119 protein-coding genes, 2 pseudogenes, 3 riboswitches and 1 other annotated feature (2 of these 125 only partly in view) are annotated in these 115343 nt (G+C 27.4%); of the genes and pseudogenes, 10 read left to right on the top strand and 111 right to left on the bottom strand.

The window, feature by feature from the left end:
• The 43 genes from CP523_RS13265 to CP523_RS13080 all read right to left on the bottom strand — a co-directional run.
• A protein-coding gene (locus tag CP523_RS13265; RefSeq protein ID WP_066679056.1) for a chloramphenicol resistance protein crosses the window boundary here: on the bottom strand, positions 1-195 show its start. Its footprint begins 240 nt before the window's first position; only the first 195 of its 435 coding nucleotides appear in the window; it begins with the start codon at positions 193-195; the stop codon falls past the left edge of the window.
• Entirely contained in the window at positions 192-551 is a 360-nt protein-coding gene (locus tag CP523_RS13260; RefSeq protein WP_066679058.1) for a minor capsid protein, read from the bottom strand. Before CP523_RS13260 ends, CP523_RS13265 begins: the two co-directional genes overlap by 4 nt.
• Position 552: 1 nt before the next feature.
• Entirely contained in the window at positions 553-963 is a 411-nt protein-coding gene (locus CP523_RS13255; protein WP_066679060.1) for a DUF6751 family protein, read from the bottom strand.
• Positions 964-967: 4 nt separating this feature from the next.
• Entirely contained in the window at positions 968-1240 is a 273-nt protein-coding gene (locus CP523_RS13250; RefSeq protein WP_120140944.1) for a hypothetical protein, read from the bottom strand.
• Between the two features lie 49 nt (positions 1241-1289).
• A complete protein-coding gene (locus CP523_RS13245; protein WP_066679061.1) occupies positions 1290-2315 on the bottom strand; it encodes a major capsid protein in 1026 nt (341 codons plus the stop codon).
• Between the two features lie 18 nt (positions 2316-2333).
• A complete protein-coding gene (locus CP523_RS13240) occupies positions 2334-2705 on the bottom strand; it encodes a hypothetical protein (RefSeq protein ID WP_120140943.1) in 372 nt (123 codons plus the stop codon).
• Positions 2706-2719: 14 nt separating this feature from the next.
• Positions 2720-3355 (bottom strand): DUF4355 domain-containing protein, encoded by a 636-nt coding sequence (locus CP523_RS13235; RefSeq protein WP_066679063.1) that lies wholly within the window; start codon positions 3353-3355, stop codon positions 2720-2722.
• A gap of 140 nt (positions 3356-3495) precedes the next feature.
• The gene (locus CP523_RS13230; protein WP_120140942.1) at positions 3496-3759 is read right to left on the bottom strand and encodes a DUF6275 family protein; all 264 of its coding nucleotides are present in this window, start codon (positions 3757-3759) and stop codon (positions 3496-3498) included.
• Between the two features lie 14 nt (positions 3760-3773).
• Positions 3774-4082, bottom strand: coding sequence for a hypothetical protein (locus tag CP523_RS13225; RefSeq protein ID WP_066677878.1), 309 nt, complete (start codon positions 4080-4082; stop codon positions 3774-3776).
• Positions 4083-4147: 65 nt separating this feature from the next.
• Positions 4148-4351 (bottom strand): hypothetical protein, encoded by a 204-nt coding sequence (locus CP523_RS13220; RefSeq protein WP_128499466.1) that lies wholly within the window; start codon positions 4349-4351, stop codon positions 4148-4150.
• Complete coding sequence (locus tag CP523_RS16420; protein WP_227909521.1) at positions 4348-5781, bottom strand: structural protein; 1434 nt, start codon at positions 5779-5781, stop codon at positions 4348-4350. The genes CP523_RS13220 and CP523_RS16420 overlap by 4 nt, the downstream gene beginning before the upstream one ends.
• A 2-nt stretch (positions 5782-5783) precedes the next feature.
• The gene (locus CP523_RS13210) at positions 5784-7115 is read right to left on the bottom strand and encodes a phage portal protein (RefSeq protein WP_120140941.1); all 1332 of its coding nucleotides are present in this window, start codon (positions 7113-7115) and stop codon (positions 5784-5786) included.
• A gap of 11 nt (positions 7116-7126) precedes the next feature.
• The gene (locus CP523_RS13205; RefSeq protein WP_120140940.1) at positions 7127-8893 is read right to left on the bottom strand and encodes a hypothetical protein; all 1767 of its coding nucleotides are present in this window, start codon (positions 8891-8893) and stop codon (positions 7127-7129) included.
• 240 nt (positions 8894-9133) lie between these two features.
• Positions 9134-9583 (bottom strand): helix-turn-helix domain-containing protein, encoded by a 450-nt coding sequence (locus CP523_RS13200; protein WP_120140939.1) that lies wholly within the window; start codon positions 9581-9583, stop codon positions 9134-9136.
• A gap of 155 nt (positions 9584-9738) precedes the next feature.
• Positions 9739-10173 (bottom strand): sigma factor-like helix-turn-helix DNA-binding protein, encoded by a 435-nt coding sequence (locus CP523_RS13195; RefSeq protein ID WP_120140938.1) that lies wholly within the window; start codon positions 10171-10173, stop codon positions 9739-9741.
• 51 nt (positions 10174-10224) lie between these two features.
• The gene (locus CP523_RS16045; protein WP_162925993.1) at positions 10225-10374 is read right to left on the bottom strand and encodes a hypothetical protein; all 150 of its coding nucleotides are present in this window, start codon (positions 10372-10374) and stop codon (positions 10225-10227) included.
• A gap of 320 nt (positions 10375-10694) precedes the next feature.
• Positions 10695-10952, bottom strand: coding sequence for a hypothetical protein (locus CP523_RS13190; protein WP_120140937.1), 258 nt, complete (start codon positions 10950-10952; stop codon positions 10695-10697).
• Positions 10952-11410 (bottom strand): dUTP diphosphatase, encoded by a 459-nt coding sequence (locus tag CP523_RS13185; protein WP_162925992.1) that lies wholly within the window; start codon positions 11408-11410, stop codon positions 10952-10954. Before CP523_RS13185 ends, CP523_RS13190 begins: the two co-directional genes overlap by 1 nt.
• A 20-nt stretch (positions 11411-11430) precedes the next feature.
• A complete protein-coding gene (locus CP523_RS16040; protein ID WP_162925991.1) occupies positions 11431-11598 on the bottom strand; it encodes a hypothetical protein in 168 nt (55 codons plus the stop codon).
• Between the two features lie 7 nt (positions 11599-11605).
• Entirely contained in the window at positions 11606-11800 is a 195-nt protein-coding gene (locus CP523_RS13180) for a hypothetical protein (protein ID WP_120140935.1), read from the bottom strand.
• A gap of 10 nt (positions 11801-11810) precedes the next feature.
• Entirely contained in the window at positions 11811-12239 is a 429-nt protein-coding gene (locus CP523_RS13175) for a hypothetical protein (RefSeq protein ID WP_120140934.1), read from the bottom strand.
• 92 nt (positions 12240-12331) lie between these two features.
• Positions 12332-12706, bottom strand: coding sequence for a hypothetical protein (locus tag CP523_RS13170; RefSeq protein ID WP_120140933.1), 375 nt, complete (start codon positions 12704-12706; stop codon positions 12332-12334).
• Positions 12707-12826: 120 nt separating this feature from the next.
• Positions 12827-13267, bottom strand: a complete 441-nt coding sequence (locus tag CP523_RS13165; protein WP_120140932.1) for a hypothetical protein — start codon at positions 13265-13267, stop codon at positions 12827-12829.
• Positions 13268-13415: 148 nt separating this feature from the next.
• Positions 13416-14213, bottom strand: a complete 798-nt coding sequence (locus CP523_RS13160; RefSeq protein WP_120140931.1) for an adenine nucleotide alpha hydrolase family protein — start codon at positions 14211-14213, stop codon at positions 13416-13418.
• Between the two features lies 1 nt (position 14214).
• Positions 14215-14361 carry a hypothetical protein gene (locus CP523_RS16035; RefSeq protein ID WP_162925990.1) on the bottom strand — a complete coding sequence of 49 codons (147 nt, stop codon included), beginning with the start codon at positions 14359-14361 and terminating at the stop codon, positions 14215-14217.
• Between the two features lie 31 nt (positions 14362-14392).
• Entirely contained in the window at positions 14393-14587 is a 195-nt protein-coding gene (locus CP523_RS13155) for a hypothetical protein (protein ID WP_120140930.1), read from the bottom strand.
• Complete coding sequence (locus CP523_RS13150; protein ID WP_120140929.1) at positions 14580-14765, bottom strand: hypothetical protein; 186 nt, start codon at positions 14763-14765, stop codon at positions 14580-14582. Before CP523_RS13150 ends, CP523_RS13155 begins: the two co-directional genes overlap by 8 nt.
• Before the next feature lie 13 nt (positions 14766-14778).
• On the bottom strand, positions 14779-17373 hold the full coding sequence (locus tag CP523_RS13145) for a CHC2 zinc finger domain-containing protein (protein ID WP_066677865.1): 2595 nt from the start codon (positions 17371-17373) through the stop codon (positions 14779-14781).
• A 13-nt stretch (positions 17374-17386) separates the two neighbouring features.
• Positions 17387-17611 (bottom strand): hypothetical protein, encoded by a 225-nt coding sequence (locus CP523_RS13140; protein WP_066677863.1) that lies wholly within the window; start codon positions 17609-17611, stop codon positions 17387-17389.
• Positions 17612-17613: 2 nt separating this feature from the next.
• Entirely contained in the window at positions 17614-18258 is a 645-nt protein-coding gene (locus tag CP523_RS13135; RefSeq protein ID WP_120140928.1) for an ERCC4 domain-containing protein, read from the bottom strand.
• A 49-nt stretch (positions 18259-18307) separates the two neighbouring features.
• Complete coding sequence (locus CP523_RS13130; protein WP_120140927.1) at positions 18308-18712, bottom strand: single-stranded DNA-binding protein; 405 nt, start codon at positions 18710-18712, stop codon at positions 18308-18310.
• Position 18713: 1 nt separating this feature from the next.
• The gene (locus CP523_RS13125; RefSeq protein WP_120140926.1) at positions 18714-19292 is read right to left on the bottom strand and encodes an HD domain-containing protein; all 579 of its coding nucleotides are present in this window, start codon (positions 19290-19292) and stop codon (positions 18714-18716) included.
• Positions 19293-19317: 25 nt separating this feature from the next.
• Entirely contained in the window at positions 19318-20016 is a 699-nt protein-coding gene (locus CP523_RS13120) for an MBL fold metallo-hydrolase (RefSeq protein WP_066677846.1), read from the bottom strand.
• Positions 20016-20909, bottom strand: a complete 894-nt coding sequence (locus tag CP523_RS13115) for a recombinase RecT (protein ID WP_066677844.1) — start codon at positions 20907-20909, stop codon at positions 20016-20018. Before CP523_RS13115 ends, CP523_RS13120 begins: the two co-directional genes overlap by 1 nt.
• Before the next feature lie 17 nt (positions 20910-20926).
• Entirely contained in the window at positions 20927-21199 is a 273-nt protein-coding gene (locus CP523_RS13110; RefSeq protein ID WP_066677841.1) for a hypothetical protein, read from the bottom strand.
• 11 nt (positions 21200-21210) lie between these two features.
• Positions 21211-21678, bottom strand: a complete 468-nt coding sequence (locus CP523_RS13105) for a DUF5651 domain-containing protein (RefSeq protein ID WP_066677839.1) — start codon at positions 21676-21678, stop codon at positions 21211-21213.
• 1 nt (position 21679) lies between these two features.
• The gene (locus CP523_RS13100; RefSeq protein ID WP_066677838.1) at positions 21680-23602 is read right to left on the bottom strand and encodes an AAA family ATPase; all 1923 of its coding nucleotides are present in this window, start codon (positions 23600-23602) and stop codon (positions 21680-21682) included.
• Positions 23592-23717, bottom strand: a complete 126-nt coding sequence (locus CP523_RS16530) for a hypothetical protein (RefSeq protein WP_265586011.1) — start codon at positions 23715-23717, stop codon at positions 23592-23594. The genes CP523_RS13100 and CP523_RS16530 overlap by 11 nt, the downstream gene beginning before the upstream one ends.
• Before the next feature lie 35 nt (positions 23718-23752).
• Positions 23753-24007: a hypothetical protein gene (locus tag CP523_RS13095; RefSeq protein WP_066677837.1), complete on the bottom strand. Its 255-nt coding sequence runs from the start codon at positions 24005-24007 to the stop codon at positions 23753-23755.
• A 22-nt stretch (positions 24008-24029) separates the two neighbouring features.
• The gene (locus CP523_RS16030) at positions 24030-24206 is read right to left on the bottom strand and encodes a hypothetical protein (RefSeq protein ID WP_162925989.1); all 177 of its coding nucleotides are present in this window, start codon (positions 24204-24206) and stop codon (positions 24030-24032) included.
• A 35-nt stretch (positions 24207-24241) separates the two neighbouring features.
• Complete coding sequence (locus tag CP523_RS13090) at positions 24242-24439, bottom strand: hypothetical protein (RefSeq protein WP_066677836.1); 198 nt, start codon at positions 24437-24439, stop codon at positions 24242-24244.
• 61 nt (positions 24440-24500) lie between these two features.
• On the bottom strand, positions 24501-24788 hold the full coding sequence (locus tag CP523_RS13085) for a transcription factor (protein WP_066677835.1): 288 nt from the start codon (positions 24786-24788) through the stop codon (positions 24501-24503).
• A gap of 281 nt (positions 24789-25069) precedes the next feature.
• Positions 25070-25270, bottom strand: a complete 201-nt coding sequence (locus CP523_RS13080) for a hypothetical protein (RefSeq protein ID WP_066677834.1) — start codon at positions 25268-25270, stop codon at positions 25070-25072.
• A 195-nt stretch (positions 25271-25465) separates the two neighbouring features.
• Here CP523_RS13080 and CP523_RS13075 point away from each other — a divergent pair, with 195 nt between their 5' ends.
• The 3 genes from CP523_RS13075 to CP523_RS13065 are packed head-to-tail and all read left to right on the top strand — an operon-like array spanning position 25466 to position 27568.
• A complete protein-coding gene (locus CP523_RS13075) occupies positions 25466-25963 on the top strand; it encodes an XRE family transcriptional regulator (RefSeq protein ID WP_227909522.1) in 498 nt (165 codons plus the stop codon).
• A gap of 20 nt (positions 25964-25983) precedes the next feature.
• Positions 25984-26442: an ImmA/IrrE family metallo-endopeptidase gene (locus CP523_RS13070; RefSeq protein WP_066677832.1), complete on the top strand. Its 459-nt coding sequence runs from the start codon at positions 25984-25986 to the stop codon at positions 26440-26442.
• 46 nt (positions 26443-26488) lie between these two features.
• Positions 26489-27568 (top strand): site-specific integrase, encoded by a 1080-nt coding sequence (locus CP523_RS13065; protein WP_066677830.1) that lies wholly within the window; start codon positions 26489-26491, stop codon positions 27566-27568.
• Between the two features lie 44 nt (positions 27569-27612).
• Here the strand turns inward: CP523_RS13065 and CP523_RS13060 are convergent, their stop codons facing one another.
• From CP523_RS13060 to CP523_RS12880, 37 genes and pseudogenes are all read right to left on the bottom strand, one after another.
• Entirely contained in the window at positions 27613-28266 is a 654-nt protein-coding gene (locus tag CP523_RS13060; RefSeq protein WP_066677828.1) for a TIGR00266 family protein, read from the bottom strand.
• A gap of 14 nt (positions 28267-28280) precedes the next feature.
• The gene (gene hisC / locus CP523_RS13055) at positions 28281-29276 is read right to left on the bottom strand and encodes a histidinol-phosphate transaminase (protein WP_162925988.1); all 996 of its coding nucleotides are present in this window, start codon (positions 29274-29276) and stop codon (positions 28281-28283) included.
• Positions 29277-29281: 5 nt separating this feature from the next.
• A complete protein-coding gene (locus tag CP523_RS13050) occupies positions 29282-30271 on the bottom strand; it encodes an NAD(P)-dependent oxidoreductase (RefSeq protein ID WP_066677822.1) in 990 nt (329 codons plus the stop codon).
• Positions 30272-30298: 27 nt separating this feature from the next.
• Positions 30299-31354, bottom strand: coding sequence for a PTS sugar transporter subunit IIC (locus CP523_RS13045; protein WP_066677820.1), 1056 nt, complete (start codon positions 31352-31354; stop codon positions 30299-30301).
• A gap of 92 nt (positions 31355-31446) precedes the next feature.
• The gene (locus CP523_RS13040; RefSeq protein ID WP_066677818.1) at positions 31447-33507 is read right to left on the bottom strand and encodes a methyl-accepting chemotaxis protein; all 2061 of its coding nucleotides are present in this window, start codon (positions 33505-33507) and stop codon (positions 31447-31449) included.
• A 226-nt stretch (positions 33508-33733) separates the two neighbouring features.
• Entirely contained in the window at positions 33734-34105 is a 372-nt protein-coding gene (locus CP523_RS13035; RefSeq protein ID WP_066677816.1) for a hypothetical protein, read from the bottom strand.
• A 141-nt stretch (positions 34106-34246) separates the two neighbouring features.
• The gene (locus CP523_RS13030; protein WP_066677811.1) at positions 34247-35164 is read right to left on the bottom strand and encodes a patatin-like phospholipase family protein; all 918 of its coding nucleotides are present in this window, start codon (positions 35162-35164) and stop codon (positions 34247-34249) included.
• Positions 35165-35298: 134 nt separating this feature from the next.
• Positions 35299-36792 carry a cobyric acid synthase gene (locus CP523_RS13025; RefSeq protein WP_066677881.1) on the bottom strand — a complete coding sequence of 498 codons (1494 nt, stop codon included), beginning with the start codon at positions 36790-36792 and terminating at the stop codon, positions 35299-35301.
• Positions 36788-37444: a Dph6-related ATP pyrophosphatase gene (locus CP523_RS13020; protein WP_066677810.1), complete on the bottom strand. Its 657-nt coding sequence runs from the start codon at positions 37442-37444 to the stop codon at positions 36788-36790. The genes CP523_RS13025 and CP523_RS13020 overlap by 5 nt, the downstream gene beginning before the upstream one ends.
• Positions 37445-37455: 11 nt before the next feature.
• Entirely contained in the window at positions 37456-38211 is a 756-nt protein-coding gene (locus CP523_RS13015) for an ABC transporter ATP-binding protein (RefSeq protein WP_066677808.1), read from the bottom strand.
• 9 nt (positions 38212-38220) lie between these two features.
• Positions 38221-39249 (bottom strand): FecCD family ABC transporter permease, encoded by a 1029-nt coding sequence (locus tag CP523_RS13010; protein ID WP_066677806.1) that lies wholly within the window; start codon positions 39247-39249, stop codon positions 38221-38223.
• Positions 39236-40153: an ABC transporter substrate-binding protein gene (locus CP523_RS13005; RefSeq protein WP_066677804.1), complete on the bottom strand. Its 918-nt coding sequence runs from the start codon at positions 40151-40153 to the stop codon at positions 39236-39238. Before CP523_RS13005 ends, CP523_RS13010 begins: the two co-directional genes overlap by 14 nt.
• 179 nt (positions 40154-40332) lie before the next feature.
• A riboswitch (cobalamin riboswitch) is annotated at positions 40333-40507 on the bottom strand.
• Positions 40508-40679: 172 nt separating this feature from the next.
• The gene (locus tag CP523_RS13000) at positions 40680-44156 is read right to left on the bottom strand and encodes a multifunctional 2',3'-cyclic-nucleotide 2'-phosphodiesterase/3'-nucleotidase/5'-nucleotidase (protein ID WP_083089570.1); all 3477 of its coding nucleotides are present in this window, start codon (positions 44154-44156) and stop codon (positions 40680-40682) included.
• Positions 44157-44345: 189 nt separating this feature from the next.
• A pseudogene (locus tag CP523_RS12995) lies at positions 44346-45777 on the bottom strand (IS1182 family transposase).
• A 107-nt stretch (positions 45778-45884) separates the two neighbouring features.
• Complete coding sequence (gene cobD / locus CP523_RS12990) at positions 45885-46955, bottom strand: threonine-phosphate decarboxylase CobD (RefSeq protein WP_066678208.1); 1071 nt, start codon at positions 46953-46955, stop codon at positions 45885-45887.
• Positions 46955-47899, bottom strand: coding sequence for an adenosylcobinamide-phosphate synthase CbiB (cbiB, locus tag CP523_RS12985; protein ID WP_066678210.1), 945 nt, complete (start codon positions 47897-47899; stop codon positions 46955-46957). The genes cobD and cbiB overlap by 1 nt, the downstream gene beginning before the upstream one ends.
• 10 nt (positions 47900-47909) lie before the next feature.
• Complete coding sequence (locus CP523_RS12980) at positions 47910-48512, bottom strand: histidine phosphatase family protein (protein ID WP_066678211.1); 603 nt, start codon at positions 48510-48512, stop codon at positions 47910-47912.
• Complete coding sequence (locus CP523_RS12975) at positions 48505-48885, bottom strand: bifunctional adenosylcobinamide kinase/adenosylcobinamide-phosphate guanylyltransferase (protein ID WP_066678212.1); 381 nt, start codon at positions 48883-48885, stop codon at positions 48505-48507. Before CP523_RS12975 ends, CP523_RS12980 begins: the two co-directional genes overlap by 8 nt.
• A 12-nt stretch (positions 48886-48897) precedes the next feature.
• Entirely contained in the window at positions 48898-49653 is a 756-nt protein-coding gene (locus CP523_RS12970; RefSeq protein WP_066678213.1) for an adenosylcobinamide-GDP ribazoletransferase, read from the bottom strand.
• Positions 49650-50201, bottom strand: coding sequence for a bifunctional adenosylcobinamide kinase/adenosylcobinamide-phosphate guanylyltransferase (locus CP523_RS12965; RefSeq protein WP_066678215.1), 552 nt, complete (start codon positions 50199-50201; stop codon positions 49650-49652). Before CP523_RS12965 ends, CP523_RS12970 begins: the two co-directional genes overlap by 4 nt.
• Entirely contained in the window at positions 50198-50731 is a 534-nt protein-coding gene (locus tag CP523_RS12960) for a cob(I)yrinic acid a,c-diamide adenosyltransferase (protein ID WP_066678217.1), read from the bottom strand. Before CP523_RS12960 ends, CP523_RS12965 begins: the two co-directional genes overlap by 4 nt.
• Positions 50732-50741: 10 nt before the next feature.
• On the bottom strand, positions 50742-51845 hold the full coding sequence (gene cobT / locus CP523_RS12955; RefSeq protein ID WP_066678219.1) for a nicotinate-nucleotide--dimethylbenzimidazole phosphoribosyltransferase: 1104 nt from the start codon (positions 51843-51845) through the stop codon (positions 50742-50744).
• Positions 51846-51972: 127 nt separating this feature from the next.
• A riboswitch (cobalamin riboswitch) is annotated at positions 51973-52155 on the bottom strand.
• A gap of 173 nt (positions 52156-52328) precedes the next feature.
• Complete coding sequence (locus tag CP523_RS12950; protein ID WP_066678221.1) at positions 52329-54554, bottom strand: glycoside hydrolase family 2; 2226 nt, start codon at positions 54552-54554, stop codon at positions 52329-52331.
• A 520-nt stretch (positions 54555-55074) separates the two neighbouring features.
• Positions 55075-56451: an MATE family efflux transporter gene (locus tag CP523_RS12945; RefSeq protein WP_066678223.1), complete on the bottom strand. Its 1377-nt coding sequence runs from the start codon at positions 56449-56451 to the stop codon at positions 55075-55077.
• 186 nt (positions 56452-56637) lie between these two features.
• Entirely contained in the window at positions 56638-57333 is a 696-nt protein-coding gene (locus tag CP523_RS12940) for a PHP domain-containing protein (RefSeq protein ID WP_066678225.1), read from the bottom strand.
• Positions 57334-57402: 69 nt separating this feature from the next.
• Positions 57403-57537: a hypothetical protein gene (locus tag CP523_RS16525; RefSeq protein ID WP_279221606.1), complete on the bottom strand. Its 135-nt coding sequence runs from the start codon at positions 57535-57537 to the stop codon at positions 57403-57405.
• Between the two features lie 12 nt (positions 57538-57549).
• Entirely contained in the window at positions 57550-58476 is a 927-nt protein-coding gene (locus tag CP523_RS12935; RefSeq protein ID WP_066678227.1) for a M15 family metallopeptidase, read from the bottom strand.
• Between the two features lie 87 nt (positions 58477-58563).
• Entirely contained in the window at positions 58564-60519 is a 1956-nt protein-coding gene (locus CP523_RS12930) for a GTP-binding protein (protein ID WP_066678229.1), read from the bottom strand.
• 107 nt (positions 60520-60626) lie between these two features.
• Complete coding sequence (locus CP523_RS12925; protein WP_066678233.1) at positions 60627-61994, bottom strand: MATE family efflux transporter; 1368 nt, start codon at positions 61992-61994, stop codon at positions 60627-60629.
• Positions 61987-62448, bottom strand: coding sequence for a MarR family winged helix-turn-helix transcriptional regulator (locus tag CP523_RS12920; RefSeq protein WP_066678234.1), 462 nt, complete (start codon positions 62446-62448; stop codon positions 61987-61989). Before CP523_RS12920 ends, CP523_RS12925 begins: the two co-directional genes overlap by 8 nt.
• A gap of 394 nt (positions 62449-62842) precedes the next feature.
• Positions 62843-63094 carry a glycoside hydrolase family 32 protein gene (locus tag CP523_RS12915; protein ID WP_162925987.1) on the bottom strand — a complete coding sequence of 84 codons (252 nt, stop codon included), beginning with the start codon at positions 63092-63094 and terminating at the stop codon, positions 62843-62845.
• A gap of 113 nt (positions 63095-63207) precedes the next feature.
• Complete coding sequence (thiE, locus tag CP523_RS12905) at positions 63208-63819, bottom strand: thiamine phosphate synthase (RefSeq protein ID WP_066678235.1); 612 nt, start codon at positions 63817-63819, stop codon at positions 63208-63210.
• Positions 63820-63843: 24 nt separating this feature from the next.
• Positions 63844-64503 carry a thiaminase II gene (tenA, locus tag CP523_RS12900; protein WP_066678236.1) on the bottom strand — a complete coding sequence of 220 codons (660 nt, stop codon included), beginning with the start codon at positions 64501-64503 and terminating at the stop codon, positions 63844-63846.
• Position 64504: 1 nt separating this feature from the next.
• Positions 64505-65284 carry a hydroxyethylthiazole kinase gene (gene thiM / locus CP523_RS12895; RefSeq protein WP_066678238.1) on the bottom strand — a complete coding sequence of 260 codons (780 nt, stop codon included), beginning with the start codon at positions 65282-65284 and terminating at the stop codon, positions 64505-64507.
• 27 nt (positions 65285-65311) lie between these two features.
• Positions 65312-66112, bottom strand: a complete 801-nt coding sequence (gene thiD, locus CP523_RS12890; RefSeq protein ID WP_066678240.1) for a bifunctional hydroxymethylpyrimidine kinase/phosphomethylpyrimidine kinase — start codon at positions 66110-66112, stop codon at positions 65312-65314.
• A gap of 156 nt (positions 66113-66268) precedes the next feature.
• Positions 66269-66371, bottom strand: a riboswitch (TPP riboswitch).
• 229 nt (positions 66372-66600) lie between these two features.
• Entirely contained in the window at positions 66601-68460 is a 1860-nt protein-coding gene (locus tag CP523_RS12885) for an ABC transporter ATP-binding protein (RefSeq protein ID WP_066678242.1), read from the bottom strand.
• On the bottom strand, positions 68453-70705 hold the full coding sequence (locus CP523_RS12880) for an ABC transporter ATP-binding protein (protein ID WP_066678248.1): 2253 nt from the start codon (positions 70703-70705) through the stop codon (positions 68453-68455). The genes CP523_RS12885 and CP523_RS12880 overlap by 8 nt, the downstream gene beginning before the upstream one ends.
• A gap of 238 nt (positions 70706-70943) precedes the next feature.
• Between CP523_RS12880 and CP523_RS12875 the strand changes: the two genes are divergently transcribed.
• The gene (locus tag CP523_RS12875) at positions 70944-71387 is read left to right on the top strand and encodes a MarR family winged helix-turn-helix transcriptional regulator (protein ID WP_066678250.1); all 444 of its coding nucleotides are present in this window, start codon (positions 70944-70946) and stop codon (positions 71385-71387) included.
• A gap of 33 nt (positions 71388-71420) precedes the next feature.
• Here CP523_RS12875 and CP523_RS12870 read toward each other — a convergent pair whose 3' ends face one another.
• Positions 71421-72206, bottom strand: coding sequence for an HAD family hydrolase (locus CP523_RS12870; protein WP_066678203.1), 786 nt, complete (start codon positions 72204-72206; stop codon positions 71421-71423).
• Positions 72207-72431: 225 nt separating this feature from the next.
• On the bottom strand, positions 72432-72710 hold the full coding sequence (locus CP523_RS12865) for a transaldolase family protein (RefSeq protein WP_066678202.1): 279 nt from the start codon (positions 72708-72710) through the stop codon (positions 72432-72434).
• Positions 72711-72754: 44 nt separating this feature from the next.
• Here CP523_RS12865 and CP523_RS16415 point away from each other — a divergent pair, with 44 nt between their 5' ends.
• The gene (locus CP523_RS16415) at positions 72755-72901 is read left to right on the top strand and encodes a DeoR family transcriptional regulator (protein WP_243106750.1); all 147 of its coding nucleotides are present in this window, start codon (positions 72755-72757) and stop codon (positions 72899-72901) included.
• A 115-nt stretch (positions 72902-73016) separates the two neighbouring features.
• Here CP523_RS16415 and CP523_RS16520 read toward each other — a convergent pair whose 3' ends face one another.
• Positions 73017-73151: a hypothetical protein gene (locus CP523_RS16520; protein WP_265586012.1), complete on the bottom strand. Its 135-nt coding sequence runs from the start codon at positions 73149-73151 to the stop codon at positions 73017-73019.
• On the opposite strand from CP523_RS16520, the gene CP523_RS16410 reads away from it, so the two are divergent.
• Positions 73102-73380, top strand: coding sequence for a DeoR/GlpR family DNA-binding transcription regulator (locus tag CP523_RS16410; RefSeq protein ID WP_227909620.1), 279 nt, complete (start codon positions 73102-73104; stop codon positions 73378-73380). The two genes, CP523_RS16520 and CP523_RS16410, sit on opposite strands and share 50 nt — an antisense overlap.
• 96 nt (positions 73381-73476) lie before the next feature.
• Positions 73477-74715, top strand: a complete 1239-nt coding sequence (locus CP523_RS12855; protein ID WP_120140925.1) for an IS256 family transposase — start codon at positions 73477-73479, stop codon at positions 74713-74715.
• A gap of 409 nt (positions 74716-75124) precedes the next feature.
• On the opposite strand, the gene CP523_RS12850 is transcribed toward CP523_RS12855, so the two are convergent.
• The 5 genes from CP523_RS12850 to CP523_RS12830 all read right to left on the bottom strand — a co-directional run bounded on the left by CP523_RS12850 (position 75125) and on the right by CP523_RS12830 (position 80279).
• Entirely contained in the window at positions 75125-75979 is an 855-nt protein-coding gene (locus CP523_RS12850; RefSeq protein ID WP_066678200.1) for a CPBP family intramembrane glutamic endopeptidase, read from the bottom strand.
• 192 nt (positions 75980-76171) lie between these two features.
• Positions 76172-77002 carry an energy-coupling factor transporter transmembrane component T family protein gene (locus CP523_RS12845; protein ID WP_066678199.1) on the bottom strand — a complete coding sequence of 277 codons (831 nt, stop codon included), beginning with the start codon at positions 77000-77002 and terminating at the stop codon, positions 76172-76174.
• Positions 77002-78705 carry an ABC transporter ATP-binding protein gene (locus tag CP523_RS12840; protein WP_120140924.1) on the bottom strand — a complete coding sequence of 568 codons (1704 nt, stop codon included), beginning with the start codon at positions 78703-78705 and terminating at the stop codon, positions 77002-77004. The genes CP523_RS12845 and CP523_RS12840 overlap by 1 nt, the downstream gene beginning before the upstream one ends.
• A gap of 70 nt (positions 78706-78775) precedes the next feature.
• Positions 78776-79333 carry an ECF-type riboflavin transporter substrate-binding protein gene (locus CP523_RS12835; protein WP_066678195.1) on the bottom strand — a complete coding sequence of 186 codons (558 nt, stop codon included), beginning with the start codon at positions 79331-79333 and terminating at the stop codon, positions 78776-78778.
• Positions 79334-79406: 73 nt separating this feature from the next.
• Positions 79407-80279, bottom strand: coding sequence for an MBL fold metallo-hydrolase (locus tag CP523_RS12830; RefSeq protein ID WP_066678193.1), 873 nt, complete (start codon positions 80277-80279; stop codon positions 79407-79409).
• A 335-nt stretch (positions 80280-80614) separates the two neighbouring features.
• Here CP523_RS12830 and CP523_RS12825 point away from each other — a divergent pair, with 335 nt between their 5' ends.
• The gene (locus CP523_RS12825) at positions 80615-82279 is read left to right on the top strand and encodes a glutamine--tRNA ligase/YqeY domain fusion protein (RefSeq protein ID WP_066678191.1); all 1665 of its coding nucleotides are present in this window, start codon (positions 80615-80617) and stop codon (positions 82277-82279) included.
• A 39-nt stretch (positions 82280-82318) separates the two neighbouring features.
• On the opposite strand, the gene CP523_RS12820 is transcribed toward CP523_RS12825, so the two are convergent.
• The 12 genes from CP523_RS12820 to pdxR all read right to left on the bottom strand — a co-directional run bounded on the left by CP523_RS12820 (position 82319) and on the right by pdxR (position 100158).
• Complete coding sequence (locus tag CP523_RS12820) at positions 82319-83272, bottom strand: alpha/beta hydrolase (RefSeq protein ID WP_066678185.1); 954 nt, start codon at positions 83270-83272, stop codon at positions 82319-82321.
• A gap of 410 nt (positions 83273-83682) precedes the next feature.
• Complete coding sequence (gene gltX / locus CP523_RS12815; RefSeq protein ID WP_066678206.1) at positions 83683-85344, bottom strand: glutamate--tRNA ligase; 1662 nt, start codon at positions 85342-85344, stop codon at positions 83683-83685.
• 237 nt (positions 85345-85581) lie between these two features.
• Positions 85582-85757, bottom strand: a binding site (T-box leader).
• 84 nt (positions 85758-85841) lie between these two features.
• Complete coding sequence (locus CP523_RS12810) at positions 85842-86972, bottom strand: glycerate kinase family protein (RefSeq protein ID WP_066678184.1); 1131 nt, start codon at positions 86970-86972, stop codon at positions 85842-85844.
• A gap of 40 nt (positions 86973-87012) precedes the next feature.
• Positions 87013-88269, bottom strand: a complete 1257-nt coding sequence (locus tag CP523_RS12805) for a GntP family permease (RefSeq protein WP_066678183.1) — start codon at positions 88267-88269, stop codon at positions 87013-87015.
• Between the two features lie 138 nt (positions 88270-88407).
• On the bottom strand, positions 88408-89460 hold the full coding sequence (locus CP523_RS12800) for a CdaR family transcriptional regulator (protein WP_066678182.1): 1053 nt from the start codon (positions 89458-89460) through the stop codon (positions 88408-88410).
• 261 nt (positions 89461-89721) lie between these two features.
• Positions 89722-90042, bottom strand: coding sequence for a hypothetical protein (locus tag CP523_RS12795; RefSeq protein WP_066678180.1), 321 nt, complete (start codon positions 90040-90042; stop codon positions 89722-89724).
• A 136-nt stretch (positions 90043-90178) separates the two neighbouring features.
• Positions 90179-92035 (bottom strand): DUF4153 domain-containing protein, encoded by a 1857-nt coding sequence (locus CP523_RS12790; protein ID WP_083089598.1) that lies wholly within the window; start codon positions 92033-92035, stop codon positions 90179-90181.
• A gap of 14 nt (positions 92036-92049) precedes the next feature.
• Positions 92050-92253, bottom strand: a complete 204-nt coding sequence (locus tag CP523_RS12785; RefSeq protein ID WP_066678179.1) for a helix-turn-helix domain-containing protein — start codon at positions 92251-92253, stop codon at positions 92050-92052.
• A gap of 15 nt (positions 92254-92268) precedes the next feature.
• Positions 92269-92763, bottom strand: a complete 495-nt coding sequence (locus CP523_RS12780; protein ID WP_066678178.1) for a DUF2975 domain-containing protein — start codon at positions 92761-92763, stop codon at positions 92269-92271.
• A gap of 169 nt (positions 92764-92932) precedes the next feature.
• Entirely contained in the window at positions 92933-93034 is a 102-nt protein-coding gene (locus tag CP523_RS16635) for an LPXTG cell wall anchor domain-containing protein (RefSeq protein WP_227909622.1), read from the bottom strand.
• Between the two features lie 131 nt (positions 93035-93165).
• Positions 93166-98277 (bottom strand): glycoside hydrolase domain-containing protein, encoded by a 5112-nt coding sequence (locus CP523_RS12770; RefSeq protein WP_120140923.1) that lies wholly within the window; start codon positions 98275-98277, stop codon positions 93166-93168.
• Between the two features lie 480 nt (positions 98278-98757).
• On the bottom strand, positions 98758-100158 hold the full coding sequence (pdxR, locus tag CP523_RS12765) for a MocR-like pyridoxine biosynthesis transcription factor PdxR (protein WP_066675169.1): 1401 nt from the start codon (positions 100156-100158) through the stop codon (positions 98758-98760).
• A 125-nt stretch (positions 100159-100283) separates the two neighbouring features.
• On the opposite strand from pdxR, the gene alr reads away from it, so the two are divergent.
• Positions 100284-101441, top strand: coding sequence for an alanine racemase (alr, locus tag CP523_RS12760; RefSeq protein WP_066675171.1), 1158 nt, complete (start codon positions 100284-100286; stop codon positions 101439-101441).
• Positions 101442-101776: 335 nt separating this feature from the next.
• Positions 101777-102535: a hypothetical protein gene (locus CP523_RS12755; RefSeq protein ID WP_066675178.1), complete on the top strand. Its 759-nt coding sequence runs from the start codon at positions 101777-101779 to the stop codon at positions 102533-102535.
• 243 nt (positions 102536-102778) lie between these two features.
• Here CP523_RS12755 and CP523_RS12750 read toward each other — a convergent pair whose 3' ends face one another.
• From CP523_RS12750 to CP523_RS12705, 11 genes and pseudogenes are all read right to left on the bottom strand, one after another.
• Positions 102779-104761: an FtsX-like permease family protein gene (locus CP523_RS12750; protein WP_066675180.1), complete on the bottom strand. Its 1983-nt coding sequence runs from the start codon at positions 104759-104761 to the stop codon at positions 102779-102781.
• Complete coding sequence (locus CP523_RS12745) at positions 104739-105521, bottom strand: ABC transporter ATP-binding protein (RefSeq protein WP_066675183.1); 783 nt, start codon at positions 105519-105521, stop codon at positions 104739-104741. The genes CP523_RS12750 and CP523_RS12745 overlap by 23 nt, the downstream gene beginning before the upstream one ends.
• Before the next feature lie 164 nt (positions 105522-105685).
• Positions 105686-105877 carry a hypothetical protein gene (locus CP523_RS12740; protein ID WP_066677279.1) on the bottom strand — a complete coding sequence of 64 codons (192 nt, stop codon included), beginning with the start codon at positions 105875-105877 and terminating at the stop codon, positions 105686-105688.
• Positions 105878-105891: 14 nt separating this feature from the next.
• Positions 105892-107121: an IS91 family transposase gene (locus CP523_RS12735; protein WP_120140379.1), complete on the bottom strand. Its 1230-nt coding sequence runs from the start codon at positions 107119-107121 to the stop codon at positions 105892-105894.
• Between the two features lie 175 nt (positions 107122-107296).
• The gene (locus CP523_RS12730; RefSeq protein ID WP_066675185.1) at positions 107297-108313 is read right to left on the bottom strand and encodes a sensor histidine kinase; all 1017 of its coding nucleotides are present in this window, start codon (positions 108311-108313) and stop codon (positions 107297-107299) included.
• A 1-nt stretch (position 108314) separates the two neighbouring features.
• Positions 108315-108989, bottom strand: a complete 675-nt coding sequence (locus CP523_RS12725; RefSeq protein ID WP_066675188.1) for a response regulator transcription factor — start codon at positions 108987-108989, stop codon at positions 108315-108317.
• Between the two features lie 421 nt (positions 108990-109410).
• Positions 109411-109980: a hypothetical protein gene (locus CP523_RS12720; RefSeq protein WP_066675191.1), complete on the bottom strand. Its 570-nt coding sequence runs from the start codon at positions 109978-109980 to the stop codon at positions 109411-109413.
• 136 nt (positions 109981-110116) lie between these two features.
• Entirely contained in the window at positions 110117-112957 is a 2841-nt protein-coding gene (locus tag CP523_RS12715) for a helicase-related protein (protein ID WP_227909525.1), read from the bottom strand.
• Between the two features lie 482 nt (positions 112958-113439).
• Positions 113440-114537, bottom strand: a complete 1098-nt coding sequence (locus CP523_RS12710) for a helix-turn-helix domain-containing protein (protein ID WP_066675196.1) — start codon at positions 114535-114537, stop codon at positions 113440-113442.
• Between the two features lie 229 nt (positions 114538-114766).
• Positions 114767-114889 carry a hypothetical protein gene (locus CP523_RS16515; protein WP_265586013.1) on the bottom strand — a complete coding sequence of 41 codons (123 nt, stop codon included), beginning with the start codon at positions 114887-114889 and terminating at the stop codon, positions 114767-114769.
• Positions 114876-115343: pseudogene (locus tag CP523_RS12705) on the bottom strand (amidohydrolase family protein); its annotated part runs 333 nt beyond the window's last position; the annotation flags it as partial. The gene CP523_RS16515 and the pseudogene CP523_RS12705, both read right to left, overlap by 14 nt.

Genomic DNA, 115343 nt, shown 5'->3' with positions numbered 1-115343 from the left:
TGTAAATATAAAAGCGTATTGTCTTATACTATCTCCATTAACGTATTTCTTTACAATAGGTTCTATAGGAACTTCTTCTATGGAATAGGTGTCTGCATAAGGTTCTAGATAGTTGACATTAACTTTAATAGCATTATTAAATGTATCTAAACATGGACATTTTTTTATATAGTTTCTCAAGCTATCTATTATCACTTACTTCTACCTCCTACAAATTCAGCTATTGCTTGGACTATTTTATCCCCTCTGTCAGCAAACATTCTTCTATCCCAAAGCTTACCTCTAAGACCTCCTAATGAACTTCCTTGTTTACCGTTACCGCTGTTAGAATAATACTGCTTTCTAGCATAAGGAGCATTATATATAATTTTATTAGCCTGTAATTTAATCATCATATCCTTCAATCTACCTGTTCTGTATGGAATATAATTATTACATTGTTTAGCTACCTCTTGAGTAAATTTAATTTGAGCTTTACCATTTTTATTTAAATACCTCTTAAGTAGAATTTTTTTAGCATCATTAATCTTTAATATAACTTTAGCATCCATACTATACCCCCTCTACTTCTATATGATCAGTTAATAGATTTACAGATTTAATATCTATAACATCATCAAATTCATTTTTCAAATCAGCTATTCTATAAGGTTTAATACCTGTTATTTCAAAGTCAATTTCACCTTTTACAACTTTATCTCCTGGAGCTAATGTAAAATAATTTATTCTTTCAATATCAGATAAATTAGCGAATCTTTTAGGGCCTACATAGTTAGCTAACTTATCTATAAAAATAAGTGTACTATCAGCAAGCAGTAAACCTTTATCGCTTACAGTACCAGTTGTCTTTCCTTGCCAATTAACATCTTTAATAACTCTTCTTTGATATTTATAGCTATCGCTAGTTAAATCATAATGCTTGTTATAAATTGTTACAGCTGAATTCTTAAACAAAACACCCATTACATCACCCCATAAGTTTAATAAATGGATCAGGTAAAAGTTCTTTTATATCATCAGTTATGGTCCACTTTCCTTCATCAGTAAAAGTCATACTTTGATTCCCTTCACTAATGGATTTTACCCCGTTCATTTTTTTAAATTCAGTAGCTTTTTCAATCAATAATTCAACTGCAACTCCATAATTCTTTAAAATATATTCCTTTGTCCATTTAGGGTTATCTATAACATTTAGATAACCCCTTATTTTAGCTACTGCTCTATCTTCATTAGTAAACATAACTACCTCCATTCTCTAATTTATAATTATGTAATATTGTCCCAATATACTAAAGCGTTATAGTAGCAATTCCTATTTCTTCAGCAGTAGGACAAGATGGTAATGCAGTTGCAGCTGCTTTAGTAAATTCACCAACTGGATCTATTGAAGAATATGTTCCAGCAAATATATTACCTATCATTAAAGCTTCTTCCATCTTTGAATCTCCTATTAATTTAACTTCTTCGGCTGTTAATCCATAAATTGTTTCCCCTAACACTTCAGGACCAAACATTGATATTACATTCTCAGGAAAATATCTCTTAGTATCAAACCCTTTTGCTTTTTCAACTTTATATTTTCCTTCATTAACCACAAATCTAGGTAAATCTAATTCTTCTAATAAATCATTTAATTGACTTAAAGTTACAGTTTTAGCTGAATTAATACCATGAACTGCTTCTCTAACAGATTTATTTGAACGTATTTTATTAACTATTTTTCTAGATGTTAAAGCTCTAACTGGTCTTGATCCTGAAGAACCCTCCACAGCAGCTGCTAAAGTTTCTAAATCATCAAGCGGTTTAGATGTCTCAGTATCTGACCAATTGAAAGTTTTTTTGTTTACAGGAAGGAATCCATAATCCATAGTTACTTTGACTCCATTTTCCTCAATCCTAATCTTACCTGAACTTAAAAGTTCCATTCTCATCGCTTCAACTCTAACTTTTATAGCTTCAACCATTTTATCAGCATCTTTATATAATTCTAAAAGGGTTGACTCTAATTCCGCATTAGTTCTAGGATTATTTATTTTTATAATTTCTTTTTCTGTAATTTTTATCTGTCTTTTAATTAAAGCTAATGATGCAACACCTTTATTAATAGCTTCTCTAGATGCTAGTTCAGTTTGTGTATCTAAAGCATGCACTGAAGCTGATACTGGTATGCCACCTCTTCCTAAAATCATATCAAATTCAATATCTTGAATTTTTCTCTCTGGGAAAAGTGAATCCCCTAACATAGGAACAACCTTTCTATCTTTATAATAATTAATTAATTCTTTTGTACTGAAAACTTCTTCTAACCTTGGCATTATTTAATCCTCCCTTTATTATCTAAATGTTATTTTTACTAATGTAGATTTTATAGTTTCAATAGCTTTTTCTGAAAATCCATCAAGCACTCTATCTTTTCTTAAATACCCTTCAACAACTAAGCTACATGGCATATCCCCATTTGTAACATCTACTGTTTTATATAAAACACCTGCTGGTGTAGTAGTTAGTGTTTCAGAACCCTCTCCACCAGTTTGGGTTACAACTGTTCCTTCAGCATCTATTAAAGTTCCTGCTTTAACTAGTTTTCTTCCATTTTCATTAGGCTTAATGCTTGTTGATTTAACTGTAGAAGTAAAAGTTATAAGATTAGATTGAGTAACTAATATCTCCATATCATTTTCATAAGTTTGTTTTTTAAAATACATAAAAATTCCTCCCTTTATTTAGTAGTCCAAGGATCACTTGGAGCTGAACTTGTATTATTTATTTGAGCTGCTATTGCAGCACCAATACTCATTGGCTTTCCATCTGAATTATTACCTGGTATATAACTAGACTGTTTCATCTTCTCTGTAGCTATAGCTTCAAGACTCTTTGACCAATCCTCCGCGATAGAATCTAAAACTTCTTTAGTTTTATCAAAATCATCACCTAAACATTTTTCAATAATGCTTGCCGGCAATTTCTTATCTTTAGCATATTTCATAGCTTCATTTAATAAATCTTTTCTTGCATTAGCTTTTTGTTCATCAGCTAATTTTTTCTCAAGTTCTAAGATTTTCTTTTGAGTTGGATCAGTTATTAAATCCGGATACTTTTCCTTAATAAAAGGTTCAAGCTCCTTTTCTAAATTGTTTTCCCTCCAAGTTTTTAAAGCTTTGCTATGATATTTATCATTTTCACTATCAAGAAAAGCTTTAAAATCTTTATCACTTTTTATTTTTTCCTTAAAGGCCTCTAAGGTAAGTCCACTAATTTGTAGTGACTTAGCTAAATTACTATTTTCTAGTAACGAATCTATATTTTCATCATCACCCGCTTTTTCAATTAATTTTAATAATTCTTTCTTTAACATATACTCCTCCTTATCCCACAAACCCATATAAGCCTTGTGACACAAAATTATTTAACTTAGTAATAACACCCCTTGCACACAAAATGCACACAAGACGTATTAATAAATAATATAAAAAGCCTTAGTTTCCTAAGACTTAATTATTTTTCAACTTTGTAGTTTTCCCACTTTTTATAAGCATCTACATACATTTCTTTCTTGTCCCCATTGTAAGTACACTCGTAATACATTCCATCAAATAAAGTAGTACTTAATAAAGCTTTATTGTTTTGAAGAGTTTTACAGCTCCACACCATAAATACATCATCTGTTGTAATTTCCTTCTTATCAGTTTTATCCAAATGCTTATTAGTATAGTTACATACTTCCTGTTTACACCATTCTAAAAATTCTTTTTCATTCATTTAATGTTTCTCCTCTAATCTTCTATCCTATTAATTCCATATTGAACAGCTACTTCATGTTCAATTTTACAACCTCTTGCATTTCTCCAATCTCCACCAAAATAAGCAATATCAGCTTGACTTAAAAGCTGTATAGATTTTCCTAGATACCATACTGGAATTGACTTGTTAACTTCTCCTGGATATTTCGATATGAAAGAATCTATTAACTCTATTGGTTCTCCTATAGTTTTTTCTGCTTTAATACGAATTTCTTCCCTTGTTTTTAAAATTTCTTCATCTGTAAGACCCCTCATTGGTTGAGATATAAATAACTTTTTCACTTCTCTTTTCCTCCTTAGTTTTAAGCATAATAAAAGCACCTACTTTTAACTAAGTAAGTGCCTAATTAAGCAAATGGTGAATTTGCTTTATCTCTTAATATTTCATTTGTTATTTTAATATATTCTTTATGAGCATCTTTTACGTTTTGTGGCGCATCTTCTCTTATTGTAGCCTCTAAATAATCACCAGCATTCCCCATAATAATGTATGGTTCAAATATCTTTGTTAATTTACGCGTTGTTTCATGTCTTTTGTCCACAATCATCACGATTTTTCAACTCCTTTTATATACGCTTCTATAAATTGAACTAATTCTGTTTTGATATTTCCTTTAACACTGAAATATTCTGCAATAATTTCATTAACCCTATTAATCCCAATATAACTATCTGCTGCATATCCACTTAATTGGTTTTCAATAAACCTATTAGGCATTGAAGATTTACTTAAGATATAATTCTGAATTCCATTATCAAACATTTCTTTAGCATTATTATAACCCACTCCTTTTTGATTTTCAATTAATTCCACTAAATCATAATGATATTTATGTCCTAATTCATGCAGAAGTGGAGAGTTTGATTCTACGCTTGCAAAATAACCTTCTTTGCTTTTTAAATATTTTGATATCTTAGAATCTGTATCATACTTACTATTTATAAATACTGTATTAACTTCTCGCTTATAACCTCCAATAGCATTTTGAGGTAAACCATTTTTTTCGAAATTTATAATTGACACTCTTGGCAGTTCAAACCATGCAGGTAATCCACTTTTAATATTTTTAAGTTTTTTTTCATATAATCTTACTGCTTTATTTTTCTTTGTTGCATCAATATCCGTCCACATGTTAAATCTACTATTAGATACTCTTTTTTCATTTATCGATAAGTTTCCCAGTTTAAATTCTCTTTCTTCTCCAAATTGTGGAACGAACCTACTGGACATATAATCAGTTTTATCTAAAATACTCTCATCATCTTCAATAGTATAGAAACATCTGCATAATGGATGTTTTGGAATTTCTATCTTACCTTTAAAATCAAACACTCTATCATGGTATTGCCCACAATCAGAACATAACCTACTATCTAAAGTTGCATTATACCTTACTTTTTTAACCCCTGTTTCTTTACAGAATATATCAAATGCATTAGCAGAAGATCTATTTACTTCTGTTTCTACAAGTCTTTTTGTATTATAAGCACCAGTATTATAAGTTTTTTCTACTTCTTTTTTTATTTGATTTACATTTACTTTTCCATTAAGAAAAGCATTAATTTGCTTATGAAGATATTTAGCTGTTTCCTGCTCATTTTCCCAAACTCTTTTCGAAAAATGTTTACCTTTAAAATTATCTTTCACAATCTTCTTAACATCTTTTAAATTGGCATTATAGTTATAAAAATTAAAAGTTTTATTAACCGTAGAACTAAGAATATCATTAATTACATTAATCTGATTCTTACAAATATTCTTATGACCATTTAAAATTAAAACAGACATCTTTTTATAATATTTATCCTTATCGCTCTTCCCTATACTCATTACTCCATCAATAATAGTATAAGTAAGCATAACCATTGCTATTTCCTTTAAAAGTTCATTTCTAATATTTTTCTGCTCCTTATAAATTTCTTTCAACTGTTCATTAGCTTCATCATAAAGACTTTCAATAAATTCTTCTTCATCAATCATTATCAATCACCTAGATTATTTAAATCTATTGCAAATTCTTCTTCTTGCTCTTTTTTTACCTTTTCAGCTTCAACTACTTTATTATTAATGAAACTAAATCTACCTCTAGCAGTATCTTTAGAAATTATCCCATCAGGCACCTGACTAAGCATTTGAGCAGTTGCTAAATCATCTGAAGGAATATTTGGAGTATAAAGAGCTTTAATATCTTTATAATCATAAATTTTATTTTTCTTCAAATCCAAATATATAAATAAAAATCTTAATCTATTTTTAACAATATTCCTATGTGCCTTAATTTGAAGATTACACTTGTTTTCCAAAACAATAAGTCTAGATCTTAAAGTTATACCTGATAAATTACTTTGCAATTTTTCATTATGGTTTATATGACAAGCTATTTCGTACATAGTATCATGATATCTATCTAAAGTATTCTGAATAAATGTATCATTTATATTTTTGATTAACCAATCTGCACTAGCACCTTTACCTGGAAGTTGTAACACTCCCAATCTCTTCATTTTAGGAACATCATCATTATCAATTTTACATCCAATAAATTTTAAATAAGCATTCCTAAAATCACTTATTTCATTACCAACATCACTTAAATTTGTCTCAAAAGCATCTTGAAGACCCTTAATATCCTTATATAAACTATCACTTTCTTTTTCATAACTTAAAATTCCAATACTAACAGGCACTTCTTTAAATAAATTTTTACTTGGTGATGCTATTTCTTCAAATTTATCATTAAAATGATATATATAATTCTCCGTATAAACATCAATATTATTATGTTGTTCAAAATCATTTTTAAATGTATGAATAAAGAATAAAACCTTTCCTGAAGAGCTATCCTTATATGCATATCCATCACTAGGTTTTATAATTTTACTACAAAAATCTGCTTTCTTATCTATATAATAAAGTTCATAGACTTCCGTAAATATTAATAAATATTTCATTAAATCAGTATCATGAAGTTCATCCCAATGAGCTGTATAATATTCTATATCTTTTACTATATTTGTATCATCTGTCCTTGATTCATAAGTTATATCATTTCCTAATGTATAAGCAACTTCTTCTTTTATAAATTTCTTAATGTAGTTAACATTTACTTTTAAATTTGATCTATCTGTAACAAAAAGATATTTTCTGATAGCATCTGTATCACCCTTATAATAACGATACATCTTTTCATAAATATTTCTAAATACATGATAACTACCATAAGCCTTTTTAACTAACTCTAAATGTTCATAATTATGCAAATCTAATCCAAATTCTTTTTTAAACAATTTATTTATCAACTTATTTAAATTCAATATTTCACCTCCTACAACCCAAAGGATCGTCTATCTAGTATTTCAACTGCTTCAACAATTTCTATATTATCAATCCGATTATTAAATTCAGATGCAATATCTGGCGCATCATCATGAATAGAGAATTTTTGCCCTCTAAAATCTAAAATTTGACTTATAAATTCATCATCTTCTTCAGCAAATATAATTTGACCTTTATTCATATAAGGAATAATAGTAGAAATTTTATCATCCTTATTTTTTCTTTGAGCTTCATTTATTATTTCTATGTCTCTGCCTCTTAAAGTTAAGTCAGCTTTGATTTTATTTTCTAATAAATTAGCATCTGCTCCATTAAATGTGTTCTTCTCTATATAAACATGAGTTATATCTATATATTCTTTTATCAACTCAATCATATGGTCCACGTACTTATCAAAATCTGTTCTTGCATTAATCCTTGCAAGTTCAGCTTTTCTCGCATATTTTAAATTATTATCAGCTTTAGATCCTACCAAAAAAGCACTATAGTCAGATTTTTTATTATTAGTTGCTGCTGGATCCACTAATAACATAGTTTTTATAAAATCATGTCTTTCTATTTCTTCTCTTTTTTCAGTAGCAACAGTTTTAAACCATTTTTCTCCTATACTGTCTACATCTCCTTGAACTTCTTGTTTAAAGGATGATGGATTTTCGTAATATTGAATGGCCATATCAAGACAATCCCAAAACTCTTGCCATAACAAAGGATATTGCATTTCATCTTGGTGTTGATAATAAAACTCCTTAGCATAATCTAATGATGCACTTCCATATTTTTTAGAATTAAATAGAATCTCTTTAAAATTCAACCAAAGTCCTTCATTAAAGAACTTATCAACATTATCTATAAGAACACCTTTTTCATTTTCAAATTTCCATGTTGGCTGATTCATCAATCTACTATAAAAACATTCTTTATGTTGTAATGTGCCTAGTGCTATCATCACAGTACCTTTTTTAACTAGCTTTCCTTTTCTATAAAGTGGCTTTTGAATAGCAAATTTAACATCTTCACTAAATCTCTTCCACTTTCCTTCTCTAGCTTCATGAGTTTTAACATCTGATTCTGATTGATAATCATCTAGAATTATAAGTTCAGGCCTTCTATTTCTATACTTTCTACCTCTCATAGGTGAAGCTGAAGGTATTGCTTCTATCTTAGAAAAATTAGTTAATTCTAATTCTGAAGTATTACATTTAAAACTCTTATCTCTATCATCTAATAAAACTCCAAATGAATTCTTTAATAGTTCATTTTCTAAAAATTGATTTTTAATATCTGCAATAAACTTTTCAGCAGTAGATCCTATATCAGAACATATCAATGTATATTTTATATGGCCATAAGCATGAACCCATATAACCGGTCCGGTATTTCCAAAAACTGATTTACCTGTACCTCTTGGCAATATTCTACCTAATTGATTGTGACCTTCTCCTATAATAGCTTCCTGAATATCTTTCCATAAATCTTCATGAACCTTTGCATGAGGTGCTGCTGCATTATCATCTTTTGGATAATAGATGTCTTGTAAAAAATACAAACAAAAAAACTCTAGATTAAATTTACCTAATTGCCATGCTAATCCATGGAATCCAAATAAATTGCTAGAGTTTTCTATAAACATTTCATCTGTTCTTTCCTCTGCCTCTTTATCATTTAAGCCAGCTTCTAGAAAAGTCTTATTAAGATAGTGATAAAGTAAGAATTCATTTCTTTCATTATCACTATCGAATTCTAAAGGCAATCCCACTTTATCACCACCTCCTGGTTTTTAAAATTTGTTAGAAAAAGTGTGGAACTGGTAGCCACAGTATTCCAAATATTGTATTTTAGAACCTACCCCCATATTTATTTATGCATAATAGTAATTAAATACTTAATTATATAACAATTTCGCTTTTGCTTTTTATTTTTTTCGCTAAAACTTAATTTAGCGAAGTTCGTAAATTAAATTATTATATATATACTAAAGCTAGTTATATCAAGGTCTTCAAGCATTATTACCGCCTTTTAATTTCAGTTTTATCCTTTCAACAACTGCTTCAACTTCATTAATTTGCCCATCATTCTCACTATTTCCCGAGTTTCCAGTGTCTATTACTTGGGAAGTTCTTCCTAAAATCCTATCTATTAGATATTGATTTGCAGCTAAACATACTCTTTTATCGCTTTTATCATTAGCTAATTCTTTTATATTTGAAATAAATGTGGTTAAATCTTTCAAAATGTAAGCATTTCCCTGGTTAATTATCCCTCGCTTACGCCTGTCCAGCTCTGCCTTGACAGTAGGCTTACCCATCCAAGCATAAATAGTATTTCTAGTAACACCTATAGTCTTAGCGATATCCGTTATATTCTCGCCCTCTATAAGCATAGTAATCATTTGTATTTGTTCTCTTGTTACTATTTCCTGTTTATTCTTTAAGAGCTCTTTAGCCATCTACACACCCCCTCTGATATATACACATAATAAAAGACACTTGTATAGGCTAAATCTTCTCTAATTAGCTTCTACAAATGTCCTAACTAACAATTTCTATAATACTATAATAACACGTTTAAAACCTTAATATTTAAACCAGTCTTAAACAAAGTTTAAACAAAGTTTAAGAATAATATATTTGATATCTTATTTACTATAATTCTTTTCAATTCTGATACATATTCTTCAGTTAAATCTAACTTAGCAGCTATCATTCTATTATTCTCTTTATTAAAGTATCTCATTTGAATAAGATTCTTTTCTCTATTTGTTAAATCAGTTAATGAATTTTCTATCTTCATAATTTCAACTTCTTTAAGCTTTTTCATATTTTCTAATTTTTTTATTCTCTTTTCTCTAATTACGACTTCATTCTCTACACTTGAATTAAACTTATTAGTAGATCCAGTTCTTTCTTCATATACTATTGCACCAACACCTTCATATTGACTTTTTAAAAGTTCTAAATCTAATTCTATATTTCTAATTTCAGCTTTAGTTTTATTAAAGTTGTATAACATAGCCTCTGTTTTTTTATATAAACTCAAGATTATTCACCTCTTTTGTTTCATTTCTAATTTTTTTATTATGCTTTTTAGTCAATTTTTATTGATTTTTTCTAATAAATTAGCCTTTTCTGACTCTAATTTTGCTTTTTCTGTCCATTTTTTATTAAAAATACATTTTTTAATTTGCTTATCTATTTCTTTTATTCTATCTCTCCAAACCTTGTCCCAGTCTACTCTCACGGTACTTTACTCCTTCTAATTTTTTATATTATGTTACACTTCATGTTACATTTATTTTTTTAATAGTAACCACTTCAAACCGTTGATATTACTAGCTTTGGAACATTGGTTACAAAGTTACACTTTTTTTAAATTTATATGTATATATAGAGAATATATAATATATATATTTTTTTCTTATATATATATATATATTTATGTAACTTTGTAACTATTATATATATATATAGTCTCAGGCTAGATATACTGTCATTTCTTGTGGTTACACTTTTGGTTACTTTTTTTTGAAAACTTGTAACTCTTGTAACCTTTTTTATTTTTTACAATTGTTTTATAAAGTTTTCTATTTGCTCTAATTTATCTTTAATAACCAATATGTCATGATTACTTCTTAAAACCTGCTGTGGAACGAATTTCAAAGCAGATTCAAAGCTTGTACAATAAGCTATTGGTTGCCAGTATTCTTTGCCTAGATTTTCTTTCTTGGTTAACTTACTATCTTCTACTATTTTCTTGACTTTTACTATAAACTGCCTTTCATCTGTTTCTATTAAATAGTCTCCCATATTTACTTTCATTAATATCCTCCATTAACTCTATCCCAATTAATCTTATTTTTATATCTATATGCTTGTTCCATTTCTTTAAATGTGAAACCTAAATTTAATCCTAATGCTATAATCCTTGGAACTGTAGGATCTTTAAAGCACATCTGAAATAAGTGGTAAACTGTATAATCACTATTAAGTCTATGGGCTATTTCTTCTGCTCTATCTATAAAGCTATTTCCTTCTTCATTTTCTAGACTTAAAGCAAAATGAAAAACATCTGCCCATTCCTCTAACATTTTTTCTCTATTAACTTCTCCTTTGGTTTTCTTCCAATACTTAAACTCTTTAAATTCCTGTGCTAATTCCCCTAGCTCTACTCTTAGAGCTAACTCTATCTTTCTAGTTGGGTATACATCTATATCACTTTTCTTAAATATTGCTATATCCAATTCTTTCTGCATTTCTAATAAATTTCTAATGTTCATAACTAACCCCTTAATATTTATTAATGTATTATTGTAATTATCTCTAAATCCATATTTCCACAATCTTGGCATATATAAGTTATATTGATTTTTTCATATTTCTTATTATTTGCAATAATTTTCTTTATTGAAAATGCATCTATTTTATCACTATTGCATTTGCAACATATTTTATTAATAGTCTTCATATTTAATTTAACCTATCCTTACTAATATTCCACCATTACTCTTTGTTTTGAACTCATATAAATTAGAGTTTTGGCTTTTTAAACTGCATAAATCTAATGGTATTAACTTTGTTCCATTGTTATATATCTTCTTTTTGTACCTGGTGCAATAATATTGATTTCTAACAAAAACTTGATTATTGCAATACATACATTTATTCATCGTTTTCTCCTTACTGATACTCACTTACTTGAACCTTCTCTTCAGCTATAATACAAGCCACTTTCCAATAGACTTGGAGTAAATTAGTTTCCTCTGTATCATATTGTGGGTCATCTCCTCCGCATCCTGTATCTCTAATTGCTATAGTATAGTAATCCCAGGCATAATAACTTTCTACTTTACCATTGGTTTTATCCTCTATAAATTTTCTTAATTGTCCTTCTGTAAATAGCGGAATTGGTCCTATACTTTTAAAGTAATCAAAATCTCCATTTAAATCGCATTCTAAGTTATTATCTATTATCTCTACATCTTTATATTCATGTGGGTCTTCATTATAATAATATAAATCTCCGTAATCACATTCCCACCAATCTAAAAATATTTTTTGTACTTCTATAGGTTGCTCTCTAAATTGTTCTATTGTTGTGAATTCCATCTTTCGCCTCCTTATTGATATTGATTTTCTTATGAGAATAGAAGCATATTACTGTTACTTAAATCGCTTCTATTCTCCTATATTTAAATTATCTAATCGATTTCTATTATTTCCTCACTAATGATTGTGTAAAATGTTGGTTTATAGTTATACTTCTCTTGCCACTTGTAAAACACATCATTAAGATCCTTCTCTAATTCTAATAATTCTTCTGTAGATGCATAAACTAAATAATCCTCTGCTACTTCTCCAACTTCTTCATACATAGTATTTTGTATGTCTTCTATAACCCTATCAACATCTACTCCAAAGTTTGGTACATCTTCAATTATTCCTATTTTAAATTTCTTAATATCATCAATTAAGGCTTCTTTAGATGCTTCCTCTATAGCTTCTTCTCTACTATCACAAACGCCACCTCTCCATATCTCACTATTTATATTTAACTCATAAGTCCACTTACTCATTTTCCTACCTCCATCTATTTTTCATATTTTTTAATTGCATACTAAAAAAACGCCGCATATTTCTTTGAATAATACGGCATTTTAAATAATTTTATATTCCTAATATTTTAATATAGTCAGTTAATTAGTCAATAAACTATAGACTTTATTTATAGATTCTTTATCATCAAAATTATCTGATATTTTAAACATTAATTCTGAAGCATTTTCATTTTGAAATACTTCTTTAAATTTTTCTTTGTCATTAAGCATAACTCTATTTATTTCAATAAACAATCTTGGCAAACTATATGCCCATTCATCATTTGGGATTCCATTCTCGTCACTTAACGCAAAATATGATTCTCGAGCGGCTATTATACTTGCATATTGTTCGGCATAAACTGTTTCATTATCTATATTTCCGCCATAACCAGCAAAATTTTGTATATTATCTCTTACCGTTTGGGTTAATTCTTTCTTATAATTATTTATCTTATTTTGTTGATAAAAATTATACCCTAATGAAAGTAAAAGTATCCCAACTATTAAACTAACTATAAATTTCGATTTATTTTTCAATTTATACTCCTCCAACTTAATCTATTAAAAATTATTATACATACATTAGTTTTATCTTAGTTAGTTTATATTGTAACATAATTATACATTTTTCAAAAATACCGTATTATTCAATTTTTAAAGAACATATTTACTAAATATAAAAAACTTATAACCCACAATTACAAGGCCTTTCTCTTTCTCCTATGTGATCTAATAATCCATAATCATCAAAAAACATTTCAATTTGTCCTTCTCCAACTATTACCTCTATAGGTTTTGAACTTATATATAGTGGCTTTTTATTATCTGATACTCTTTTTTCATTTACTTTATGCTCTAAAGCTCTAGCCTTCTCATATAAACATGGATCATTTCTATATAACTCTATAAACTCAGCTTTTTTTGCATAAGGACAGAAATAACAACCAGATTTCCTAGGAACTTTAAAACCATGTCTTTCAATTATTTCAATATTTTCTTTTCTAGTGATCCCATCTTCAACAAATAAATACTTAAATATTTTATTAGCTAAATACTTAGGCGGATTTTGTGGTGGTCTTGCTCTATTCGCTTCATCATATGCTATCCCTAAATGCATATAACACTTTTCATCTTCTCCACCCTCTAATTTAGAATTAATATACAAATTGGTTGGTATTATTTTAAACTTTTCAGTACACCATCTAAGCATTCTTGAAGGTACTACACTCTTCTCTAAACAATAATGGAATAAATCTAATCCTTTATTCATATTTCTTTCTTTAACATTACCTTCAACTATTGTTACTGGTTTCCACCCTCTCTTTATGACCTCTTTATTAAAGTAATCCATATATCTATAAGTGTCTGGGTGATCAGCTCCATGATTACTAAATACGGCTTCAAACTCTATCCCTTGTTCTATCATATAAAGGTATAAAGCTACACTGTTTACTCCTCCACCAAAACTTAAGAAATGTTTCATACTATACCCTCACCCCCATGTTTTCTTTTACTAATCCATTTATACAATCACTTGCTTCTTTTAATGTTCCGTTATATATTACTTCCTCTTTTGAGTTTCTCACTTCCCATGATCCTTTAAGCTGATTACAGCATAAATGATATTGCATATCTTACTCCTCCATCTATTTATCAATATTTTCAAATCCCGAACTCTTCTTTAAGCTCTATTAAGTTAGGATCTAATAATATTAACTCTCTTATCTTATTTTTAAATTCTTCTGTTTTATCTATCTTAGCTTGTACATCTTTTTCAAACTTATCTGTATTTCTAAAATATTTACTGTCTACTGCTCCACATTTAGCTACTTTACTAGTATTAGAATATCTACTCATTACTAATTTCCTTTATATCAATTCTTATAGTCTTATTTGCTTGTCCTAAATGGTATATCAAGGCTTCTGAACCATCTTCTAAGTTAACTTTTGACTTAGCTTTTATATTTAATTTTCTTGCCTGCTTTATTCCTTCCAAGTTTTCATTTATTTCTTTTAAATCTTTCTCAGTTATCATTATTTACACTCCTTTAAAATGGACACTCTGTTGTAGTTCCTTCGAATCTTTGCTCCGTTTCTGTTACTACTTCAAAAATTGGTTCTACTATCTCATACATTTTTAAATCTCTTAATTTTTCTATATCATATTCATCCATTCTTACAGTTTTCCAATTTCCATTAACCTGTTTCATCTTAGTTGGAATACTTTCATTTAAAATATAACCTGATTTTTTAGCTTGTTTTTTAAAGTCCTTCAGTTTTAAAGGAATAACATCTGTTCCAAATCTAGTTGTATGTTCATATAACAAATTAATCATTTCACTTGTTTTTATTAACACAACATTGTTTTTAACTTTAAAAACACATTCTGGATTTAATACTCTAGAATCCTCTAGCATTTGATTAAACGTTAAAAGCATGGTTTCCACAACTGAATTTACTTCCTGTCCATCTTCTAAAACTTCTGTTTTTATATTTTCTATTAAGAATTTTTCGAATCCCTTAAATTCCTTAGTTTCTAATTTAATTGCAAGTTTATTTAAAATTTGCATTCCACAATAAATATTAAGCGCAGTATTTAAAGGTCTATTGATTAATTCAGTTATTTTACTTTCTCCCAACTTCCTTATATCTGAATATTCTTCTATAGTAAGATTTAATATTATATCTATCAGACTTCTTCCCAATTTATTCAATAATTGTTGATTATCCATAAGCCATTTCATAGCTTTAGTATGTTCTAAAGTTCTTTCATTTTTAGAAAGATAAATTATACAACTTCTTTCTATAAGGGCCTTTTCATTATTAGCATAGCTTTCCTCACCTGCCATTATAATAGGTCTATCTAATTTAAATTCTGTTGTTTCAAGACTTCTGTTCCCTCTTGATACACTTGTCCCATCATAAGAGTTTCTTAATATTTCGCTTAATTTAGATATTTTAAAACGATCCAGGGCTGATGGTTTAAATTCTTCTAATAACAATGGGTAATTGCCTTCTGATAGACTTTTTATTATTCCAAAAGGACTTGTTAATCCGATTGATTTTATATCATTTTTATTAGCATTTAGTATAGGCGCTATTACATTATCTAATATTGTACTTTTTCCACTTCCACTCTCTCCTATCATCAGTAAATGATGCTGTTTATTTCCTATTGCTTTATTTTGATATATTGCCAGGTTGTTTATTACTGTTCCTATTATGCTGATAGTCTTTTCTGAAGTAGCAAATTTAAATAAGTGTTTTCTTATAGATTTAAATTCTTCTTGAGTTATTTCTTGAATATCTATTAGATTTTCTGCCATATTACCTTTGCACTTTATGCTTATATCTATACCTGAATCTGAAATAGCTCCATTACTTGTTGCAAAAAATAATTTCTTATCTTTTTCTATAAACTTAGCTCCGTTATGAATTTCTTCATTTTCTAAAGCAAAATATTTATTTATCCATATTTTAAATTCAGTCAAAGCTTTAATATCACCTATAAAAGATAAATCCATGGTCCCTAAAAAGTTTTTAAAAGATTTGGTATCATCGAATACAGTAGAAAATCCCGTTTTCTCAAATGTCTCTCCTGTATTAGACTTTAAAATCAATTTTATTCCTTCTTTATCTTCATCAATAAATTTCATTCTTTTAGCTTCAATTATTTTAAAATTTGTTATATATTCCTTAAAAAAATCATCATCCTTTCTATTGTAGATCCATTTAAAAACACCATTTAAATTTTGCTGCAACTCATATCTTGTTTTTAAATCCAAGCTTCTATTAAAGGCATTTAATAAATCCTTCTTATCATGTCCAAACTCTATCCAATCAGTAACATCTTTATTGTTTCCCAATGACTTTAGTCCAGGTAAATTAATAAACTTAAATTCTCTAGATGTCGTAAACAATTCATTGTAAATTTTCCATTTATATTGTTCTCCGGCTATCCCTGTATCGCTACACACGTAAATTCTGGCTCCCGTAAAATAACTTAATTCTTTAGTTATTCCTTTAAAGCTTGTGGCAACATAATTTTCATTTCTTAACAGTGAATTTATTGTATTCGCATCTTTCTCGCCTTCTACAACTACAATTGCATAATCTTTTTTTATTCCCTCTATAGTGTTATAAAGGTTATACGGAATTTCATCGTATCCTCTACTAGCCTTTACCTTTTCATTTTCAAAATGATAATAACCATGTTTCTTTTTTCCCTCTTTATGGTCCATAAATTTTGCTTTGAAATAAATTGGATCGTTATCTTTATTTACAAAAGTAAATATTCCTAACAAATCCTGTTCTTCCCTGTATTTAGTAAATTCCCACTCTATAAAAGACTTAACCTTGTCCTCTAATTGTTCTTTTTTGCTCTTATGTACTTCCATTCCTAAATACTTTTTAGATGCATTAAAATCTATACCTTTAAAATTTGATATAAAGTCTATTGCATCTCCACCCACATCACATCCAAAGCATTTAAATTTATATTTATTAATATTTGGATGAAACTTAACACTTAAGGAAGGTGTCTTTTCATTATGAAAAGGGCAAGGTATATATCCTTGCCTATTAAATTTATTACCAGTCTCTCTTTCTATTAACTCTTTTAAATTTATATCTCCAATATCCAAATAACATCACCTCCTAAAAGTTTTTAAATCCATTTATTCTTTCATCTTTTGTCATTTCCAAACCTGTAATATCCTTATATATAGTTTGTAATTTACTAAGCCTTAAAGCTATATCGTTAAAAAGCTTTAAATGTTTCAAACAACTTTCTATGCTTTCGTTTTTAAAATAAATTTCTGCATTAGAATTACGTTTAAGATAGTAATTATATTCTTTTTTTATCTCTATAATTTCATTCATATTTATTCCTGAATTTCTTCTATGTAACCCTTATGCTTAAGTACATTTCTAATAGAATATCTTAAAGTATTGTATATCTCGCTTCCAATCATAGACTTATCTATTGGCCTTATGATGGTACTAAATTCCCTTTCCAAACCTTTTATTCTTGCATATAATGTTGTTGGCTCATATTGGGCTCTGTAATTTTTATTTCTTATGTTTTCATCAAAATCTTTATCTTCCATAAATATAAAAAATTCAATGCCATATCTATTCATATTGGCAAATTCGTACTTGAGTCTGTTGTAATCAGTTTTAAGGACTTTTTCTAAATACTCTTTTCCTAATAAATCAATTATTTCTTTTTTAATCTCATTTATATTTGTTTTATTATCCTTAAGATTCATTGCAATTTCATCGATGCAAAATTTTCTCTCTATTGCTATATCATTTGTAAAATAAACATCTCTCTGTTGCCCTTTAAAGCTACCCGCTGGCAAGTAACAACTATAATCTCCATAGTCTAATTTTTGAGTTTTGTAAGGCTTCTTTTTCTTTTGAAGCCATTGTATTATATGGGTATTTGCTTGTTCTCTTGTATCTACTATAATTACCATTTTATCTAATATTTCTTTTATCTCTTTATCCGAAAATTTATATCTCAATATTTATTTTTCTCCTTTAATCTAATAAATTACTATACAATTGCATTCTTTAAAAAGGCATATCTCCGTCATCAACTGGTGTCATATCTTCATCAAAGTTTTTATTATCAAAGGTATTGTTAATTTTATTTGATGCATCGTTACCTTGTCCATTTCCTATGAATTCACACGATTCAACTATCACATCAGTTGTATATCTTTTAGTTCCATCTTTAGCATCATAGCTTCCGGTCCTAATGTTTCCTGTAATAGCTAACTGTCTACCTTTAGTAAGGTACTGTGCTATTACTTCCCCTGTTTTTCCAAAAGCTATACAATTTATAAAATCTGCTTCATCTTTCTTAAATTGTCTATTTACTGCTAAAGTAAATCTCGTTACTGCTGTTCCACTACTAGCAGCATAATTTAGTTCAGGATCTTTAGTTAACCTTCCAATAAGTATTGCTTTATTCATTTTAAACCTCCCTATGTTCTTCGATTAAATAACTTGCTTCTAAATCTGCTGTGTGAAGTAGTACCGCTGGCTTGCATAAATTCCAAGCTGCACTAATAGTATTTAAATTTTCTTTTGGTTCATACCCTCCCATGTGCCACCTTATACAATACAATTCTTCTTTTGTAAGTTTTATAAAGGTTTGTAGTATTAAACAACTTTTCTCTCCATGGCCTAATGGATTTTGATCATCAACTGAATAATATGGAACTTGAATCCACTTCCCATCTCTTTTTACATTTCTTGAACTAACTACGTAATAATTAGCTTTACAAATATCATGTAGTAAGGAAGCGATTATTATGTTGCTTTCATCTAGTTCAATTTCATTGTCTTCACATTTTTTCTTAAATATTTTATATACATTTAAACTATGTTGACATAATCCTCCTTCATAATTGCTATGAAATCTAGTTGATGCTGGTGCTATGAAAAAATCTGTACCTTCTAACCACTTAATTAAATTCTCAACACCTTCTCTTTTTGTGTCTTTCAATAAACTTATGAATCTTTCCTTGTTATCTAAAGTAAAAATATCCATACTTCCTCCCGTTGCTATTTTATTTTTAAATTTCTGTTCCTGGGGCTGCTATAATTGTTTTAATCCCAGTAATGGATTCTATTTCTTTTTTAAATTCCTCTGAATCTCCATTTTTATCTGATATATGAATTAGTATTATGTCTTTTGTTCTTGATAAATCCCATGTCTTCAAAGCTGTTACTAGTGTCTCTAAGCTCATATGAGATTTTAAAACTCTGGCCCTATGAGGCTCTAGATCATGTAATATTTTCTCGCTATAGTTGCATTCTATTAATATATGGTCTATATTTTTAAATTTATATTTTAGATAATAAGTATCTGTAGCGAACAATATCTTCCCTAATTTAGGATGCCCTATAATAAAGCCTAAAGGCTCAAATGCATCATGTTCAATTTCAAAAGGGAGTATATTAAAATTCCCTATTTTAAACTTCTCTGAAGCTTTTATAATTTTATCTCTTCTACCCTTAGGTGTATTCCCAATCCCGGCTAGAGTTCCCTTTGAGGTGTAAACATCTATTCCATTTTTGATTATTTTTTTATATGACTTTGAATGATCCTTATGTTCGTGGCTTATCAAACACCCTAATATCCCTTTAATATTAAAATCTAAGCCTTTTAAAATTTCATTCCAGGTTATTCCACATTCAAGCAGGAGTTTTTCATCTCCTGCTTGAATCAAATAACAATTCCCCTTAGATCCAGTTGCTAATATTTTAATCATTAAAAATCACATTCCATATCATCATGCACTACTTCTGCTTGGACTTCTTCTATAATATCGGAATCAATAGATTCTTCTATTTCCACATCTATTACCTCTTTATTAGCTTCTTCCATTATTTCTTTATCAACTTCTTTTTTTGTCACTTCTATAATATCCTCTGGATCATAATCTTTTGTTCTGTTTATTGCCGCTATTAACAAATCGCTATCATCAGAAGTATTTAAAAAGTTCTTGCAAGCCCTATTAATAACTGTTTTTTTTGCCATTTCATCACTAAAATTCTTATGTGCCAAGCTTTGTCCCTTTGCATTTCCTTGATTCCATGAATTTTTAATTTGACTTATATTCATCACCTCAACATAATCTGGACCATTTTCTCTTACTACAATTGCATATGCACCCTTAATTTTTGTAGTATCAATATTCTCAAATTTCTGTTCATGCTTAATTATTTCTTTGCATCCTGTTTTTAGATTAAGCTTGTACTCAAATTCATCACCGGAATAAATTACATTAGCAAACACTTCTTTAACGCCTTTAAGCCTTTTTACTGAAGCTATATTTCCCATATAGCTTTTCATAAGAGTTAACTTATCTCCCATAGGAATGAAATAACACTGTTTTTTAATAGGACTTAACCCTTGTATTGTCATATCTAATAATGCATTTATAACACTTGCCTTTGTACATGCTTCTAATACTGGAATATTAACATTACCTTTTTTTACAGTTTGTTCACTAAGTATTAAATGAGCACTTTTAAGGGCATTTTGATAGCTATAATTTGAAGGGAAATTTATTTCTCCTTCTTTTTCTAAAACTTTTATTCTGTTTAAAACCCCATCTGTAATGTTTCTTTCTTGTGTTGTCTGAATTTTATTTTTCTCCATGAAATCTACCTCCTAATTTATAAACATATATTTAATACTGTTGCTTTAACATTTAAAAGCTCATTAAGTTTCTTCTCGTAATCCTTTAATCTCTTTTGCTCTATCTCAATCATGTGTAAAATTATATTTTTATCAGCTTCTATTTTAATTAAGCTTTTAAATCTATCCCCTACATATACATATGGATTTTTTATTGATTTGCTATCTTCTAAAAGCTTTAAATTTGTTTTACAATCTGAAATATTATCAACTATCTCTGCGATTTTCTTTCCTACTTCTAAATTATTCATACCTTGGCTCCTTATCCTTTATAACTATATTTACAGTATCCCATTTTTTCAGCACCTTCGAACTCAGGAATACATCGTTCTTCAAACTCTTTATAAATCTCACATTCATTACATTTCTCGCTGCAGTTTTTACAATTATAAAAAAGTATTAATTCTACTAATTTGTAATAATCTCTATTTTCTTCATATGCTGCATTTATATCCGATTGTTTTCTTCTTTCGTACTCTCTTGTAGCTCCATATATATCTAATAGTACCCTTGATTTTTTAGCATCTTTATCCAGGGCGTTTAAAGCATTCTTATTTAATCTATTTTTTATATTTTCTATAGCTTTTTTAGTAAATGTAAAACCTCTTTTTAAATTTGCTTTTTCATCTTTAGTTAATGTATTTCCCTCTAATAAAATCACCCCTGAAGTCATTAAATGTAAAATAGTTATTATATTTTTTCTTTCTTCATTGTTTAGATAATCTTTCAATTTATTCCACCCTCAATTCTTTATCTTGGCTAACAACTAAATTAATTACCTGACTATTAGTTTTTATAATGTTATTTACACTTTCCCTATTATCTATAAAAATAGGAGCAGTAACATTGTAGTGTCTTGATAAAGTATTTATTATATCTATTCCTGCATTTATCTGACTCGCTGTATTAGCATTGCTGAATGGAACACCGTCTATTAGTGCTTCACAAGTTTCATTTAATCCACCATTTATTTGAATATCAAAAAGTTTAAAGTTAACATTTTCAAATTTCTCATTTATAGTTGATTCTAAAAGTTCCACTTTTGTTTTTATAAATTGTTCTCCAAGAAACTCTTGACCTTCAAGTTTAGCGATTTTTTCTGACAGCTCTCTTTCCTCTGCCTCAAGCACTGAAATCCTCTTCCTATTTTCATTGTTTACTTCTTTTTGATATAATTTTTTATTTATTAAACTAAGTTCACATTCTAGAGACTTTTTCTTATCCTTAAACGCTGCATTATTATCTTTTGAGCTGAAATTAGTTAGAGCTATCTCTAAATCTAAAATATTTGATTTTAACTCTTCCATTCCATCAAACTTTATTTCAGAAATAGTGCTAACATTACTTAACTTTTCTTTAGCCATTTTAAGGGATGTTTGGTCCGCCTCTAATAAGTCCTTTTCTTCCGTTATCTGCTTTTCTAGTTCTGTTAACTTTTCTTCTGCTATTTTTTTATTTGAATTTAATTCATGCCCTTTTTTACTTATATTTTCTAATTTGCTTTGCTTGTCATGACAAAACGAATTGAACTGATCTTCTTTTATATGTTCTATGTCATTTGTTTCATATTGTCTTTTACAAGTAGGGCAATATGTTAAACGTTCATTAAATATAAACTCTTTTTCCTTTTCTTCTTTAAAGTTACTTCTAAGTTCTATAACTTTTTTATTAAAGATGTCTATATTTTTAATTTCATTTTCTTTCTTTCTTTCCAAAGATTCTATATAACTTTCTCTATCTAAAATCTCATTTTCTAAAGCTCTTATTTTTCTTTCTAGAGATTTAACTGGCTCCGCAGCTTCTAATCTGGCTTCTTCTTCTTTATTTCTAAACTCTTTTTTTAATTCATATAGATCCTCTTTTAATTTAAAATATTCATCGTTTGCTTTATTGCCATCTTGCAACATATCATCATTTTTTTTAATTTCTTTTAATAAAACAAGTTTTTCTTTCTCTAACTCTATAAAATCATGTTCTACAATAGAATTATTAAGTTCATCTACTCTATAAGGAATTGATTTTACTTGATCCTTTAATCTTTTTATTTTAGCTTTTACAGTTTTTGAAAAGTTCTCTATTCCATCTTGCAACTCTCCTTCTAAAGGCTTTAATTTTTCATTATATGCTATTACTCTATCTGAATCTATATCCCCTATAATATCCATTAATATTTCTCTTCGATTTTTCCAATTAAGTGTGTTAAAATAAAGTGGGTTGGATATAAGCTTAAATGTATTCTCCGCCAAGAGTTCATTTACTTTAGAATTGTATTCAGCCTTTTTTACTGGAATATCATTTATTGTATATAGTGTTTCATGCCCATCAAAAGATCTTTCTGCAAATCCTCTTTTTTTAACCCATTTCTCTTTATATAATTTGTCAAATATAATTTCTGAACCATCAACTTCTATTGTTGCTGTAACCTGATGGTCCAAATAAGGTATAACTTGTCCACCTATATCTAATGTTTTTATATCAAAATCCTTTCTATCTTTACTATCTTTATCAAACATTACCCAAGTGAAAGCATCGAATATTGTTGTTTTACCTGTGCCATTTTCGCCAAAAATATTAGTTATTTCATTAAACTCAATAATTCTTTCCTTTATTCCTTTAAAATTTTTCAGCCTCAATCTTTTCAATTTAATTTCCATATATATTCTCCTTATTTTTCATATAATAACTTGCATCTAGCTTTTTTATTGAAATTACAAGCATTAATGCATATATCCTTTCTACTGCATTTATGACAGCAGATATCCTTCTCAAAATCACATTTTCCTATCTTGCAAAGAAACACTTTTTCACCTTCTTGGAATTAATCTTTTATTAAATTTCCCTTTCCTATTTCTTTTTATTTTCCCCTCCCTTTTCAACTTATATATCTTAGATGATATATTTGCTTCTGGCCTTTCCAGTGCAAAACTTAATTCTTCAATTCCAATGATTTCATACCAATCTATAAGATACTTTTCATCTTCATAACTCCAAGGAGTACCTGATTTAGCATGAAATTTTGGATTGTATTTAATTCTTCCATAATCATCGAATTCTAGCATTCAAACATCTCCTTCGTGAGGACTAAGATAATCTCTTTACTAAATTAGCAGATTGTCTCAATACACAACAAAGCTCTTCTTCTGTTCCACTTCTATATTTATCATGAAACTTTACATCTTCATTGAATATATCCATTGAAAGATTAAATTTTTCTTGTGTAAATTCTTGTCTAATTTCATTTATAATTTTCTCTAACATCTAATGGTTCCTTATATAACTCTCCTTATTTTTATCTATACATATATAAAAACTATTTCATCTAATGCTTTCATAATTAGCTCTTGTAATACTCCTAAGTTATAAAATCTAATCCCATATTTATCTTCAAGAATATAAGCAACTTTAAAAATATCCAACTCTTTATGCTCCTCAAGTAAATTCTCTACTATCTTTAATACTGCTTGTCTAACATTTAGTGATACTTGTTTCATATCTTATTCTCTCCTCAACTTTAATTATGTAATTTATTATTTAAATTTTTATTTATATACTTTAGAATCCTAAAGCTATTCTTCCATTATTTAATCTTTCTTTTATGGATTTATTCTCAATTTCTAATTCAGATATTCTTTTTTCTAATCTTTTACGTTCTAATGGTGATAAAGGATTTACTTTACCTAAACTTTCTATTTTTAATATTTCCTCCATATAATACTTAGGAGCTTTAAAATTAGGATTTCTAGTGATTATTCCTTCACTTTCGTACTTTATTAATGAATTAGGATTAGCAAAATCCCATCTTTCAGCTAATTTCTGTCTACTTATTAATGTTTGCTCCATAATACGATTCCCCCCCCACTAAATATTTAATTGCTCTATTAATTTTTTATTAATATCATACTCACGTTTTAACTCACCAGCTTCAATTATTAGCTCCTTTTTCCTATTGAGTAACTTTTAATTCACTACTAGATATTCTTATAAGTCTATCTGTTCCTTCTTTTTTTTAAAGTTCACCTCTTTTCACAAGTTCATAAACATGACCTGTACTTATTGTTATTTTTTTAGCCGTTTCTTCGACTGTATAATACTTTATTTATATTTCCTCCTAACCTAAATTTTCATTTCATTTTTTTAAACAAACTTTTAAAATCACATTCTGGGAAAAATTTTTCATGAATAAGCAATGCTTCATCATAAGTAAATGGATATTTTCCAGAAATTTTTAAATTTAAAGTATTATAGGTCTTTCTTATTTCTTTAGCTATTATAGGTTTTTTTAATTTTTTTCTAGCAATTTCTGCCTCTAAATTGTTATACATTTAATATTTCTCCTTTCATAACTTCAAACGTTATTTCGTTTGTTGAATACATATTAAACTATATTTCGTTCATTGTCAATGATATTTTTTGTTTTTTCCCTTTATTTTTTATGATTACACGAAATTTCGTTTATTTTTATTGAAATATCTTTTATTTAATGATATTATGTACTTAACTTAAAGGAGGTTTATTTAATGGATAAAACTGAAAAACTTAAACATATAATTTTAAGTAGATACAATAGTATACGTGAATTTTCAAAAATAGTAGAAATACCAAGTACAACGTTAACAAGTGCACTGGATAAAGGTATAGGAGGTATGGCTGTAGATAGAATTATTAAAATATGTGAAACTTTAAATATAGATATTAAAACATTTGAACCTATAAATAACGAAAAAGAAAATCTATATTCTAAAGAAGAAAAAGAACATTTAGATAATTTTAGAAATCTAAATGATTTAGGAAAAGAAAAAGTTAATACTTACACTAAGGATTTATTGGATAACCCTAAATACAAGAAAGAAGATAATAAAGTTGTTGAACTTCCTAAAAAGATAAAGGAAATATGGGAAGAAGAAGGTAAGGAACATTTAATGCCTATAGCCTCTCATGATAGAGATGGAGAATTTACAGCAGAAGATTATAAGCATGATGATGATTTAATGAAAAATGATGATTTTTGGAAATAAACATAAAGGAATGATAAGGATTGACTTATGAAGAATTATTAATAGAAGCTGATAAGCTCGGAATAATTGTCAAGGAAGCTGACTTAAAAACTAAAGAAGGGCACTGTTATGGTAAGAGAATTGCAATTCATAAATATTTATCTAACTATGAAAAGGCATGTGTCCTAGCCGAAGAACTAGGACACTATTACCTTACTGTTGGTGATATAACAAATCAACTATATATTAACAATAAAAAACAAGAGTTACTAGCTAGAAGATGGGGATACAATAAAAAAATTGGACTCATAGGTTTTATAAAGGCCTTTGAGAGTGGATGTGTTAATAGATATGAAATGGCTGAATGCCTGAACGTCACAGTTGATTATTTAAACGAAGCTATTGAATATTATGCTAGTAAATATGGAATAATGCATAGAATAGATGATTATATTATTTATTTCTCACCTAATTTTTATATTGGAAAAGCTTTCAATTAATTTTTTTAATTACTAATAGAACATATGTACTGAAAGGAGATTTATTATGGATTATAACATTACCTATAGACAAAAAGATAAAGGTTGGCAATATATAATAAGTTATAAAGTAAATGGAAAATGGAAACAAAAAAGTAAACAAGGTTTTTCTACTAAAAAAGAAGCTAAACCATTTGCTGAAAAAGCACTAAAGGAATTAAAAACAGCTTATGAAAATGAAAAAAATATAATAAATGAAAACTATGATTCAATAACCTTTAAAGAATTAACTGATATATATATTGAACACTCTAAATTATATAAAGAATATAATACAATCCGTTCTTATATTAATTATGCAAAAGCTTTTAAATCTTTAAATGATATGAAAGTTATTAGTATCAATAAAGGAACAATTCAAAAAGCTGTAGATTCCTTAGTGACTACTAAGTTAAGTAGTTCAACAATTAAAGAATATCTTAAAAGATCAACATTATTCTTTAAATACTATATAGAAAATTATAACCCTAATTATTCTAATCCAACTAGAAATATAGTACTCCCTAAAATCGAAAAAGCTCAAAATAAAAAAGCTTTAACTAAAAAGGAACTAGATTTATTACTGAAAAGCTTAAAAAAAGAAAATTATGATTTTTATATTATATCATTATTAGCTGGAACTTGTGGTTTAAGAGCTGGTGAAATACTTGGATTAACATGGAATGATATTGACGAAATAAATTCCACACTAAATATCAATAAACAATGGAAACGCCTTGATAGAAAAATTTATGGCTTTGGTAGACTTAAATCTAATAATTCTAATAGGATTGTTCCTCTTCCACAAAAAACTTTAAAAGAATTAAAAGAGTACCATTTAAGTTTAGTTGTAGATATAAATAATAGAATATTACCATTTAATGAAACTAAAATCTATAATCTTAATACTAAATTGAAACAACTCTCTGATATTTCTATTCATGAGTTACGTCATACTTATGCTACTCTTTTAATAAGTAATGGAATTGACTTTAAAACTGCCGCTGATATATTAGGTCATGATGTTGAACAACTAATCAAAACATATAGCCATGTCACTGATGATATGATGACTAAGGCAACTAATAAGATAGCTAAAATTTTTTAAATAATATTTTTGACGAATTTTTGACGAAATTCCATTAAAGTCCTTTATTTCTGCGGTTTAAACATATTTTTAGGATTCCTTGTTTGAATCCATATCTCTCCAGGTCCATTAAACTTACAAACTAATCCTTCTCCACCTGCAATTGATCCAAATAATCCTGATATAAGTTCTGTACTATATCTCATGTTACTATCCCATAGAACTAAATGATCTGAATCAACTATATAAGTTTCATTTTCAGCAACTACTTTCTTATGAATTGCTCCATAAGCACTTATAAATAATGTTCCAGCTCCTGATGCCTCCATTTGAATTAAACCTTCACCTGAAAGCATACCATTAATTCCACCTGATTTTGTATTTACATCTATTCCTTCCGTTGCTGCTAAAAAACTTGATTTTCCCAATCTATATCTCTTTTCTCCATTTAATTCTACAATTTCTATATCACCTAAAAACTTAGGAGCTAAAAGCAATTCTCCATTCTCTTTAGCGGTAAACTCTTGAATAAACATTGATTCTCCTGAAAATATTCTTCCTAAAGTCTTACTTAAACCTCCTGTTTTAGCTTTAGTATTAAACACATCATCCATAGATACCATTGCTGCAGATTCTACTATATATTTTTCACCTTGTTTAGCATTTATTTTTAACACCTTATTAGTATTTCCATACAACAATTCAAATTTTGTACTCATTTCATCACCTATTCTTATTTTAGAATATCTCTTAATATTTTAGCAACCTTTAAGTTTTGTTCCTGATTTCCCATAGATATTCTTATCCAGTTTTCCATTTCTATATGTTTACCATTTTTTATTATTATATTTTCTTCAAGTAATTTTTCACAAATAAAATCAGCTTTTTCCCCTGCATTCACCATAACAAATGAAGCATAAGATTTTATGTAATCTAAATTTAACTCTTTAAATAAGCTTTCATAAAAATCCATAGCTTTTTTATTAGCTGCTCTAACTTCTTTAACATATTCCTTTTCGTCTATTATTTTAATAGCTAATGCTTGAGCATAAGAGTTTAAATCAAAAGGTCCTATAACATGCTTAAATGAGTTTATGATTTCTTCTCTAGCAAAGCCGTATCCAACTCTTGCTCCTGCCAAACCATAAGCCTTAGAAAAAGTTCTAAGTACTATAAGATTTTTAAACTTATTATATAATCTTATTGTATCTGGAATTTTTTCTGTTAAAAATTCTACATATGCCTCATCTAAAACAACATATATATGTTCTGGAATCTTTTCTAAAAATTCTTCGATTTCTTCTGGCTCTAATATAGTTCCTGTAGGATTATGAGGATTAGAAATCCATATAAGTTTAGTATCATCTGTTATTGCATCAAAAGTTGCTTCTAAATCTATTCCATAATTTTTAAGTGGTATTTTCTTGTACTTACACTCCTTTATTTTCGCTGCAATCTCATAAGTTGGAAAAGCTATTTCTGGTATAATAACTTCATCAGTTGTTTTAAGTAACCCTAATGTAATAACTTTTATTAATATATCTGATCCATTTGAACAAAATATTTCATTTTGCTTTACACTACAAGAAATTGCAATTTTTCTCCTTAATTCACTTATTGTAACATCTGGATACTTCTTTGGATCAATTTCCTTAATACAATTTATAATATCTAAATAATGCTCTAATTGATTTTCGTTAGAATCTAGTTTTATCTTTGTTAATTCCATTTTCATTACACCCCTACTTCATTTTTACATTGTTTTTTTGTTTCAAAATCATACAAGTTTTCTAATGAATATTCCACCATATTTGAAACCGCTTCATCTGTATAGAATCCATAGTGTGGCGTTACTATTACATTCGGAAATGATTTTAATGCCAATAAAGTTTCATCTTTTAAAATATCATTTTGATGATCACTATGAAAAATACCATATTCATTCTCATATACATCAGTTGCTAAACCTGCAATTTTCCCACTCTTAATTCCTTCAATAACATCTTCTGTATTCATTAATTGACCACGAGAAGTGTTAATTAATACAACTCCATCTTTCATTTTTTCAATATTTTTCTTATTAATTAGATGATAATTATCTTTAGTTAATGGACAATGTAAAGTAATAATATCAGCTTCTTTAAATACTTCATCTAAAGACTTATATTCTATATATTTTGTAGCATTTTCATTTTGATATAAATCATACCCTATTAATTTAGCTCCAAAACCTGAAAATCCCTGTATAACTGTTTGCCCTATTCTTCCAGTTCCTATAATTCCTATAGTTTTATTTCTTAATTCAAACCCTATTAATCCATTTAATGAAAAATTTTGTGATTCTACTCTTTTAAATGCTTTTTTAAGATTTCTTGCTAAGCAAAGTGTAATTCCAACAGTAAACTCAGCTACTGAATTTGGTGAATATGCTGGAACATTAGAAACTCTAATATTATTTTCTTTTGCTGCATCTAAATCTATATTATTTATTCCAGCTGAACGAGTTGCTAAATATTTTACTCCTAACTTCGCTATTTCTTCTATAGCCTCTCTATTTGCATTATCATTTCCTAATATTGAAACAGCATCATACCCTTTTGCTAAATACGCTGTTTCTTTTGAAAATGAATCTTTTAAAATATTAACCTCATGATTGAACTTCTTTGAGAATTCTTCAAAACTACTTATTTCATCAGGTCTAACACAGTATGCTAGTACTTTCATTTTTTATTCTCCCCTTTTCTTAAGTTATTAAAATTCTAATTTATAATCATCTTTGTGTACTAACTTAACAATATTTTCAAATATATAATTAAATGTAATTCCAAATACTATTGGTAATACTACAAAGATTATTGCTACTAATAATAAATTTTTTAGTGTACATCCATCAGTCATTAAGTTTATTGCATTTATAGGTCCTATTAATCCTGATATACCAAAACCTGCACTCATAGCTGTTCCTTGAATTCCAAAAATTCCAGATAAAGCTCCAAGTATTGATGAACTACATAATATTGGTAACATTATTATTGGTTTTTTTATAAAATTAGCCATTTGCATTTTAGGTGAACCTAATATATGAGCTATTGCAGTACCAAAGGAATTTACCTTCCATCCACATATAGCTAGTCCAAAAGCTGCTGAAACAACACCTAAATTAGCTGCCCCAGAACCTATACCTGATAATCCTATAGCTGTTGCCACTGCTACTGTTGATAGAGGTGATACTACTAATATTGCGAAACAAACTGAAATTAACATTCCCATTACTACTGGTTGGAAATTAGTAAATTTATTTATTATATTTCCTGCTAATAAAGTAATTTCTTTCACATAAGGCAATGTAATAATCCCTATTCCACCTGCAATTATAGCTACAATAGAAGGTACTAATAAAACTGTATAAGCCTTTAGCCTTTCTCCTATTATTAATACTATAATAACTGCTATAGCTGCTGTTATGGCTACGTTTATAACATCTCCTGTTCCTATCAAAGTAAATATACCTTTATCTGTTATATTTACTACACCACTTCCAATTAAAGCTGCAATTCCAATAGATACTACCTGAACTATATTACATTTAAACTGCATTGCAATACAAATTCCTATAACCATTGGTAACATTCTCATTATTAAAATAGTTATATCAAATATTATTTTAGCTTGTGGAAAATGTGGTATTACAACCTTTAATAATTCTCCTAATAAAGCATTAGGAATTAAAGCTATAACTATTCCTATACTTAACCCATTAAGAATCTTATTTAAAAATTCTTTTGGTTTGACTTTTGTTTCTCCCATATATTTTCTCCTTACTTCACTATCTCTTTATAAACCACTAAAGCACTAAATAATTATTTTATATTTAGTGCTTTATTTTATACCTATATAATTTAATTATCTTTTTCTATTTTAAATACTGAAAGTTCCTCATTTAAATTATTAGTTAAATTTTTAAGCTCTACTGAAGAATCTGAAATCATTTTAACTCCACTATTAAATTCTTCTGTTGATGATGATATTTCTTCTGTTGTTGCTGATATTTCCTCTGCAATAGCTAATACATTTTCTATATCATCTATTACTACATTTTTCTCACTATTAACCTTATTAGATATTTCATATACATTATTTATTTTTGGGGTCATTTCAACAATAGATTTTGAAATTTCAGTAAATGTATTTAAAGTATTTAACACTACATTATATTGATTCTTTAATTTTTCGTCCATTATATTAGTTTGATTAGTTAAATCTTGACTTTGATTTAATATAACTTCTATTACATTAGTTATTTCTGTTGAAGATTCTTTACTTTCTTCTGCAAGCTTCCTAATTTCTTCTGCAACTACTGAGAATCCTTTTCCTGCTTCCCCAGCTCTTGCAGCTTCTATTGCAGCATTTAAAGCAAGTAAATTGGTTTGCTCTGAAATTGAGTTTATAATATCAGTAAATCCTTTTATTGAACTTAATTTACTATTCATATCCCCAATTACGCTTACAAATATTTTAAAGCTATTGTTTAATTCATTAATTGCAACTGCTAATAATTCCATATCCTTATTACTATTACTTGCATTAACTCCTATATCCTTTGCAGACTCATTTATATTTTGAATTTCTTTTGCCATGTGATTAATATTTTCCCCTAAGGTATCTATAAATGTATTTATGGCACTTAACTTCGATGTCTGCTCTGAATTACCATTAGCTGATTCTGTAATAGCTATAGCTATATTATTAGAATTTAAATACATTGTATTAGATTGTTCTTGTAATAACTCTGTATTCTCATTAATTACATGTGAACTATCTTTTATTGATTCTATTACTTGCTTTATAGAATTCTTAGTAGTGTTTAAGGAATTATATATTACACCAATTTCATCTTTAGTATTAAGCTCCATTTGATCTATTTCCTGTGTAAAATCTCCTTTTGCTAATACCTCCATAACATTTTTCAATTTCATAAGTCTATTTATAACCTTTGTTATAATTACATATAAAACTATACATATTATTAATAGTGCTAAAAGAATTAAAACCGCTGCTGTAATTATTAAAACATTTTTTTGCTCTAAAACTTCGCTTCTATCTATATCTATAGCAAGTGACCATCCCTCAACATTTACAGGAATATATGCTATCATTCTATCTTGTCCATCTTTTGTATTATATGTATCTATCGAATACTTACCAGCAATCATTTCTTTATGAATATTTGCAAGACCCTTTGATGCAGAATTTACTGTTGAATCTTTTATTATATTTAATTGATTTTCTACATTTTCTCTATTTTTATCTGCTATAACTGTTCCATCTTTATTTATCATGTATGAAAATCCTGATTTACCTACATTAATCTCTGCTACTATTTTAGATAAATTGTCTGCATCCTCTACCATTACAAAACAACCAACAAAATTTTTGTTGTTATCATAAACTGGAACGGAAGTAGTTATTATCATACCTATTCCTGAAGGTATATTAACCTTTGTGTTTGGCACAAATGGTGAGCTTATAGTATATTTTCCTTCTTTAGCTCTTTGAAAATATTCTCTATCTTCTATATTTCCCTTTCCACCATCACTATTTATAAGATTACCATTTTCATCTGCAAATCCAAAACTAATAACACTTTCTCTTGTCCCCAAATAACTTCTCATATATTTAAGCTTAGTATCACTTCCTACACTTTTATTAGTTAATTCTTCTCCTGCTGCGATAACCTTTGCAATATCTATTTGACCTTGTACCTTATTTCCAATACCTATAGCTGCTTGTCTAGTTATCTCTTTAAAATTATCACTTTGGATATCTAATAGAATCTTTCCACTGTTCCATCCAATAGTTATAATTAATACTATAAATATAGGAACTATAAACGCTAACAGAGAAAATATTAATTTAAATTTTATACTTTCAGTGTTTTTTTGTTTAGAGTGATTTTTCATAAACACCTTTACCCCCTAGTTTTTTATTTTTTCTTCCAGTTTTAAGTTATCGTATAAATATTATCTTTCTTTACTATTTAAGCTATTTTTTCTTCTCTATATTCCTAAAAAGATTAAAATATTAAAAAAAATTAATATTTTCTAATATTTTAATCTTTTTTAGAGTATAAAATATATAATACCAATATCTAAAAATTCTAAAGATATTGGTATTCAAAATTCATTATTAAGTTAAAAAACTTACTAGTATAGAAAGTATCCCTCCCATAACTAATGCTACAGTGCTTATGCTCATTATAATTGTAGTTTTAATATTAGTTCTTCTTTTTAAATCTAATTTGGCAATTTGCAAATTTGTATTAGCTACATACTGTGAATTTGAATTTCCAAGTGCCTGAATACAGAGTCCCATTGGGTTTCCGCTAACTGAAGCAAATAAACCTAGTATAACTAAAACTATACCTTGGATAAACATAACGTCTTTAAAATTATATCCAGCTAAATTTACTATTAACATTCCTAAAGCTGTAGTAATAGCTATCCATACAAATCCAAAAACGGCACATCTTAATAGAGTCTTAATTTGGTCCTTATCCATATAAACACCTCTTAAATATATATTCACTTAATTATATAATTCTATATACTGTTTTAGAATTAACTTTCAGCAAATATATATTATTTTTTATTATTTTCCTAATATTATGATATTTTACTTTTTATAAATTCGTTCAATATTTTAATTAATATTCCTATTTTCTTTTTCCAGTAATAATCTTTTAGCCCAACTGTACATTTTAAGAAAACTTTTTTTATTTTCTAAAACTTCATTTTCTTTTTTAATCTCCCCTAATGCTATAATTGGCTGAAGTAAATTTATAGTATCTATATAACCTTCACTTATTCTTTTTTCCTTTGATATTTTATCTAAGTTCAAAGTCCCTTTAATAGTATTTTCATTTAATGTTTTAGGTATAATTTCTATTATTTTTGCATTAGGATATAACCTTTTATTAATTTCTGATATTTTAGATAGTAAAACTACTATTATAATGTCACAACCTTCATCATATACTGGTTGTATTGGTGTATTGTCTGATACTCCTCCATCTATATACTTATTTCCTAGAATTTCAGTACAATCATATATTCTTGGCAATGATGCGGAAGCTATAACAATATTCTTACCTAACTCATCATCATAATCATTTATTTTAAAATATTCAGCTTTAAAATCTGGTAATTTTGTACATGCTGCATAACAAATCTTACCTCTTTTTTTAACTTCACCTACTTTTAAATATCTATTTATAATGTCTATAGCTCCATCCTTAGAAACAATACCAGACTCTAAACTCTGACACATATATCTCTTAGCAAAGTTTATACATTTCCATCCAACAGCAAGCTCAACTCCCTTTTTAATAAGAATTGCTTTACTTACTGGAGCAAGTTTTTCCATAGTAACTTCTTCCCAAAGTCTTTCTGCAGCATTCATATCATTCTGTGCAAATAGAACTGCATTAAACGCTCCTATTGAAGCTCCTGAAAAAACATCTATATATTTTGCTATATTTAATTCATTTAATGCCTTCCATACTCCTAACTCATAAGCACCTTTCCCTCCTCCACCTGATAATACCAACCCAATTTTCATATATTAGTAACCTCCAGCTTTATTAAAACATCATACTCTAATTATTACCAAGATATTAGATTTTTATATTTAGTAATTTAATAATTAAAATAAAAATAAGGAAAGAATAAACTTTATCCTTTCCCTACTAAAATCTAATTTTTAAATATAATATTTTTAATTTTTTCCATATCTATATTTTCTTCTAAAATCTTTGCTAATTTATCATACTCTTTTAGTTTATATTCCTTATAATCTAAAGTCTCTTCATTAAAAGAAGTAATTCCCTTTTTTCTCTTTATGTTATTAATTAATTCTTCTGAAAATCTCCCTTCATCAAATACACCATGAAGATAAGTTCCAAAAACATTCATATCTTTATTACATATACCTAAGATTTTATCATCTTCACCTATTATAAATGGATTTGAATTTTCGCCTATATTACTTTCTCCATTATGTATTTCATATCCTGAAACTTTAACTTCTTTTCCTAAACCTAAGAATCCTAAATTAGCTTTTCCCTTAGTTTGTTTTGTTTCTTTTTCTTTATTAAATGTAGTATCCATATCTAAAAATCCAAAACCTTTTTCAGAAGTTACGTTTCCTTCTACTCCATAGATATCATTTATACTTTTTCCAAGCATTTGATAACCACCACATATTCCAAAAATTAATGTATCTTTTCCCTTTAGATTGCAAATACTATTAAAAATGCCATTTTCTTTTATATGTCTTAAATCTGATATGGTATTTTTACTTCCTGGAATAATTAAAATATCTGGACTTTTAATATCACTTGCTTCCTTAACATATCTTACTGATACACCCTTTAATCTTTCTAAAGCATTAAAATCAGTAAAATTAGACATATAAGGAAGTCTTATTACTACAATATCTATATCATTAGTAACTTTATTTTTTATTCTTTCAGTTACACTATCTTCATCTTCTATATCTAATTGAAAATAAGGAAGTGCACCTAAAACTGGTATATTTATTATATCCTCTAATTGCTTCATAGCTGGTTTAAAATATTCTACATTTCCTCTAAATTTATTTATTATAACTCCCTTTACCCTTTTTCTCTCTTCTTCTTCTAAAAGCATTATTGTTCCTACTACTGATGCAAAAACTCCTCCTCTATCAATATCCGCAACTAATATAACATCTGAATCTGAAACTTTTGCCATAGTCATATTAGCTATATCACTTTCCCTTAGATTAATTTCTGCACAACTTCCTGAACCTTCTAATACCATTAAATCGTAATCCTTTGAAAAATTGAAAAAAGTTTCTTTAACAAATCCCTTTAGCTTTTTATTTAACTCCTTGTATTTATAAGAATCCATATTGCAATATACTCTACCATTTACTATAACTTGTGTCTTCATATTTCCACTTGGTTTTAAAAGTATTGGATTCATATATGCAACTGGCTCTAATTCACAAGCTTCAGCTTGAACAACCTGAGCTCTACCCATTTCCAACCCATCTTTTGTTACATAAGAATTTAAGGAAATATTTAAAGCCTTAAACGGAGCAACCTTTAACCCTTGATTTTTAAAATATCTACAAAAAGCTGTTGCAACTGTACTTTTCCCAACAGAGGATGCCGTTCCAAGAAACATTATTTTATTCATATTAATCATCCCCTATATCTAAAAAACCATGAGTATTGTTAAGTATATTTCCATTAGTGTTAAATTTAATTCTAAAATTAAATAATGGGCCATCATACACAAATGTATGATATTCTCCATTTTCTCCACATACATCTGCACCAGTAGCCTTTATTTCATTAACAATATCTTTATTTAATACTTTTCCCAGGAAATATGTTGAAAGAAATTCTAGTTTAACATTTTTTATTACAGCTTTATAACCACTTTCTATAAATTCATAAGTTAACTTTTCTCTTCCTTCATTCCAAAGAGGAAATATAGCTTCCATACTAACCTTATTGCATCTATCTGTACACCAAGTTCTATGTTCCTCTAAATCTATATCACCAAATACACAAGAGTCTGCACCTAAATTATTCTTTGCTTCTTTTAATATTTTTTCAAAAGAATATTCATACTCTTCGCCTTCACATTCTACTAATAAAAGAGGTATATTTAGTGATTTAGATACTTCCTTCAACACCTTTTTGGGAACTCCATGAAACCACGATCTAGAGTGTTTTTTATCTACAGTAACTAATAAGCCTAACGGAATATTACCTGATTTAATCATTCTATGTAACGCTAAGGTACTATCTTTTCCACAGCTATAAGACATAATAAATTTTCTTTTCATATTAATACCCCCTATTGCCATTTTTCCAAAGTTTCTAACATAAATTTTCTTATATTAATACCATATACATCTATTAAAAAGTCATCTTTAAATACATCACATGGTTTTCCTATACTTTTTACTTCCCCTGACTTAAGCATTACAACATTGTCCCCAAATCTTTGAACCAAATTTAAATCATGTAATACTGCAATAACAATTTTATTATTTTCTTTTACCCATTTACTTAAATAATTTAAAATATCTATTTGATATCTTAAATCTAAATGATTTGTTGGTTCATCTAACAAAATAACTTCAGGGTTTTGCGCAAAAGCTCTTGCTAAAAAAACTCTTTGCATTTGTCCTCCAGATAATTCAGTAATAACCTTATCTTTTATATCTAAAAGTCCAACCATATCCATACAATTTAAAACTATATTTTCATCTTCTTTAGTAAGATTTGAAAAAAAACCTTTTAAATGAGCATATCTTCCTAATGCAACTGTTTCATAAACAGTATAAGGAAACTGAATATTAGTTGTTTGAGTCATAAGAGCTATTTTAGTTGCTAAATCTTTTCTATTTAGCTCACTAATCTTTATATTATCTAATGAAATATCTCCTTTACTTTCAATTAAATTTGATATTGCCTTTAAAAGAGTACTCTTACCACAACCATTTGGACCTACTATACATATATTTTGTCCTCTTTTTACATTAAAACTAATATCTTTAACTACATCTATACCATTATATCCACAGCTAAGATTCTTTATTTTTAACAAAAATACCACCTACTTTGACTTTTTAAAATAAAGGTAAGCAAAAAATGGCGCTCCTATTATAGCTGTTATTGCTCCTACAGGAAGTTCTGATGGTATTATTATAGTCCTTGCAACTAAGTCTGTAATAACCATTAACCCTCCACCAAATACTACTGACATTGGTATAACATTAGAATGCTTTGATCCAAATATCTTTCTAACCATATGAGGTGCAATTAAATCTACAAACCCTATTGTTCCACTTATTGCAACTGCTGCCCCTGTTAAAACTGCTGTAAACAAAAACAGTCTTTTTTTTACTTTTTCTGCCTCAACACCTATAGATTTTGCCTGTTCTTCTCCAAAAGTTAACACATCCATTTCCTTACAATACATCATAATTCCTATTATTCCTAATATAAAAAATGGAAATCCACCTTTTAAATAACTCCAACCTCTCATTGAAAAAGAACCCATTTGCCACATAGTTATAGCCTCTATTTTCTCTGTAAATAATGCTGTTATTGTTGTTAAAAGGGCATTAAAAAATAAAGAAAAAACCATTCCTGACAAAATAATAGTGTTATTTGATAACCCTTTGTCTACCTTACTTGCAAAAGTTAATACTATAATCATAGTAAGCAAGCTGCATAAAAAACCAACTAACGGTAATGTGAAGTTTCCAAGGAAGGGAATAGAAACTCCTAAAACTATTATAAGACCAACACCTAAGGATGCTCCTGAAGATACTCCTAAAGTATATGGAGATGCTAAAGGATTTTTAAGAACAGATTGTACTACTGCTCCACTAGCTGCCAAAGCACCTCCCACTACAAAAGCTAATAAAACCCTTGGTAATCTAATACTCCATATTATTGATACATCTTTAGGATCTATACCTGATGAGAGAGGTATATTAAAAACTTTATTTCCTATTATAGAAATAATATCCATAATACTAATATTGGAACTTCCAATGGAAGTTCCAATACAAATTATTAAAAATACCACAGGTATTGATAGTATCATTAATGTATTATTCTTTTTATTTATATTCATTTGGGTAAACTGCCTTAGCCATTTCTTTTAATGCTTTTATAACATTTTGAGATGGTCTTGCTGATGTATTTTTATCTATTCCATACACTGCTCCATCTTTTACTGCTTTCACATTTTCCCAACCTGCTCTACTCTTTATATCATCTACCGCTTTCACACCATTTACTTCTGGCATATTAGTTAAAATAACATCTGGATTAGCAGCTATTATTGACTCTGGACTTGGTGATATCCATGACTTTTCGTTGGCGAATATATTTTCAGCACCAATTATTTCTATCATTTCATTTAAGAAAGTATCTTTACCAAAACTACTTAATTTTGATCCTGAACCTATTTCAAAATAAACTTTCTTTTTATCAGTTATCTTATCACCAATAGCTTTTATATCTGCAACTTCTTTTTTCATGTTATTTATTATTTCATTACCTTTTTTTTCTGTTCCAGTTAATTTAGATATAAACTCTATATCACCATAAATGCCATCTATACTGTAACTACTTGGAATATATGCAACTGGAATTCCAGCTTCCTTTATTAAAGCAAACGGATCTTTATCTCCTGCTTTATTATGTCCTGATGCTATTATTAAATCAGGCTTTAATGCTATAATTGTTTCTGCATCAGGATTTCTAAAATCTATTTTAGGTAAATCCTGATTTACACCTTCTACATCTGCTGAATATTTGTCTATTGCCACTAGTTTATCACTTAAGCCTAATTCAACTAACACTTCTGTATTAGATGGAGCTGTAGAAATTATAGTATTTACTTTCTTTGGTACTTTAAACTCTGTACCTTCTCTATCTTTCATTGTTACTTCTGTTTTTCCGCAACCAACTAAAAGCATAATTGCAAATAACAGAGTACTAACTAATGAAAGAATTCTGTTTCTTTTTTTCATTAAAATTCCTCCTAATTTTATTGTAAGTAATATTAGGGTTTATTTTATAAAGCTATACAGCCTCACAAAATAAAAGACATACTATTTGAAAGTATGCCCAAAATACATAATTGATTAAACCTATTTTAAAAATAAAATAGATTTACAACTCGTATCTTATTATCTCACCCTCAGAAGATAATAATCTAACATATTAGGCAGGTCTCCCGGCTTTACTTCTTTCTACTCTCTTCCCTTCCCATCTTTCTAGACAGTGGTATTTTAAGATTTCGTCCATTACACGGTTACTGGGGTAGCTCAGGATTAAACCTGATTCCCTATTAAGTTAAAAACACCTTATATGATTCAATTTTCATAATGATTATATTACTCTTATTATAGCATGTCAATTAAAATCATTATTATAAAATAATTTCAATATATAATTATAATAGCTTTTAATTTAAACATAAAAAATCCACATTGATATAAATTCCTAAATAATAAAATAAAGTCCTCTTTAATTAAGGACTTTATTTTTTACTAACTATGATATATTTTTCTTCTTTCTAATTACAATACCACCAATTAATGATAATGATCCTAAGAATATTACGAAATTAGGTGCTATTGGTGAACCTGTTTCTGGTAATTTACCATTTGTATTTCCTTCAGGTTTATTAGTATTGTCTGTATCTCCAGGTTTACTTGGATTGCTTGGATTACCTGGTTTTTCTATTTCAGTATCCTTTCCTGCAACTAAAGTTTCTGAATCAAACTTAAAACTTACTTTTCCTAGAGGTTTCAATACATTTATTATTGCATCTCTAATAGGTTCTGCTGTATCAACAACATCTATTGCTCCTGAGAAATCATAATTATCTCCATTAGTTGCCATAAAGTCATTTGTTACTACTGTATAGTATTTATTCATATCTACCTTAGTTCCATCTAACAACTTCATAGATGTAATTCTATTTCCTGCTTCTGCATCTTTGTCATAATAAACTCTTAATCCGTAATATTGTACCCAACCTATTGATTCATTCATAATACCATGCTCTATAACTCTCTTAAGATCTGAACCTTTAAGTTTCATTGTAACTAATGTATTATCAAAAGGCATCACTTCCCACATATCACCTACAGTTATATCACCTGCTGGAAGTGGTTTTCTAAGACCTCCCCCATTAGTTATAGCAATTTGTGTTCCAGAAACTTCAGCCATATACTTAGTTATAAATTGTCCTAATTTTGAAAGACCTTCATATCTATCATGAGTAAGATCTGTATCTACATTTACAACTACTTCATTTAATATAGGAGCTAAATTCTCATTATATTTATCTATAATAGCTTTCATATCTTCATCTTCTGTAAGATCTGATACTCTCTTATAAAGTTCATCTACTTCATGCTCTACTGTTAATTTATTTTCATAATCAAAGTTAAAGTTAAGCTTACCTAAAGCTCTACCATTATATCCAGCTTGAATAATAGCTACATCATTAACTTTTCCATTTACAAATTTATGAGTATGTGATGATATTATTGCATCTATGCCTTTTACTTCTTTAGCTAAGTCTGCTGCTTCACCTTTAATTTCTCCTGTAGTTGAATTTTGCTCACTACCAATATGACCAAGTACAACTACTGCATCAACCTTTTCTTCATTTCTTAAATATTCTACCCATTTCTTAGTGCTTTCTGTTATATCCTTAAATTCTAAATCTTTAACATTATCAGGCTTAGTTTTATATGCTGTTTCTGGAGTTGCAAGACCAATAAGTCCTATAACCTTTCCATTAGTTTCAACTTTTCCATAAGGTTTAGCCCATTCTACTGGTTTTCCTGTTTCTTTATCATATATATTAGATGCTAAGAATTCAAATTGTCCAATCTTAGCCCACTCTTCTATATTGCTTCTATCCCAATCAAACTCATGATTTCCAACTGCAGAATAAGTTACTCCCATTTCTTTCATCATTTTTGCTACTGGCTCTCCATGAAGAAGATTTGAAATAGCTGTTCCTTGGAATGAGTCTCCTGCTGATAAAACAAATGTATTTGGATTTTCATTTTTTAATCTTTTTATTTCTGCAACTAATTTAGAAGCTCCAATATTCTTTCCTGATTCAAGTACATTCCCATGAAAATCATTAAAGCTTAATAATTGAATATTTGTAGATAATGCTTCTTTTACTTCTGTCCAAGTTAATGATTTACTATTTGAATTAGGCACTTTTATTTTTCCTTCATTAACTGTCTTTACTGCTAATTCTCTTTGTTTTTCATCCCAATTATTACCTACTATTCTCCAATTATTATCTACTGATTTTTCAAGTATTCCTGATTTTTCATTTTCTATATAATTTATTATTAAATCTCTAACATCTGAAATTGTATCATTATTTGAATCATATACTTTTTCATGTGTTCCTTCATCTAGTAAAGGTATTAAACCTGAATTGTATCTATAATCGTTTACCGTTAAATATACTTCATCTGTATCTTCTACTTCTTTTCCATCTTTTTCAAACTTAACTTCAGTAATTCTATCTCCTACTTCCTTAGAAATATCCATAGTATAATCAATACCATCAAACATATCATATAAGAAAAGTGGAATATCTGAATTAAATGATATTGTTAAATCTCCATCATTATACTTATTAAAAAATTCAGCATTCTTCTCTAAATATTTTTTCAATTGTTTTCCTGTAGTTTTTATTGTATAAAGCTTATTATCATATTTATAAATATTTGATATGCCAGCCTTAGTTATTGGACCTTCTTTTATATTTGAATTAGAACTAAAAAGTGCTGCTGCTGATACTTGATATATATTATTCGTATCTACTCCAATTTTCTCTAATTGTTTCTTACTATTATATAGTTGAACTTCATTTACAAGATCTGTTACTCCACCATCTTCTATTATAGCTTGAGTAATTCCCTTTACTTCATTTGGAGTTGCTAAATCACCTCCAACCATTTCTCCTATTTTCTTATTAGCATCAGCTAATGCAATTTCATGAAACTTATTTAATTCATTATTTAAACTTTCATCTTCTTGAACACCTTTAGTTCCTACTAGAGATGCTTGTTTATTAATAACTTCTACATTATTATTATTTTTTCTAACTGTTAACTCAATTTTTGAAACAAATTCTCCATTACTTTTTGGTAAGGAAACTATTGTATTTCCAATTGTTTCACTTGCTACAGCTTGATGACTATGTCCTCCAAGAATTGCTGATACCTCAGGATTTCTATTAGCAACTTCTATTAAACTATCTCCATCACCATCTTCAAATTCTCCATCAATTCCCATATGAGCTGACACTACAAAAACATCTGCTCCACCATTTTCTTTTATTTCATTAATTACTTTAGCAACTTCTTCTGCTGGGTTAGTAGCATTATATCCAACTAAATGTTGTGAATCCCATTTCATTATATGTGGAGTAACAATTCCTATTATAGCAACTCTAACTCCTGATAATTCTTTAATAACATATGGATTAAACACTCTTTCATTACCTTTATAAAAATTAGCAGAAAGTATTGCTAAATTTTCATTTGCTTGAGCTACTACATTATTTAAGTTTTCCATTCCATAGTTAAACTCATGATTACCTAATGAAAATACATCATATCCTATTGCATTCATTCCTGCTATCATAGGATTTTCACCATTTACAAATAAATGATTATAATTTCCTTGGATTGTATCTCCATTATCTATAACTATTGTATTTGGATTTTGAGCTTTTTCATTTTTTACAATTGTCGCTATTTGATTTAGTCCACCATCAACTTTAAGATTTCTTGAATATTCATAATTCATAAACCTTCCATGCATGTCCGATGTTCCTAAAATCTTAATTGTAATTTCTTCATTATTTTTTCCTAACTCTTCTGTTATTGCATTAACATCTACTGATGGTAATATAAATGAAACCATCATAGTTAAAGTAAGTAAAAATGATAGAATTCTTTTTTTATTGTTTGTATTTTCCATAATTACCCCCTGTAATTCAAAAAATTTATGTCTTTATCCAGATTATAATGTTAAAGAATTCTTTAATCAACACAAAATACGTATATTTTTTATTGTTAACACTTTTTTGTTCGTTTATAATGTTAAGCTAAATTCTTGGAATTAATCTTTATTGATTCTAATTATTTTTGTCGAATTTACAGAGTATCTTTAACAGAGGGTTTTTCTATTATTAATTATGAATAAAACTTATATTTAAAATATCATCCAAAATAATACGAATAAAATCTAAAAGTAGCAAAGATAGTCTTGTTGCTATCTTTTTCATATTCTGCACTGCTGCAGTTAGTAGGCATTGCTCGGATACTTTTTCGCGTCCGCGGAAGCGAGCATAGCGAAGCCCATGCAAATTTTTTGAATCTGCGAAGCTTCGCTCAACTGTTTCTTTTCTTCTATTGTAAATTCCCTTTCCTTTTTCAGTTTTAAGAAAGTTCTTATTATCATCTTTATGATTTTCCCAAACATGTCGTCTAATTGTTTTATATTTAGCTTTTTCTCCAAGACACTTATCTTTATGAGGGCAATACATACAAATTTCTTCAAAACATCTATATTCTCTATAGCCTTCGCGAGTCGTAGTTTTATATATTAACGCAACATTATTGGGGCAAATATAGATATCTTTATCATAGTCATAAATATATTTATTCTTAGTATACATTCCTTTTTTATGAGGAGAACGTCTATATGCAACTACTGGTGTTATATCTCTATCTACAATCCCCTTGAAAATAGGATTACTTGAATATCCTGCATCTAAACCAAGATATTTTGGCTTTATACTAAATACTTCTTTAATTCTATCTATTCTATTTAGTATTGGCTCGCTATCGCTGACATTACCAGGGGTAACATGTACATCCATAATAATATTATTTTTACTATCTACAGTTCTATGATCTAAATAAAAGAATCCTTCTGGTTTATTATCTCTCATCATATATCCACTATCAGGATCTGTAGTACTTTTCTTAATTTGCTTTGTTTCTTCTTTTTCTTTTCTTGGTTTTAAAGGTTTTTTATTATGATTTTCTCTATCTAAATTCACATCAATATCTAGTTGTTCTATATACTCTTTAGGTGTTACTTGTACTTCAATTTTTTCAAACTTACGCTTATTAGCATTAGCTTTTATATGTGTTGAATCAGAGTAAAGAATCTTACCACCAACTAATCCTTTTTCCATAGCTTGAAGAACTATATTATCAAATATTTTTTGTGGAATATCAGTACCTTTAAATCTTCTAATTCTATTTTGACTTATTGTAGATGAATCTGGAATTTTTTCAGTAATTGAATAACCTAAAAACCATCTATATGCTAAGTTTACTTCTATGTCTTTAACTAGTTGCCTTTCGGAGCGGATGCCATAAAGATATCCTATAAATAACATTTTAAATAGTACTACTGGATCAACAGCTGGTCGACCATTTGTATGGCAATACAAATCATTAGTTAACTCTCTAATAAATGAAAAATCTATGTATTTATCAATTTTTCTTAATAAATGGTCTTTCGGAACTAATTGTTCTAGCATAACCACTTCCATTTCATTTTGCGCTTGTCTTCTTTCGTTTATCATCACCAAAACCTCTATGTAATAAATTAATATATTTTAAATTATATTACATATTTGTATAAAATTAAAGACTGCTGACACTTTGTCAGCAGTCTGAAAAAGACAGTATTTTAAAATACTGTCTTTATAGCTTGTATTAATATATTGTTTTCCTCTTTAGTTCTTACTGCAACTCTATAATAATTATTATCAAGTCCTTTATAATTGTTACAACTTCTTATTAGAATTCCCCTTTTTATTAGATAATCTTTAAAATCTATATTTTTAAGAACCTTAAACATTATAAAATTAACAGATGGTTTAAATACCTTTAAATCCTTAAAAGATTTTAATTCATTATAAAGATATTCTTTTTGTAAATTAAGATATTTCTTTGTGTCTTCTATATACTCTTTTTGCATTAAAGCCTCTATAACTCCATCAACAGCTACTGAGTTTATACTCCATGCTACTGTAACCTTATTTATTTTTTCTATTACACTTTTATTATTTGAAATCCCATATCCTATTCTTATTCCTGGCATTGCAAAAAACTTAGTTAATGATTTTATTATAATTATATTATTATATTTATTTAAAATATATTTTCCAGTAAATTCTTCTGAGTTATCTACAAAATCAAGAAAGGATTCATCTAATACTACTATAGTTTTTGTTTTCAAAGCTTTTTTAGCAATTTCCTCTATATATTTATTAGATGTTACAACTCCCGTTGGATTATTTGGATTACATATGAACACCATATCTATGGTTTCATCTATCTTATCTATTAATCCACCATCTAAATTAAATTTATTTTCTTCACTTAAATAGTAATATTCTATTTCTCCATCAATACTTAAAACGGCCTCTTCATATTCCCCAAATGTTGGTGCCGGAATTAATACCCTTTTAGGATTTAATCCACGAACTACGTTAAATATTACTTCTGCTGCTCCATTACCTAAGATTAAATTTTCTTCATTTATACATTCATAATTACTTATAGATTTTTTCAAATTATAATAAGTTATATCTGGATATTTACTCACCTTATCTATTGCATTAATCATTGCCTTTTTAACTTCTTTATTTAACCCTAATGGGTTAATATTAGCTGAAAAATCTATAATTTCATCTTCATGCATTCCGTATTTTCTTGAAATTTCTGCTGTATTTCCACCATGAATAGATTTAGTCATTATAAAAGCCTCCAAATTAAGTTTATTAAAATCCCTAAAATATATCCTAAAATAGCTACTCCGTACAAAATCTTATTAGTTGAATCTATATCAGATAATTCTATTTCTTTTAGTTTATCTCCAATAGTAGGTTTTTCTACTAATTTTCCAAAATAATAATTTGCTCCTCCAAGTTTTATCCCTAATGCACCTGCTACAGCTGCCTCTGGATGAGCACTATTAGGACTTGTATGATTATACTTATCTCTATTATAAATTTTAAAACTATTTTTCCAATTTAACTTTAAAATAAAGGCTGTAAGCACAGTTAATAATCCAGTAATTCTTGCTGGTATGTAATTAAACACATCATCTAACTTTGCTGGGAAAAACCCAAACTCCATATATTTATCATTTTTATATCCAAACATAGAATCCATAGTATTTACTGCTTTATATGCCATTGCAAGAGGTGCCCCTCCAATTCCTGCATAAAATAAAGGTGCTATTACTCCATCTGACATATTTTCTGCTATAGTTTCTACAACAGCTCTTATTATACCTTTTTTATCTAAGGATTTTGTATCTCTTCCAACTATATATGATAGTTGCTTTCTTGCACATTCTATATCATTTTTTATTAAATAATTATAAACCTTTAATCCTTCTACTTTTAATCCCTTAGCTGAAATACAGAAATAAATTAATATTCCACTAAAAATAACTCCTGCTACTATATTAATATTTAAAATAAACTTTATAATAATATAATTAATAAAATATACTGCTAAAACCACAATAATCCATGTTATAAGTCCTGCTAATTTTAAATATTTTTTCATAATACTTCTAAAGAAATTCTCTAAAACTCTACATAAATTACCTATGATTCTAACTGGATGTATAGGATTTTGTGGATCTCCTATTATTAAATCCAATAAAAAACCTATAGTTAAATCTATCATTTTTATCTACCTACTTTACTTCTTCTACTTTTTCTACCTTTATTTCATCACTTACTAAAATAGTTAATTTATAACCTTTTCCACACTCTGGTTGCCATTGATAAAAGCTTTTTCTTTTATCATAAAAAAGTTCTAATATTGTTCCAATAGTTCCCCCGTGAGACACTAACATAACTGATTGTAATTTTTTCACTTTACAGTTTCTTATAAAATTTTTAAAAGTATTTACAATTCTATTTATATATATTTTTTTACTTTCACCATTAGGACAATGTACATCACCTAAATCATCTGTAATCCAATCTATATATGCTTTTTCCTTTTTTAACATCTCATAAGATTTTCCTTCAAAATCACCAAAATCATATTCTGAAAATCCACTTATAACTTCATATTGTTCATTAGGATACAAGATTTCAAAAGTTTCATTAGCTCTTGTAGCACCACTTGTAAAATACTCATTACACTGTGGATATTTTATATCTTTTAACAACTTTATTAATTCACTTCTTCCTTCTTCACTTAAGGAAGGATTACTTGTCCCACAATATAACCTTTCTTCGTTAAAAATAGTTTTTCCATGTCTTAACATATATAATTCTAACTTATACATCTTTAAGCACCATTTCTAAACCACAAAAAATTCTATATACCTTATTAGAATTTTCACTTAAAAATTGTAGGCATCTACCAGTATTTTCTCTCCATACTCTTTCTTCTTTCTTTAATGGAACTATTCCAGATGAAATTTCATCACATATAATTATTTTATCTTTTAAAATTTCTTTATTATCTATTAAAATCTTAAGTGGATCTAATGAGTCTTTACCTGCAGCATATGTAAACTTATGTAATCCACAAATAACTCTTTTAGATAAATCTATTTCTGAGCTATTACAATAAAATATATCTACCTCTTCTATTTTATATTTTTCTTTAACCCATTTTATTTTTCCGTTATATGCCCCTCCAAAAACTAATATCATTAGTAACCCTCCTTATATAAGTGTTAAAAATAACACTCCAATTAATTCTGAAATAACAAGTCCATATCCTGCACTATCTCCAGACATACCACCTAATTCATTTGCACTACTTCTTACTACTAACAAACCTGAAATAATCATTAAAATAGGAATTATTAATGCCTTTATATTGAAAATTAGATAAAAGGCTATCGATACTATAATTAAAATCCCTACTAATATTAACTTATCAAACTTTCCAGTATCTTTTCTAAAATATGCTCCTAATGAGCTTTCTTTCATTGGATTTTTACATATCAATAATAATCCCATAAGTCCTCGTGATATTATCGGAATTAAAATAAATCCTAAAGTATTAATATTATTATCCACAATTGTATAAATAGCAGCAAAATCAACTATAAATAATATTCCCAAAGATATTACTGCAAAAGCTCCTGTATTTGGATCCTTTAATATTCTAATTTTTTCTTCTTTGTCTCTTCTGGATAAAAGGGCATCACAAACATCCATATAACCATCTAAATGTAACATTCCTGTAATTACAAATGGAATAATCATAGTTATAGCTGAAGATAACATAGTAGACATTCCTAAAAGCACCGTTAATTTATATATTCCATACCAAATTAATCCTATTACAAAACCTATAAAAGGATAAAATTTAAGAATATGCTTTGCGCCTTCATCATCCCACTGATAATAAGGTAATGGAATTATTGTAAACATACTAATAGCCATTAAAAATCCTTTAAAATATTTTTTCATATTATTTCCTTTAATAATTCCTTTCCTTTATGTTTTATAACATTTCCATAAATACATTCTATAACTATATCAGAAAAAAAAGCTATTTCCCTATTAATATTTCCAAGTTCCCTTCTAAAGTTTTCAGTATAATTATCATAAATTATACTATCACCAAATACATAATCAGAAACTATTATAACATTTTTACTCCTTTCCTTTATTTGTTCTAAACCCATAATTATTTTAGATTTCACATCCTTTATAAAATCTTTTTCCAAAAACATTTCATTGGTTACAAGGGAAGTTATACTATCTATTAATAGCGTATCATTTTCATTTATATATCCTAAAACTTCTTCTATATTTTTTTGCTTTTCTATAGTCTTAAATCCGTATCCTTCTCTATCCTTTAGATGATTTTCTATTCTTTTTAAATCCTCTAAGTCATATGGATTCATTGTTGCAACATAATATAAATTTCCATTTTTATCTTCTAAAGCTTTAGCTAAATTTTGTCCATACATAGACTTTCCACTTTTAGCTCCTCCAACTACTAAACAAATCACTTTTCTATACCCACTCTTGCTGGTATCTTACTTTGTTCATATGGATGTTTAATCGGATTAATTTCTGATACATAATGAGCTAAATCTATTAACTTTTTATCTGGATTTCGTCCTGTTAAAACTACTTCTAAGTTTTTTGGTTTATTTTCTAAAAATTCTACAACTTTATCTAATTCTAAAATTCCATAATTTAAAGAAGCCATAATTTCATCCATAATTAATAGATCATATTTTTCTTCTACTGCCTTTTTAGTAACTTTTTCAAATCTTTCTCTGTGCTCTTTAATTACTTCAAGTTTATCTTCTTCACTTAAATAATTAAAAAATCTCTTCATAGGCACCCCTAAAAAAACATGAAAATTATCGCTTAATTTTTCTATTGATTTAAGCTCTCCTGTATCATTATCTTTTAAAAATTGAGTTAATAATACCTTATATCCTCTTCCACAAGCTCTCATACCAAGCCCCATAGCTGCTGTTGTTTTTCCTTTTCCATTTCCACAATATATATGAATAAGTCCTAATTCCATTTTAATCCTCCTAAATTTCTACTATATAATTTTCTTTTTCTCTAACTTCATCTAAATAACTTGAATCTATTTCTGCTTCTTCAAATGTTGCCATATTACTAATAACTGCACAGGCATAATCTACTATAGAAAACGCTATTGGGCATCCACTTCCTTCACCTAATCTCATATCTAAATTAACCATGGGTTCTAAATTTAATTCCTTCATAGCAATATTATATCCAATTTCCTTAGATAAATGAGATGGAATCAAATATTCCCTTATTAAAGGGTTCATCCTTACTGCTGCTAATGCTGCTACTGAAGATATAAATCCATCTATAACTACAGGAATTCTATAATATGCTGCACCTATAAAAACCCCTGCCATAGCTGCTAAATCAAAGCCGCCTACTTTAGATAACACATCTATTGGATCACTTTTATTAGGTTTATTTATCTCTAAGGCCTTTTTTATGACTTCTTTTTTCTTTTCAAAAGCTAAATTGGTTATACCGGCTCCTTTACCAATAGCATATTTAATATCACAATTTGTTAAGGCAATTAATACAGCACTACTTGTAGTTGTATTTCCTATTCCCATTTCCCCTACACCTAAAATGTCATATCCATAATTATTAGCTCTTTCTACCATTTCAATTCCAATACTTATTGCTTTTATACATTCTTCGTAAGTCATTGCAGGTTCTTTTGATATATTATTTGTGCCTTTTCTTATTTTTCTATCTATTACACCATGAATTTTTTTATCAGTATTGACACCTACATCTACTACCATTAAATCTGAGTTACCTTCCTTTGCAATAACTGCAACTCCAGTTAAACCCTTTGTAAAGTTAATAGTTTGAGCTAGTGTTACATATTGAGGAGCTGATGCAACTCCTTCCTCAACTACACCATTATCTGATGATAAAATAATAATACACTTTTTCTTAATTTTATTTTTTACCTTTCCTGTAATTCCAGAAAGTTTTACTGCTATATCTTCTAATTTTCCAAGACTCCCTAATGGTTTCGCTAATGAATCTAACCTTTTTCTTGTCTCTTCCATAACTTCTTCATTTATAGGATTAATATTATTTATAAAATTAACTAAACTATTTTTATTATTCATATTACTCTCCACCTATTTATAAAAAAATAAAAAGCACCTTACTTTTGTAAGATGCTTGTATACATTAAATATAGATATAAATATACTTCTATTTTATACAATACACCCTTCATACACCGTGAAGTTTATAGTGCTTTAAGTAAAGGCAGGTATTCCGGCTTAAGAATCATTGCTTCTTTGCCTTAGTCTTCCCAAAATTAAATTTCAGTGACTATTAAGACTAGCTCCTCTTTTACGGCGGCGGGACCGCATAGGCTTTTAACCTATTTCCCTTTTAATGTAATAAACAACCCTTACAGAATTATTCCTCTTTTTGTTATAATAGCTTATAATTTATATAAAAGTCAATGATATAGAATGTGAATTTAAGATTATGACTCTATTAATGGCACTTATTTAATTTTTAAAATCTAAAAAACTTTTAATGTAAATAAATAGAGGATACTAAATTTTTATAAATTCCTTATCCTCTTAAACTAAATATTATTTATAACTTTCAGTTAATTTTATATTTACTACTTTTTCTATACCAAAAGAACTTTTAATTAAAACTTGTGTCCTATTATTAATAAATTTCCCCTTAGTTTTAACCCAAAATGCTATTGAGCCACCAATTAATGAAACAACCTTAGGCCCTATTATATCTATATCTCCTACTGTTTCTAAAAATATTGCTCCTGTTGCATAAGGAAGTTTATTTTTATATTTATCTACAACTGTTACTGAAACTCTAGTTGTATCTAGCTCTTTTCCACATAGTTCATTATTATCTACAACTACTTTCAAATCTGTAACTACAGGATTTTCACAAAACTTCTTGCTAGAAGCCTTTTCTCCATTTATATATCCTATAAATTCTATTTCACTCCATTTGCTTCCCCAATCTCCATTTAACAAATCAACCTTAATTGGTGGATACTCTAAATATTTTAAATTTTCATCTACAGTATTTTCATCTCTTTTAAATATTCCTAAGCTGCGTCCACCTAGTATAACCTCTACTTCTTCACAATTTGTACATAAGTATATAGGAAAGGCTATTCCCTTATCTCTTTCCCCTCTTGACCATAAAGTTAATGGCTCCACAATGGCTTGAATTTTAGGGTTCTTTTGACTTTTATACATATAAGCTGCATATTTAGGTTGCCTAAACATATCCATTACTCCATGATAGCAAATTCTATCACCGGATCCAAAATCAAAATGTGTATTATAATCAAATGCACACCATCCTATTGCACCTAAATAATCATCTGAACTTCTTGATTTACTTTGTACTACACCATGTCTAAGAGCTTGTTCTACTACTCTTTGTTCATGATCAAAAGATTTAGTTGGATATATATGTCCACAAAATTCTGTAACTAAATAAGGAACTTTCTTTTCTAACTTAGTAACTGTATCTCTACTTCTTAGTACTATTTCTCCACCATCATAACTAAAATCATTCATAGTATATATATCCTCAAAAAAGCTACTACCTTCTAAGTATCTTACTCCACAAGTTGGTCTACTACTATCTATATCTCTAGCTACTTTATTAGTATTTGAGTAAAGCTCATCATCATCAAGAGATTCATTTATTCTAACTCCCCAAGTTATTATTGAAGGATGATTAAAATCTCTATTTATCATTCCTTTAACATCCTCTAAAACTTGTTGTCTCCAATCCTCCCTTTGACTTATATGTTGCCATCCTGGTATTTCTTCTAAAACTAATAAACCTATCTCATCACATCTATCTAAAAAATAAGGTGATTGAGGATAATGAGAGGTTCTTACTAAATTAATACTTAGTTCATCCTTTAATATATCTGCATCTTTTATTTGAGCTCTTTTTGGCATTGCATATCCAACATAAGGAAAAGATTGATGCCTATTTAAACCCATTATTTTTATTTTCTTCCCATTTAAATAAAAACCTGTACCGTTAACTTCAATTTTCCTAAATCCAATATTCATTGTACTACTGTCTAATATTTCATTGCTAATAAATAAATTCATATCTGCCCTATAAAGTCTAGGATCTTCTAATGACCAAAGTTTTATATTATCTAACTGAATATCATTTAATTTATACCAATTAGATCCTTTTTTAACTTTAGTATAAAACTCAAATTCTTCTTTTCCTATTTTTAATGTTATTAAATTATTTGTATCTTTATTATTACTATTTATTAAAACCTTTGGAGATACTACTACTTTACCAGTGCCATTAAGGTAGTTTTCAACCTTATAATCATAATGAATATTTTCTATAAAACAACTGTTATGTTCATAAAGAAATACATCTCTATATATTCCTCCAAAAGTTAAATAATCTAATACACCTCCAAATGGTGGAACATCTTCTCTTTCAGTTGAATCAACCTCTACATATATTTCATTTTCTTTATCAAAATGTACAAAATCAGTAACCTCTATAAAATGAGGTATATATCCTCCTTTGTATTCATTAACATAATTATTATTTATAAATAATTTAAAAGCTGTCATTACACCATCAAACTTTAAAAATATTCTTTTATTGCTATTTGATACTGTAAAATTTCTTTTATAACATGATATTATTTGATAATCTCTTTCATCAAAATAATTATAAGGAATTTCTTTATTTGTATGTGGTATTATTATTTCCTCATAACTTTCAGAATCTAAAACTTTAAATTGCCAATTATCATTTAATAAAATTTTATTATTAGATACCATTTTAAATCCCCCCTCACATCAACATTAGATAATATTAAACATTTAAAATATAATTTACTCTTCATATAGTTTACAAAATCTTCCCTTAAGTTATTTCTATAATTTTACTAAATCCCCTTCATAAATATATATAAATCTCGATATTTTCCAGATTTTCTATACTTTTTAACATAAATAAATTACTTATGTTAAATATAAATACTCTGTTAGATTAAACTGTTGATATGGTAAAAAATTAATGGAAGAGCATGTCTTCCATTTATATACATATTCTTTTTTTACATATGTTCCGTTAAATCTTCTTACTTTCCTTTGTAAAAAATGACTTATAAAATACAAATATTAAAGTTATAATACAACTCACAATTACAATCACCAAATAATACAATTATATATAATAAAATCACCTAGCAAGATTAAATATTCTTACTAAGTGATTTTTTATTTGAAAAATCTCAATAATAATTATTCTACTATAGTTTTCAGATATTCACCTTTCTTATTTTTATATATTATTAAATTAATTTCCAATTAATTTTTCTAAATTTTTAGTATTAAAAGTTTTTTTATAAAATATTATAAAAGATATAATAGTTATTAAAGCTGCTATTACATCTGCAAAAGGTTCTGCCATTAATACTCCCATTAATTTATTATTAAAGAATGTTGGTAATATAAATATAAATGGAATTAACAGAATTATTTTTCTAAGTAAAGCTAACATTAAAGATATCTTAGCTTGACCCAAAGCAAGAAAAGTTTGTTGACATGCTATTTGAGCTCCAAACATAAATATACCTGCGAAATATATTCTTATACTCCAGGAAGTAATTTCTACAAGCTCTGGCTTATTATTAAATATATTTACAAATACTTGTGGGAATAACATTAATAAGGCCCACATTACTCCTGTATATGCTAAACAACTAATAAGTAAAAGTTTAAATGTCTTCTTTACCCTCTTACTATTTTTAGATCCATAATTATAACTTATAATAGGTTGAGCACCTTGGGATAATCCCATTAATGGTAAAATTACTATTTGCATAACACTACTCATTATAGTCATAGCTCCAACTGCTAAATCTCTTCCATACATAAATAATTTATTATTTAATGTTATTAACACTAAACTTTCAGTAGCTTGCATTATAAATGGAGATATTCCTAATGCAATTATTGAACCTATAATTTTAATATTAGGTACTAAGTATTTCTTTCTTATTTTAATAATACTTTTTTTACCAAATAAAAATACTAAAACCCATATTGCTGAAATTATTTGAGCTAATATTGTAGCCAATGCCGCTCCTTTAACTCCCATATCTAACCCAAATATAAATATTGGATCTAAAATTATATTTATAACTGCGCCTATCATTACAGTTACCATTCCCGTTTTAGCAAACCCTTGAGTATTTATAAATGGATTCATTCCTAATGCAATTTGGACAAAAACTGTTCCAATTAAATATAGTGTTAAATAATCATTTGAAAATCCTATTGTAGCTTCACTTGCTCCAAAAGTCCAAAGTATAGGTTCTTTAAAGATTAAAAATCCTATAGTTAATAAAACACCTAAAACTATTAACATAGTAAAACTATTACTAATTATTCTTTCTGCTCCTTCATTATCTTCTTCTCCCATTTTTATAGCTGCTAATGGAGCTCCACCCATACCTACAAGTGCGCTAACAGCTGATATTATCATTATTATTGGAAATACTACCCCAACTCCAGCCATTGCTAGATCTCCATTAGGTATCCTTCCTATAAAAATTCTATCAACTATGTTGTATAAAACATTAACAAGCTGAGCTATTATAGCCGGTAATGCTAATTTAAACAATAAATTTCCTACTGGATCTTTTCCTAAATTCGTTGTTCCTCTAGACATCTATTCATCCCCTTTGAAATTTTAAGACTACTTCCGCTTATGAATATAAATTCATTTAATTTCTTATATTATAATACTACTTTATTAATATTTTATAAATAGATTTTCCAAAAAAATTTATGTTAATTTTTAGAAAAGGTCTTACTCAGAAACATTAGTTTTTAACTTATTTCTGAGTAAGACCTTTTAATTATTCTCTTCTAGGGCTTTAAGAAATCTTTCTATTTCTTCTTTATTTAAATATACATCTCCAATTAAGCCATGTCGTTTATCTAAAGTTTTATTTGTATGAAAATCTGAGCCTGCAGTATAAAACATGTCCCTATCTTCTGCTATCTTTTTAAAATACTCCGTTTCTTCTGGTTTATTTTTAAAATAAATTGCTTCTATACCATTAAAGTCTAAATTGATAATTTCACGGAACATAACAGGTTTTATCTTTACAGGATGAGCTAATACAATTGTAGCTCCAAAAAATCTTAAGAAATCTACTCCAGTTCTTACATCTATCCTATTTTTCTCATCATCTTTAGAAACTAAAATTTTTCCCTTCATTAATTTTTGTAATGCCTGTGTATTATGTGATTTAATATACTTTAATCCCTTTTGAAAATTTTTATTTTTATATTTATCATCTAAGAAATATCCTAAAACATGAATCTTTCTGCCTTTATATCTTGTTGATAATTCTAATCCTGGAATAATTTTAACTCCTAAAGCAGTTCCTATTTTTTTAGCTTCTGCAATACCTGCTGTAGTGTTATGATCAGTTATTGAAATTATATCTAATCCTTGTTTTTTAGCCATCTTTACAATTTCAGTAGGAGTATGATCTCCATCTGATTTAGTTGTGTGTAAATGAAAGTCCCCTTTTGTATACATTTATAACCTCAAATATTATTCGTTCATATTATAATATGTAATAAATATAATTCAGCAACTATTTTTTCACTATACTTTAGAATTCATTTTTGCATAATAATATTCTTTTATATTATTATTTATAGCAGATATAGTTGCTTCCACCCTATCTGAACACTTTAATTTTGTAATAATATTTCTCTTTAAATGTTTATTATTTGTCAAAATTTATTAAAACTAGATAGTATTATCTATTAAATCTATTTTTGCTTTTGTCTCTTCATCCATAGGAACTCCATTATACCAATTTTCATTTTCTTTTATTTCACTGTTATTAAAGTATTTTGCTTTGAATATAAACTCTGGTCTATATTCAAAATGTAATATATCAAAATGCTCCCATTTTCCGCCCCAAACAAATCCATTATTCTCAAAAGCATTAACTAACTCAACTGGATATGATGCTATTCGTTTTGAACCTTCCTCTTCTTTAACCCATTTCCAATAGTCACTATTATTTCTATTTAAATCTATTGCTATTCCATAAGCATGAGCACTAAGTCTACCTGTTCCTCTTACTACTCTATAATTAAAAGTTCCATTTATAGGTGCAATGCATCCTCCAATTTTAGGATTAGATTTTGCTGCCTCACTAGCTTCTTTTAATGCTTTTTTTAGGCTTTCAGCCGCTTCATTTTTCTTATTAAAAGGATAAGTTCCATAAGCTGTTGAAACTTGCTCTAAATTTTTAGTAATATTACTTTCAGTATTACCATAAACTTCATTTAATAATTCATATACTCTTGCTCTTCCTGGATCTCTATTTCCCTTTTGTACCTTATCAATACTTTCTAAAGAATATTTAACTTCTAACATATCCTGCAAATCTGGATTTATTAATTTTTCTTCATTAGTTTTTGATTTTTTATCATCATACACTATTTTTTTACCACTATTCATTACCAAATAAATTAATCCATTACTATCCTTTTCTACAGTCTTAACTTCATCTTGATAAGCTAACATTAATACTAAAATATCTCTCTTTGCATTAATATTATATAGTTCATCCTCTGTGATAGTTTCTGCAAATGTAACTATGTTTTTCATACTTATTAACAAACAAATACATATAATAATTAATATCTTTGTAAATCTTCTCATTTAATCACCTCTTAAAAGTACTTCACTTTTAGGTTTACCAAGGATAAAAATTATATGTATGCTCTAATTACAAATAAAAATATAAAACTATTTTAATAAATGCATATATTCTTCTGCTTCATTCCATGGAACTATAAAACCCTCACCTTTTGAACAAAATATTGAACTTGAAGAATAATTAATATCTGCATTTTTATCATATGATATTTTATTAATCACCTCATTTTCATTATGACATATATCATATCCATCAAATACAAAGCTAATTTTCCCCTTTCCTTTAGTTAAAGCTATAAATTCTTTACTATAATCCATAAATGTGGACACAGGTCCTCTTCCTACTATATTTATCTTTTCACATTTATTTTCTTTTATCTCAAAAACTCCATTTAATTTCTGTATATCAGATAATACTCTTCCCATGTAATCAACTTCCATATTTATATTAAAGCTATAATAAGGTTCTAATAATATATTTTTTGCTTTTTCTAATCCTTGTCTTAATGCTCTAAATGTAGCCTCTCTAAAATCTCCTCCACTTGTGTGCTTATCATGAGCTTTTCCTGTTAATAAAGTAATTTCTAAATCTGTTATAGGTGAGCCTATTAATATACCATTGTGATCTTTCTCATAGATGTGGGTTTTCACTAAATTTTGTTGACCTACTGTTAAATTATCAGTATGACATTTATTTTTAAATATTATCCCACTATTCCTCTTTCCCTCTTCTATTTTTAAATGTACTTCTGCATAATGCTTTAATGGTTCAAAATGTCCATAGCCTATAGTTTCACCTTCTATAGTTTCCTTATATAATATTTCACAAGGACCAAATGAAATATCTACTTTAAATCTTTCTTTAACTAACTCCTTTAATATTTCTAACTGTATAACTCCCATAATATTAATTTGAAGTTCTTTAAGTACTTCGTCCCAAACTACATTTAATGCTGGATCTTCCGCTTCTAAAATCTTAAATATCTTTAATATATCCTTAGGATTTAAATCTTTACTATATATTACTTTAGATTTTAATGTTGGAACCATATTATACATGCTAGTTTCTTTAAATTCTCCAACTCCATCACCTGAAATAGCCTCTGTAAGTCCTACAACTGCAAATATATCTCCAGCTGATATCTTATCAACATTTTTATATTTATTTCCATTATATATTCGTATTTGATTAATTTTATCTAATTTCCTATTTTCAGCTTTTCCATATTCTATTTCTTCTTTTATTTTTAAACTTCCAGATAAAGCTTTTATGTAAGTTAATTTAGTTCCATCATTATCATGTTTTATTTTATAAACCTTTCCTGAAAATTTTTCATCTTCATTATAATTAGTATAAGTTAATAAATCTAAATTATTAATAAATTCTTCTATACCAACATCTTGAAGAGCTGATCCTAAAAATACAGGGTATGCTTTATTTTCTTTAATTATTTTTTTGAAGCAATTAATTAAATCCTCTTCTTTATAATTTCCTTCTAAATATTTTTCTAATAATTCATCATCCTTTTCAACAATAAAATCAATAAAAGTTTCATCCATTAAATTCTCTTTTAGATAATTTTTTATAATGCAAATATCCTTAGTAAATTTATCTTTTATTTCTTCTATTACCTCATTTAAATTTACACCTACTCTATCCATCTTGTTTATAAAAATAAATGTTGGTATTTTATGCTTTTTTAATAAGCTCCATACTGTTTCACTATGACCTTGTATTCCATCAACAGCACTTAATATTAAAATGGCATAATCCATTATTTGAATCCCACGCTCCATTTCAGATGAAAAATCAGCATGTCCTGGTGTGTCAATAAGATAATATTTTGAGTTATTGTACTGAAATATTCCTTGATCTGAAAAAACAGTTATCCCTCTTTCCCTTTCTATGTTATGACTGTCTAAAAATGAATTTTTATGATCTACTCTTCCTCTACTTCTTATACTTTTTGTATGATATAGTATCTGTTCAGCAAGAGTTGTTTTTCCTGCATCTACATGAGCTAATATTCCTATAGTTTTTCTCATTTGTCTTTACCTCTACATAATATTTATATAATTTATTATATAAAAAAAAGATATACAATAGATAGTCATATTAAACTATTTATTCTATATCCTTTATTTTAAATATATTATTTTATTATTTCTTTTTCCCTAACTAACATAATAGCATCCCTATTTAATATTATTAATAAAACTATTATGCATAAAATTAACATAATTAAATCTGTAATTGGTTGTGCATAAATAAAACCTGTAAAACCACCTACTAAATTTAAAATCAATATTAACGGAATATATAATATACCTTGTCTAGATATTGATAATATAAGAGCTGGTAATGCTTTTCCCATTGATTGAACACTTGTTGTACTTACCATTTGTGCTCCTACAAATGGTAAAGAAAGTATAAGTGCTCTTAAAATTATAGTTCCATACTTAACAACTTCTCCATCATTTATAAATATATTTATTAAATTATTTGCAAATACTCCAAATATAATAGCTAATACAACACCTATTGTTGAAGTTATTATTATTCCCTTTTTTATTACTTCTTTGACTCTTTCAACATTTTTAGCTCCATAATTATATCCTACTAATGGTTGACATCCTGAAGAAAATCCCATAAATATAAATGTTCCTATAGTCATTATTTTACTTGCAACTCCCATTCCTGCAACTACAACAGCTCCATAATATACTGCTATATTATTAGATACCGTTATAGCAACACTCATAAGCATTTGATTTAATGATGCTGGTAAGCCAATTTTTAATATTTCTCCTATAATTTTTTTATCAAATGAAAATAATTTGAAATTTATTTTAGTTACTGTTTTATTAGATAAAAATACATAGGCATAATATGCAAATCCTAAAAAATTACCTACTATAGTTGCTAAAGCTGCACCTGTTATTTGCATATTAAATGTAAATATAAATATTGGATCTAAAACTATATTAGCTACTGTTCCAATTAAAAGCCCCATCATAGATTGCATTGCTCCACCTTCTGCTCTAAGAAGTTGTCCTAATGCAAAATTACCCATTATAAAAACTCCACCTATTAACATTATTGCAACATATCTATATGTATAAATAAATGTTTCATTGCTAGAACCTAATACTATAACTATACTTTTTATAAATATTAATCCTAAAATTGTTATTATTAATCCTAAGCCTAAACATAAAACTAATGCTATAGTTGCTGTTTTATCTGCTTCACCTTTTTCATTTTTTCCAAGAGCTCTTGAAATATATGAAGATGCTCCAATTCCCATAACCCCTGCTAAAGCCATGAAAACTATAAATATAGGAAAAGAAATATTAGCTGCTGCTAATTGATTAGTATCATTTAACCTACCAATAAAATATGTATCAACTAAATTGTATAAGACTTGAACCATCATACCCATAACCATTGGTATTGACATTTTGAATATAGCTTTAGATACTTTTTCATTAGCTAGTGTATTTAATCTTTTTTCATTCATCTTTTTTCTCCTTATCATATCCTGCTTTTCTTCTAGCAAACTCTGCTATCTTACTTATAGAATCTATAAGTATTTGACCTTCATCTTCTCCATACTGATAAATTACTTTTTTAAGTTCCTTATACATTTCCTCTTCAACTGCTATAGCTATATCTTCACCTTTCTTAGTTAAGCTTAATGATATTTTTCTTCTATCATTATCACTTCTTTCCCTAGTTATATATCCAAGACTCATAAGAGTATCAACAACACCTGTAAAAGAACCTTTTTCTAATCCTACACAATTGCATATCATACTCATAGTATTTCTAGGGTGTTTATATATCATAACAATTACCCTTTCTTGTGTTTTATTTAAAGGTAAATTTAAACCACTTGTATCACAATCTTTAAGAATCTTTCTCATCCAATGATATACCATTCCTATATCATTTAATATTTTTGTTTCTTTCATAACACACCTCTGAATTAGTTAGAAATATAATAGTTAGTTTTCTAACTATTTATTATGTATTTAATATAATACTTTATTTCTTTAAAGTCAATACTATTTAATAATAATTATCTTTAAGAAAGATAGAATTTAAAAGTTCTACTGGCTTCATTATTTTATTTAGCCACCATCATGATAAGTTGATACATATATAAAACCTATTCTTGTTGTTTATATCCTAACATTTTATTACCTGTTTCTCTATCTATCAATGAAGTAGTAAAAGTATAAAAACCTATTGAATTTGAATAAAAATTTTTGTTTCGGTTATATTTATATACATAGAATCTTATTTTAAAATAAAAAGGAAGTTTAGACTTTCATGTCTAAACCTCCTTTTATTTCAAATTTCACTCTATAGTTCCCATTTAATTATATCTATTACACCTAATCCTTGTGGTGAAAAAATCATTACATTTTCTCCATTTAATTTAAACAAATCAGGACATCCCCACATATATCCAAATTTCCTATCTTTAGCAACAATTTCTTTATATAGCTTCCAATTATATAAATTATCTGACCTATATATAAGTAACGCACTTTTATCGTCTTTTGTCCTTGCTCCAAGAACTATAAAATAACCCCATAAGTAAGCCCGCTGCAACAGTAGCTGGTATAATTAGAACAAATATACAGAACCAATCTTAAACGCGTTGCACAATAAGAAGTACTAACTATATTTTTAGAAGTATCTATTTAGTGGCATACACTTTAAAGTTATATTCTATTTATCCACTTTTCACATTCAGCCTTTATGTCATTTGAGGCTAATATTGCTGAAACAACTGCATATCCTTCTATTTTACACTCTTTAATATCTTGAATATTATTTAGATTTAAGCCACCAATTGCAACTATTGGTATCTTAACTTTGCTTTTAATTTCTTTTAAAGTATCTATTGAAACATGTTTAGCATCTAATTTTGTATTAGTTCCAAACATAGCTCCTACACCTAAATAATCAGCTCCATGTTCCTTAGCCTTTTTAGCCTCTTCTAAAGTCCTTGCAGATACCCCTAATATTTTATTATCTCCTATTAATTTTCTAACTTCACTAGCTGGTATATCACTTTGTCCTACATGAACCCCATCTGCATCACATAATAATGCTATATCAACTCTATCATTTATTATAAATTTTACATTATAATTTCTAGTTAACTCTCTAAGTTTAATAGCTTTTTCTAAAAATTCCTTTCCTGAACAGTCCTTTTCTCTTAATTGAAGCATTGTTACTCCGCCCTTTAAAGCATCTTCTATAGATTTGTAAAAATCTCTACCTTCTAAAATGTCACCATCTGTAACTAAATATAATTTTAAACTTTCCATTATATACCCTTCCTAACATTAACACTAATTATTATAAGCCATATCCCAAAATTTCATTTCATATATAGTAGATTTTGTGAATATTTCTAATAACTTTTTCTTTTCATCCTCACTTGTTACATCTTTACATATTTCATTTATATAATCTATCCATTCTTTAGTAAAATCTTGGAATTCCTTTGAATTATATAGATCTATCCAAGGTTTATAGAAATTACCTTCTAAAGTATCCTTATATGTTTCTTTCATACATTTTCCTATATATTGATAACTCCAAGTACAAGGCATAATAGCCATAGCAATTTCTTTTAAATTTCCTGTTAGTGCAATACCTTTCATATAACTTGTATAACTTTCATTTGCTAATTTAACATCACATTTTTCTGTATCTTCTGGAGACATTCCAAAGCCTTTTAAATATTTTATATGAACAGCAGTTTCATCCTCCATAGTTCCCTTTATTGAATTATAATAAAATTTCATTTCTCCCATAGTTGTTGCTTTAATGACACCCATACAAAATATTTTTGAATATTCTTTTAAGTATAAATAGTCTTGAATTAGATAATCTCTAAATTTATTTTTATCCAATGTCCCTTCTCCCATTTCCTTAACAAATGGCTTTTGTAAAATTTCATCCCAAAGTTTCTTATTTTCTTTAAATAAATAATCTGTAAAGCTCATTTTATTTTACCCTCCCATATTTACTTAACTTTTCTTCATTCATTTCATAAACCTTATTCATTAATTCAGTTTTAAAGCTTCCTATAGGAATATTATTTTTATCAGCTAGTTCTCCACTTAATGCCATAGTAAGTACTCCCATAGCTGTAGCATCTAACTTATTATCTGATGCTCCTAAAAAACTCCCTATTAAGCTAGCCGTCATACATCCTGTTCCTGTAACAAATTTAAGTTTAGCCGTTCCATTTTCTATTTTTACTACTCTTTCTCCATCAGATATAAAGTCAACTTTTCCTGTAGCAACTACAACACATTCAAGCTTCTTAGCTACTTTTTTAATAAATTCTGTTATATCTTCACCATCATCAAAGGAATCAACACCTTTTCCTCTAACGTCGAATCCTCCTATATATTTAATCTCTGAAACATTTCCTTTTATAACATCAAATTTTATTTCGTTTAATAATCTATTTGTAAATTCCGTTCTTGTCTTTGTTGCAAAAACTCCTACAGGATCTAATACAACTGGCTTATTAAATTTATTTGCAGCCTTAGCAGCTTGTACAAACAAATCTAATCTATTTGAATTCATAGTTCCTATATTTATAACAATAGAACTTGCTATACTAACAATTTCCTCTACTTCTTCATAGGAATAACTCATTAATGGGCTTGCTCCAACTGCTAATGTTATATTAGCACAGTCATTTATAGTTACTTCATTTGTATAATGTAAAACTAATGGATTTATTTCTTTAACCTTATTTATTAATTCATACATTCTAAATATCCCCCTTTTTTAATGTTATTATTTATATTGAAACTTATAAAAATGATTTACAGGTCCAACTCCATTACCTATATCAAAACTATATCTTATAGCTTCTGTTATATATAGTTTACTTAATTCAACAGCTTTTTCTATACTATATCCTAAAGCTAAATATGACGTTATAGCTGATGATAATGTACAACCTGTTCCATGAGTATTTTTTCTATTTAGCCTTTCTTTCTTATAAATTTCAAAAGTATTTTCTCCTATAAGTACATCTACAGCATCACCATCTAAGTGACCACCTTTCATAAGTACATACTTTGATCCAATCTCTAGAATCTTTTTACCTGCTTCTTTCATATCTTCCAAATTATTTATTTTTACTCCTGATATCTCTTCTGCCTCCATTATATTTGGAGTTAACACATAAGCCATTGGTAAAAGATATTCTATTAAATTTTTCTTGGCTTCTGGTTTTAATAATGAATATCCACTTTTTGATATCATAACTGGATCTACTACTAAATATTTAGGATTATATTTTTTTAACATTTCCACTATCCCAAGTATTATTTCAGGACTTGATACCATCCCTATTTTTACCGCCTTTGGTTCTATATCTTCAAATACTACTTCTATTTGTTTTTTTATTATTTCATTGCTTAAATCTTCTACTAAAAATACTCCTTGAGTGTTTTGAGCTGTTATTGCCGTTATTACACTCATTCCATAAGTACCTATAGCACTAAATGTTTTTAAATCAGCTTGTACCCCCGCTCCTCCTGATGAGTCTGATCCTGCTATTGTTAAGGTTGAAATTCTATAATCTCTCATTTTGTTTTCTCCTTCTTTACTAATTAAAAGCATATAATTAATATTTTTCTATTAATTACATACTAGAAATTATCTATTTGTTTAAATAAAAACAGCTATATTCCTATCTGGAATATAGCTGTATAGTTCAGTTTATAAATATTGTACTAATTATTTTTTAATATTTAATAGCTTTCCTACGCTGGTATTATCCAGATCAGGTATAAGGGTTAATAGTTATAAACTATCTCTCAGCCATTAGGCACCCCTAGCAGTTATTCTATTTTATACCTTTATTATATTACTATAAATTACCTTGTCAACATTATTCTAAATTTTAAAATCTAAATAAACTAACTAATACACCTTTATTATTTTCTGTATAAGCATATTTAGTGTTAAAATCACTCTTAAGTTATCCATAATTTGAATATTGATATAAATTTATAAATAATAAAAAAGTAGACTTACTTTTTAGTAAATCTACTTTTCATTAAGTTAAATACTCTTTATGATGCTTCTGAATTTTCAAATTGGCTATTATAAAGAGTTGCATAGAATCCATTTGCTTTTAGCAATTCTTCATGAGTTCCTTGTTCTATAATATCTCCATCTTTCATTACTAAAATTAAATCTGCTTCTCTAATAGTTGATAATCTATGTGCTATTATAAAACTTGTTCTACCTTCCATAAGGTTTTCCATTGCTTTTTGAATTAAAACTTCAGTACGAGTATCTACTGAACTTGTTGCTTCATCAAGAATCAATATTTTTGGATCTGATAAAATAGCACGAGCTATTGTTAATAACTGCTTTTGACCTTGTGATACATTATTAGCTTCTTCATTTAATTCCATATTATATCCATCTGGAAGTGTTTTTACAAAATGATCAACATGAGCTGCTTTAGCTGCTTTAATAACTTCTTCATCTGTTGAACCTAGTTTTCCATATCTTATATTTTCCATAATTGAGCCATTAAATAACCAAGTATCTTGAAGAACCATACCAAATAGGTTTCTTAAATCATCTCTATTAAAATCCTTTATATTATGACCATCTATAAGAATTTCTCCACTATTTACATCATAAAAACGCATTAGTAGTTTTACAATCGTAGTTTTTCCTGCTCCTGTAGGACCTACTATTGCAACCTTTTGTCCTGGCTTTATTTTAGCATTAAAATTATTTATTATTGTCTTTTCTGGATTATATCCAAAACTAACATTTTCAAATGTAACTTGACCGTTAATATTTTCGATATTAACTGGATTTTCTGCAAACTGATCTTCTTCTTCTTCTTCTAAAAATTCAAATACTCTTTCAGCTGCAGCTGCTGTTGATTGTAATAAATTAGCTACTTGAGCAGTTTGAGCAATTGGTTGTGTAAAACTTCTTACATATTGAATAAATGAAAGAATATCTCCAACTCCTATTGTTTTCTTAATAGCAAGCCATCCACCAAGAATAGATACCATTACATAACCTAGATTTCCTATAAAAGTCATTACAGGCATCATCATTCCTGATAAAAATTGTGACTTCCATGCTGAATTATATAAAGTACTATTTAATCTATCAAACTCTTCTATAGCATCTTCTTCACCATTAAATGCTTTTACTATATTGTGACCACCATATACTTCTTCAACTTGACCATTTACATGACCTAAATACTCTTGTTGTGATTTAAAATACTTTTGTGATTTTTTTACTACTATTGATATAAATATCATGGATATAGGCAATATTAATAGTGCTGCAATTGTCATTATCCAACTAATAGAAAACATCATTATAAGTATCCCAATTAAAGTGGTAATTGATGTAATAACTTGAGTCATACTTTGGTTTAAGTTTTGACTTACACTATCTACATCATTTGTAACTCTTGATAATACTTCACCATGTGTTTTAGTATCAAAATATTTAAGAGGCATACGATTAATTTTCTCTGAAATTTCTTTTCTTAAATTATAAGATACTTTTTGAGAAATTCCTGACATTACAAACCCTTGTATAAATGAAAATAAAGCACTTATTAAATATAATACAAGTAAGAATAATAGAACTTTACCTATATAAGTAAAATCTATACCAGCTCCAGAAACTCCTGTAAGCTTTGTCATAAGTCCATCAAAAATCTTATTTGTTGCCTTACCTAAAATCTTAGGACCTATAATAGAAAAAGCTGCACTACCTATTGCAAAAACTACTACTAAAAGCATTGCCCATTTAAAAGGACTTAAATATTTCATAAGGTTTTTCATAGTACCTTTAAAATCCTTAGCTTTTTCGCCACCTCTCATGGCTCCACCCATAGGACCGCCACCAAAGCCTTTTCTCATACTAACTTCTTTTTTACTCATTAGATAGCTCCTCCTTTGAAAGTTGTGATAAAGCTATTTGTTTATATACTTCACAATTATTTAGAAGTTCATCATGTGTTCCAACTCCTACAATCTTACCTTCATCAAGAACTATAATTTTATTTGCATGTAATATTGTACTTATTCTTTGAGCTACTATTAATATAGTACTATCAGATATTTCAGTATTTAAAGCCTTTCTTAATGCTGCATCTGTTTTAAAATCTAAAGCTGAAAAACTATCATCAAAGATAAATACTTCAGGATTTTTAGCTATTGCTCTAGCTATTGAAAGCCTTTGTTTTTGACCTCCTGATACATTTGTACCACCTTGTGATATTTCTGTTTCAAATCCTTCTGGCTTTGCCATTATAAATTCATTTGCTTGAGCTATATTAGTAGCTTTTTTAACAGCCTCTTTACTTATATCTTTTCCACCATATTTTAAGTTACTTTCTATAGTTCCAGAGAATAAAACACCTTTTTGTGGAACATATCCAATCTTTTCTCTTAAATCATGCTGACTTACATTTTTTACATTTACTCCATCTACTAAAATTTCTCCTGATGTTACATCATAAAAACGTGGTATTAAATTAATAAGAGTTGATTTTCCACTTCCTGTACTACCTATAAATGCTGTAGTTTCACCAGGATTTGCAGTAAATGTAATATTACTTAGAACATACTCTTCTGCATTAGGATATTTAAATGAAACATTTTTAAACTCAACTAATCCTTTTTTAGAATTATTAAAGTTTTCAACCGTTTTTGGATCCTCTATTGCAAGGTTTGTTGTTAATACTTCATCTATACGTCCTGCTGAAACTGAAGCACGAGGAAGCATTATAGATACCATTGATATCATTAAAAATGACATTATTATTTGCATTGTGTATTGTATAAATGCCATCATATCTCCAACTTGCATTGCACCTGAATCCACTGCATGTGATCCATTCCAAACAATAAGAACTGTAATACAATTCATTATAAGCATCATCATAGGCATCATTATAGACATTGTACGATTAACAAAAAGGTTTGTTCTTGTTAAGTCTTTATTTGCCTTATCAAATTTCTTTTCTTCATGCTTTTGAGTACTAAAAGCACGAATTACTAGCATACCTGTTAAAGTTTCACGAGTTACAAGATTAACTTTATCTATAAGCTTTTGAACTGCTTTAAATTTAGGTATTGCAACTCCAAATAATACTATTACTAAACTTAATATTGAAACTACCGCAACTGCTATTATCCATGCCATAGATGTATCTGTATTAAGAACCTTTATAATTCCACCTAATCCTAATATTGGCGCATAAAACACTACCCTTAAAAGCATAACCATAAGCATTTGTATTTGTTGAATATCATTTGTACTACGAGTAATAAGTGATGCTGTTGAAAATTTATCTAACTCTGTGTTTGAAAATGATACAACCTTTCTAAATACCTTTCCTCTAAGGTCTCTACCAAGTTTTGCAGCAACTCTTGCACCTAAATATCCTACCGTTACTGTAGCTGCCATACTAACTAAAGCTATAGCAACCATTATTCCCCCAGAATAAAGTATATAATTGCTTTGAATTCTGTCTGTGTTTATTCCTATAGCATTATATTCATCTTTTACATATGACACTGCTGACTGAATAGCTATGCTATCTGGAATATCTTTTAACTTTTCATACATATCATTTTTAATAGAATCTAACTGTTCTTTAGGCATTCTTTTAAAAAGTGTTATAATATCCACACCATCCGGAATATTAATGCTTTCACCCATTCCGAACCCCATATCCTTATTATCATCATTGTTTTCTTTTGATTTTTCAATGCCAGATAATATTAAAATAGGCTTACTAACTATTAAATTTAATTCTTCAATCTTCTCCTTGTCCTTTACATCTAGTTTATATAAAGGCTCATTAGAAAGAGCTGGATATTCTTTAACCTCTTTATCATATTCACTTTGTGAAAGAGTATCTTTATCTAGTAACTTATAGCTTTTTTCAACTCTATCTTTATCTTCATTTTTTACAAATAGAAGCAGTTTATCAAACTCACTTTTTCTAATTATATCTGGTGCTGCATTTTTAACTCCACCTTGTTGTATTCCAATATTAACTATATTAGAAGTATAATCTGGAAGAGATAAATCACAAACTGCTTGAATTACTAGTAATCCAACTATAAGTAAAATTGAAACTACTGAATTCTTTAAATATTTAATTAACTTTAACATTAAGTCATCTCCTTTCATACTTAAGTGCTATATTCTATTTTTTGATTTTTTAGGATTTATATACTTTAAATAAATTATATATACTTCCTATTTTATATTAATTATATTTTTATAACTATTATAAGTCAATAACTATTTTCTTGATGAAATCCATTATTTAGTTTATAATAAACTTATAAACAAAAATTTTATACATTTATAAACTTTATAAAAAACCGTTATGAAAAGGAGAATTTAGATGGATACTGTTGACTTAACAAAATTATCTGACGCTTTATTTAAAATGCTATTTCAATTGAACAAAAAAGTATTTAATCAAGATGAAATTATAAAAGGATTTCCCATGCCACCTTCGCATGTAAAGGTTATATTCCATCTTGCTCATACAGGTCCATCATCTGTTTCACAAATAGCCAAAACTCTTTATATATCAAAACCTAATATGACACCTATTATAGATAAATTGATATCTGAAGATTTTGTTACAAGATATGAAGATCCTAATGACAGACGAATTATCAGAGTTGAATTAACTAAGAAAGCAAAAGATTTATTTAAAGCTCAAAAGCAAAAAATTAAAGACATGCTACAAGTAAAAGTTTCTACTCTTCCAGAGGAAGACTTAATTACTCTTGAAAGTTCAGTACAAAATCTTACTAAAATAATTTCTAAATTAGATTAAAAATAGAGAGGAATTAATTCCTCTCTATTTTTATTATATTCCTACTGCTTCTTTTATTGCTAAAACAACTCCATTTTCATCATTACTTTTAGCTTCAAATCTTGCAACTTTTTTTAATTCCTCATGAGCATTTTTCATTGCGTAGCTATGATATGCACTTTTCATCATTTCTAAATCATTTAAATAATCTCCAAATACCATTGTTTCCTCTGGTTTTATATTTAACTTTTCTTGAAGCTTATTTATTGCTACACCCTTATTTACTCCATTAGCTGTTATATCTAACCATATTTCACCTGAAACAGTTACTTGAAGAGTTTCTCTGTATTTATCAAAATACTTATTACTATTAGTTTCAGCTCCAGATAAATCGCATATTGTAACCTTTAATATATCATCATCTACTTTAGTAACATCATCTACAACTTCATATCTTTCATAGTATTTTTTTGTTTCTTTTATAAATCTTTCATCTCTACTTTCAATATAAGCTGAATTTTTACCACATACTATAACATAGCAATTTTCTATTGATCTACCTATTTCAATTAACTCCAAAGCTATATCTTTATCTAATGCATTAACTAAAAGCTCTTCTCCATTAAACATTACAAAGGTTCCATTTTCAGCAATAAAAAGCATATCATCTTTTACTTTATCGAATCTTTTTAAAAGATTATAATACTGTCTTCCACTTGCTGCTGCAAAAATAATATCCTTTTCTCTTAATTTTTTAAAAACATCATAAAATTCTGGATTTATTTCATTATTGCTATTTAATAATGTTCCATCCATATCTGTTGCTATAAGCTTAATCATCTACTATGTCTCCTATTTCTAAATTTACTTTAAAAATACTTATAACTAATAAGTATAATTTTTAACTTTTCATTTGTCCATTTTATAATATAGTCTACTTTTTTTAATAATGCAAACTTTAGAAACCCCTACATAATATTATTTACTTAAATAAACACCTTTATATTTTCTAAATTATATATCCTTCCCCACTTTTAATTTATACTTATAAACGTCAATATCTATCTAAACTAAAGCACCTACTCCAAAAACTTTCTTCCAATTCTCTATAGAACTCTCTACACTTAAATCTGTCATATAATGTTCTAATAATTTATCTTGAACAGTAAATATATCTGTAGCAGTTACTTTATATTCCGTTTCCTTTAACATTTTAATTTCCTTAATTCCTTCTTTTGTAACTGTAACTTTAATATACAAATTTCCTCCAACATAATTTTTTAAATAATCCGAATCACCTAACATTTCTTTAGCCTTTCTTGATAAAACTTGTACACGTAACATACTATCATCCCCAATGATTTCTCTTATTTCTTTTAGTAAATCTAATGAGATATTTATCTATGTTTGCAGAAGAAAGATTAGAAGAGATTCTAAAATTAATTAATAAAGAAGGAAGAATTTTTGTAAAAGATCTTAGCCAAAAATTTAATGTATCAGAGGGAATGATTCGAAAAGATCTTCAAAAGTTATAAAAAGAAGGGCTAATAAAAAGAACCTATGGAGGTTCTATATCAAATAACAATATTAAAATAAATTCTAATATAAATAACAGAATGAGAGCAAATACTGAAGCTAAACAGAATATAGCTAAAAAAGCTCTTTTGATATAATATAAGGAAATGATACTATCTTTTTAGACATATCTAGTATAAATTTTAACTTAGCTGTACTAATAGCTAATAGTAATAAAAAATTAACTTTAATAGCTAATATGGTATCCATCCCCCCTTTATTCAACTCAAACTCTACTTGTAATTTAATTCTAATTGGTGGTGTTTATAATAAAGAACTTGGAGGAACTACAGGATCTGAAGCAATAAATACATTAAAAAAATACAGATTTAATAAAGTCTTTATAGGTAGCTGCGGAATAAATTTAAATAATAAAACTATTTGTAATTTTGATTTAGAAGAGGGAAATACTAAAAAAGCAATATTATCGAGACAGTAGATAGTTTTGTGTAAAAACAAAACTATCTACTGTTTTTTTTGTATTAACAGTTGGAAGTTTTGGAATAATATACTATATAAATTAGGAGGAATTATTATGACAAGAAAAATTGATACCAACTTTGATTACAACGAGGAAATTAAAAGATGTAAAACAATCGATGATGTGATGGGTAAAAACGGATTAATACAAAGATTAGTTAAAGATGTTCTTGAAAATATATTAGAAGGTGAAATGGAAGAACATCTAGGAAGAAATAAATATGAACGTGTAGAAGCAGTTGATCAAACTAAGAAGAACTACAGGAATGGTTATAGTCGCAAAAATTTAAGAAGTTCCTTCGGTGACGTCGACCTAGACGTACCCCGTGATAGAAATGCTGAATTTGAGCCACAAATTATAAAAAAATATGAAACTGTGTGTACTGAGTTATATAAAAAGATTATATCTTTATATGCTAAAGGTATGTCAACATCTGATATTCAGGCTGAAATTGAAGACTTATATGGAATAACTATATCACCATCGATGGTATCTAAAATAACTGATAAAGTGCTTGCTAGCGCCGCCGAATGGCAAAATAGAGCATTAGATAAAATATATCCAATAGTTTATTTAGATGCTATGTACTTTAAAGTTAGAAGTAATGGAAAGATAGTTAACAAGGCTGTCTATATATGCTTAGGATACACTATGGAAGGATATAAAGATATTTTAGGTATATGGGTTGATGAAGCTGAAGGTGCTAAATTCTGGTTAGGAATTTGCAATGATTTAAAAAATAGAGGTGTAAAAGAAATTTTAATTGCTTGTATGGATGGATTAAAAGGGCTTCCACAAGCTATAAAAACAGTATTTCCATCAGTAAATATTCAAACATGTATTGTTCATCAAATAAGAAATTCAATAAAATACATAGCTTCAAAAGATAAAAAAGCATTTATGAAAGATTTGAAGGAGGTTTATAAGGCTACAACAGAGGAACTTGCGTTAGCACAGCTAGATAATTTAAAGGAGAGATGGGGAGATAAATATGGAATAGTAATAGATTCCTGGTATAATAATTGGAGTAACCTTTCAACATTTTTCGACTTCTCTCCAACTATAAGAAAGATGATTTATACTACAAATATCTTAGAAGGTTTTAATCGTCAAATACGTAAATTCACTAAAGTTAGAGTCATATTCCCAACTGATGAATCTTTAAATAAGTGTGTTTACTTAGCAACGATGGAGATACTAGAAAAATGGACTCAGCCTATACATAATTGGGGTGCTACGTTAGCAGAGCTATCAATAATATTTGAAGATCAATTAAAAGATGAATTAGCTTAAAAGCTTGTACTTTTTATAAATTATATGCATACTATTAGATTTTTTTGAAATACTAAAAAAGGTAATAAGAAACATTATTAGTATTTCTTAAATATAAAAAAATATTACTGGAAATGAAAATTTCCAGTAATATTAAAATAATAAAAATGATAATTACACAGAATTATCTATTCTCTCATATTATCATCTAGTATGAATTCATATTTGCTTATAGAAAATGAAAAATTCTATTACGATGGAGTTTATTAATTTGCTACTCTTGATGATATTAATTCAATTATTACCAAAAAAACTCCTAGTGATAATATACTTGAATTATTATCAAAACATAATATATTAATTTTCTAGTAAAATATAAAAAGTGAAGCTTTATTGATAAAATCATAAAACTTCACTTTTTATAATATAACTATTCTACTGATGTATTAATATTCGTATAACTATCTATTTTTTTAGGATTTTTCTTTATTATAAATCTTAATGGTAATATTACGCCTAATAAACCTAAAATAAATAATATTATAACCAAAGGCATTGTAATGTCAACTCCAGTTAAAAACATAGGCATAACTGTAGCTGCTGTATTATTAACTATATGAATCATAATTGCAGGAAGTAATGAATTAGTCCTATATGTTACATATCCTAATACTAAGGCTAAAGGAATTGTGTACATTCCTTGTATTAAATTCCCATGAAAAATTCCAAATAGTATAGCTTGTATTATTATTGTAGATACTATACTCATATTTTTCTTTAATGCTCTATATATAACACCTCTAAATATAAATTCTTCTGCAATTGGTGCTATAATTCCAACAACTAATATTGCTACAAAAATATTACCGCTTCCAACTCCTGACAACATTTGGTCCATAACATTAAACGCTTCTTTAAATTGATCTAAAGTTTGTAAAAATCCAACCCATGATGAATTAAATATCCATGCAAAAAAACCTAATATGATAGCTCCTATGATATTACAACTTTTGGTTTTCTTTAATAATATCTCTTCTTTTAAATTTAATTTTCTACATTTGAAAATTATCCATAACGTAAGCATAGTTACAATTGATGATGCCATTAAAATATAATTCATAAATGGTGCAATTAAATTTGTAATATTATCTGGACTAAAATTATTTATTGGTGCACTACTAAGAACTATTGGAATTATAATAATAATAGATACAATACCTTGTAATAATGCACATAAAAACGAATACCCAACTGCTGCAAAAAAACTCTTTACTCTCCCCTTCATAGTTTCCTCCCTAAATTTAGTATATATTTAATTTATTAATATAATTTTATATGGCTAAAATAGTATTCGTCAATTTATTAACTTACTGTATATCTTTAACACTTTGTTAATACTTATACTTTCCTTCATTTTCCTTTTAATTTCTATGCTTAATAAAAAAGAGCAGAATACAAATTATCTGCTCTTTTTATATTATACAAATGGATTGTAAAATCTATTTCCATTATTTACAGTAATCATTAATGATACTATAAATAAGACTATTACCATTATTATTGCCATATAATCATTTTTATTAAATCTATTTGCATTATACCATGTACGGCTTTTTTTATTTCCAAAGCCTCTAAGTTCCATTGCTGAAGTTATCTTTTCTATTCTATCTAAACTAGAAAATATTAATGGCATAAGTATTGCAGCTATATTTTTTATTCTTTTTATGAATTTTTCTTTTTTAGACATATCTATTCCTCTAGCTTGTTGAGCAAAAGAGATGTCTTGATAATCTCTTTGTATATCTGGTATATATCTTAATGCAATTGATACTGAATAAGCTATTTTATAACTTATTCCTATTCTATTTAAAGATGAAGCAAATTCACTTGGCTCTGTAGTAGATATAAATAATAACGCCATAGGAATTACTGAAAAATATTTAATAGTTACATTAAGTTGATAAAACAATTGTTCTGTTGTTATATTATATGGTCCAATTAAATGAAGTAGTTTATGCTCTGTTCCATAAATATTAACTCCTTCATAAGGTGAAAATATAAATATTGCTATATTATTTAATATTAAAAAAAACAGTATAAAATAAAATATAAAGGAAACATCTTTAAATTTTATTTTAGATAATTTAAAAACTACTATACTAAATATAAACATTATAAAAAGTATTCTAGTATCATAAGTTAACATTGAAGTTAATGTCCAAAGTATAAAACATATAAGCTTTGTTGCTCCTGTTAAATTATGAATTATAGAATCTTCTTTTATGTATCCTAACATATTTTCATTCATTAACTTCTAACACTCCTATCATAATTAATAAATTTCTTAACAAAGTCTTTTGGATTATTTAATCCTAATTTAACAGCTAATTCATACAATGATGTTTCTTTTAAATTTGCTGCTTTAATTAAAGTCTTATCTGTTAAAATATTTACTGAAGTGTCATCAGCTAATTTACATCCATTCGCTATAACTATTGCTCTATTTGTATATTCAAGCATTAAATGCATATCGTGAGTAATCATTATTATAGTTATACCTCTTTTATTTAACTTTAATAAGAACTCCATTATTTCATTATATCTTTTAAAATCTTGACCTGCCGTTGGTTCATCTAGTATTATAATTTCAGGGTTTAAAACTAATATTGAAGCTATTGTTACTCTCTTCTTTTGTCCATAACTTAAAGCTGATATAGGCCAGTTTCTATATTCATATAATCCACAAATCTTTAATGTTTCAAAGACTCTCTCTTTAATTTCATCTTCTGATACTCCTCTTACTTTTAACCCAAAAGCAACTTCGTCAAATATCATTGTTTTTGAAATCATTTGATTTGGATTTTGCATTACCATTCCTATAACTTCAGCTCTTTCTTTAATAGTATAATTTTTTAAACTTTTACCATTAAATAAAATATCCCCTGAAATTTCTTTATAAAACCCGCATATAAGCTTTGATATAGTTGATTTTCCAGCACCATTTTTCCCTACTATACTAACCATATCACCTTTATTAATTTTAAAACTTATATTATTTAAAGTTTTTAAATTTTTAGAGTATCCAAAGGAAACATTGTTAAATTCTAATATAGTAGATTTCTCTTCCTCTCTTAAAACCTCTTTATTATAGTTGTACCAATTTATTATGTTCTCCCTATAATTATCAAGATTAATTTTATTTATATTTGATGGTTTAATCTCTTTTGTTATATTACATCCTGCATATTTAAGTGCTGTTATGTATAAAGGTTCTCTAATTCCATTATCTTTTAATATGTTTGAAGATAACAATTCATCTGGATTAGTATCTGCTACTATTTGTCCTTCATTCATTACAATAATTCTATCTACGTCTTTATATAAAACATCTTCTAATCTATGCTCTACAATTAAGATAGTCTTATTATTATTTTTTTGTATTTCATCTATAAGCTCTATAGATGCTTTACCTGCTTTAGGATCTAAACTAGCTAATGGCTCATCAAAAAGGAGAATATCTACATTATCTACTATAGCTCCGGCTAAAGTAACACGCTGCTTTTGACCACCTGATAATCTATGTGGTGCTACATTAATATGAGTATTAATATCTACTATTTTTGATATATGTTCTACTATACTTTTCATTTTATCATTTGGAACACAATCATTTTCCAGCTTAAATGCAATATCTTCTCCTACTGTTAACCCAATAAATTGACTATCGGGATCTTGAAGTACAGTTCCCACTACCTTTGAAAGTTCAAATATGCTCATATTTTTCGTTTCTTTACCATGAACTTTTAAACTACCTGAAATTTCAGCATCATAAGAAAATGGTATAAGTCCATTTATACAATGAGCTATAGTACTTTTTCCTGATCCTGATGGTCCTACTATAAGAACCTTTTCACCCTCATATATTGTTAAATTTATATTTTTCAAAGTTTTTTCTTCCTGAACTATATATTGAACAGAGAAATCCTTAAACTCTATAATTGGCTTCTTCATATAGACCCCCTTATTTCAACTTCCTAAATTAAAAAACCGGAGAGTTTCTATATCTCCGGTATGTATAATTTTAAGGCTCTCTTTTTAAACTGCCTCTTTTAATTCTTGTTTTTGCATAATTAGATATTAATATACTTCCTAACACTCCAATAGTAATCATATTAGATATTCCTCCAATTAAACCTTGAAGATAAGCTTTATTGGCTGGCTCTGCATATATAATGATATCTAATGTTGGAGCTACAAAAAACCATGCTACTCCATTAGCTATAATTTGAATAATATTAAAAATTATTATTTGCTTTTTATCAAATATACCTTCATTAATTTTAATTTTCCTCCATGACATACCTATAATTAAGCCTACTGCTGATGATGCTAATACCCAGCTTAACCAAGGTGAACCATAAAATACTATGTCTTTTAACGCATGTCCTATGAACCCTATTAACATTCCTGCTAAAGGTCCATATAATAATGCCATTAATGCTAAAAAGGCATATGCAGTTTCTATATTAGTATTTGGTATTCCTGTTGGGATTGAACCAAACCTTCCTAGTATCATAAAAACAGCTGATCCTATTCCTATTGCAACAATTGTTTTAATTGATAATTTCTTATATCTCATTATATATACTCCATAATATATTAGTATAAATTTCAATATATTTTTTAGAATTTATACACATTTTAATATAAAATTATTTTGTCCAATTGTCAATAATAAGGTTTTTCCTATTTCCATTTACAAAAACTTTTAAATCCTCTAGTTCCTGTTCATTTGGATTTCTTTTATTTTTAAACTCAAATGCTTTTTTAACATTTTCAATTGATGTTTCTTCTCCAACTAAATCTCCTATTGAAATTTGATAACTTACAAATTCATTAAAACTATTATTATCATATTTAGGATGATGTGCTGGAATATAATAATTTGATTTTTGATTCTTTAGCTTTTCTAATAATGGATAAAACTTTTCTCTTGAATAACTCCACTCTCCATGATACATATCTAAATATAAAGCATCACCTAAAAATGTTACCTTTTCTTTTGGTATCCAAATTATTGTTGAATCATTAGAATGATCACAAGGTATATGTATAGCTTTTACTATTATTCCTCCTAAATCAATTTCTATTTCTTCATTAAATACTATATCTGCTGAAGGTATCTCTATATTTCTATTACTATTTGGCATTTCAATTTTTATATGTTCTCTACAAAAATCTATTTCTTCACCATTTTTTACTCTTTCATCTATAGCTTCATCAGTCCATTTTAAAGTTTTTAACCATTTTATTTTTTCATTACTTTCTTTTTGAACTATATTAATTGCATTAATTGTTTTTATTCCAAATACATGATCCCAATGCCAATGTGTAAGAACTAAATATTTTATCTTAGGAATATTTAATTTAGATACATACTCTAAAAATTTTTCAGCATGCTCTTTGGAATTTCCACCATCTATAACTAAGCTATAATTATCACCTATAACTAAACCAATTACAGCCCTGTCTCCTTGTTCTACATAATCCATATAATAAACTCTATCGGTAACTTTATTTAACATTTCTTCTCCTTAATTAACTGTTTTTTTGTAGTATAACATATTTTAATTCTATATTTTACTATTAAATATAGATAAAAACCTCATTTTTACCAAGTATATCTTTATTTTTTTACTATAGTAGTTTAAAATTATATTAAATTTGATTATAATTATAAGATATATGTTTGTTTAAATAATAATAAAAATGTTTAATTTAGTTTCTAAAAGATTTAATCAATAAGTATTATATAATTTCTATAAGTAAATACTTATTTTAAAAGTATATTTAACTTAAATTAACTAAACAGTATATAACTAAACATAGAACTATAAATTTGTATAGGAGAGGTGCGCATATGTCAAATGAAATTAATTCATCTAATTTTATAAGAAACATAGTTATAGAAGACTTAGAAAGTAAAAAACATGACGAGATTATAACTCGTTTTCCACCTGAACCAAACGGTTATTTACACGTAGGTCATGCTAAATCAATAGTTTTAAATTCTGGATTAGCTGACGAATTTAAAGGTAAGTTTAACCTAAGATTTGATGATACTAACCCTACAAAGGAAGATACTGAATATGTTGAATCAATTAAAGAAGATGTTAAATGGCTTGGTGGTAACTGGGATAACATTTATTTTGCTTCAAATTACTTTGATGAAATGTATAGTAGAGCTATTCTTCTTATAAAAAAAGGATTAGCTTATGTATGTGATTTAACATCTGAAGAAATAAAAGAATATAGAGGAACTTTAACTGCTCCAGGTAAAGAAAGTCCTTACAGAAATAGAAGCGTAGAAGAAAACCTTGATTTATTAGAAAGAATGAGAAAAGGTGAATTTAAAGATGGAGAAAAAGTTTTAAGAGCCAAAATAGATATGGCTTCTCCAAACATAAATATGAGAGATCCAATTATTTATAGAATATCTCATGCAATTCATCATAATACTGGAGACAAATGGTGTATATACCCAATGTATGACTTTGCTCATCCATTAGAAGATGCTATTGAAGGAATTACTCATTCAATTTGTACTCTTGAATTTGAGGATCATAGACCACTTTATGATTGGTTTGTTAAAGAATGTGAAATGGATCATACTCCAAGACAAATTGAATTTGCTAGACTTAATATAACTAACACTGTTATGAGTAAGAGAAAGCTTAAACAACTAGTTGATGAAAAAGTAGTTGATGGCTGGGATGATCCTAGAATGCCTACAGTTTCTGGTTTAAGAAGAAAGGGATACACTCCTGAATCTATAAGAAACTTCTGTCATGCAATTGGTGTTTCAAAGGCTAATTCAATTGTAGATTCTCAAATGCTTGAATATTTTATAAGAGAAGATTTACAACTTAAAGCACCATCTGCAATGGCTATTATGAGACCTTTAAAATTAGTTATAACTAACTATCCTGAAGGACAATCTGAAATGTTACCAGTAGCTAATAATGCTAAAAATGAAAATGCTGGTACTAGAGAAATTCCATTTTCAAGAGAGCTTTACATAGAACAAGAAGACTTTATGGAGGTTCCTGTAAAAAAATACTTTAGATTATTCCCTGGTAATGAAGTTAGATTAATGGGAGCTTACTTTGTTAAATGTAATGATGTAATAAAGGATGAAAATGGAAATTTAATAGAAATTCACTGTACTTATGATCCAGAAACTAAGAGTGGTTCAGGATTTACAGGAAGAAAAGTTAAAGGGACTATTCATTGGGTAGATGCTAAAACTGCTAAGCCTGCTGAATTTAGACTTTATGAACCACTAATCCTTGATGATGAAAAAGAAAATGAAGGTAAACACTTCTTAGAACAAATAAATCCAAACTCTTTAGAAGTTTTACAAGGATTTATTGAAGAAACTGCAGCTAAAACTGCTAAACCTCAAGATAAATTCCAATTAATAAGAAATGGTTTCTTTAATGTAGATCCTAAATATACTACAGATGAAAAATTAGTATTTAATAGAATAGTATCTCTTAAGAGCTCATTTAAATTAAATAAATAATAAATCAAAGGGTTACAGTATTTGCTGCAACCCTTTGATTTATTGTCTTACATTTTTGTCTATAAAATTATATATTCTATTGAAATATTCTTCTGGTATAAGATCATCGGCCTTGCAATGCTTTAATCCTGGTATTAGCCATAGTTCTTTTTTATCATGTGGAATATTATCATAAATAATTTTGCTGCTTCCTGGTGATGTTGTAGTATCATCTTCTCCATGAATAAGCATTACAGGAACTGTTATATTTTTAACTGCTTTATAAGGCTCTATATCATCATATGAAAAACCTGCTTTAGTTTTTGTATAAAGATTTCCTGCCCATTCGGCAAACTTTACAGGTATTAAAGGTACATCTTTTCCTGTTATTCCAAGGTTTATAGCACTTTCCATAGTATGATATGGTGCATCTAATATGTAAAAATCCACCTTCTTCTTTTCTTCATTTAACTCAGTATGCATTGTTGATGTGGCAGCTCCCATTGAAAATCCATGTACCCCTAAAATACCATCTTTATAAGTACTTGCTGCATAGTTTACAACTTCATCTAGGTCAAACCTTTCATATAAACCAAAAGTGTAATTTTCTCCACCTGTCTCTCCTGTATGCCTTTGATTATATACTACTACATTATATCCATTCTCTAAATAATTAAATGCTGAATTTAAAACTTCATAGTAATTACTTTCTATTCCATGTACAATTACTATTACATCATTAGTTTCTTTATTTGATTTTATATTCATTACTTCAATGTCATATCCATTTTTAGGATTTTTCACAAATAATTTTTCATGCTTATATTTATTTAAAGTTTCTAAACGCTTGTCCTCTTTTTTGCTATAAAAATCTATCATTTCATCTTTAGCCACTTCTGTTTTTGATCCTACTGATCCATTATAAACCATTTGTCCTACAATATAAGTAACTGTGGAAAATAGTATTAATCCCACTAATACTATACTAAGTATTATCTTGTTTCTCTTTTTCATTTTTCCTCCTAAGTTAATTATTTATTTCGACTGTCAAAGTATATTTTATATTATATAACTTTTTATTTGATTGTCAAATAGTTTTATAATGAAAACTTATTCATAGCGTTATGTAAACCTATTCTAACAAGTTGTTATTACTTTAATTAAATTACTTATTAATATAAATAATTTATAAGTATAGATTAATATATAATTTAAATCTACAAACTTGGTACTGTATTAAAACTATAATTTACTAATTATTTTTGATATTTTTGAAACAAAAAAGCACATAGTAAGATTACAGGTTCTTACCGTGTGCTTTTGTTATATCTACTTATATAATTTATTTTTTATAAAGTATAAGCTATATTTTCTAGGACTAGCCATTTTAAGATAGCCCCAAGTTTTCTAATACTTATGAAAAATTATAGATTTATAAATTTACTAAATCTACTCTTTACTTTTTCTTCTCCCATAATTTGCATTATAGTATAAAGATCTGGAGTATTAGTTCTATGTGATAAAGCTGCTCTTACAGCCCCTGCTACATCTGAAATCATACCCTTATATTGATCTGGATTAGCCTTATATTCTTTTCTATTTGCACAGTATCCTAATTTTAATCCTATTTCTTTTAATTCATCAAACCAAGCTTCTTGACTTCCTACATTAAAAGTAAATTCTTTTGCATAAGTTTCAATTATATCTTTTGCATTTTCAAGAGATAATGTTTTTGGTAATTCTACTTGTTCTGCTGTTTCTTTATCAAATAATTCATCATAAAAATAGAATATCTTTTCTTTAACATCTTCCCACTTAGCAAAATCTTTTCTTGGCTTTGGACCTTCTTTATCTATATTGAATATTTCTTTAGTCATAACTTCATTAGCTGTTACTAATTCAAACATTTCTTTATCAAATTCTTTTGCCCAAGTTGTGTAGTAATTATAAACTACTTCTGGCTTCATCTTACAAATTACTTCTTTACTTACATCATTTAACTTAACTATATCAAATAATGCTCCACTCTTACTCATCTTATCTAAAGCTATTTCAAAATCATGATAATCTGCTAAAGGATTTTCAGCTCTCCACTCTTCAAAAGTTGAGTTTATTATATTTAATAAGTATTCTATAACTGAAACCATTGGATATCCAACTTCTTTATAATAAGAAACTGCTGCTTCAGCATCTTTTCTCTTTGATAATTTTCTCTTTGATCCATTATCATTTTTCATTATTGTTGGAATATGAGCATATTCTGGTTTTTCTAATCCTAAAACATCGAATAATTGAACATGTATTGGAAGTGATGATAACCATTCTTCTCCTCTTATAACATGAGTAGTTCTCATTAATGCATCATCTATAGCATGTGCAAAGTGATATGTAGGAAGCCCATCACCCTTTATTAAAACTATATCTTGATTATTTTCTGGGAAATGTACATCTCCTTTTATTAAGTCATGGAATTCTACTCTATTTTCTATGTTTCCTGGTGATTTAAGTCTTATAATATAACTTTCACCTTTTTCTATTTTTTCTATAGCTTCTTCTGAAGTTAAATTTCTATATTTAGCATATTCGCCATAATATCCTGGTGTAATTTTTGCAGCTGTTTGCTTTTCACGAAGTTCTGCTAACTCTTCTGGAGTACAGAAACATGGATAAGCTAACCCCTTCTTAACTAAATCTTTAGCAAAAGCCTTATATATTTCTGCTCTTTGACTTTGTCTATATGGTCCATAATTTCCCTTTGATGTATCCGTTCCAGTCATTCCTTCATTAAAGTCCATTCCAAAGTTATGCATAGTTGCTATAGTATCTTCAATAGCTCCTGCTACTTCTCTCTTTTGATCTGTATCTTCTATTCTTAAATAAAAAACTCCATCTGTTTGACGTGCTAATCTTTCATTTATTAATGCAGCAAAAACTCCTCCGATATGTTGGAATCCTGTTGGTGATGGAGCATATCTACAAACTACTGCGCCTTCTTTTAAATCTCTCTTTGGATATTTTTCAATGTAATACTCTGGTGTTTTATCAATACCAGGGAAAATAATTTCAGCTAATTTTTCTAAACTCATCTTTATCTTTCCTTCCTTTTCAATTAAATAAAAAAATCCCCAAGGCGACTTTGGAGCCATGGATTTTTTCACGCATGTGAGCTCTCCCAAGCTTACCTCATTAGAAACTACCACACACATACTTTATTTTTTATTCTTTAGGCTAATATACTTAGTTTCAAAATTATAATTAAGTTATAAATAATTTAGATATTTATATAAATTACTAAAGAATAAAAAAGCCCTTCATCCTAAAACCTTTAGGACGAAAGGCTACTTCCGCGTTACCACCTAAATTGATTAGATAACCTAATCCACTCATTTAAAATTATAGCTCCAGAGCTTCTTTCTATAGGATTAAATTCTAGGATTACACCATCCCTAGATCTCTTTAACTTAATTTACTATATACTCTTCTCCTTCAATGCTACTTATTTAGTTATATGTATTTTAACCTAAATACAGTAACATTATAACTTTACAATTAAATATTGTAAATATGGTTTTTGAAGTTCTTTTTATTTTATACTTATTAATCTAACTACATTTTCTACTGTTTTAGCTAAATTTTCTCTTCCATTTTTTAAAGCATCATCTAAAGTATCTACTCCCTGCATTATACTAAAGATAGATTCTATTCCTATTGGATATAAATTTTCTACTCCTTCTGAAACCTTTCCTGCAAATGCAATAGTTTTAATACCTTCCTCTTTAGCTGTTTTTGCTACTCCCATTGGAGTTTTTCCATAAATAGTTTGATTATCTATAGCACCTTCTCCTGTAAATACAAAAGCTGCACCTTTTACTTTTTCTTTAAGTTCTGTATGCTTTATTACAAGCTCTATACCTTTTTCTAGTTTTGCATCTAAAAAAGCTAATAATGCTGCTCCTAATCCACCTGCTGCCCCTGCTCCTTCTACATTAGCTACATCTTTTCCTAATTCTTTTTTTATTACCTTCGCATAATTAGAAAGATTTTTATCTAATATTTTAACCATTTCTTCTGTTGCACCTTTTTGTGGTCCAAATATTGCTGAGGCTCCAGTTTCTCCAACTAAAGGATTTGTTACATCACAGGCTACTTCAATAGTTACCTCTTTAATTCTTTTATCTAATTCAGTTAAATCTATTTTTTCTACCTTTGATAATTCTCCACCACCAAAGGCTATTTGATTTCCATCTTTGTCTAAAATCTTACCACCTAATGCTTGAATCATTCCAGCTCCACCATCATTAGTTGCACTTCCACCTATTCCTATAACTATATGCTTTACTCCTAAATCAAGAGCAGCTCTTATAAGTTCCCCTGTTCCATAAGTTGTAGTTATAAGAGGATTTCTTTCTTCTCTTTTTACTAGATGTATTCCACTTGCACTTGCCATTTCTATAACAGCTGTAGTTTTATTTCCTAAGACTCCAAAAATAGCTTCTACTTCATTTCCTAAAGGAGCTGTAACCTTAACTTTATGAATTGTTCCATTTGTTGCCTCTACTAAAGCTTCTACAGTTCCTTCTCCTCCATCTGCCATAGGTACTTTTATACATTCTGCGTCTTTTATTACTTTTTTAATTCCAAGTTCCATAGCATCACAAGCTTCTTTTGATGTCATACTTTCCTTAAAGGAATCTGGTGCTAATATAAATTTCATATAGTTCAACTCCATTTCATTTTTATATCTTTAATTTTAATTATAATATGAAACCAAATATTATAACTGAAACAATAGTCATTGTTAATCCAACTAATGATTCATATGGTATAAGTTTTAATCTTTCTTTCATTGACATATTTATGCTACCACCTGTTGCATGAAAGAAACTTCCATGAGGTAAATGGTCTAAAACTGTTGCTCCAACATGTACCATTGCTGCTGTTGCTAATGAAGATACACCCATACCTGTTATAGTAGGTCCAAATACTGAAGTAGCTACTGCTGTACCTGATGTTGTTGATGCAGTTGCAGCAGACATTAATATACCAGATACTGGTGCTAATGCAAAGTTTGGTAAACCTAATGTATTTATTCCTTGTATTATTACATCTTTTAAACCTGAATTAGATATTATTCCAGCTAAAGTTCCTGTACCTATTAATAATATGGCAACTCCACTCATCTTTCCTAAGCCATAAGTTGCATATTCATTAAGATGTTTTACTTTTCCCATTGCTATTATCCCACATAACCCACCTACTGGAAGTGCTATTAAAGGATCTATGCTAATTCCTAAAGTTGGTCTTAACATTAATAGTATTATTGCAGTTAAAGGCCCAACTATAGCTGGAAAGAATCCTGGCATATTTTCTATTTCTTTAGTATTTTCATCATTTCCTACAAAAGTTCCTTTTACTTTAAGACGTTTTGCTATTATACATGTTACAATAACACCAAATATAGCTGGTATTACTCCTGCTATCATTACACTTGTTAATGAAACCCCTAAATTATCTGCTGCTGCAATTGTATTTGGATTAGGTGACATTATATTTCCGGCCTTTCCCCCTCCAATCATTGCTAAAAGTATTGCAGACTTACTAAGATTCGATTTGTATGCTATTGCTAATGCTATAGGCGCAACTGTTATTACAGCAACATCTACAAAAACTCCAACTGCTGTTAAAACCATTGTTGCTATTGTTAATGCTATTAATGCTTTAGATTCTCCAATTTTACTTACTATAGTTTCAGCAATTTTAGCTGCTGCCCCTGATTCAATAAGAACTCCAGCTAAAACTCCAGCTGTAAGTATTCTTAATATAGCAGGTATCATTCCTTTTGCCCCATTCATCATTAACGTAACGCTACCTGTTAATCCAGCTCCACCAACTAACCCTCCAATCAGTGCTCCAATTATCAATCCATATGCTGGATGTACTTTTTTAATTATTAATGTAATAGCAACAACTAATGCTATTACTGCCCCTAATGCTGTAACAGTAATTTCCATCATTTTATCTCCCTTCAATGATCTACATCTTATAAATTTTATAATTAAATTATTACCAAACTAGTGTAAATGTTTTCCGGAGAAATTGCATTGTTTCTTAGACGAAATGACGTTTTATATTTTTGTGCATTTGCACAATTAAACTTCCAATTTATAACTTATATATGCTAAAAGCAGCTGAAAAAACTCTAAATAATCATTAAAATGTAACCCAGTAATTTCTTCAATTTTTTCTAACCTATAATTTAAAGTATTTCTATGTATATATATTTCATTAGCTACTTTTTGTTTTTCTCCATTCATTTCCATATAACATAAAAAAGTCTCCAATAGATTTAAGTCACTACCCTCTGATTCTATTCTATAAATTATACTTTTACATTCTTTTATATTAAATAATTTCTCACCTTTATAAAAAAGTCTTATTTTATCATATATATTTACAAAATCATTTTTATATAATTTTTTACCTATTTCTAAAGACTGTAGTGCTTCTGATAAAGATTCAATAAGTTTCTTATGTAACGTTCCAACGCCTACTTTAGTTATAGATATATCCATAAATTCTTTTATACTATCAATTCTAAAATATATATTCTTTTTATTTCTCAATATTAGTGCTATTCTATTTGGAGAAAATTTAATATAATACTCATCATCTTTAACAAATCTTCTAAGCTCTTTAAATTTTTCTCTTTCATTTTCTACCACTACTACTATTCTTTCTAAATTAACATCTATACCTAATGCTTTTCCCCTATTAATAAAATCGCTATTATAATCTTCATTTAAATATATCCATTCATAAATAAATTCTTCTTTTAGCCTTTGTCTTATCATATGTTGATTTAATGTATATTCTTGATTAATAAGTAATTCTGCTGTTACACTAACTAATTTACTAAACTGTCTTACTTCATCTGGATTTCCTGTTATGCCAATAACACCAATAATCTCTCCCCTAAAAACTATAGGTGTATTAACTCCAGGTCTACTATTTTCAACTTTTTCATATATTTCAATTAACCTTTTTTCTTCTAAAGCTTTTTTAGCTCCCTCATGCAAATTTCCTATTCTTAAATAATCACCACTCCCTATTATTTTGCCCTTATAATCCATTACGTTTACATTATAAGGAATAACATCCATCATTTTATCTACTATATTTTGCGCTAATTCTTTACTTAACATATTATCTCCACCTAAGTTTACTTTTAATTAAATATCTCTATAATACACCTTAGTCTATTAATACTCAATAAAAAATCACCAATAATACTGTAGAAATATATATATAATTTTCTAAAAATAAAAAATACACCTTCTACTTCATGATAATTAAATAATACAATATGATATAATAATAGCACCTAGTAAGAGCATTTTATCTTACTAGGTGCTGTTTATTTAGAATATATCAAAATAATCACTAAATTATAATTCCCTTAATTACTACTTTAAATTTATCCAAGCCTTAACTTCTTTATAAGCATCTTCTATAAGTAACTTACTTGCATCATTATAAATCACTAACTTCTCTTCACCTTTTCCTTCAATATCTTTAAAGCTTATTTTTAAAGTTGATTTAAAACGTGATGTAGGTAATCCCATTATAGTAATTGCTACATTATCAGGAATAAAACTAACTTCTGTTATGTTTTCTCTATTTACCTTATAAACATTTCCCAAAATATCACAAACCTCTATATATTCTTTATTATCAGTACTTATATAGATTTTGCTTTTACCGACATTTCTAAAATCTATTCTCATCCTAACCCCCCCAATACCAGTAATTTTATTAGTATCTTTATTATACATTATATTTTTAATTACTAAATATATTTTTCAGAAAATTAACACAAGTTATTAAAAATTATAAAGCTTTATCAATAAATTTAAATCTATATTATCTTTGTTTATTATAAAAATAATTATATTCATACCAATGTAAATGCTTATCCATACCTTTATACTTCCAACCTATATATTCATCATCAGAAATTAGTCCTTTATTCTTAGCTTCTAACATAGATTCATAAGCATCTAAAGATAATGTTATTAAATACTGGTTATCTATCCTACTTTCTAAATTTTTATTATCAATGTTCTTTTTTACAATATAGTTATCTAAATTAAAATAATTTAATCCTACATATATAATAGCTCCTACTATTATAACTGGCTTTAACAAGTTTTTATTTTTCCATATATTAAAAATTAAAAATACTAATATTAAACATAAAAATACTGTAAATACTTGAACTAAAATTCTAAGTCTTGTATAACCAAATGCAGATATATATAAACTCATTTTGTATATGGCTGATATAGCCATATTTATACTTAATAAAGTAATTAAAGTATATAACCCTTTAAGTATTTGTCCTACCTTATTAGAAGTTACATTAGTTTCTGATTTAAGGAATGTTATAAGAAGTAAATTTATTATTACTATAAATACTAGTTGAAAAAAACCTTCTCTTGCATATGATGAAAAATCAAACTCTTGAGGTAATACACTATTTAAATATAAATATGATACTTGTATTTTTGTAAATACAATGTAAAGAACACCAATAGCTATAAGCATTGTTACTACTGTTAATTCATTAAAGTACTTTACATTTTTAAATTTTATTTCTTTAACATTTTTATTTTTACATTCAAAGCTATAATATAAACCAAATAAAAATGCCATTACTACTAGAGATACTAAAAGCTTAAAAACTACTGTAACTATATTATCTATATTAATGTAATTTACCATATTAGCTATATAATAATTAAACATATTATCTGCTCCAGCTAATATTATAGAAAGAATTATTAAAATAGGAACTGATATAAATAATCCTAAAGTTATGGATTTAATATTACTTTGCTTTTCTACTTTGTCTTCTTTAGCTACTGATTTTAATATCTTAACTATATTTAAAGAATTAACTGCTGGTAAATCTAATACTCTCTCTAAAAATATATTAATAAATCTCTTAAGTTCTAGAGGTATATCAGAATAATTTAAAAGTAGAAATCCTGAAAATAAACTAATAGGTATTAATAATGTATTGAAAATTCTGAATATATCATTTGTAAAAATTCCATAACTAAAAGATAGTATAAGACTTATTCCTACTAAAAAGCCTCCCATTATATTTTTATTTTTCACACCATTTATAATAAAGAATACTAAAATTAAATAGCTTATAAATATTCCTACTGAAATACCTAAATATCTAAAGAAAAACTTATATGTTAAAAAACCTATAATTAATGTTAATACTGCTAATAATTTAATCTTACTTTTATCGACACTTTCATCTATTCCATTGTTATTGGTAGATTTTAAAATTTTCTTTTCATATACAATATTTTTAATAGATTCTACAGCAAAAGAATTATAATTTCTATCATTACAATCAAGGAAAATAGAATTTAAAATAATCTTTTCATTGTAATTTATACTTTCTCCAAAATATATATTTCTAAATTGAAGATAATTACTACATTCAATTTTAATAGATAAATCACTATTTGTAGCATCTATAAAAAATACTCTATACAAGCTTCCCTTTACAGATATGTCCTTTGAAAATTTTAAAAACTCTTTACTATATCCAGTTAAATTTTTTTCTGTCCATTTACTTAAAAATTCTTCTGGATCTTCTCCATTATTTATATCTACTTTTAAATATCTTTCTTCTGATTTATTATATACTAATATTTTTTCCCCTTTTAAAATTACTAAATAAGCAGTTCTTCCCATAAATTCTCTCCCTTTTATTCAACATATTCTAATATATCACCTGGCTGACAATTTAATTCTCTACATATTGCTTCTAATGTAGAAAATCTTATAGCCTTTGCTTTATTATTTTTAAGTATAGAAAGGTTAGCATTAGTTATACCAACTCTTTCCGCTAATTCATTTAATGAAATCTTTCTCTTAGCCATCATTACATCTAAATTAACAACTATCTTCATTAATTTCTCCTTTATCTATATAGTAAAATCATTTTCTTCTTTAAATTCTACTGCCTTTTCAAAAACTTTAGCTAATATAAATATGAATATACCTGCAAATAGAAAAATTAAAAACTCCATATCCGTATGTATCCCACTATTATCAACATATATAAATTTAAAATTTTTAAAATTTGAATTAAAAATAAGATTAGTTATATAGCATCCTGCTATAATAAATGATTCTACTGATATTTTTTTAAATGATACCACATTTTCTCTTACAAATGGATTACTTTCTATTAAAGTTCCTATTATTTTTCTAAGCTCTAAAACTATTAAAAACAAACTGATAATTCCTATAATTAATAAAGTTACAAAAACAACTTTTTCATTAGTATTTAAAGATTTCTCCCTATTAAAAAATGTATTATAAAAAACATCACCCGTCATAACTATACCAAAAATAATAGCTATATTTAATGTTATTTTTAATATTTGTGATAATGATTTTTCTCCATAAAATTTCATACATTTCCTCCTAAATCTATTCTACAAAATTATATTACCACGCTGCAACTTATTTTTCAATATATTTTTATCGAAAAACAATAATTATTTTTTTGTTTTAACTAAAAAAGAGGCTATAAATCTAGCCTCTTTTGTTGATTTTACTATTTTCATTTTATTAAATAAACCTTTAAACTTTCTTCTTTTTAATCATAATTGCACCAGTTACTGAAGCTAATGTTCCTAAAACTAATACAGTTGCTGCTGAAGCCATTCCACCTGTTTGAGGTATAGTATTTAGTTTATTTCCTGAAGTACTATTTGAGTTTCCTCCATTAGAGTTACTTCCACTAGCATTACTATTTCCTCCAGAATTATTATTTCCACTATTTTGATTTCCTTGTGAATTATCTCCTTTGGCTACTATTTAACTTCTTCATTTGCTGTAACCTTAAAGCTTACTTCTGATGGTGCTGGATTTGATGGTTTTAATACCAAGCTATCCTTAGCCTTCTTTAAATCTTCTAATGCCCTATCAATTTGAACTTGTGCTGACTCTTGTGATTCATATATTGAATTAGCTATATCATATTGTTTAATTAAATTATCATATGATTCAGCTGTATAGAGACTTGAATCTATATTTTTAACTTCATCTAATAATTCTTTAAGAGCATCCCCATTAACAAGTACTAGTGCATTATCTATTTCTCCTAACTTAAATCTAACCCCCATAACATATGTGTTATTATCTGTATTTTCATCAAAATTACCGTATGAGTTTAAGAAGAAAGTTCCATCCTTCATAACTACATTTCCTGCATATCCACAATCTCCTGCACGAGCTGACTTAGTATAATCCTTACCTAATCTTATACGATATTCTCCTTCATTTCCATTCATTAAGTCATCATAGGTTCCAACCCATCCAATCCAATCTCCTGCCATCCAATCATTTTCTATAGTACTTCCATTATTATTTATATCTAACTTAATCTCTCTAAAGCTTATTAATAACCTACCACTTATTGGGTCATAAGTTGCTTTATGTCTTTCTCCATTTAATGATCCTTGTACATGTCTTGGACGACTCCAAGTTTCTCCTTCATCATCTGAATAGAATATCATAGAAGTATGCCTATGTGATTGACTTCTTGCAAGAGCAACTATACGATTTTCATCTGGTGATCTAAACATTCCTATTTCACATAATTGTGCTGTTCTTTCAATGTCTCGGTATTCACTTAAATATGGTACTGGTTCAGACCATTCCTCATTACCACTTTCATCAAAAGTTAAATAAGTTTTATAATTTGTATATCTATAATCATGGTATACCCCCATCCATTTATCTATAAAGTTACCATTTTCATCTCTTAATTGTACTAGGCTCGCCATAGCAACAATAGTTTCAGTTGGTACATCCCACTTCTTATAATCGCTCCAATTTTCTCCATTATCTTCTGATATAGATGTCTTAAAACCTCTAAAAGTACTTCCATGCCACCCAGGACCTCCAGAAATAGATATTAATTTTTGACTTCCATCTGTAAAGTTTAATTTATATATAGTTGGAGTTTCCTCTGATGTCTTCCAAGTTTCATTAACTTTAACTCTTTTTTGCCAAGTTAATCCTCCATCTGTACTTTTGCTTAATAAAGCCTCTCCAAATCCATGACCTTTAGGATAAACAGTTAAAATAGTTTTATCATCATCTAATAAAATTGAATCAGGTTGTCCAATATACTGATTTTCCTCTCTATCTATAACAATTTGTCTATCTCTATTAATTTCGTAGGTTTTTAAAGTGTTTTGTAGATTTATTTCTTTGTTAACACGGATATTAACTTTTTCTGAATAACCTGCTGCTAAATTTTCTACAGTTATAAAAGTATCTCCATATGCTATGCCAGTAACTACTCCATTTTCATCTACTGTTGCAATATTTGAATTATCACTTGTAAAGTTTATTGTCTTATCATCATTATCTGATACTAAATCAGTAATAATTTTAGTAGTTTCTCCTATTTTAATTTCTTTATAATTACTATCTACATTTAATCCATTAATAGATTTAACTTCTTCTATTTCTGATTCTTCTAAAGCTCTATTATATATTTTTACTTCATCTATTTCTCCAACAAAACCTCTTCCTCCTATAATCTTTATAGGTGCTTTAAATGGATTTGTCTTAGTGTACGCATTTATATCTCCTACTTGCTTTCCATTAATGAATAATGATAACCCACTACTTGTTGAGTTAGTTACAGTCATATGAACCCATCTTTCTTGTGGTACTACATACTTAAATGTTAAAATTCCTTCATTAACATGAACTCCAGCATTATTAGGATTTCCCCCTGTACCTACTTTTATATCTATTGATTCTGATTTTTTTTGCTGAGCCCCTGTATAATCTCTTCCATCCCACATAATTGACGCTGTACCTGTAGTATTTCCAGCTTTAACCCAAAATGCAACAGTCCAATCATTAGCTAGTTCTGCAGGACTACCAATTCTAACCTCATCTGTTGTAGAATCAAATTTCAATGCCTTTCCAGACTTTCCGTCTACCTGCTTTGCTCCACTAATAACTCCATTATAGTCCTCTCTTTTTGTCCAGCTATCTTTAACTACATTTCCTTCAATATTATCAAAGCTATAATATGCAACCTTTGAATCATCACCAATAGTCTTTTTGTTAACATTTATTTTTATTGTTGAACTTTTACTTGAATCTTTAACTGAGATTGCTGTAATTTCTGCATTTCCAAGTTTTATTCCAGTTATTAACCCTTCACTATTAACTGTTACAACATCACTATTGCTAGAACTCCATTTTACACTTGGATTTAATGTGTTTTCTGGTAAAACAGTTGTAGTTAATTTAATAGAATCTCCAACTAAAATATTTTGATCTCCTTCATTTATTTTAACTGATTCTACCTCTTCAGTTCCTCCATTTTTTAATGAAATATATTTTTCACTTATTTCCTTAATTTTATTTTTAATATTTTTCATATTCTGAGGTATTTTTCCTCTTGTTTCATCCGTAGCATATTTTGCTCCACCATGTTGTCCTATTCCATTTTTAACACCTGAATAATTAACTTCAATCATTGCAAATAATTCATCAATATCAGATTTTAACGATGGTATTTCTTTTTTCATTAAATATAATTTATTTACATCTCTAACTCCCTCTGCTATTTTTTCTAATCTTACAGAAGTTTTAGATACCTTATTAACTGAATCTTTTTCATCAGGATAAATTAAGAAAGGATCTCCAGCTTCAAAAGCCCAATGTGTCACATCTCTTAAAGGATCTTTAACCCAAGCATCATAAGCCCACCTTAAATACCCATTTGCTCCCTGTGCTGCTGTAAACATCATTGTCCAATAACTTTCCCCAGGCATACTTAAAGCTAATGAGTTAGGAAAATGTTCTGTACAAGTATATATTGTAGTTTTATATTTCTTCTCAGCTTCATTTCTTTCCTTTACAAAATTTCTATATTCATCTAAAGATTGTTTTGCCGCTGTAGATCCAACACTTAAATCATCTACTCTATCAGTTATATATTTTTTACTTGAATCAAAATGATCCATTGCTGCAGCTTTTTTTAATGTTTTATCATGTCTATTTTTAACTTTATCTATTATATCAAAAGCATTATCCATATTTCCTCTTTCATCTATTCCTATATAAGTGTATTCAAACCAAGCTTTTTCATCTAAATGTGAAACTAAAGAATTTAAAAATTGTAACCAAACCTCTTCATATCTTTTAGTTCCTGGAAGTAAAGTCTCTGATTTTTTTGTGCTTGTTGCTTCATCATAATAGGAAACTCTATTTCCCCATGGAATCATACTATAACAAATAATCTTATTCCCAATTCCTAATTCTCTATTAAATTCAACCCATTTATCAAAATCAGTGTAATCAAATTCAAAGTTTCCATCTGATTTTCTTGTCCATTTAACCATAGATGGATATCTAACTTCATTTTCACTATAAGTTTGACCTCCCCATGCTTCTTCTACTATTGAAGTAGTAATAGCATGTCCACCAAGTTCTTTATACTTTCCCATATGAGGTCTTAATATGTTAAAATGCTCATCTGAAAATGGTTGTACACCATAGTACTCAGCTAAACTATAAGGATATTGCCATAATTCAATATCAAATTCATATTGTGTACTATTAGGCATTATTATATCTATTACCTCTAAGGAATAATTAAACTCTAAATTATCTAATCCCTCTGCACTTACAATAATTTTACCTGTATAAATTCCTGGTTTAGCATCCTTTGGAATATTAAATTCCACCCATACTGGTTGTACTTTATTTGCTTCAATATTTATAGGATTTGATGTATATAATATATCTGGTACTAATTTTTTTAAACTATCATCATTTGGAGTTTGACTTGGATTTGAATTAGGTCCATTATGATATCCTGCATCTCCTATATAAGCTTTTGTATCTTTAAGAAAAGTAGTAACTATGTTTTCTTTAGAAATTATATTCTCTCCTGATATAAAATCACTAGCTGCAATACTTATATTCTTTACTGATCTTTCTTTAGAAATCAAAGCAATTTCAGAAATTGCTTTATCTGACTTCCATCCATACAACTCTTCATTTACTACTCCCATGTTCTTTATTTCTTCATATCTTTCTTGAGTATAATGTGAATTAGTATCTACAATTGATCCTTGTAAACCTAGATTACCTTCTAAAACCTGTACTAAAACTCTTGCTTCTTTATTAAACTCTTCTGATCTTACTGTTACATTAGCTATTCCTTTAGATTTACCTTTCACTACACCACTATCTGAAACTGTTACTATCTCTTCATTATCACTAGAATAAGTTAAATCATTAACTTCCGCATAACTTGGATCAACTGTTACCTTTAAATTTTTTTCTGTTTTCTCTAATATCTGTATATTAGATTCTAAATTTATAGATTCAGGTATGTATTTTTTATGAGTAACTTTAACCTTATCAACTTGAATTACTGCTTGACTATGACTTGTATTAGAATTAATTCCTGTTGCCTCTGCTTTTAATGTATATTTTCCTTCTTCTAATCCACCCCAAGCATATAACGGATTGGTGTTATCTACTCTAGCATCTACTATAGTTTCACTTCCCTCTATAAGTTCTCCTTGTTCATTCATTATCGAAAATTTAACTTTTCCATTTTGAGGTGTTTTATTACCATAAACTTCTATACGATTTCCTATAAAGTTTACAGTATAATATTTTTTTTCTGGATTTTCTTCTCCATTTTTAAGAACATTGTAATGCTCGGTTGTATCACCACTTCCCTCTGCAACCCAATTATCCCCATAGTAAGTAAAATAGTTACCATCACCTGTCACAACGTTGTCATCTATTACAGTTTCAATATTCTCTTTTAACTCTTTAGCTTGCAAAACTATTCCTGTCCACGGTACACAATTTATGAAAAATAAACTACTTATAGTTAACGCTTTAATCCTCCTTAATAACTCTTTTTTCATACTTTACCCTCCACTAAATTTAAATTCTCTTTAAAACCAAAATTGCCTATATATTAAAATTAACTTTTATTATTTAATAATTTAATTCTAAATATATACTTAACTATTATTATCAGAAGAAATACTACTATTTTTCTAAAATAACTTATGTTTATCAAAGTAACTATTCATTAGTAGTGTTATTGTACGTACATTTTAAATTTAGAGATATTAACCTAAGCCTATTTTAATTTCATAAAATTTTTATTACTGATAATAAATTTCTATCAATTGCTATATAAAATGTAAATATTCTTCACTCCCCTCCAATGGCGAAAAAATTATTAATATTAAAATTTATTAATTCAGTACTATTCTAAGTATATTATGTCATTCATTTCCTATTTATGTCAATGTTTACATTTTATTTATTTTATGTATTTTTTATTGAAATTAAAAAAGAAGTTATAACATAATAACTTCTGATATAACTTCTTTAAATTACTCCCATGCACTTTTTAATAATAATATAGCATCTTCAAGTTCTTCTTCTCTTAAGCTGGCATAACCTAAAAATATGGTGGCTTTTTTTTCACATTCTTCTCTATTCATATAAGAATTTGATAACCCTAAAACTTTAACTCCTTTATTTTTTGCATTTTTTATTAACTCACTTTCTACCATTCCATTATTAACTTTTAATAACAGATGTAACCCTGCATTAGTTCCTATTATCTCAGTATAATTTAAATGATTTTTTATTAAAGAAACTAATTTTTCTCTTTTCTTTTTATATATATTTCTCATTTTATTTAAGTGCTTTTCAAAATAATCTTTTTCTATAAACTTAAACAATATTTGTTGATCTAATCTAGATACTGTGCAAGCATAAAAACTAAATTGCTTTTTATATTTTTCCAAAAGGCTTTCTGGAAGAACCATATATCCAATTCTCATAGATGGAGCCAAACATTTTGAAAAAGTACCTAAGTAAATTACCCTTCCATTATTATCCAAACTTTGCAATGCTGGAATCGGCTTTCCACCGAATCTAAATTCACTATCATAATCATCTTCTATTATATATCTATTTTCCCCTTCATTTGCCCAAGTAAGTAACTGCATTCTTCTTTTAATTGGCATAACTATTCCAAGTGGAAATTGATGGGATGGTGTTATATGCATTATATTTACAGAACTTTCATTTAACTTTTCTATATTTACTCCATAATTATCTAATTCTATTCCGTTAGCCCATATTCCATAAGTATTTAAAATACGCTTTATTTTAAAATATCCTGGATTCTCCATACCATAACTATTATCTCTTCCTATTATATTAATAAGAACTTGAAGTAAATATTCTGTTCCTGCTCCTATTACAATTTGATTTGGATGACATGCCACACCTCTTGAAAAATACAAGTATTTAGCAATGGCTTCTCTTAAGTTTAATTCCCCTTGTGAATGCCCTATTTGAAGGAACTCTCTACTTTCTATATCAATAATATCTTTAGATATCTTCCTCCATACTTCATAAGGAAAACTATCTAAATCTACTCTACTTGATAAAAATTCATATTTATAATTAACTTTTTCTTTATTACTATCTATATTAATATAGGCTTTTGAATTTTTTATTTGTATTACTCCATCTAGTTCTGAAACAAAAAATCCTTTTTTAGGCTTTGAATATATATAACCTTCTGCCATTAATTGCTCATATGCACTTTCAATAGTATTTAAACTAATTTGAAGATGTTTAGCAAGCTTTCTTTTTGATGGTAACTTTGTGTTTGAAACTATCTTACCTTGCTGTATTTCATTTTTTATATAGTTATATAATTGCTCATATAAAGGAATATTATCATTATTACTTAAATTTATAGTTATAACATCCATAACTCGATCTCCAATCTGATACCATAAAATATTAAAAAACTGATACTTATAACCTATTCAGTTTTTTGTTATAATCATATCAATGAAAATAATAAAACTCAAGTTTTGATAAGGAGTATTATAAAATGAATTTATTACATCCATTTTGGGCAGAAATTAATTTAGATAATTTTATATATAATCTTAATAAAATAAAATCACATATAGGTAATAGTAAATTAATAGGAATAGTTAAAGCTAATGCTTATGGTCATGGCGCAGTAGAAATTTCTAAAGCATTAATAGAAAACGGAGCATCTTCATTAGCTGTTGCTAATATTGTTGAAGGAATTGAGCTTAGAGAAGCAAATATAGATGCTCCCATAATGATACTTGGAGTTAGTGAAGAGCTTGCAATAGAGGCAATTATTAATTACAATATGGAACCTACTGTATCTTCATTAGATTTTGCTTATACCTTAAATAATAAGGCTAAAGAAAGTAATAAAATAATTAATATACATATAGCTTTAGATACTGGAATGGGCAGAATAGGATTTTTACCTTCATCTAAAAGTATAGAAGAAATAGCTTTAATTTCTAAACTTCCTAACTTAAAAATTAAAAGTACTTTCTCTCACTTTTCAACTTCTGATTATAAAGATAAATCATATTCTAACTTTCAATTAGAAAATTATAAAAATTTTATAAAAGAATTAGAAAAAAATAATATAACAATTGGAGATAAAAATCTTTCTAATAGTGCTGCTATTATAGATATGCCAAATGCGCATTTTGATAATGTACGTCCTGGAATTATTCAATATGGCTACTACCCTTCTGATGAAGTAATTAAAGATGCTTTTGATTTGAAGCCGGTATTAACTTGGAAAACTAATATAGTTCATATTAAAGAAGTTGATAAAGGAACTTTTATAGGTTATGGTAAAACTTTTGAAACTAAGAGAAAAAGTATAATTGCTACTATTCCTGTTGGATATGCTGATGGTTATTCTAGAGAATTATCTAATAAAGGAAAGGTAATTATAAATGGTCAATTTGCTCCTATAATCGGAAATGTATGTATGGATCAATGTATGGTTGATATAACTGACTTAAAAGATGTTAATTTAAATGATGAAGTTATTCTTTTAGGAAGTGATAAAAATATAAAATTTGATGCTGATGATATGGCAAACCTATTAGGCACAATTAATTATGAAGTTCTTTGCTTAATTGGTAGAAGAGCACCTAGAGTTTATATTAAAAATAATACAGTTGTAACCATTAAACATTTTATATAAAATTAATTTAGATTAATCAGTTATGAAATTAGGAAATAATTCTAAAGATATCTTTACCCTAAAAAACAGAAGAAAATAATAAAGCAAACTGCTACTTATTAGCTTAAAACTATAAAATTTAAATAAAAAAGATTTATTTCTATACAATTCATTAGAAAAAGATTACGATGTATTAACATCCGTACACTCAGAAGATAAATTTTTAGATACAATTGTATGTAATGATAAATGGATAGTTTGGGTTGAACATAAATCAGAAATTATTAATCCTACAAATTTCCCATATGATTGGAATTTAATTTCATATAATATGGAAACTAAAACTAAAAATTTAATTGATAAAAGTAACTTTGCTACCAATATTAATATATAAATACTCTACTATTCCTGATAGTATTATTATAGAAGATGATATTTTAATTTATAAAAAACCTTATCAAGAAAATGGCTCCGTATTATTAGATATAGTATTATATGATTTAAATAAAAATGAACATAAAACATTAGAAACAGTCACTAATATTCCAAATGAAAATATTGGGAATTTATCTATGGATAATGGACTAATTGTTTGGAATAAATTATTTGAATTACCTAGCACTGAATTTCCTAAGTATAACTTTTCATATGAAAATTATAATATATATACTTATGATATAAAATCTGAACTAAAGGATAGCTTTAAAATTGATGATGAATGCTTCTATTATTCTCCTTACATCTTTAATAACAAAATTGCTTTAGTCAAAATTTTTAAAGATCACTTTTTCTATTCTGAAATAGCTATCTATGATTTAAATAATAAAAATATTGATAGCGTAATAAACCAAAATACTATTCCAAACAAAGATTATATAGAAAATATTAAAGGTAATCCTGAAATGAATAAAGACTTTCTAATTTGGTCTCAAGATTGTTACGGAAATAACCTTGTTTATGATATTAAAAGGAAAGAATTTATAGAAATTATACCAAATGATTTTCTGTATGAAAAACAATATTATATTAATCCATATAAATTATGGGGAAATAAAGTTTATATTAAAGGCGTAATTGATGACAAGCCTATCAACTCAATTTATATTATAAAATAAATTTTTATTACTAAAACCCTAAAAGCTAAGTTTTATAAACATTAGATTTTAGGGTTTTAGCTTATAATTATAATAATAATAGATAGTAAATAACTATGGTAACTTCCAATGGAAAATTGATTATTTTTCTTCTACTACCTTTACCCTGATATTCTGGGGTTAGTATTTTCACATTACTTTCTTTAAATCTTCTAATTATATTAAAACTCTCCTACACTATATTTAAACATCTATATAATATTATTATTCTTGTTGTACTACTTTATAATAAACATTTGATGTAATTGCATATACAATTACGTAAAGTATAATAAATACTATAGCTATTATTATCGTTACTATTAAAAATATATTTATATCAAATAGTCCAAATAACCCTAGTAGTTTTGATATTGGTTTAAATGCAAAAGCTGTATGAATTAGTGCTATTCCTACTGGGAAAAAGAATACCATAAGTACTTGTTTATTAATAACTTTTTTAAGCTCTTCTTTGCTCATACCGACCTTTTTCATGATTTGGAATCTATCGCTATCATCATATCCTTCTGATATTTGTTTATAATAAATAATTAATACAGTTGCTAAGATAAATAATAATCCTAAAAAGCTACCTAAAAATATAAATCCTCCATTTACAACATAAAAATCTTTTCTATCTATATCAATATTACTAATATTTGCTAATTTGTTATTTGTTAAATTACTACTTATTGATTCACAAAATTTTATTTTATCTTCTTTAATTCCATCTAAATTAAATTTAATTTCATGTGTTGAAAATAATACTCCTTTATCTGATGCATCTTTACATACATTTTCTATCACTTGTTGATTTTTAAGTACTAGACAGTACTCATCAGTTATATTATTTTCATTTTTATTAACTACCTTAAAGCTATCTAAATTTTTAGCTATTTTAAATTTATTATCATTAATGACTATTGAATCACTATTATACTCCTTTGATATAGAGAATATTAAAGCTTCATCATCCTTTAATTCTATATTTTTATTTTCAATTTTATTGTAATCATCTAATAAATAAAATTGAATAACACTAATATCTCCAATTCCAGAACTTTTTTCTTCTATTGCTGATTTAAAATTTTCACCATCAGCCTTTACCATTAAATTAAAATTATTAAATTCCTTTAAATCAATTATCTTTACGTTGTGGTCACTAGCTTTATTTTCTAAACCCTCACTAATTTTAGTATAAAGTTCTTTTTCTGAAGCTGGAATCTTTATTTGTGTCTCATATGGATATGCAATTTTTAAGCTTCCATCTTGACCTGCATATAAAGAAACTGTTGTAGATATTGTAATTAATACTGCTGTGCATAATATACATATACTAGCAAGTCCTACTGCATTTTGCTTCATACGATAAATCATACCTGATACTGATATGAAGTTTTTTGATTTATAATAGAAGCTTTTATTCTTCTTTAATAATTTTAAAATTGCAATACTTCCACTTGTAAATAAACTGTAAGTTCCTAGAATTACAAGTATAATTGCTATAAATACTATTGAAAGTGCCTTTAAAGGCTTATCTACTGTACTTGCCATTGTGTACCCTACTATTAGAAATCCAAAAGCACATATTGTTAAAATCAAAGATGCCTTTGGTTCCTTTTCACCTTTTTCTCCACCTTTTAAAAGCTCTATTGGATTATTTACTTTAACCATTATTATATTTTGAAGTAACACTACTGCAAAAATAGGAATAAATAAAAATAATGTGTTTTTTATTGAAGCTAATGATATAGAAAATGTACTTGAAAGATTAATATTAACCTTTAATAAATTGATTAATATTAGAAATAATAGCTTTCCTAATATAGTCCCTAAAATAATTCCTATAATTAAGCTTCCAAAACCTATCATTAAAGTTTCAATTGTTAGAATTTTACCGATATGCTTCTTTTCCATTCCTAAAACATTATAAAGTCCTATTTCCTTTTTTCTTCTTTTAATCAAAAAGCTATTTGTATAAAATAAAAATATAATTGAAAATAAACCTATAATTTTAACTCCAATACCAAGAAGTATTTTTAATGAACCTGCTCCTCTTACATAGTCTAAACCTTCATTTGTAGCTATACAATTCATAATGTAAAACATCATTATTGTACCTATACATGCCAATATATAAGGAATATATGTCTTTTTATTTTTTCGCAAATTATTATTTGCTATATTAAAGTACATTGAATTTTTCATTATTACTTCCTCCTGTAGCAAGTATAGTAAGGGTATCAGATATTTTTTCATACATCTTCTCATTATTCATAGAGCCCCTATATATTTGATTAAATATCTTTCCATCTTTAATAAATAACACACGACTTGCATGACTAGCTGCTAAAGTACTATGAGTTACCATAAGAATTGTTTGACCTAATTTATTAACATTAGAAAATAAATCTAATATTTCTGCTGTTGTTTTTGAATCTAAAGATCCTGTTGGTTCATCTGCAAGTAATAATTCTGGACTTGATATTATAGCTCTTGCTATAGCAACTCTTTGCTTTTGTCCACCTGATACTTCATATGGATATTTTTCTAATAAATCCTCTATTCCTATCATATCTACAATAGGCTTTAACCTTTCTTCCATTTCTTTATACTTTTTACCTGCTAATACTAATGGTAAAAAAATGTTGTCCTTTAAGGAAAATGTATCTAATAAATTAAAATCTTGAAAGACATATCCAAGGTGATTTCTACGAAAGGCTGCCATATCTTTTTCCTTTATGCTAGTTATATTTTTTCCCTTTAATAAAACTTCTCCACTAGTTGATTTATCTAAAGAAGCTAATATATTTAAAAGTGTTGTTTTACCTGATCCTGATTCACCCATTATAGCTATATACTCACCATTTTCTACTGAAAAAGAAATATCCCTTAAGGCTTCTACCTTATTCCCACTAAATCTTGTACTATATACTTTTTTTAAATTTTTAATTTCTAATATTGCCATATTTATACCTCCAAAACTCTCTTAAGTTTTTAATTTCATTTATTTTCTATGATTTAATTATAATAAAAAAGTGGCTTTCGCCACGCTCCCTTCGGGAATTTAATTTTAAGTACCTTAAGAAGCATAGAACCGATATCTGTTCTATGCTATATTTTTCCTATTAATTAATACTTTATTCCATATACTCCAGTATACTCTTTAGGCCTCATTACTCCTCCGCACTTTTCACATGAAAAGCATGGTGGTTCATCAACATTGCTTTGATCCATTTCATCAAAATATTCAACTACTTCTTTAGGAATATTTTCTTTAGCTCCGCAAATAGTACAAATATATAATATTTCCTCTGTTTTCATCTTACTTCCTCCAACTAAGTTGTTTTCGGAATTATTTTACCACTTAATATACGTTTAGTAATAGCATAATTTTCTATAGCCTTTTCTAATTTTTCTTCATTCTCTTCTATAATCTTAATTCTCAGCCGTTCCCTCATGGACCCATATTTAGGATATACAATATCATGAAATCTCATTTTATTACCACAGTTAGGACATTTACACGGATTTACACCACTTATTGCCAGTATTCTATTCTCCCAAGTTGCTATAGATCTTCTTATACTTAATATCTTTTCATCTATCATTTTTATAAAATTAAATTTTCCTTTGCTTCTTCTAGAATAAATTCCAAAGTATCTTATCATTTTAAAATTTTTCTCTGGAATATGTCTTATTATTCTTTTTATGAACTCATATACATGTACAGTTTCAACTATGACCTTATTATCTTCATGTCTAGTATATTTATAAGTCACATTTTCACCATCATATTTAAGAATCCTTGATTCCGCTATCGCAGGACGTCCCACATATCTCCCTACATATTTTGCTGCTGTCTTCGCTGATTTTATCTCAGTTTTAGCATGAACATAAAAACCTTTATCTTTCTCTTTATATAGTTTATTTTTTAGTAATTTAATTTCTTTTGTATTTCCATTTATATAAGTTATTTCATCTAACAAAACCTTTTGCCATCTTTTTCTTAATGATTCATAAGATATGTGCCTTATATGCCTCCATTCTGTTATATTTCCTCTCCCTCCTTCTGTAACCATCATATGTACATGAGGATTCCACTTTAAATCTCTTCCAAATGTATGTATTACAGTTACTATACCTGGTGTGAATTCCTCCTTTCTATTTAAACTATGCATCCAACTCGTAACAGCTCTCGCTGCGCACTTCGGCAATATCTTAAGTCTTTGTCTATCCAGTCCAAAGAATTCTCTTAATTCTTTTGGTATAGTAAAAACTATATGTCTATGCCTAACATTTATTAAATTTCCCAACATATTATCAATCCAATTATCCGTATAAATCTTTCCACATGAAGTACAAAATCTACTTTTACATGTAAATCCGATTCTCTTTGTAGTATTACAATTATTACACTTCAATTCAATAAATCCATACTTTGTATCTTTACACTTTAAAACTTTTTCTACTTCCTTTTTAACATTAGGTCTAATCTTATTTTTATATAACTTTTCAAACTCTTTCCAATGGTCTTCTAATATTCTTTTTATCTTACCTTTTTTCATCTGTTAAACCTCTAATTTATAATTAATTAATCTAACATATTTGAAGGCTAAAAGCTAGATAATATCTAACTTTCAGCCTTCAAAATTTTTATACTTTCCTGTACATTAAAAAAAGAAATGCTTTGCCTTAACATGACATTACATTTCTCCCTTGCAACCTTACAGTTGTGTAAGGTTATTCTATTTTTATATTATTTGTTGAAAAATCAATATAAACTTTAGTTCCTACTCCTACTTTAGAAGTAACATATAATTTATGTGAAAGTCTTGTAGCTATTTCATTACATAAATATAACCCTATTCCTGTAGATTTTTTATCACGTCTTCCATTATATCCAGTAAAACCTTTTTCAAAAATTTGTGATACATCTTCTTCTACTATCCCTATGCCTGTATCCTCAATTACTAAAGTATTTTTACTTTCCTTGTCCATATAAATAGAAATAGTCCCTTTGTTTGTGTATTTTAAACTATTAGATAGTATTTGTTCAATTACAAAAGTAATCCACTTTTCATCAGTAATAATATTACAAGTTATATCTTCTAAATCTAAAGCTATCTTTTTATATACAAAGGTTGCAGAATATTTTTTAATAGCACCTTTTATAATCTCTTTAAGAGAATACTCCTGTAGCTTTAAATCATAAGATAGATTTTCTAGTCTTACATAGTATAAAACCATATCTACATATTCATTAATCTTAAATAATTCTTGCTTCATCATATTTTTTTCTACTGATGAATCCATTGATTGAACAATCATAGAAAAAGCTGAAATAGGAGTTTTAATTTGATGAGCCCACATTGTATAGTAATTAACTGTATTCTCATACTTAAAATCTAAATTTGTTTTTAAATTTGTTTTATGATTATAAAGTGTTTCTATAATACTTTCATAATCTTTATTAATTAATGAATTGCTTTTTGGTAGCTTGTCCAAACTATACTCTACCTCATTTAATACACTAATTAAAACATTATGTTTATTATAATAAATATTAAAATCATATAAACTAAATAAGAATGCTAAAGTAGAAACAATAAGTGCTGCATATAAAAATACTCCTAAAGGCAAGTGATATAGACTATATACAAGAAAAAATATTCCCATAAAAACAAGAAATTTTATAATGATACTTAGTTTATCTTTATAATAGCTAATTAATATATTAATTATTTTTTTATCCTTCATACTACTCACCTATTATATAGCCAATTCCTTTTTTAGTTTTTATAAAATCTTTTAGCCCTATTTCTTCAAGCCTTTTTCTAATTCTAGTTACATTAACAGTTAAAGTATTATCATCAATATAGCTTTCACTCTCCCAAAGATAAGTCATAATATCTTCTCTGGAAACAGCCTTATTTTTATTTTCTAATAATATTTGAAGAATCTTAAACTCATTTTTAGTTAAACTTAACTTTTTCTCTTTATAAGTTAAAGTAACTTCTTCTAGGTTAAGGATAGCCCCCTTACTTTCTAAAACATTCATCTTTCCTTGAAAAGAATAAGCTCTCCTAAGTAATGCTTGTACCTTTGCTACAAATATATTTAAATCAAAAGGCTTTACTATAAAATCATCTGCTCCCATATTTATAGCCATAATATAATTGATATTATCACTTTCTGATGATGCAAACATTATTGGAACCTTGGACATCTTTCTTATTTCAGTACACCAATGGTATCCATTATAAAAAGGTAAGTTAATATCCATAACTACTAATTGTGGATTAAACTGTATAAATTCACCTATTACATTACTAAAATCCGAAATGCATTCTACTTCATATCCCCATTTACATAAATTCTCTTTTAACAATGATGATATGACCCTATCATCCTCTACAATTAATACTTTATACATATTTAATTTTCTCTTGTTATTTCTATTAGTTTTTTAATTTAATTATAGCATATTTTGTAAATGTAATTTTATATTATAGCTACTATATTCTTACCTTTATATATAATTCTTTATGAAGAAGTTAAAGAAGCTAAGGATGAACTATAATAAACTAAGTAAAAGTGAGAAGGAACTTGAGTTACATAACTAAGAGAAAAGTCATTTTTCCGATAAAACTTCTGCCTTATCTAATGCTGAAGAAAAATGTAAGTTATTAGAAAGATTTAATATAGCTAAAAATCTTTTGGCTGTATTAGATAATGAAACTATTCCATTAAAAACTTGATTAAGTATAAAAGAAATGAAGCAGTCAGCATAAAAATTTGTTTTATTTTCTTACCTTAAGATTTTCATTACTAATGAAAAAAGATATTACATATATCTAATGTAACATCTTTTTTTCTTCAATATTTTTAATAAACCCTTCTTTATTTTCTATACTTTCAAATATAGTTACTGGAATTACTAAAGGATATACTTTCTTTATTTTATTCTTAAGAAATTTAGCTGATATAATTATACTTCCATTAAATTCATCTACTAAAATATCTTTGTTTAATGGAATAATTAACTTTTTATTATCATAATTAACCTCTATATACTCATTTTTTATCTCTATTATTTTTTCAACTGAAAAAAACTTCTTTTTTTTATAATATTTAATGGAACGCTTTTTTAATCTTTTCATTAACAATTTAGGTATTAATTTTAAAAAAAGATATATAAAAAATAAAGTCATACCTATAGTAATTAATATATTAAGAATCATCATAGAAGTATTACTATAAAATTCAATGTTTCTCTTAGTATCATAAATATTCACTATGATTGGATTTAAAACTCCAATTATATACAATGAGTTTGAATATATCTTCCACCCAAAATGATTCAAATAATAATATTTTAAAAACGTTTCTACATCCTCTACATTATTTTTCAATTTTATAACCATAAATTCTCCCCATTTTTTATATAATTTTATTTAATTTAGTATATCATATATTTTTTAATATAAATACTATTTACTATTTTTAGTTTAATAATATTAAATTAAAAATAGTAAAAATGGAGATTAATTTAAATAAATATTAATAATAGCTTCTTCTGCTTCTTTTAGTTCTAAAGTCTGATTCCCTTCTTCCACTTCTGAATCTAGGTCTAAATCTATCACCCTTTAGGTGTTGTAGCTTTTCTTTACAAGATCTACATCTTTCACTTGGATAATCCCATGATAACTTTTTCTTACAGTCTAAACAGACTCTTTCATGCTGAAGTAAACTTGTTAACAGTAGCTCATTTATTTTATTTGCTGTATTCTCTTTTTCACTTGAAATATATCCATTGTTTGTAATCAACTTAAAGTTTTTACCAAAGGAATAGTTAAGTTCTAATGACTTATAATAGCATTCAAGTTCATCAAGCTCTTTTTTTACATTTACTATTTCATTAAGTTTTGGTCTTTTTAAATTTACTGCACCTTTGCTATACATAGTACAATATTCTTCCCACAACGCAAGTACTCTCTTATTATTTTCTTCAAATGGAATTGTTGCCATCTTTAAAAGGTCACTTTTTGATGCTTTAACTTTAAGATCTTTTAATCTATTTAAAAGGAATATTATTGTTGTAACATCTGGTTTTTGGAAATATCCTTTAACTGGTGCTAAACTCCAAGTTTTTAATGCATCTATAATATCTATATCTAATTCTAAAAGTGAATCTGGAATTTCTATATAGCATTTTTCTATTTTCTTTGTCTCTGCAGTTAATGCTGATTTAATTAGATTACTATCAGCTGTTGTAGCTACATATCCTTTTTCGTAAATCCCTTTACGTCCAGCTCTTCCTGCAATTTGCTTTATTTCTGAAACTTTTAGCTTTCTTTGTGAAATTCCATCAAACTTTCTTGTTTCTAAGAATACAATACGTTTAATAGGAAGGTTTACCCCCATACCAATAGCGTCTGTACATACTATTACATCTGTTTCACCATCTAAGAATCTTTCAAACTGCTTCTTCCTTGTTGAATATGGTAATGATCCATAAATAATACTAGTTTTTATATTATTATTTAGAAGCTCTGCTGAAACTGCCAGTGCCTTCTTTTTACCAAAGACAACTAAGGCATCTCCCTTTTTAACATCATTTTTAAGTTCAAATTTCTTTTCTTCAAAGATTAATTTGGTATTTCTTTTATGATTTATTATTTCATATGTATCATTACAATCCTTTATTAGCTTGATTATTATATCCTTTGCTTCAGGAGCCATACAAACATGTATTTCTGGTGATAATACCCCTATTATAGCTCTTGTCCACGCCCATCCTCTTTGTTTATCTGCAATCATTTGAGCTTCATCTATAACACATATATCATAATTAGTTCCTAACGCAAGTTTTTCAATTGTTGAGGAAACATGTGATGCATATGATTTTATATCCTCTTCTTCTCCTGTTAATAATGAACATGATATATTTTGAGAATTAAGCTTATCTTGAATTTCTAAAGCTAATAATCTTAATGGAGCTAAATATACCCCAGTTTCTGAATCCATAAGTCTTTGAATACTTGCATAGGTTTTTCCTGTATTAGTTTCACCAACATGAAGATAAAAGTGTCTTTTCATCTCTCTAGCTTCTTTATACTCGTCTATTGGATTATCTAATATTATTTCTTTTATCTCATCTTTTACTTTACTTTTTATGTATATATTTTCTGATGTCCAAAGTAATCCCTTTGTACAAATCCATAAAAGACACTCTTCTATAAATTCCATATCCTCAATAGATGGAGCATCAGGATTTTTTTCTAAATAATTCTTATATATAATATTTTCAACTACAGCTACTCTTCTAATTAGCTTATTTATCTTATATTCTTTATCTATAAGGTTTTTCCCAAGTCCTGGTAAATTAACACTTTTATAATATCCAAATATCATCTCTCTTGCATCATTTAAAAATAGCTTCATGTGCTCATTTGTCTTATAAACATTAATATTAATAAGGTTATCTATTTTTTTATCAAAGGAGTTAATAACCTTAACTTTAAGCCTATTTATTCCCTTTGATAATTTTGTAGCTTCCTTATAGTTATCTAACATAAGATGTATTAGCTTTTCTTCATCATTACTATTATCTGCCTTTATAACTTCTGAAGAATATTCATTTTTAATGCCTAAAATCTTGCAACCTTCCTCATAAATATCTAATAAAAGCTTATTCTCTAAAGAAATTACCTTTGCTGCAACATCATTACCCCATCTAGTTTTATATCCATTACCTATTTCAGTTTTTATTTGTTCTTCTAATTTTATCTTCTTATTTTCATCTATTTCATTTAAATCTATATCACAATAAACTTTTCCATCTCTAGATCTTTTATACCACCTAACACTATTAAATAAGAAGTCTTCATTGTATTTCTTCTTGAAGTCTTTATATAATTGACCTTTTTTCATTTCCATAGATGCTTCTACTTTTTCATATAAAACAGTAGCAATATCCTTTGGTATATACTTATATAATACTTCTGAATCCTCTGTAATCTTCTGTGGTATATACTTTGATCTACCTTTAGAATTATCAGAGTACTCACTTTCCTTTAACTCTTTTATATATGAACCTTCCCATGATAATTCATATAAGAAGTCTTTTACATACATATAATCATAAATATTAAAAGGTCCATTATCCTTTAAAATAACCTTAGATTCTGCATCCTCTTTGTCAAACTCAGAGTCATCAATCTTAACCTTATGAGTTGTTCTTATATAATTAATGATTTCTTTAATCATTTCAGTAATAAATTCATTATCTATGTATTTATTTATTTCATTTTTCACTTCTTTTCTTAATGTGCACTTAATTGAACCCATCTTATCACTTCCTTGGTAACCTAAAATTATTTTTAGCTGTATACTTTTCATTTAGTTTTATCTTTTGCTATGTTTAACTATACTACATTGATAATAATTTACAAGGATATAGTGTTTATATTTAAACTATTTGTAATGTTAATATATAAATATCTCCAAAAATACCGTGTGCTTTTTTTATTTTTGCTAACTGTATTTACAATTATAGTAACAATAGATAGCAATGCACTTTTTGGACCACTAGCACAATATGGTTTTTATGAAAATACTTATTTTATATTATCTATATATAATTTAATTTTAATAATAATTTTTTAAAAGAAATAGATTTAACTGTCTTTATAAACTTATTTAGAAAAAAAATCATAATGATTTAAACTGCCCTCTACCAAATAGATAGGGAGCAGTTCAGATCATTATGACTTTATATTTATAAAAGCTTTTAATTTTATTAACTCTATTTTCTCTATTCATACATATTGCATTTCCAAAATAGAATCTAATATAACTTTAGTAAATTTCATTAATCTTTATCAATACTCACTTCTATATTTTTTTATAAACTGTCTGAATTCTGTATTTGAATGAAGAAATATATATTCAGGATTATTTTCAAGTTCAGAAAGCAGCGTTAGTCGCAATTGTTTTCCTAAGGTATTCTTTTTTTCTTTTACTAACTCTTCTTTTACTGTTTTTACTGTTTTCATATCTGCCGCAATATGACGATATAAAGAGGATTTACTAACATCCCATAGTTTAAAAGTTGCTGAAAAATAAGCTTTCAAAAGTGAAATGCTTTCCTCAATATTTTTCTGTAAGATAGCAACCTGTAGTGGTGTTGCAAGAGCTTGCATATCCCCAAGTTCAAATAATTTTATGACTTTCTGAGAAAGTTCTGCCAAATGAGAAGCATTTTGACTATCTCCTTCTTTAATCTCAATTTCAGCTAAGCTCATTAAAATCATCTGCACTTCATTAACTATATTTAGTAATTTACCTTCTAGCATTCTAGCAGCTTCATGAAGTTTCTCCTGTTTTATGAAAAGATTTGCTTGAAGCTGTGTTTTATCTAAAACAGTTCTTTCTGGCAATAAATCTAACATTTCCTGTGCTTTCTCATATTCCATACAATCAATATATTTAGAAACCAGCATATAAACTGCTTTATCTCTCACTTTATCATTATCACTTTTAGCTACACGCTCATATAAAATTTTAATTTGTTTTTTATAGTATTCTTTATCTTCAATACCTACTCCATAAATTATCAAAGCGCCGTCTAAAAGCATTGCCATGGAATAGATAAGCATATCACAGCTTGGATATTCCTGTATTTTTTCAATACTTTTATTAAAGCCAACTTCAAACCCCTTTGTGTTTATTATATCTATTACTTCATTGCTAAAATTTCCTATTTCTTGTTCTGTTAATCCTTCATTAAAACAAAGTAATGTATTCAAATCAACTTTAAGTAGCCTTGCAAGTGCTGGTAACAACGAAACATCTGGGTAAGTATACCCTTTTTCCCATTTGTTCACAGCAGGAGTAGATACCCCAAGATATTGTCCAATTTGCTCTTGAGTTAATCCAATTTCTTTCCTTTTTTCTTGAATAATTATATTCATGGGCATTTTATCATCTCCAAATATACTACTAAAGAAACGTTTCTTTGAGTATATTTTATCTAATTTAATCTACTTCTACAATTGAACATTTATTAAATATAAAGGAATAAAATTAACCATAAGTTAATTTACCCCTTAAATCTACATTCTCTACAATTTATATTTTATAATAGCTAAAAAGCTTATTTTTTTACTTCTATAAAAATCCTTGCTGTTATCATTAGTATTCATACAATCAGAAAATTACTTGTGATGCCTTTGCTCTCTTATCTTTTAATCCTATAGTTACTGATAAAAATATATAGTAAGTAATGCTTTTTAATATTTTCTTACACTCTTCTAATTTAAATTTTCTCATGAACTAGTTTTCCCTGAATCCAAACTTGTTTTATATTCTCCTTTTCAGTTAAATATAAGACTTTTTGCAACATTTCCTTTGAGCTATTAAACATAGAATGTTTATTCTTTTCCATTTCTACCACCTGTAAATCACATATATATCCTTCTTTTATTAAACCTAAAGGAAGACCTAAGGCTTTTCCCCCACCTGTAGTAGCAAGGTAGAAGGCTTCAATTACAGAAACTCTTGAATCATCAACTCCTCGTTTTTCTTTAGAAACTCTGCTATCTACACCATCTTCCAATATTCTTGAACAAATTACAGATTGTCTAATATTATCATATATACTTGCTGAGAATCCAGCAGAAATATCTGTTGCTAATCCTATGTTTACCCCCTGACTTTTTAACCTTTTTACCTCTAAAACACTATTAGCAAAATATGCATTTGAAATTGGGCAATGTGATATAGA

The sequence above is a fragment of the Clostridium septicum genome (genome assembly GCF_003606265.1).
Classification (GTDB): Bacteria; Bacillota; Clostridia; order Clostridiales; family Clostridiaceae; genus Clostridium; species Clostridium septicum.
The sequence above is the reverse complement of the archived record's forward strand: the minus strand, read 5'-3'. Positions and strand labels throughout refer to the sequence as shown.

What these genes read in the sequence shown, in the direction of transcription:
- CP523_RS16040 (WP_162925991.1), bottom strand. Translation starts at nt 11,598, where the DNA reads ATGAAGACTATTAATAAAATATGTTGCAAATGCAATAGTGATAAAATA.
- CP523_RS12930 (WP_066678229.1), bottom strand. Translation starts at nt 60,519, where the DNA reads ATGAGAAAAACTATAGGAATATTAGCTCATGTAGATGCAGGAAAAACA.
- CP523_RS13185 (WP_162925992.1), bottom strand. Translation starts at nt 11,410, where the DNA reads ATGAACATTAGAAATTTATTAGAAATGCAGAAAGAATTGGATATAGCA.
- CP523_RS12870 (WP_066678203.1), bottom strand. Translation starts at nt 72,206, where the DNA reads ATGATTAAGCTTATAGCAACAGATATGGATGGAACATTATTAAATAGC.
- CP523_RS12945 (WP_066678223.1), bottom strand. Translation starts at nt 56,451, where the DNA reads ATGTCTAGAGGAACAACGAATTTAGGAAAAGATCCAGTAGGAAATTTA.
- CP523_RS12750 (WP_066675180.1), bottom strand. Translation starts at nt 104,761, where the DNA reads ATGAAAAATTCAATGTACTTTAATATAGCAAATAATAATTTGCGAAAA.
- gltX (WP_066678206.1), bottom strand. Translation starts at nt 85,344, where the DNA reads ATGAGTTTAGAAAAATTAGCTGAAATTATTTTCCCTGGTATTGATAAA.
- CP523_RS12810 (WP_066678184.1), bottom strand. Translation starts at nt 86,972, where the DNA reads ATGAAATTTATATTAGCACCAGATTCCTTTAAGGAAAGTATGACATCA.
- CP523_RS12920 (WP_066678234.1), bottom strand. Translation starts at nt 62,448, where the DNA reads ATGAAAGAAACAAAAATATTAAATGATATAGGAATGGTATATCATTGG.
- CP523_RS13130 (WP_120140927.1), bottom strand. Translation starts at nt 18,712, where the DNA reads ATGAATAAAGCAATACTTATTGGAAGGTTAACTAAAGATCCTGAACTA.
- CP523_RS12830 (WP_066678193.1), bottom strand. Translation starts at nt 80,279, where the DNA reads ATGTTAAATAAAGTTACCGATAGAGTTTATTATATGGATTATGTAGAA.
- CP523_RS13100 (WP_066677838.1), bottom strand. Translation starts at nt 23,602, where the DNA reads ATGGAAATTAAATTGAAAAGATTGAGGCTGAAAAATTTTAAAGGAATA.
- CP523_RS13150 (WP_120140929.1), bottom strand. Translation starts at nt 14,765, where the DNA reads ATGATAACTGAGAAAGATTTAAAAGAAATAAATGAAAACTTGGAAGGA.
- CP523_RS13260 (WP_066679058.1), bottom strand. Translation starts at nt 551, where the DNA reads ATGGATGCTAAAGTTATATTAAAGATTAATGATGCTAAAAAAATTCTA.
- CP523_RS12780 (WP_066678178.1), bottom strand. Translation starts at nt 92,763, where the DNA reads ATGAAATTTTATGGAGAAAAATCATTATCACAAATATTAAAAATAACA.
- CP523_RS12790 (WP_083089598.1), bottom strand. Translation starts at nt 92,035, where the DNA reads ATGGGAAGAACTGCTTATTTAGTAATTTTAAAAGGGGAAAAAATATTA.
- CP523_RS13085 (WP_066677835.1), bottom strand. Translation starts at nt 24,788, where the DNA reads ATGGAGCAAACATTAATAAGTAGACAGAAATTAGCTGAAAGATGGGAT.
- hisC (WP_162925988.1), bottom strand. Translation starts at nt 29,276, where the DNA reads ATGGAATTAACAAAGATAAAACTAGATTCTAACGAAAATCAATTAGAG.
- CP523_RS12835 (WP_066678195.1), bottom strand. Translation starts at nt 79,333, where the DNA reads ATGAGATATAAGAAATTATCAATTAAAACAATTGTTGCAATAGGAATA.
- CP523_RS16415 (WP_243106750.1), top strand. Translation starts at nt 72,755, where the DNA reads ATGAGATATTTATCTATGTTTGCAGAAGAAAGATTAGAAGAGATTCTA.
- CP523_RS13245 (WP_066679061.1), bottom strand. Translation starts at nt 2,315, where the DNA reads ATGCCAAGGTTAGAAGAAGTTTTCAGTACAAAAGAATTAATTAATTAT.
- CP523_RS12845 (WP_066678199.1), bottom strand. Translation starts at nt 77,002, where the DNA reads ATGAATGAAAATATGTTAGGATACATAAAAGAAGATTCTATAATTCAT.
- CP523_RS12800 (WP_066678182.1), bottom strand. Translation starts at nt 89,460, where the DNA reads ATGTTAAGTAAAGAATTAGCGCAAAATATAGTAGATAAAATGATGGAT.
- CP523_RS13110 (WP_066677841.1), bottom strand. Translation starts at nt 21,199, where the DNA reads ATGAATAATTTAGAAGTAGGAAAGAAAATCGCAGAGATAGTTGATAAT.
- CP523_RS12855 (WP_120140925.1), top strand. Translation starts at nt 73,477, where the DNA reads ATGACAAGAAAAATTGATACCAACTTTGATTACAACGAGGAAATTAAA.
- CP523_RS12820 (WP_066678185.1), bottom strand. Translation starts at nt 83,272, where the DNA reads ATGAAAAAGAGAAACAAGATAATACTTAGTATAGTATTAGTGGGATTA.
- CP523_RS12840 (WP_120140924.1), bottom strand. Translation starts at nt 78,705, where the DNA reads ATGAAGAAGCCAATTATAGAGTTTAAGGATTTCTCTGTTCAATATATA.
- CP523_RS13040 (WP_066677818.1), bottom strand. Translation starts at nt 33,507, where the DNA reads ATGAAAAATCACTCTAAACAAAAAAACACTGAAAGTATAAAATTTAAA.
- CP523_RS13155 (WP_120140930.1), bottom strand. Translation starts at nt 14,587, where the DNA reads ATGAGTAGATATTCTAATACTAGTAAAGTAGCTAAATGTGGAGCAGTA.
- cobT (WP_066678219.1), bottom strand. Translation starts at nt 51,845, where the DNA reads ATGAATAATAAAAATAGTTTAGTTAATTTTATAAATAATATTAATCCT.
- CP523_RS12865 (WP_066678202.1), bottom strand. Translation starts at nt 72,710, where the DNA reads ATGTTACGTGTACAAGTTTTATCAAGAAAGGCTAAAGAAATGTTAGGT.
- CP523_RS13035 (WP_066677816.1), bottom strand. Translation starts at nt 34,105, where the DNA reads ATGGATAAGGACCAAATTAAGACTCTATTAAGATGTGCCGTTTTTGGA.
- CP523_RS16035 (WP_162925990.1), bottom strand. Translation starts at nt 14,361, where the DNA reads ATGCAATATCATTTATGCTGTAATCAGCTTAAAGGATCATGGGAAGTG.
- CP523_RS12710 (WP_066675196.1), bottom strand. Translation starts at nt 114,537, where the DNA reads ATGCCCATGAATATAATTATTCAAGAAAAAAGGAAAGAAATTGGATTA.
- CP523_RS13050 (WP_066677822.1), bottom strand. Translation starts at nt 30,271, where the DNA reads ATGAAAGTACTAGCATACTGTGTTAGACCTGATGAAATAAGTAGTTTT.
- thiM (WP_066678238.1), bottom strand. Translation starts at nt 65,284, where the DNA reads ATGTATGAATTAATAAATAAGGTTAAAGAAATAAATCCATTAGTTTTA.
- CP523_RS13060 (WP_066677828.1), bottom strand. Translation starts at nt 28,266, where the DNA reads ATGAGTACAAAATTTGAATTGTTGTATGGAAATACTAATAAGGTGTTA.
- CP523_RS16420 (WP_227909521.1), bottom strand. Translation starts at nt 5,781, where the DNA reads ATGATTGATGAAGAAGAATTTATTGAAAGTCTTTATGATGAAGCTAAT.
- CP523_RS13240 (WP_120140943.1), bottom strand. Translation starts at nt 2,705, where the DNA reads ATGTATTTTAAAAAACAAACTTATGAAAATGATATGGAGATATTAGTT.
- CP523_RS12940 (WP_066678225.1), bottom strand. Translation starts at nt 57,333, where the DNA reads ATGTATACAAAAGGGGACTTTCATTTACACACAACTAAATCAGATGGA.
- CP523_RS12975 (WP_066678212.1), bottom strand. Translation starts at nt 48,885, where the DNA reads ATGATATTAGTTTTTGGAGGGGCATATAACGGAAAAATAAAATGGGTT.
- CP523_RS16030 (WP_162925989.1), bottom strand. Translation starts at nt 24,206, where the DNA reads ATGTTAGAGAAAATTATAAATGAAATTAGACAAGAATTTACACAAGAA.
- thiE (WP_066678235.1), bottom strand. Translation starts at nt 63,819, where the DNA reads ATGGAAAGTTTAAAATTATATTTAGTTACAGATGGTGACATTTTAGAA.
- CP523_RS12795 (WP_066678180.1), bottom strand. Translation starts at nt 90,042, where the DNA reads ATGAGAATAGATTTTAGAAATGTCGGTAAAAGCAAAATCTATATAAGT.
- CP523_RS12735 (WP_120140379.1), bottom strand. Translation starts at nt 107,121, where the DNA reads ATGAAAAAAGGTAAGATAAAAAGAATATTAGAAGACCATTGGAAAGAG.
- CP523_RS13190 (WP_120140937.1), bottom strand. Translation starts at nt 10,952, where the DNA reads ATGAAAGTAAATATGGGAGACTATTTAATAGAAACAGATGAAAGGCAG.
- CP523_RS13250 (WP_120140944.1), bottom strand. Translation starts at nt 1,240, where the DNA reads ATGTTTACTAATGAAGATAGAGCAGTAGCTAAAATAAGGGGTTATCTA.
- CP523_RS12730 (WP_066675185.1), bottom strand. Translation starts at nt 108,313, where the DNA reads ATGAAGGATAAAAAAATAATTAATATATTAATTAGCTATTATAAAGAT.
- cobD (WP_066678208.1), bottom strand. Translation starts at nt 46,955, where the DNA reads ATGACTAAATCTATTCATGGTGGAAATACAGCAGAAATTTCAAGAAAA.
- CP523_RS13175 (WP_120140934.1), bottom strand. Translation starts at nt 12,239, where the DNA reads ATGGAATTCACAACAATAGAACAATTTAGAGAGCAACCTATAGAAGTA.
- CP523_RS13000 (WP_083089570.1), bottom strand. Translation starts at nt 44,156, where the DNA reads ATGGAAAATACAAACAATAAAAAAAGAATTCTATCATTTTTACTTACT.
- CP523_RS12970 (WP_066678213.1), bottom strand. Translation starts at nt 49,653, where the DNA reads ATGAAAAAATATTTTAAAGGATTTTTAATGGCTATTAGTATGTTTACA.
- CP523_RS12725 (WP_066675188.1), bottom strand. Translation starts at nt 108,989, where the DNA reads ATGTATAAAGTATTAATTGTAGAGGATGATAGGGTCATATCATCATTG.
- CP523_RS16515 (WP_265586013.1), bottom strand. Translation starts at nt 114,889, where the DNA reads ATGAGAAAATTTAAATTAGAAGAGTGTAAGAAAATATTAAAAAGCATT.
- CP523_RS12740 (WP_066677279.1), bottom strand. Translation starts at nt 105,877, where the DNA reads ATGAAAACAGAGGAAATATTATATATTTGTACTATTTGCGGAGCTAAA.
- CP523_RS12935 (WP_066678227.1), bottom strand. Translation starts at nt 58,476, where the DNA reads ATGAGAAGATTTACAAAGATATTAATTATTATATGTATTTGTTTGTTA.
- CP523_RS13030 (WP_066677811.1), bottom strand. Translation starts at nt 35,164, where the DNA reads ATGAAAATTGGGTTGGTATTATCAGGTGGAGGAGGGAAAGGTGCTTAT.
- CP523_RS12785 (WP_066678179.1), bottom strand. Translation starts at nt 92,253, where the DNA reads ATGAAGATAGTTGTTAATTTAGATGTAATGATGGCTAAGAGAAAGATT.
- CP523_RS13095 (WP_066677837.1), bottom strand. Translation starts at nt 24,007, where the DNA reads ATGCTAGAATTCGATGATTATGGAAGAATTAAATACAATCCAAAATTT.
- CP523_RS12875 (WP_066678250.1), top strand. Translation starts at nt 70,944, where the DNA reads ATGGATACTGTTGACTTAACAAAATTATCTGACGCTTTATTTAAAATG.
- pdxR (WP_066675169.1), bottom strand. Translation starts at nt 100,158, where the DNA reads ATGGATGTTATAACTATAAATTTAAGTAATAATGATAATATTCCTTTA.
- CP523_RS13010 (WP_066677806.1), bottom strand. Translation starts at nt 39,249, where the DNA reads ATGAATATAAATAAAAAGAATAATACATTAATGATACTATCAATACCT.
- alr (WP_066675171.1), top strand. Translation starts at nt 100,284, where the DNA reads ATGAATTTATTACATCCATTTTGGGCAGAAATTAATTTAGATAATTTT.
- CP523_RS13065 (WP_066677830.1), top strand. Translation starts at nt 26,489, where the DNA reads ATGGATTATAACATTACCTATAGACAAAAAGATAAAGGTTGGCAATAT.
- CP523_RS13090 (WP_066677836.1), bottom strand. Translation starts at nt 24,439, where the DNA reads ATGAAACAAGTATCACTAAATGTTAGACAAGCAGTATTAAAGATAGTA.
- CP523_RS13115 (WP_066677844.1), bottom strand. Translation starts at nt 20,909, where the DNA reads ATGGAGAAAAATAAAATTCAGACAACACAAGAAAGAAACATTACAGAT.
- thiD (WP_066678240.1), bottom strand. Translation starts at nt 66,112, where the DNA reads ATGAGAGATTATAGAATTTCAACCTTAACAATAGCAGGATCAGACTCA.
- CP523_RS12745 (WP_066675183.1), bottom strand. Translation starts at nt 105,521, where the DNA reads ATGGCAATATTAGAAATTAAAAATTTAAAAAAAGTATATAGTACAAGA.
- CP523_RS12950 (WP_066678221.1), bottom strand. Translation starts at nt 54,554, where the DNA reads ATGGTATCTAATAATAAAATTTTATTAAATGATAATTGGCAATTTAAA.
- tenA (WP_066678236.1), bottom strand. Translation starts at nt 64,503, where the DNA reads ATGAGCTTTACAGATTATTTATTTAAAGAAAATAAGAAACTTTGGGAT.
- CP523_RS12850 (WP_066678200.1), bottom strand. Translation starts at nt 75,979, where the DNA reads ATGAAGGGGAGAGTAAAGAGTTTTTTTGCAGCAGTTGGGTATTCGTTT.
- CP523_RS13080 (WP_066677834.1), bottom strand. Translation starts at nt 25,270, where the DNA reads ATGTATAACAATTTAGAGGCAGAAATTGCTAGAAAAAAATTAAAAAAA.
- CP523_RS13180 (WP_120140935.1), bottom strand. Translation starts at nt 11,800, where the DNA reads ATGAATAAATGTATGTATTGCAATAATCAAGTTTTTGTTAGAAATCAA.
- CP523_RS13170 (WP_120140933.1), bottom strand. Translation starts at nt 12,706, where the DNA reads ATGAGTAAGTGGACTTATGAGTTAAATATAAATAGTGAGATATGGAGA.
- CP523_RS13125 (WP_120140926.1), bottom strand. Translation starts at nt 19,292, where the DNA reads ATGGATATTTTTACTTTAGATAACAAGGAAAGATTCATAAGTTTATTG.
- CP523_RS12715 (WP_227909525.1), bottom strand. Translation starts at nt 112,957, where the DNA reads ATGAAAAGTATACAGCTAAAAATAATTTTAGGTTACCAAGGAAGTGAT.
- CP523_RS13200 (WP_120140939.1), bottom strand. Translation starts at nt 9,583, where the DNA reads ATGGCTAAAGAGCTCTTAAAGAATAAACAGGAAATAGTAACAAGAGAA.
- CP523_RS13045 (WP_066677820.1), bottom strand. Translation starts at nt 31,354, where the DNA reads ATGGGAGAAACAAAAGTCAAACCAAAAGAATTTTTAAATAAGATTCTT.
- CP523_RS12770 (WP_120140923.1), bottom strand. Translation starts at nt 98,277, where the DNA reads ATGAAAAAAGAGTTATTAAGGAGGATTAAAGCGTTAACTATAAGTAGT.
- CP523_RS13160 (WP_120140931.1), bottom strand. Translation starts at nt 14,213, where the DNA reads ATGAAACATTTCTTAAGTTTTGGTGGAGGAGTAAACAGTGTAGCTTTA.
- CP523_RS16520 (WP_265586012.1), bottom strand. Translation starts at nt 73,151, where the DNA reads ATGGATACCATATTAGCTATTAAAGTTAATTTTTTATTACTATTAGCT.
- CP523_RS12880 (WP_066678248.1), bottom strand. Translation starts at nt 70,705, where the DNA reads ATGTTAAAGTTAATTAAATATTTAAAGAATTCAGTAGTTTCAATTTTA.
- CP523_RS12825 (WP_066678191.1), top strand. Translation starts at nt 80,615, where the DNA reads ATGTCAAATGAAATTAATTCATCTAATTTTATAAGAAACATAGTTATA.
- CP523_RS12925 (WP_066678233.1), bottom strand. Translation starts at nt 61,994, where the DNA reads ATGAATGAAAAAAGATTAAATACACTAGCTAATGAAAAAGTATCTAAA.
- CP523_RS13120 (WP_066677846.1), bottom strand. Translation starts at nt 20,016, where the DNA reads ATGATTAAAATATTAGCAACTGGATCTAAGGGGAATTGTTATTTGATT.
- CP523_RS13230 (WP_120140942.1), bottom strand. Translation starts at nt 3,759, where the DNA reads ATGAATGAAAAAGAATTTTTAGAATGGTGTAAACAGGAAGTATGTAAC.
- CP523_RS12980 (WP_066678211.1), bottom strand. Translation starts at nt 48,512, where the DNA reads ATGTATAAGTTAGAATTATATATGTTAAGACATGGAAAAACTATTTTT.
- CP523_RS13255 (WP_066679060.1), bottom strand. Translation starts at nt 963, where the DNA reads ATGGGTGTTTTGTTTAAGAATTCAGCTGTAACAATTTATAACAAGCAT.
- CP523_RS12960 (WP_066678217.1), bottom strand. Translation starts at nt 50,731, where the DNA reads ATGGAATTAGGACTTATTCATATATATTGTGGAAATGGAAAAGGAAAA.
- CP523_RS13235 (WP_066679063.1), bottom strand. Translation starts at nt 3,355, where the DNA reads ATGTTAAAGAAAGAATTATTAAAATTAATTGAAAAAGCGGGTGATGAT.
- CP523_RS12885 (WP_066678242.1), bottom strand. Translation starts at nt 68,460, where the DNA reads ATGAGTAAAAAAGAAGTTAGTATGAGAAAAGGCTTTGGTGGCGGTCCT.
- CP523_RS12805 (WP_066678183.1), bottom strand. Translation starts at nt 88,269, where the DNA reads ATGGAAATTACTGTTACAGCATTAGGGGCAGTAATAGCATTAGTTGTT.
- cbiB (WP_066678210.1), bottom strand. Translation starts at nt 47,899, where the DNA reads ATGATAGATTTAACTATAGGTTTTTTATTGGATTTAATAATAGGAGAT.
- CP523_RS13075 (WP_227909522.1), top strand. Translation starts at nt 25,466, where the DNA reads ATGGATAAAACTGAAAAACTTAAACATATAATTTTAAGTAGATACAAT.
- CP523_RS13140 (WP_066677863.1), bottom strand. Translation starts at nt 17,611, where the DNA reads ATGAATGAAATTATAGAGATAAAAAAAGAATATAATTACTATCTTAAA.
- CP523_RS13020 (WP_066677810.1), bottom strand. Translation starts at nt 37,444, where the DNA reads ATGAAAAGAAAATTTATTATGTCTTATAGCTGTGGAAAAGATAGTACC.
- CP523_RS12720 (WP_066675191.1), bottom strand. Translation starts at nt 109,980, where the DNA reads ATGGTTATAAAATTGAAAAATAATGTAGAGGATGTAGAAACGTTTTTA.
- CP523_RS13005 (WP_066677804.1), bottom strand. Translation starts at nt 40,153, where the DNA reads ATGAAAAAAAGAAACAGAATTCTTTCATTAGTTAGTACTCTGTTATTT.